We start from the raw sequence: 115,343 nt of genomic DNA on the forward strand, positions 1-115,343 counted from the left end.
AAATCCTACGGTCAGGTCTCCGGTGCGCTCCGCGAGCTTTCCCTCGCAGATGTCACCGCCCGTGCCGACTCCATGGCACGGACCTTCCTGGACCGTGGCGTCACTTTCGACTACGCGGGGGAGGAGCGTCCCTTCCCCCTGGACATCGTCCCGCGTGTCATCCCGGCCGATGAGTGGGATGTGCTCGAACGCGGAGTTGCCCAGCGGGTCAAAGCACTTGAAGCATTCCTCAACGACGTTTACGGGCGGATGGCCGTAGTGGCCGATGGCGTGATTCCACGCCAGCTCGTCACCACCAGCGCCCATTTCCACCGGGCGGTCCACGGTTTTGAACCCTCCGGCGGCGTCCGCGTCCATGTTTCGGGCATCGACGTCGTCCGTGACGCTGCCGGCACGTTCCGGGTACTCGAGGACAATGTTCGTGTCCCGTCCGGCGTCAGCTACGTGCTGGAAAACCGCAGGGCCATGGCGAAAGGCTTGCCCGAAGCCTTCGGGCAGCAGCACATCAGGCCGGTTGAAGAGTATCCGCGGCGGCTACTGTCGGCGCTGCGCAAGACCGCACCCGCCGGCGTCGATGATCCGACAGTGGTTGTCCTGACCCCGGGTGTCTTCAACAGCGCATATTTCGAACACACACTCCTGGCCGGGCTGATGGGCGTGGAGCTGGTGGAAGGCCGGGACCTCATTTGCCGCGGCAACCGCGTCTACATGCGGACCACGGCCGGCGAACAGCGTGTGGACGTCATCTACAAACGCATCGATGACGATTTCCTCGATCCCCTGCAGTTCCGCTCGGATTCGATGCTCGGCTGCCCTGGCCTGGTCAACGCCGCCCGTGCCGGGGGAGTGACCATCGCCAACGCGGTGGGCAACGGGGTGGCCGATGACAAGCTCGTCTACAGCTACGTGCCTGACCTGATCCGGTACTACCTCCACGAAGAACCCATCATCGCCAACGTCGACACTTTCCGGCTTGAGGAAAAGGAAGCCAGGGAACATGTCCTGGACCGCCTCGAGGAACTGGTGGTCAAACCCGTCGACGGTTCGGGTGGAAAGGGGCTGGTCATCGGTCCCGACGCTTCCAAGGAAGAACTGGACGCCTTGCGCAAGCGCGTCATCGCCGATCCCCGCGGCTGGATTGCCCAGCCAGTGCTCCAGCTTTCCACGGTTCCGACACTCTCCGGAGACAAGTTCGGGCCCCGCCACGTCGACTTGCGGCCTTTCGCAGTGAACGACGGCGACGACGTCTGGGTTCTGCCCGGCGGCCTCACCCGGGTTGCCCTCAAGGAGGGCTCGCTGATCGTCAATTCCAGCCAGGGCGGTGGTTCCAAAGACACCTGGGTTCTGGCGAACTCGCCCCAGATGCCGGCCGAGGTGATCCCGCGGCAGTCTGTCACCCTGCGGGAACAGGTTTCCGTATGGCCGGTCGAAAGCAACTGGCGCGACCGCCAAACGGAGCAGCAGCAGTGAACCCGTTCCAACCACCACTTGAACTTCGACATGCACCACGCGAAGGAGGCACAGCCGCATGCTGAGCCGTATTGCTGAGTCACTCTTTTGGATCGGCCGCTACGTAGAGCGGGCCGACGGTACTGCCCGGATCCTGGATGTGCACCTGGAGCGCCTGAACCACCTGCCCCTTGAGGAGCAGCGCAGCGTAGCCAGGGAACTCCTCGCTGTCATGGGTGCCAAGCCCCAGAGCGACGATTTCGGCCTGCCGGAACTGCTTCATGCCCTGGCCTACGACAAACAGAGTGCCTCGTCCATTGCAGGGTCCCTCGGGGCAGCCCGTGAGAACGCACGTCGTGCCAGGGAAACGGTGTCCCAATCCCTTTGGGAGAGCCTGAACACTACTTATTACGGCTTGAACCAGCATCGCAAGGACGTGGTGGGAACGTATCGTTTCTGCAACTGGGTCCTGGAACGGACCGCCATGGTGCGCGGACTTGCCGACACCACGGTCAGCCACGACGAAAGCTGGCTGTTCATGGTGCTGGGCCGTTCCCTGGAACGTGCGGACATGACTGCCCGGATGCTGTCCACCCGCGATGTCCAGTCCGCTGGTATGTCCTGGGTGAACATGCTGCGCTGCGCAGGCGCGTACGAATCCTTCATCCGCACCAGGCGGGCGGCGTTCGGCGACCAGCACGCGGCCGAATTCCTGCTCCTGGACCGCCTGTTCCCGCGCTCCATCGTGTACGCATTGCGCGATGCCGATGAGTGCCTCGCGAAACTGGACCCCTCGGCACAGCGCGTCGGCTTCATCAACGATGCCCGCCGCATTGTGGGACAGGCACGTACCTTCCTCGAGTTCCACCGCACCGATGACCTCATGTCGGAACTGCCTGAGCACATGGAACGTGTGCAGAAGGCCGTGACGCAGGCATCGGACGCGATTTCCCGTAAGTACTTCAATCAGGCTGATGAGCACGCCTGGGTGGGAGAAGTTTCATGACCCGGCTGAGCATCGTCCACAAGACGGCTTACAAATACAACCGCCGCGTGACGTTGTCCTACAACGAGGCCCGGATGACACCGCTGACCGACGGCCAGCAGGTGGTGCTGGAGTCCTCACTCAAGGTCTCTCCCAACCAGGCCTCGGTCAGCACCTACCGCGACTACTGGGGAACCCGCGTCACCGCTTTCGACATGCAGATGCCCCACGAGAGCCTGGAGGTCCTTGCCACGGCCACCGTGGAAGTGCACCGCACAGAGCGGGTCGCCGTGGAGGACGACATCGTGGGATGGGACGTCATGGCTTCCGAAAAAATCCAGGACGAATTCAGCGATTGGCTTCCGCAGTCACGGCTCAGCGGGCCGGGGGAAGAAGTCCTCGGCATCGTTCCCGGGATTGTTGACGGCAAGAATCCCCACGAAGCCGCACTGGCGGTTTTCGCATGGATGGCCGGCGAGATGACCTATATGAAGGGCACCACCGGGGTGACGACAAACGCAGAACAGGCGTGGTCTCAACGGCAGGGGGTATGCCAGGACCTGGCCCACCTTGCCATCGGAGCCTTGCGTTGCAGTGGCATCCCGGCGCGTTACGTTTCCGGCTACATCCATCCCCGGTCCTCGGCAGACATCGGGGAGACGGTGGCCGGCCAGTCCCACGCCTGGCTGGAATGGTGGGACGGGGAATGGCGCAGCTGGGACCCCACCAACCACAAGCCCGCGGGCGACTACCACGTCACTGTTGCCAGGGGACGCGACTACAGGGATGTGCCACCCTTGAAGGGCATCCTCTCCGGCGGCGGCGGATCCGGGCTCTCCGTGTCCGTGGAGATCACCCGGCTCGCATAGGAATCCAAAGACAAGCAAGGCCCTTAAGAAGCATTCTTAAGGGCCTTGCTTGTCTTTAAACACATTTTTACCAGGGAGATGGATTGTAATCCTTGAGGAAGACGCCGTACTGGTCCTCGCCCTTTTCACCCATGACGATAGGGTCATACACGCGGGCCGCACCGTCCACCAGGTCCAAGGGAGCGTGGAACCCCTCTTCCATGAGCCGGACCTTGGTGTAGTGGGGACGCTCGTCAGTGATCCATCCGGTGTCCACAGCCGTCATCAGGATGCCGTCAGTGTCCAGCATTTCCTGGGCACTGGTGCGGGTCATCATGTTCAGGGCAGCCTTGGCCATGTTGGTGTGGGGGTGCCCCGGTCCCTTGTAGGCCCGGGAGAACTGGCCTTCCATGGCCGATACGTTCACGATGTATTTCCTGTGGGCCGTGGAACGCTTCATCGCGTCCCGCAACCGGCTGACCAGCAGGAAGGGCGCGGTGACATTGCAGAGCTGGACTTCCAGCATCTCCAAGGGATCCACTTCATCGACAACCTGGGTCCAGCTGTTGATGGAGGCGAGGTCGGGGACCAGGCCGCCGGCGTCGATCGCCGTCCCTGATTCAATCCGTTCCAGCGACGCCGAACCAGTGGAAAGCGCCAGCGAGGTAATGGCGTCGCCTGCCAGGACCGGGTGCTCGGTGACGCTGCTGGCCAGCGCCAATGGATGCTTGTCGTGGGCATGTCCGAACGTCACCAGCTCAGGGCCACCATTGGCAGCGTCAAGCTCGGCAGGCAGCGGCTCATCTTCGGCGTCGACCAGGGGCTTGTAGGCATTTCCTGACCGCCGCACGGTCTGGGCCGCGTTATTGATGATGATGTCCAGGGGACCGGCTTCGTTGAGGGAGTCCGTCAACGCCATGACCTGTGCCGGATCGCGGAGGTCGATGCCAACAATCCTGAGACGGTGCAGCCACTCGCCACTATCCTCCATCGCTGCGAACCGGCGCGCTGCGTCCTTCGGGAAGCGGGTGGTGATGGTGGTGTGGGCGCCATCCCGGAGAAGGCGCAGGGCAATGTACATGCCGATTTTCGCGCGGCCGCCTGTTAGCAAGGCCCGGCGGCCCGTGAGGTCCGTGCGGGCGTCCCGCTTGCTGTGGCTGAATGCTGCACATTCAGGGCACAGCTGGTGGTAGAAGGCATCCACCTGGGTGTAGTGCTTCTTGCAGATGTAACAGGGCCGTGAGCGGATCAGGTGTCCGGCAATCTCACCGGTTGCGGACGGGGCCAGCTTGTTGCCCCGGGTCTCGTCGTCGATCCGGTCCGGGGCGGCTGTTGCCGTCAAAGCGATGACTGCCCGGTCGGCCTCGGCAATGGAATCGCGTTTGGTGACGCGGCGATGGCGCTTGACGGCTTTGAACATCTTGCCGGTGGCACGCCGGACAGCAACGTAGTCCGGGTGCTCCTCGTCGTAGACGTGGATCGTGGTCAGAACCTTGAGGCAGGCCTGGATCTCTTCAGGCGTCAGATCGGTGGAGCTCATTGACCTGATTTTACAGCCTTGGGAGTGTCCGGCCTGCCTCGGGTTCTGTCCGGGTCAACGCGATGGGCGCAGCCTAGTTCGCGGCACCCTGCGATGCCGGCCCGGCCACGCGGGACTGGATCCCTGCGGCCACCTTTTCTGCGGAGTCGCGAATGTCGGGGTCGTGGTGAGTGGCTGCCTTGACGGCCTCAGGCAGCCCGCGGCGGTACTGGGCAGACAACGCGAGCTCCGCCTCACCGGGTTCCGGAACCAGCTGTCCCTTGGCGAGGACGGTGATGCCCGACTCCGTCACCTTGTACCCGCGGGCTTTATCCAAGGCGGGGTCAAGCCCGATTGCCGCACCCGCGGGCACCTTGACGTTCTTGTCCAGGATGGCCCGCTTGATCACAGCCCCTTCACCGACATAGACCTTGTCCATCAACACCGAGTCCTGGACACGGCTGCCTGCCGCAACGTAGGCATCGTTGGACAGGACGGAGCCTTCCACGATGCCACCGGAAATAACGACGCCGCTGGCCACGATGGAGTCCAGGGCCGTTCCCACCGTGTTGTTCCCGCCGCGGACAAACTTGGCCGGCGGAGAGATGCTCTGACGGGTGTAGATCGGCCACTCGGAGTTGTAAAGGTTGAACACCGGAACAGGGGAGATCAGGTCCATGTGCGCGTCATAGAACGAGTCGATGGTACCGACATCACGCCAGTAGGTACGGTCACGGTCGGTGGCACCGGGAATGTCGTTGAGCGTGAAGTCGTAAACTCCCGCTTCGCCTTGATCGACGAAGTAGGGGATGATGTCGCCACCCATGTCATGTTTGGTATCGAGCCGCTCAGCGTCGACATGCAGCGCCTCAACCAGGGCATCGGCATTGAAGACGTAGTTGCCCATGGACGCCAGGAACTGCGAGGGATCGGCTGCCAGTCCGGGGGTGCTGGCAGGTTTCTCCACGAAGGCGGCGATCTTCTGCGGGTCGTTCTGGTCCACTTCGATGACACCGAACTGATTGGCCATGTTGAGCGGTTGGCGTACCGCCGCAACCGTGGCCTTCGCGCCGCTTGCGATGTGCTGCTCCACCATCTGGGAGAAGTCCATCCGGTAAACGTGGTCCGCGCCGACCACTACCACGATGTCCGGGGCGTCATCATGGATGAGGTTCAGCGATTGGTAGATGGCATTGGCACTGCCAAGGAACCAGCTCTTGCCCACGCGCTGCTGCGCCGGAACTGAAGCCACGTAACGGCCCAGCTGCGTGGACATGCGCCACGTTTCCGAGATGTGCCGGTCAAGACTGTGTGATTTGTACTGAGTCAATACCACGATTTTCAAATATCCCGAATTAACGAGATTCGACAGCGCAAAGTCAATTAACCTGTAGCCGCCAGCAAACGGAACGGCCGGCTTGGCCCGATCCGCCGTCAGCGGCATGAGTCGGTTGCCTTCGCCGCCTGCCAATACGATTGCCAAAACTTTCTTCAACGCCATGGTCACAGCTCCCCGTACGTCTTCGTATCCCCCAAAAGTCCGATTTTCCGGACCCTTTCACACTAGAACACATACGCCGGAACGACTACGTTGGTTAGCGTGCGAATAGACATTGTGACTAAAGAATTCCCTCCGGAAATTTATGGCGGTGCCGGTGTCCACGTTGCCGAGCTCAGCCGGGTGCTGGCGAAGCACGTCGACCTTCATGTCAGGGCGTTCGGCGCGCCCCGTGATGCCGACTACCACGGGGCAACCGTGGCCTCCTACGCCACTCCCGAAGACCTCGGCGGTGCCAACGCTGCACTCCAGACCTTGGGCGTTGATCTCAGGATCGTTCCGGACATTGCGGGAGCGGACCTTGTCCACTCGCACACCTGGTACGCCAACATGGCCGGTCACCTGGCATCGCTGCTGCATGGCATACCCCATGTACTCAGCGCCCATAGCCTGGAACCGCTGCGCCCGTGGAAAGCCGAGCAGCTCGGCGGCGGGTATGCCTTGTCATCATGGGTCGAAAAGACAGCCTACGAAGCTGCCGCCGCCATCATTGCCGTCTCCGATGGCATGCGCCAGGACATCCTCCGCAGCTATCCCGACGTCGATCCCGACAAGGTGCGCGTGGTCCACAACGGCATTGACGTCTCCCTGTGGGAGCGCGACGAGGAAGATGATGCCATTCGGGCGTTGGGCATTGATCCCGCCAAGCCCAGCGTGGTGTTTGTCGGCCGCAACACCCGCCAAAAGGGCGTTCCGTACCTGCTTCGCGCGGCGTCGAGCCTCCCCGACGATGTCCAGTTGGTGCTGTGCCTCGGCGCGGCGGACACTCCCGAGCTTGCCGCTGAAACGGCACGGCTCATCGAGGAGCTGCAGACCAAGCGGCAGGGTGTGGTTCTCATCGAAAGGATGCTCCCGCGCCGGGAGCTGATCCAGGTCCTGAGCCATGCCACGGCTTTTGCCTGCCCTTCCATCTACGAACCCCTGGGCATCGTGAACCTGGAAGCGATGGCTTGCGGCGCAGCCGTCGTGGCCAGTGCCACCGGCGGCATTCCGGAAGTGGTCCAGCACGGTGAAACCGGCCTGCTGGTTCCCTTGGAGCAGGTCACCGACGGCACCGGCACTCCGCTGGACCCTGAGAAGTTCGTCAGTGATTTCGCCGCCGCCCTCAACCAGGTGGTGTCGGATCCCGCGCGCGCCCGGGAGATGGGTATCGCTGGACGGCGGCGGGCCGAGGACCACTTCTCCTGGGAGTCCATTACGGAGACAACCCTCGAGGTGTACCGCTCAGTGCTGCGCTGACGCCCGGCTTCCCGGGTCCGTCCCGAAAGCACGCCAAGCCGCGACGGCGCCGCCCCCCTTGGTGGGGACGGCGCCGTCGCGGTTAACTTCCCAGGCTGTTTGCCGGAAGGTGCGTCACTTCGACGGGCGGGATTTTGCCGCTTTCAATGCCAGCAGCGCCTTCTCGTCCGAGGGAGCGCTGCCGCTGGCACGCATTTCGCGGAAATGCCGGCGCGCCTCATCCTGGCGTTCCGCTTCTGCGCCGCTGGCGATCCTGGCCCGGAGGTGCTCGGGGCCGTAGCCGAACGCATCAACGAGGTCGACCGCGTGCGGACGGATCTTCACCAGGAGGCGGTTGATGTAGGTACCCACGGTCCTGCCGCGCTGCATGGAAAGCCGGCCGTTCATGAGGTACCAGGAGAGGTGCTTCTCAATGAGGGACAGGCCGAAAAGATCGCGCAACCAGGTGAGCACCCGCTTGGTTCCCTCGTCAGGCGTCCGGGCCAGGGCCTCGGTGAAGGCCTCCCACTGGAGCAGTTCGGCATGGGCCTGGGCTGCTTCGATCAGTTCGTCCTGGTGCTGGTTGAAGAGGGCCGCCGCCTGGTGCTGGGGGAGCTTATTGGCTCCCTTCAACGCCGCGCCGACCTCGGCAACCATGGACTGGACACGGTCCGCGAGCAGTGTGCGCTGGCCTTCTTCGTCGCGCAAGGCCAGGGCGGCTTTTTGCACCGAGCCGGTGTCGGCCACGAACTGGGCAACCTGCCTCAGGCCTGTCCGGTGCAGGGCGACACCCGCGGCCTGGTCCACGACGTAGCGGGCCAGCACGCCAAAGTCGGCACTGCGGAATTCCTTGGCGTAATCGGCCAGGAGGCGCTTGGCGACCAGTTGGAGCAGGACGGTGTTGTCACCTTCGAAGGTTACGTAGACGTCGAGGTCCGCACGCAGGGAGGCAAAGCGGTTCTCGATCAGGAAGCCCGCGCCGCCGCATGCTTCACGGCATTCCTGCAGTGTGTCCAGTGCGTGCCAGGTGCTCAGCGGCTTGAGTGCAGCTGCCAGCGTCTCGAGGTCCTGCCGGTCGGCGTCGGTGTCATGGGCGCCGGAGAACACGTCGTCGAACTTCTGGAGCAACTGCTCGTGCGCAAAGCTGGCCGCGTAGGTGGTGGCCAATCGCGTGAAGAGCCGGCGCTGGTGCCGCTGGTAGTCCAGCAGCACTTCTTCATCCGTGGGGGAGGAGGCATTGAACTGCCGGCGCTCAGTGGCGTATTGGATGGCCGTCTTGAGGGCTACCTTGCTGGCGGCAACGGCTGCACCATCGAGGGAGACACGCCCCTGGACCAGGGTTCCCAGCATCGTGAAGAAACGACGGCCGGGGCTGGCGATAGTGGAGGTGTACGTGCCGTCCACTGCGACATCGCCGTAGCGGTTTAGAAGGTTGGTGCGCGGGATCCGGACGTTGGTGAAATGGAGGCGTCCGTTGTCGATGCCGTTCAGTCCACCCTTGATGCCGTCATCCTCACCGCCGATGCCCGGCAGGAACTCCTTGGTGGCGGGATCCCGGAGTTCCACATAGAAAGCGTGGACGCCGTGGTTGACGTTCCGGGTGATCAGCTGGGCGAACACCACGGCTGCCAGGCCGTCATTGGCCGCGTTGCCGATGTAGTCCTTCCATGCTGCACGGAAGGGGGTGTTGATGACGAACTCCTGGGTGCTGTCGTCGTAGGTGGCCGTAGTGGCGATGCTTGCAACATCAGAGCCGTGGCCGGTCTCCGTCATCGCAAAGCAGCCGGGAATGTCCAGGCTCATGATGCCAGGAAGCCATTTGTCGTGGTGCTCGGACGTGCCCAGGTGCATGACGGCAGAACCGAAGAGGCCCCACTGCACACCGGCCTTGATCTGCAGCGAGGGGTCGGCGGTGACCAGTTCCTCGAAGCCGGCGATGTTGCCGCCGTGGTCGTCCGAGCCACCCAAACGCGTGGGGAAGGCACGGTGGACAGCATTGTTGTCCACCAGGAACTTCAATTGCTCGAAAACGCGGGCGCGGTGCTCCGTGTGGTGCAGCCCCTCGATTTTTTGCACAGCGGGGTTGCCCGCCACCTCACGGGCCTGATGCCGTATATGAGCCCATTTACCCAGGAGTTGCTCGCCGAGCGCCGCGACATCGACCACGGGTTCGGCGGCAGCAACGTCGCGGCTTGCCGGCTTGTTGGCCGATGAGGCCCGGTCCACTACTTCAGTCATGTTGTTTCCTTCTTTGGTTCCGATAACTGATGAGTCATTTGCTGGTGTCAGGTGGTGGTCTTGAGTTGCGGTGCGATGCCGAGGCAAAGCCAGTCGGTAATCTGCCCGGCCATGGCCGCCTGGTCGGGCTTGTCGGCGCCTGCGGGGCTCCCCAGCCACATCTCTCCGGCGTTTCGCACCAGCCCGATGGCAGCAGTGGGCCAGTAGACGATCACCGATTCCTTTTCTTCACCCAAGTGCTCACGCATGGGGGTGGCGATCATCTCCGTGATCTGCTCAAAGAAGTTGCCCAGGGCCCCCGAAGCCGCAATTGCGTCCTGCGCGGACGCTTCGCCAGGAGACAGGCGCGTGATGAAGGCATAAACGTTGGGACTGGACTCAGCCATCTGCAAATAGGCCGAAACCATCGCATACAGTCCCTCGCGGGGGGTTTGGGCCAGTTGCGCAGCTTCCTTCATCCGGCGCTGCATCTGGCCCAGGACTACTTCTCCCATGGCCTGTTGCAGCCCGGCCTTGTCACCGAAATAGCGGTAGAACACGGATTTGGAAGTGCCCGCCGCGCCGGCAATGTCCTCCATCGACGCATCGCTTCCCAGCCGGTGGACGGCCCTGCGGGCTGCCTTGATGAGTTCGCGACGACGCTCCTCGCGGTGGGATTGCCATCGCGCGGCCCTGCCGTCTACGGCGGAGGGAGCCTCTCCCGGGAGAACCTCGGGGGCGGTGGGGATTTCCTGACGGTGGCTGTTCACGATACCCAGCGTATCAGGTACGCTGGGTATCAGTAACTGGCATTGATCGAAGGAGACAAGCATGGCTGCAGCAGACGTGACCCCGGGCGAGAACCCCGAGCGCACTACGACACCCGCGGCAACGCGCCGCGCCTTCATTGTGGGCGGCAACCGCATCCCGTTCGCCCGCACCGGCGGAGCCTACGTGAAGTCCTCCAACCAGGACATGCTCACAGCAGCACTTGAGGGGCTGATCGCACGGTTCGGGCTGCAGGACGAACGCATCGGCGAGGTAGCGGCCGGGGCGGTGCTGAAGCATTCACGGGACTTCAACCTCACCCGCGAAGCCGTGCTGGGCTCGGCCCTGTCACCGGAAACCCCTGCCTACGACCTCCAGCAGGCCTGCGCAACAGGCCTGGAGACCGTGCTGGGTTTGTCGAACAAGATCAAGCTGGGCCAGATAGAGTCCGGCATTGCCGGTGGCGTCGACTCGGCGTCCGATGCGCCCATCGCGGTCAGTGAAGGCCTCAGGGAGATCCTGCTGGACCTTAACCGCGCCAAGACTCCGGTTCAGAAGCTGAAGATCATCGGCCGCATCCGCCCCAAGGATCTGGCTCCCGATGCCCCCAACACCGGAGAGCCCCGCACGGGCCTGTCCATGGGAGAACACCAGGCCCTCACCACAGCCCAGTGGAACATCAGCCGCGAGGCACAGGATGAGCTGGCCTTCAACAGCCACCGCAACCTCGCAGCCGCCTACGAACGGGGCTTCTTCGATGACCTCCTGACCCCGTACCGGGGCCTCAGCCGTGACTCCAACCTCCGCCCGGACACCACGCTCGAGAAGCTCTCAACGCTGAAACCCGTGTTTGGCAAGAACCTTGGGTCCGAGGCAACAATGACCGCCGGCAACTCCACGCCGCTGACTGATGGCGCGTCAACAGTACTGCTCGCCACCGAAGAATGGGCCGATGAGCACAGCCTGCCCAAGCTGGCCACCGTGTTGGACGGCGAGGCGGCCGCCGTCGATTTCGTCCATGGCAAGGACGGGCTCCTGATGGCTCCGGTCTTCGCCGTCCCGCGCCTGCTGGCCCGCCACGGCCTGACGTTCGAGGACATTGACTTCTTCGAAATCCATGAGGCCTTCGCCGGAACCGTCCTGAGTACCCTGGCTGCCTGGGAGGATGAGGAATTCGGCCGCACGCGCCTTGGGCTTGACGGCGCCCTCGGCAAGGTCGACCGGGCCAAGCTCAACGTCAACGGTTCATCCCTGGCCGCAGGGCATCCCTTTGCCGCTACCGGCGGACGGATCGTCGCCTCCCTCGCAAAGATGCTGCACGAAAAGGGATCCGTGGACGGGCGCCCTGCGCGCGGCCTGATCTCCGTATGCGCCGCAGGCGGCCAGGGCGTCGTCGCGATTCTGGAAGCAGCCTAGGGGGAACTCCATGACAGACAAGTACACACAGATCGTCAGCCACGGACTGGGCAGGAACGTCGCCCGGAAACTGGGACTGCCACAGCCGGTGGAGCTTCGACGCTACCAACCCGGAGCACCGCTGATAACCGGCCCCGTACTGGTCAGCGGTGACAGCGCCGGAAGCGACGACATCGCCACCACCCTTCTCGGCTGGGGCCTGGACGTCCGCCGGAATGCGCTCCCCAAGGAAAAACTGGGCGCCATCATCCTTGTGCTGGATGCTGTGCAGCACCCGGAGGACCTTGGCAAGCCTGTCCTCAAGGCGGCCGCCTCCCTGCGGGACCTCGCTCCCAACGCCCGGGTGGTGACGATTTCGCGGAGCCCCCAGTCCGCACCGTCACCGGCGTCGGCGGCCGCCCGCCAAGGCATTGACGGACTCCTGCGCTCCCTGGCCAAGGAGCTGCGGGCCGGGGCGACAGCCAACGGAATACTCCTCGACGACGAGCTGGCAACAACCAGTCCGTCTGCGCTCGGTGCCCTGCGCTTCTTCCTGTCGGGCCGCTCGGCGTACGTTGACGGACAGTTCCTGACGGTCTCCTCGACGTCGGGGGCGCTGCCTACGGACTCCGACAAGCCGTTGGCCGGCAAGGTCGCAGTTGTTACCGGAGCTGCCAGGGGCATCGGTGCTGCCATTGCCCGCACCCTGCACCGCGATGGGGCGAAAGTGGTCCTGGTGGACATTCCGGCGGCCGGCGACCATCTGGCCGCTGTCGCCAATGACGTCATGGGCACCGCGCTCCAGCTCGACATCAGCCGTGACGACGCAGGGCATCGGATCATAGAACACGCCGTGGAACGCTACGGCCGGCTGGACATCGTGGTGCACAACGCCGGAATCACCCGCGACAGGCTCCTGGCCAACATGGACGAGGGCCGGTGGCAGTCCGTGATGGCGGTCAACATCGCGGCGCAACTGAGGATCAATGAGGCCCTTCTGGCATCGGAGCACTTCAGGACCTCTCCGCGCATCGTTTCAGTGGCCTCCACCAGCGGAATCGCCGGCAACAGGGGCCAGACCAACTACGGGGCGTCCAAAGGTGGCGTGATCGGCATGGTCAGGTCGACGGCGGCCCTGCTGGAGCCATACGGCGGCACCATCAATGCCGTCGCACCTGGATTCATTGAAACCGAGATGACGGCGAAGATGCCTTTGGCCATCCGCGAAGCGGCAAGGCGGCTGAACTCCCTTAAACAAGGCGGCCAACCACAGGACGTAGCCGAAGCAATTGCCTTCCTCGCCAGCGACGCCGCCGGCGGGATCTCCGGAGGAGTGCTGCGGGTCTGCGGGCAACAGTTGGTGGGAGCATGAACACGCCGCAAGCGGTGGTTCTTGAGGAGCTTCCGTCGCTGTCCCGGCTTTACGTCAACGCAGCGACGACGGCGGCCCGCCGGCGCGTACTGGGCGCAAATTCAGGCGGAACCAGGTTGCCGGCGGTCAGCCACGAGGTCCGGGACGTCAGGGCCGACGTCGAAAACCTGACCGCCTACCAGCACTTGGTGGGGGAGACGGCCAGCGACACCCTCCCGGCCGGCTATGTCCATGCACTGGCGTTCCCGGTGTCCATGAGTGTGATGAACCGGGATGATTTCCCTTTACCGCTCCTTGGCATGATCCACCTCAGGAACCATGTGGAGCAGCACATGCCCATCCACTTCACCGAAACCCTGGACATCAAGTCCTGGGCGGAGAACATGACAGGGCATCGCGCAGGGACCCAGCTGGACGTTGTTGCTGAAGTCCGTTCCAATTCCAATGGGACGCTGCTGTGGCGCGGGGTGTCCACCTACCTCGCCAAAGGCGTTTTCCTGCCGGGCATCGATAAGGCGGGAACCGCACATGGATCTTCCGCCCCAGCCGATTTTTCACCTCCGGATCCCACAGCCCTCTGGCAGCTTGGCCTGGACATCGGGCGGAGCTATGCCGCGGTGTCGGGTGACTTCAATCCAATCCACCTGAGCGTCCTGTCAGCGAAAGCACTGGGCATGAGGGGCTCGATTGCCCATGGGATGTATCTGGCCTCCCGGGCGTTGGCAGACGTTGGAGCTGCCAAGTCGGAGGCTTTTACCTGGAAGGTCACGTTCGAAGCTCCTGTTTTCCTTCCTGCACGGGTGGCCTTGGATATTGCGACAGTCCAGTCCGCGTCGGGGGCGTGGGAGCGCTCGGAGTACATCGCTTGGAATCCGCGCAGCGGTAGGCGCCATTTCCTGGGCTCCGTTTCAGCATTGTCGTGAACCATGTCCGGTAAGCGGCGGCCCCTTCGGTGGGCGCCGCTTACCGGATCGACAAATGAAGAAACAATAGTGACCAACGTCGCAGAGGCGGCCTCGACTACGGCTCGCAGCAGTTCGTGATGGAAACAAACAAGGCCTGGAATCCGTGGATTCCAGGCCTTGGTATTGTGCGCGGAGGGGGACTTGAACCCCCACCCCCTTTCGAGGACTAGCACCTCAAGCTAGCGCGTCTGCCATTCCGCCACCCGCGCAGGTGGTGTTCAGCAGGAGCAGTAAGCACCTTGCGGCGCTTCATATTCCTCCGAAGCAGCGAGAAAAACTCTAACACGGTTTCAGGTGCCTGAAAAATCGGCAGGAGCCGCCAGGCACGGGTGAGGCCCCGGGGACCCTTGGGGCCGTGGAGTTCCTGACTCGGGGCGCAACTGGTGAGTAGGCTAAAGGTACACGGGACGGGCTGCGGATGAAGCAGTCCGCGTCGCCGGAACCTGCAGCCCAGCCACGCAAGGAGAGTTTCCATGTCTGCCATCCGCCCTGAAGACGAAGTTGTCAGGATCTGCCAGGAGCTCATCCGCATCGATTCCTCGAACTACGGCGACGACACCGGTCCCGGGGAGCGGGCAGCAGCCGAATACACGGCCGGACTCATCACTGAAGTAGGCCTGGAAGCGGAAATTTTCGAATCGGCCCCTGGCCGCGCCAACGTCGTAACCCGCATGGCAGGCGAAGATCCCGGTGCGGATGCGTTGGTTGTGCACGGACACCTGGACGTCGTGCCCGCGCTAAAGGACCAATGGAGCGTGGATCCCTTCAGCGGCGAATTGAAGGACGGGCTGGTGTGGGGCCGCGGAGCCGTGGACATGAAGGACATGGACGCGATGATCCTGTCCGTCATGCGTGACTTCGCCCGGACCGGCCGCAAGCCAAAGCGGGATATCATTTTCGCTTTCTTCGCCGATGAAGAGGCCGGCGGCACCTACGGTGCCAGGTACGCGGTGGAGCACCGCCGTGAGCTGTTCGACGGGGCCACGGAAGCCATCTCCGAAGTGGGTGGTTTCTCCGCGACCATCGGCGGGCAGCGGACCTACCTGCTCCAAACTGCCGAGAAGGGCCTGTCCTGGTTGCGGCTGGTGGCCCACGGAAGGGCGGGACACGGTTCCCAGATCAACACTGACAACGCTGTGACCAGGCTGGCAGCCGCGGTTACCCGTATTGGCGAATACAAATGGCCTGTTGAGCTGACCCCTACCACCCGGCAATTCCTGGACGGCGTGACTGAACTGACCGGCGTCGAGTTCGACGCTGACAACCCTGACATCCTCCTCAAGGAGCTCGGCACGGTCTCACGCTTCGTGGGTGCCACCTTGCAGAATACGTCCAACCCCACCTTCCTGCGTTCGGGCTACAAGCACAACGTCATTCCCGAGTCCGCCGAGGCCTTCGTCGACTGCCGTACCCTGCCTGGGCAGCAGGAGCTGGTGTTCGAGACCATCAAGCAGCTTGCCGGCGACGGAATCGACATCAGCTACGTCAACAAGGACGTTTCCTTGGAAGTGCCTTTTGCCGGCAACCTTGTCGATTCCATGATCGATGCCCTCCACTCCGAGGACCCTGGGGCCAAGGTCCTGCCCTACACCCTCTCCGGCGGCACGGACAACAAGTCACTGAGCAAGATCGGCATCACCGGGTACGGCTTTGCGCCCCTGATGCTGCCGGACGAGCTCGATTTCACCGGAATGTTCCATGGTGTTGACGAGCGGGTGCCCGCAGAGTCACTCCAGTTCGGCGCCCGCGTCCTGAATACGCTGCTGAGCAACTACTAAACGGCACCCACCACAAGGAGGCCCTGCTTTGACTCCCGAAGAAATCCTTCCCGACGCCCTGCTGGAAAGACTGCGGGGCCGTGCTGCCGGGTACGACCACAACAACCAGTTCTTCCATGAGGACCTGGAAGAACTGGCAGCCGCCGGTTACCTCAAGCTGTTCGTGCCGGAGCACGACGGCGGCTTGGGGCTTGGTCTCGAAGCGGTAGCTGCGCTGCAGCAGCGGCTCGCAACGGCTGCCCCGGCCACCGCCCTGGCGGTGAACATGCACTTGGTGTGGACCGGCGTCGCGCGCGTCATGGCGGCCAGGGGTGACGATTCCCTGGACTTCGTCCTCAAGGAAGCCGGGAAGGGCGAAATCTTCGCCTTCGGTATTTCGGAGGCCGGCAATGATTCCATGCTGTTTGATTCGGGCACCGTTGCCGAACCTTTGGCTGACGGCAGTTACCGCTTCACCGGCCGGAAGATCTTCACCAGCCTCTCGCGTGGCTGGACGCGGCTGGGGACGTTCGGCAAGGACCCGGAAGCCAGGGAGGGTGAGGGCGAATTGGTGTTCGGCTTCCTCCGCCGTGACGAACCCGGGCATGAGACCCTCAGCGACTGGGACACCCTGGGCATGCGGGCCAGTGCTTCGAACACGACGCTGCTGCATGGAGCGGTCATCCCGGCCGAACGCATCTTCCGGAAACTGCCTGTGGGTCCCAACAAGGACTTGCTGATCTTCGCCATCTTCGCGTGCTTTGAGACGTTGCTTGCCGCCGTCTATACAGGCGTTGCCGAGAGGGCGTTCACGCTTGCGGTGGAGAATGTGAAGCGTCGCGTGTCGGCGAAATACGGTGGCCGCAGTTACGCGCAGGACCCGGACATCCGGTGGAAAGTGGCCGACGCTGCTCTGGCGATGGACGGGATCTACCCTCAGATCTCCGCGGTGGCCCGCGACGTCGACACCATGGTGGACCACGGGGCCCAATGGTTCCCCAAGCTTGTGGGGATCAAGTCCCGCGCCACCGAAAACGCCCGGCATGTGGTGGACCTGGCCATCCGGGTCACCGGAGGATCAAGCTACTTCCGTGGCTCGGAGATGGAGCGGCTGTACAGGGACGTACTGGCGGGAATCTTCCATCCATCCAACGACGAATCAGCCCACAACACAGTTGCCAGCGCCTGGCTGGGACCACTCGAGGGCTAGTCGAACGAACTGCGTGCGTCGAAGGAGCTTGGGCACCTAGACGGTGCGCTGCACGGAGTAGACCTTGCGGCGCAGCCAGAATCGTCGTCCGCCACCGAGATAGAGGACGCTGCGCTCCAGTTCCCACTTGCCGTACTCTGAGTGCTCGGCCAGCCGGCGCCGGGCGTCGGGCAGTGAATCATCAGGCCCCACCGTCAGTACGAGGTATTCGTACTGACGTGCGTAGTCTCGTTGGCGCTCCACGGAGCTGCCTGGAAATTGTTCTCTCATCCCTCTCCATTTTCGTCTTTTTCCGGCTAACGTGAAGTCATGAGCATCGATCCGCGTGTCGCGCTTCAATCATTTACCGCCGCCCTGGAAGAACATCTCGCCGCTGCATCGGCACGACGCGGTGAGGGCGACCCCACCGTCGAAGCCGCCTTCTTCGCCGTTGCTGACGCCTTCGAAGTCTACGAAGACGCCCTCTACGAGTCATTTTCAGAGGTCACGCCTCTCCAGGTTTTCGAGGATGAGGATGAAGATGAGGAAGAGGACGACGAAGACGAGGCGCTCGAGAGCGTAGACGACTGATTTTCCGTTGTACCGGCCGCCACACGGCGGCCGGTTTTTTGTGCCCTTTTCGCGGGTTCGGCCTTGGTGAAACGGTGCGGATTTCCGGGCTTTTCCCTGTCCTCGCGGTCAAGCAAAACACGTAGTGCCCCGACGGCCAGCTAGGTACTCGCACGTAGGACCCTTGGGCAATACTGCGCAAACTTGAGTACCGACTACTGGTGCGCCCCCTTGCGGCCAAAGCTTCACTGATATGTAGGCAATGGACGGTCTGCAAAGAAGGCTGACAAGGTGAAAGTTCCAGTCGTACGTTTAGGCAAGGCGGCAGCACCCAAGGGTGCGGGCCATGCTGCCGTGGGACCAGCCTTCCCAGTGGACCCGGTCACTGCCCACGTCAATCCGCCGGTGTCTCCCTGGATTGACAAGTCCGTTGCTGCACAACGGACTGAAAAGGCGGGACTGGCGGCGCCCAGGCCGGATGTCACCCTGGACCTCGTGCCGCCAGTCACCCACCGCCACTCACGCGTCAAGCCCCCGCACCGGAACCGGCTGGGCTGGACGCGCTTCCTGACCACCTCCCTGACAGTCTCCGACACCATACTGGTCTCAGCCGCCGTCTCAGCCGGCTATGCACTCAATACCGGGGGACTGCCCTTCACAGACGGAACTTCCGGGTTCCCGCGCCAACTGACCCTGGTGGTGATCCTGGGCATCATCTGGCTCGCCGCCCTAGAGGTCTACCGGACCAGGGATCCGAAAGTACTGGGAGTTGGACCGGAAGAATACAAACGGGTGCTCTCAGCGAGCTTCAGGGTGTTCGGCTTCCTGGCAATCGTCGCAGTGGTTTTCCGTGTTGAATCGGTAAGCTCCTACGTTCTTGTCTCCCTGCCACTGGGCATCGTGGCGCTGACAGGCAGCAGATGGGGCTTCCGTAGGTGGCTGACCCGCGAAAAATCACGGGGGCGCTGCCTGACCCGCGCCATCGTGGTGGGAGAACCACAGGACGTCCGGTACGTGATCAAGCAGATCAACCGGAAGTCAGGTGCCCCCTACGACATCCTCGGCGCATGCCTCCCGGGGGCCAGGCGTGGGGCGGTGCTGGTCGTAGACCAGGTCCGTGTCCCCGTTCTGTCATCCATCTACGGGATAGCGCACACGGTCCGCCAAACCGGAGCGAATGCCGTCATCGTCGCCGGACCTTTGCCCGGCGGAAACCAATTCATCCAGGAACTCGGCTGGCGCTTGGAAGAAGACGCCGCCGAACTCGTCCTGGCCGCAACGCTGACCAATGTGGCCGGCCCCCGGATCCACTGGCGGCCAGTGGAAGGCCTGCCACTCATGCACGTGGACATTCCGCACTACTCCGGAGGCAAGCACACCCTCAAGCGATTGATGGATATCGCCGTTTCTTCCCTGGCACTGGTTGTCCTCTCGCCGGTCCTGTTGGCCCTTGCCATGATCGTCAAAGCAGACAGTCCCGGTCCTGTGCTCTTCCGCCAGCAACGCGTAGGAAAGCAAGGCACCACGTTCCAGATGCTCAAATTCCGTTCCATGGTGGTTGACGCCGAAGCGCGCCTGGAGGAACTGGACAACCAGGACGAAGGAGCGGGCGTACTTTTCAAAATCCGCGGTGACCCACGCGTCACGACATGTGGCCGGTGGATGCGCAAGTACTCCTTGGACGAACTGCCGCAGTTCTGGAACGTCCTTGCAGGCGACATGAGCCTGGTCGGCCCACGGCCACCGCTGGCGCGGGAAGTGAATGGGTATGAACGACACACCCATCGCCGGCTCCTGATCAAGCCCGGCATCACCGGGCTCTGGCAAATCAACGGACGGTCCGACCTCCCCTGGGATGAGGCTGTCCGGCTCGATCTCTACTACGTGGAGAACTGGTCCATCGCCGGGGACTTGATGATCATGTGGCGCACTTTCCGGGCCATGATCCGGCCATCGGGTGCCTATTAGCCACCGCCCGCAAGGCAAGGCAACAAGAAACCTGCTACCTATACAGAATCCGAGTGGGAAATGAGCATACGAACTATTCCATCTGGACAACTCAACGGCAACGGTCACCGGCCCAAGCTGCGCATTGCGGTGGTCGGCGCCGGTTATTGGGGTCCCAACCTCGCACGGAACCTCAAAGCCAGCCCGGACTGGGATCTCGTAGCGATCTGCGACCTGGACGTTGAGCGCGGCATGAAGCTCGCCGAATCGGTGGGTGGGGTGGCCGTCGTCGAGTCTTTGGACGAACTGCTGGACGACTACAACCTGGACGCCGTGGCCGTCGCAACCCCGGCGCACACGCACCACGGCGTAGTGATGACGGCCCTGCGTGCGGGCAAGCACGTCCTGGTGGAGAAACCGCTGGCTGACAGCCGCGCCAAGGGACTGGAAATGGTGGACGAAGCCAAAGCCAGGGGACTGGTGCTGATGGCCGACCACACTTACTGCTTTACCCCGGCGGTCCTCAAAATCCAGGAACTGGTGGCCAGCGGCGCCTTGGGCGACATCCTCTATGTTGACTCGGTCCGGATCAACCTCGGGCTCGTCCAACCCGATGTCAACGTGTTCTGGGACTTGGCGCCCCACGACCTCTCCATCCTCGACTTTGTCCTGCCGGGCGGCCTGCACCCCACCGAAATTTCGGCCCACGGCGCGGATCCCCTCGGTACCGGCCGCGACTGCGTCGGGCACTTGACCTTCGGACTGCCCAATGACGCCATGGTCCACATCCACGTCAACTGGCTCAGCCCCACCAAAATCCGGCAGATGATCATCGGAGGGTCAAAGAGGACCCTCGTCTGGGATGACTTGAATCCGCAGCAACGGCTCAGCGTTTACGACCGCGGCGTCAGCCTGGAGCAACAACCCCGATCGGCTGCAGACAAGAAAGCTTCGGCCATCTCGTACCGTCTTGGCGACACGTGGTCACCGGCCCTCCAGGAGCGCGAACCGCTGGGACAAGTGGTGGCTGAACTCGCTACCTCCATCCGGAACCACACGATGCCCCGCACCAGCGGCGAATCCGGGCTCAGGGTCTTGTCCGTCCTGGAGGCCGTGACGCAAAGCCTCGGCACGGATGGACGGTCCACCATCGTGGCCGGCAATGAGACGAATCTCCAGGTTGTGCGATGAAAGAGCTCTTGGGCGCCAACGTGCTGGTCACCGGAGGCGCCGGAACCATCGGCTCCACCGTGGTGGACCAACTGCTCGACGCCGGCGTGGCCCACGTCGACGTTTTGGACAACCTGGTGCGCGGCAGACGCGCGAACCTGGACCAGGCCTTGGGCAGCGAGCGCGTCTCCCTGGTCGAAGGCGACCTGCGGGACCGTGACCTCGTCAACGACCTCACCCGCGGCAAAGACCTCGTGTTCCACCAGGCCGCCATCCGCATCACCCAGTGCGCAGAAGAACCACGCCTGGCACTCGAAGTTCTGGTGGACGGCACTTTCAACGTCTACGAAGCAGCCGTGGACCACAAAGTGGGCAAACTCGTCTCCGCGTCAAGCGCGTCCGTGTACGGGATGGCCGAACAGTTTCCCACCAGGGAAAACCATCACCACCACAACAACGACACCTTCTACGGCGCGGCAAAGTCCTTCAACGAAGGGATGGCCAGGAGCTTCCGGGCCATGTCCGGCCTGGACTACGTCCTGCTGCGCTACTTCAACGTCTACGGACCCCGCATGGACGTCCATGGGCTCTACACCGAAGTCCTCGTGCGCTGGATGGAACGGATCGACGACGGCCAGCCACCCATGATCTTCGGCAGCGGTGACCAAACCATGGACTTCGTCCACACCCACGACGTCGCCCGGGCCAACATCCTGGCAGCTGTCAGCGATGTGCGTGAAGGCGTCTACAACGTCGCCAGCGGAACCGAAACCAGCCTGGCTGAGCTGGCGCAGACCCTCCTGAATGTCATGGGTTCAAGCCTGCATCTCGAGCACGGTCCGGAGCGTGCCGTCAACGGCGTGGCCCGGCGCCTGGCGGACACCACGGCAGCACGCAAAGACCTGGGTTTCGAAGCAGCCATTGGACTGGAGGACGGTCTGCGTACTTTGGTCTCATGGTGGCGGCCGCTCCGTGCGGAAATAGCAGCCGCCCGCCTCGTGGCCCACCCCGCCGTTCCCGCAGCAGGTGCGCGATGACCATCTCCGAGACGCGCCTGGCCCGTATCGACGTCATGAAACCCTGGCTTGGCGAAGAGGAAGCCCAAGCAGTGGCCGAAGTGATCGCCTCCGGGTGGGTGGCCCAAGGACCCAAGGTCCGCCAGTTCGAAGAAGCCTTCGCGGCGGAGCAATTGGCAGGTCACGCAGTGGCTACCTCCAGCTGCACTTCAGCCCTGCACCTGGCGCTCGCGGTCGCCGGCGTTGGACCGGGTGATGACGTCGTTGTCCCGTCATTTTCCTTCATTGCCACAGCGAACGCGGCTACTTACATGGGAGCACGCCCTGTGTTCGCCGACGTCGACCTGCAGACAGGGTGCGTGACAGCCGAGACCGTGGAAAGAGCCCTGACTCAGGAAACCAAGGCAGTCATCGCCGTGGACCAAGGCGGGGTGCCCGTTGACCTGGATCCCATCAGGGCCCTGTGTGAGCCCCGCGGGATCATCGTGGTGGAAGACGCAGCCTGCGCCATTGGCTCCCGCTACCACGGCCGCCCTGTCGGTGCCGGCGCGGAGGTGGCAGCCTGGTCCTTCCACCCGCGCAAGATCCTCACGACGGGAGAGGGCGGCATGCTCTCAACTCCACGGCAGGACTTCGCGGACAGGGCACGACGCCTCCGGGAACATGCCATGAGCGTTTCGGCCTCGGACCGGCACGCCAGCATCCTCGCACCGGCCGAAGAGTACCTCGAAGTCGGGTTCAACTACCGCATGACCGACCTTCAGGCCGCCGTCGGACTCGTTCAACTGGGCCGCCTCCGGGAAGCCGTCCAACGGCGTCGTGAACTGGCCGCAAACTACGCGAACGCGTTTGCCGGCGTCGCAGGCCTCCGCCTGGTCGGCGACCCGGACTACGGGACCGGCAACTTCCAATCCTGCTGGCTGGAAATCGGGCCGGCGTTTCCCCTCGGGAGGGACGGACTGATGGGCCACCTTGCACAGGACGGCATTTCAGCCCGGCGGGGCATCATGGCAGCCCACCGCCAACCCGCCTACGCGGGCAAGGACACCGGCGGGGCGTCCCTTGAGGTCACGAACTGGCTGACTGACCACACGCTCATCCTGCCGCTGTACCACCAGCTCGCCCTCCACGACCAGGTCCGGGTCATCGACTCGGTCCTGCGGGCATCGAGGCACCCATAATGAGCGAACTTCTCCTCATCGCTGCCAGCGGCCTTGCCCGTGAGGTACTGGCCATGGTCCGCAGCAGCGGCCCGTTCGACGTCATCGGAATCCTCGACGACGACGAGGACAAGACCGGCCGGGTGGTCGACGGTGCACACGTCCTTGGGCCCATCCGTGATGCCCTGAAGTTCCCCCACGCGTTGCTGCTGGTCTGCATCGGATCAGGAAGCGGCCGCGAGGGTGTGGTGATGCGGCTACGAAGCCTCGGGCTTGACGAAGAACGCTACGCCACAGCCATAGATCCCTCCGTCAACGTTCCGGAGGGGTGCGTAATCGGCCGGGGGAGCATCATCCTGGCCCACGTCAGCATGACGGCGTCAGTGACCATCGGCAATCACGTTGTCGCCATGCCCGGGGTCACCTTCACCCACGACGACGTCATCAGTGACTTCGCCACATTCGCATCAGGCGTTTCCCTGGGCGGCAACGTTCGGGTCGGCCGGGCGGCCTACATCGGCATGAACGCCAGTGTCCGGGAGGGCCGGTCCATCGGGGCCAAAGCGACCATTGGCATGGGAGCGGCCGTCCTGAACGATGTTCCCGACGACGAGACCTGGGCCGGTGTCCCGGCCCGGGTGATCAGGCGCGGCAATACGCCTGCGCTGGAGGGGGCCCAGTGACGCTCAAGAGCCCGGTTACCCAGCGGAAGGGACCAACCCCCACAAGGGCGTTCGTAATCAGCGTCGTCAACGCCTTCATCACCAAGCTGGGGACCATTGGAATCGGTATAGCGATGGCGCGGCTGCTGGGGCCTGAGGAATTCGGGACCTACGCGGTGGCGTTCATTGCGCTCGTCGCCGTCCTGAGCTTCAACGAATTGGGCGTCAGCCTGGCGATCGTACGCTGGCCGGGGGACCCCAAGGAAATAGCCGCCACCGTCACCACCATCTCCGTAGTCTGCAGTGTCCTGTTGTTCGGGCTCTCGTACGCGGTTGCACCCCTCTTCACAGCGGCCATGGGAAACGAGGCAGCAACGGACGTGGTCAGGGCCTTGGCCTTCTGCATCGTGCTCAACGGGCTGGTGGCCACGCCCGCGGCCCTGTTGCAGCGCAACTTCCGCCAGGGACAACGGATGGTCATCGACCAAGTCAATGTGTGGCTCGGGGCGGGCGTTTCGTTGATCCTGGTGATCGCCGGAATGGGAGCCATGAGCCTGGCAGTGGGCCGGGTCCTAGCCAGCCTCGTAGCGGCCGTCCTGTTCCTTGTTTACTCACCCCTGCCGTACCGGTTCGGATTCTCACCGCTGTCCGCGAAACAGCTCCTGGCTTTCGGACTTCCCCTGGCAGGTGCGAGCGCTGTGGTCTTTGCCGTGGGTTACGTCGACCAACTCATCGCCGGGCGGCTGTTTGGCCCGGTGGTCCTCGGCTTCTATGTCATGGCCTTCAACATGGCCGGGTGGCCCTCGAGTTTGTTGTCCCAACCCCTGCGAAGCGTGGCGCCGCCGACCTTCGCCAGGCTCCAGGACCGGCCGGATGACATGAGGGCGGCCTTGCTGGCGATGATCGGAGCAGTGTCGGCCATGGTGTTGCCCGTCTCGGCGGTGATGGTGGGGTGCGCCCTTCCCCTTGTCAAAGTCGTCTACGGTGAAGCCTGGGCCCCGGCGGGCATGGCGCTGATGTGGTTGGCGCCCCTCACGGTCCTCCGGATCCTCCATGAGCTGCTGTACGACTACCTCGTGGTCCTGGGTTCGTCCCTGTCCATCTTGAATGTGCAGCTCGTGGCTCTGATCGCGCTCGTTCCGGCGCTGCTGGCAGGCGGTGCGCTCGCAGGGATGCCTGGGCTGGCAGCGGCTCCTGTGCTGGTGGCCCTGCTGGTGACCTCGCCGCTGTATCTCCGGGCTCTCCGGAAGGCAGGTGTGCCGCTCCTGGCCGTGGGAAAACGCTTGGGACTTCCCACGGTCATGGCAGCACTGACCGCAGCCGGCTGCTACGCAATCACCCGGTTCCTGGATTCCCCTGTGGTCGCTGTCCTCGTTTCCACGGGACTGGGAGTCGTCGCGATGGCGGCAATCATGGGGCTTCGACGGCAGGACCTGCGGGACGTCCGGATGTGGGGGCGTGGACGGGAGGTGGCCGCGACATGAGGATCCTGATCTACCCGCACGATCTGCGCATGGGCGGCAGCCAATTGAACGCCATCGAACTCGGTGCCGCAATCAGGCAACTGGGCCATGAGGTCATTCTCTTTGGACAGCCCGGGCCCCTCGTCGAAAGGGGAGCAGAGCTTGGGTTGGAGTTTGTCCCCGCGCCTGCACCAGGGAAGCGACCTTCCCCATCGGTCATCAGAACTTTGGTGCGCACCGTCCGCGAGCGCCGGATCGACGTCGTTCACGGCTACGAATGGCCCCCGGCGCTGGAGTGCCTGGCGGCCTCCAGGCTGGTGCCGGACACCACCGCGGTGGCCACGGTGATGTCCATGGCAGTGGCTCCGTTCATCCCCAGGTCCATGCCGCTGATGGTGGGCACTGAACAGATCCGGCAGGGCGAGCTGTCCTCCGGACGCCACCGTGTCCATTTGCTGGAACCGCCCGTGGACATCATGGCCAACCGCGTGGTCGATGACGCGGACCTGGAAGGGTTTCGCGCACGGTGGGGACTGCATGGCAACTTTTTCACGATGGTTTGCGTCTCCCGCTTGGCCAAGGAACTCAAGCTTGAAGGCATCCTGTCGGCGATTGATGCCGCGGGACAACTCGCCCGGGATCTCCCGGTGCATCTGCTGATCACAGGTTCAGGCCCGGCGGAGTCCGTGGTCAGAGCCCAGGCCGAACGCGTCAACGCGGCGACAGGGGAAAACACGGTTATTCTCACCGGTGAACTTGCTGACCCCAGGCCGGCCTACGCTGCTGCCGACGTCGTCCTGGGCATGGGTGGCTCCGCCCTCCGGGGGCTATCGTTCGCCAAACCGCTCGTTGTCCAGGGCGAAGGAGGCTTCTGGGAACTTCTCACTCCAGAGTCCCTGCCGGTGTTCCTTTGGCAGGGCTGGTATGGTTCCGGTCCGGGTTCGACCGGTACCGGGACCGACGCGCTGGTAACCATCTTGAGGGCTCTCCACACGGACGAGCTGCTGAGGAAGTCATTAGGCTCTTTCGGCCGATCGGTGGTGGAAGAGAGGTTTTCACTCACTTCCGCGGCGCAACACCAAACCGAGTTGTACCAGCGCTTCCTGGCCGGTGCTCCCGCGACGCGGTCCCGTTTGTGGGCTGAAACCATCGCCGGGGTGCAGTACTCCTCCTATGTGGTTCGCCGACGTTATCAGCGCCTCCGTGGCCACCAGCCCGCAGAAGACTTCAACGCCCGTCCTGTCGCCGTCCGTGCTGCCGCGGCCGGGCAACTCGTCTCAGGGGAGGCGTGATGGACACGATCATGTACATCTCCGGTGGCCAATGGGATGGCCTGCCCGGAACTGATCGGCTGCTGGCTGAGTCCTTGGCAGAGACAGGCCCGGTCCTCTGGGTTGACCAACCTGCCCCTGTCTTCCGGTTCGCAGATGTCCGGAACCACACGGTGAGGAGTCTTCGCGGGATCCCGGAGACCATGACACCGCACTTGTCGCGCTTGCGGCTTCCTGCTCCGCCGTTCTTCAGCAGCACGCTTGGCCGTCCCCTGACCGAAGCCATTGCACGTCACTGCATGGACAACGCCATGAAGACCGCAGGCGGTCCAGTGTCGGCGGTCGTCAATGCCTCCCCGGTTGTAGCGTTCCCTGACCGTGGCAGCGGCGTGCGGCTGCTGCATCTGACGGATGACTGGCTGGCCGCAGCTGAATTGATCGGATTTCCCTCCGGCTATCTGAGGCGCTCCCTGGAACGCAACATCGGGACGGCCGATGTCATCACCGCTGTCTCAGCAGGCCTGGCCGCCAAGATGTCCCATTTCTCGGGACGGCCCGTGCAGGTTCTTCCCAATGGGTGCCGTCCACCGGCCGGCCCGTCCACAGACGAGAACCGGAGGCCGGTCGCGGTCCTGGTGGGACAACTCAACGAACGATTGGACCTTGACGTGCTGGAGTCGTTGGCCGACGCCGGGCTCAGCCTTCTGGTCATTGGTCCGCGGACTGAGTCCAACCCGGTAACCAGGCTGAGGCTGGACGCCTTTCTGGAGCGAAGCAACGTGGATTGGCGTGGACCTCTGGCCCCTGATGACGTACGGCGGCTGCTTCTGACCGCAGCCGTCGGGATCACCCCTTATGCCGACACGGAATTCAATAGATCCAGCTTCCCCCTGAAAACGTTGGAATACCTGTCGTCGGGCTTGCCCGTGGTCGCCACGGACCTGCCTTCCGTTCGATCGCTGCGGTGCAGCGCTTTAGCTGTGGCAAGCAGCTGTAAGGCATTCGTGGATCTGGTCAGGGCTGCCCTGCAGGAGCCTCCGGACCGGGAGCAACGTGAGGAGATGCGGCGCGTCGCGGAGGCGAACTCCTGGGACGTACGGGCCGCCAATATCAGGGATCTGTGCCGGCAACCGGGAGGCGGGCGCAACACCAAGTTGCGCACCACAGTTCAATCCGTTCGAGGAGCAAGCCATGAACGTTGATAAGCCGGGGAACCCGCCGTCGGGTATTGACCACGTGTTGCTCACTAGGTTCAATCTTCCTTCCCGGGGCTTTGAGAGCCTGGTCCGGGCCCAGGAAGGCTGGCTGAGGGACCGGATTTCTTTGTTCGAACGCTACTGTCTACCCTCCGTGAAGGCGCAGACCAACCGGGACTTCCGGTGGATCATCTACTTCGACCCGCAGAGTCCGGCATGGCTGCTGGACCGCGTGCATGGGCTGAACCGTGAAGGGACCTTCGTGGCCCTGTTCAGGACAGAAGTCAGCCCGTCCGAACTGCTTGAGGACATCAGGACAGTCACAGGGGGCGGACGTGGCACACTGCTCACCACCAACTTGGACAACGACGACGGGTTGGCCATCGATTTCGTGGACCGGGTGCAAAAAGCGGCCCACGATGCTGGAAACTCAGCGATCTACCTCGTATCCGGCCTGGTGATGGGAAAGGGTTCTGTTTTCCTAAGGAACGACCCCCACAACGCGTTTTGCTCCGTCAGCGCCCCCTGGTCCGCTCCTGTGACGTGCTGGGCTGCATGGCACAACCGGCTGGGCCAATCCATGAAGGTCACATCGCTGCGCGGTGCACCTGGGTGGTTGCAGCTGGTCCACGACCACAATGTCAGCAACAGAATCCGCGGCCGGCGCGTTTCCCCCAAGCCCTACAGGGCACTTTTCCCGGCCCTTCTGGCGGATGCTCCCATCCCGACTGCAAGTTCCATCATCGTGGACCGGGTCTTTGAGTCTCCCCTCCGGGCGTTGCGGGAGCTCGCCCGGAAGGGAGCCAAGGCCGTGACCATCGCGCTGCTTGGAACCCAGGGCATCGATCGCGTCAAGACGCTGCTTGCCAACCGGAGAAGCACAGTGTCCAGGACCTGAGTCGTACGACTGGTCCAAACCCAAAGACACTCAACGAAAGGTAAGAGCAGGACATGCAGGTACAAAAGATACTGAAGAGCCTGATACGCCGATGGTTCATCGTCGTGTTGGGTCTTGCCGTGACCGCAGGCGCCTGCTTCTTCCTCCAGCAGAACGCGCCCGACAACTACAAAGCCCAGGCGAGCCTGGTCCTCCTGCCCTCCACCAAAAGCGTCGGAGAAGCCGGTAATCCATATCTGGGGCTGGGCGGCATGAGCGAGGCCCTGGATATCCTCACCCGCAAGATGTCCTCCGAGGAGTTCAAGGAGACCATCCGTGAACAAAGCGGGGCCAGCACCTTCACAGCTGAAGCCGACAAAGGAACAAGCGGGGCCATCCTCCTCATCACAGCCTCCTCACCCGACTCCGGCCAGGCCCTCAAGATCCTGGATACTGTGATGAACCAGGCACCCGTGGCCCTGACCGAGCTGCAGGACGTCCTCAACGTGCCAACAACTTCCCGCATTTCCACGATGAAACTGCTTGAGGACAGCAAAGCAGTTCCCGAGGTCAAAGCCCGGACGCAACTGCTCCTGGTCACCGCTGCCGGCGGCGTGGCGTTCAGCATCATGCTTACCGTACTCATCGACGGGTTGCTCCTGTCCCGGAAACACCGCAAGAGCACAGAACCCACCGACAAGCCCGCCGGATCCAAACCGCCCACGCCGCCGGCTACCAGGCAAAGGAAACCTTCCTCGACGGAACGGTTTTCAAGCAACCGGCCCACAACGGACGAACCGGCACACCTCGCGGGTGAAACTGCCAGTGTCGTACCCAGTTCCTACAGGCCGGGATAACCATGACCGCAGCCATCCTTCTCCGTATCCTGGGCAGGCGCTGGTACATCGTGGCCATCGGGATAGCCATCGGACTGGCGTCCCTGGGCGCGGTCCGGTCCGCTGAGCCTGTCTACTGGACCAAGGCGGAAGTTACGTTCGTCGCTCCGGACCGAGAACCGGCCTACTGGATACCCGGTGACGACTACGCGTCGCTGGTGGACTTTGCGGCCATGGTGGAGCGACGTGTCAACTACGACTCAGCATCTGTGGATCTCACGCTCTCCAGCGGAACCCTTTATGGTGCCGGGGTCCGGCACGGCTACTCAGTGACCCTGCTCAACAGCGGCGGCCAATGGGCCAAGAGCTTCCGATGGCCGGTCCTATCCGTGCAGGTGGTCGACTCCAGCGCACAAAAGGTGAAGGACGTGCTCCAAAACGTTGTCGACGGCATCAATGACGCTTCCCTGGCGCTCCAGCAGGAGGCAGGTGTCCAGCAAGCCCTCATCACCACCCTCACGTCGCCGTCCAGCCCTGAGATCGTGTTCGGCGGAGGCACCCAACTCAACCGCGTCAAAGGCGCAGTATTCTGGGTTGGCCTAGCCGCCACACTTTCCATCCTGGCCGCAGTCATTGTTGATTCACGGCCCCGTCGCCGCAGGACCCTGCACAAGGGCGGCTCAAGCGTCCAACGTCCCGACATCCCGCACGCAAAGGTGACCTCCCGTGTACCGGGCTAACGGGTTACTACATCGAGACGGCATCCAGGGGGTGGCCCGGAAGTCCGATGCGCCCCTGTTCCTCACCATCTACCTGGTGCTCACATGTGCCCTGCCGTCAAACATGGTGATAGCGTCCCTGGGGTCCATCGGCCGGCCAAGCACGCTCTTCGCCCTCCTGGCCCTCGCATGGTGGATCCTGCACCAGCTGCGCCGCACGACACCATCAATCAGGCGGTGGCATCCCTTGCGGGTGGCACTGGCAGCCTTCCTCCTCGTCGCAGCATCCAGTTACGCCTACGCCATGGTCAGGGGATTGCCGGAAAGCGAAGCCAGCCCCGCAGACGCGGGCCTCCTACGGCTCGCAGGATGGGCCGGGATCCTGCTCATAGCAACTGACGGCCTGACAACCCGCGAAAGCGTCAGGACGCTGCTCCGCAGGATCGCCCTGGCCGGGGGACTGACAGCATTACTGGGCCTGCTCCAGTTCGCCACCGGCTCGTCCCTCATCGAATGGATCAGGATACCGGGCCTCAGCGTCAGCTCGGAGCTGGCAAACATCGATTCCCGGGGAGGCTTTGTCCGCGCGGCCGGCATGTCGTTGCATCCCCTTGAATACGGGGTAGTCCTCTCCACCTCGCTGCCGATAGCCATCACCCTCGCCCTCAACGACACCACCAAGCGCCGGCTGCTGTGGTGGCTCCCCGTTGGCCTGATATCCGTAGCTGCCATGCTCTCCGTCTCCCGGGCCGCACTGATCTGCATGGCATTGGCTTTCCTCATCCTCCTGCCGGTATGGCCCAAACAGCTCCGGCGGAAGGCCGTGATGGTTTCAGCCCTCCTGGTGGCAGTGATCTACGTAGTGACGCCAGGCATGATCGGAACACTCTTCGGCCTTTTCACCATAGGGACCGACGACCCCAGCATCAGTTCAAGAACCAACGGCTACTCCACCGCCTTCGGAATGGCGAGCCAGAACTTGCTGTTGGGCCGTGGCTTCGGCACCTTCCTCCCCGCGTACGTCATCGTTGACAACCAATACCTGGGGCTCCTGGTCGAACTCGGCATAGCAGGCCTGATCGCCTTCCTGCTGCTGGTCTTTGCCGGCATCCTCTGCGCCTGGCAGGCCAGGAAGTCGGCCAGGGACAACGAACTGCGCCAAATGAGCCAGTCAGTCCTTGCAAGCGTCGCCGCAGCCGCATTGGCCTTCGGATTCTTCGACGCCTTCGCCTTCCCCATGGCAGCCAGCCTCCTGTTCCTTATGCTGGGCATCACCGGGGCTCTATGGCGCATATCGCGCAGGGAAGCGACGGAGGCACAGATCCAGGAGAAAGCCGCAACCTCGGGGGACAGCTGAGACAGGGGACAGGTTCAAGGCAGGGGACAGGTTCAAGGCAGGGCAACCGTCTATCGGCGGCTCTCATCCCGCTCCCACACAGGAGCAGAGGTGCCGGAGACCCCGGCACGACGACGACCCGCCACCGCGAACACCGCATAGACGGCCGCATCGAAAGCCGTCCGCGGCCCACGCACCGAGGCAAGCAACTGCCGCACGGTCCGTGACAAGGACGCCCCACCAGCCACCACATCCTGCTCGGCATTTCCCCGATACGTTCGTCGCAGGACAGCCAACAAGGCACCAGAGGTCCTGGGCGTCCGGACGACCACCGGCTCCGTAGCAAGAACCGCCTTCTCCTGCTCATCAAAGAGCCTGTCCACGAAATAGTCATCACCCGTGAGCGCAGGAAAGACCCCCATACGGAGATGCCCTGAGCGGCTCAGGGCATAGGCACCAGCACCCCACAGACCCTGCGCATTGCCCGGGATCCGGCCGCGAGCACGGTAGTAAGCCCGGACAGGCGCCGAAGCACCCTGTGTGTCGTATCGGAAGGCCGGCCGGGCAGCCAGCAAGGTCCCATCCTGCAACGCTGCAAACACCTCAGCAAGGGCCGTGGCGCTGACCTCAATGTCCGCGTCCAGATAGAGGCGGGGCCACAACCGGGTGCATTGGTCGCCGGCATTGAGCGCTGCCGTCTTTGACGCCTCCGGCACCTGAAGTACCGAAACCCCCTGCCACTGGGACGCGATCGCCTCCGTCCCATCGCTACAGCCGTTGCAGGCCACCACAACATCCACCGTGCCCCACCCAATGACCTCCCGCAGCGACCCAAGGGTACGCCCGATGACGGCAGCCTCATTATGGGCGGGGATAATCACAGCGCCCGAGGGGAACGCCCCCACCATCAGAGGACCCCGCCAACATTGCGTACGGCATGCGGCAGGCGATCCCACCGCCGTCGGCTGGCCACTGCCCAGGCAGCTTCCAGATGACCCGGCTTTCCCAACCGGGCCACCTCAGCGGCGAGAACGGCACCGCGAAACGCCATGACCCGACCCGGCCCAAGATACTTCTCCGCATAACGGACCCTGTTCACAGACATCAAGGCAGTCAACTGCGGCGAAGCCCCGGACCCACCGCGTTGATGCCACATCCGCGCGGAAGGCTCAAACCAGATGGAATACCCCGCCTCCCGCATACGGTGGCAGTAGTCCGTCTCTTCCGAATACAGGAAAAACCGTTCATCCCAGGCTCCCACGGCCTTAGCCGCACCGGCATCCAGCAAAAGCGCCGCACCCGTTGCCCACTCAACCCGATGCCCGTGCAAATAGCTCTCTTCATCAAAGTCCATCTCGGACAACCACCCCGGGCGTCTCCTCACATGGCTGCCCAGCGCGGCGTCACCCAGCGCTCGCAGGATTCCCGGCTCACGGCGCAGCGAAGGGTAGACGCTCCCGTCGCCGTCCAGCAGGACAGGCACCACCATCCCGGCGCCGGACCGTACCATGCGTCTGCGCATTGCACTGATGGCACCCTCCTCGATACGGAGATCCGGATTGAGGATGAGGTAGGTGGCCGCTTCACCGGCTTCTGAAAGTGCGGCGTTGATGCCCCCGGCGTATCCGAGGTTCCCTCCGGTTTTTATGGCAATGACGTCGGGAAATTGTGCCAGCGCCTCAAGCGTGTGGTCGTTGGGGGAGTTGTCGGCCACCACCACCTTGATCGACTGGCCCAAGGCCTCCTTCCGCAGGCCCCGGACCAAGGGCCCGATATCGTCCTCGTTGTTGTAAGTGACGACGACGACGGCGACATCGGCTGCAGCCCTGGCAGGGAGGAAAGACCCCGGAGCGCGGCTGGGCGCACGCTCCGGGACATCCCTGGATGGCAAGGACCTGTTGGACGACAGGGATAAGCCGCTGTCCCTGCGCAACCGCACGTAGGCTTCCGGGCCTTCCAGGAGGTACCGCCGGGCAAGCCGGCGTGGTTCCAACGCAAGCCGCCAAGCCCACTCAAGGCTGTTGGAACTCACCCATGAAGGGGCCCGCCGGATGTGGCCTGCCAGAAAGTCCACAACCGCTCCGAAAGCCAGCAGTACCTTGGCTCCGGTCAGGGCTCCGTACTCTGATATCCAAAGTTCCTGCCGGGGTTTTCCCAAGCCGACGATCAGGATGTCAGGGGCTGTCAACGCGATCGTTGCTGCCAGCTCCCGGGAAGCGTGGTCATCGCCAAGAGTGGTCCGTGGCGGTGCCCACCATCCAGTGACCGCAACCTTTGGCCGTTCCACCGCGAATTTGGCCCGGATCCGTTCCTGGGTCTGAACCGACCCGCCAAGGAACCCGATACTGAGGCCCCTTCGCTCTGCCTCATCCAACAACGGGCCCACGAGATCGCTGCCCGCCAGCCTCGGCCATGTCCGTGCGGTGAGGCGCCGGGCCTCAGTAGCCAGCGGGGCGCCGTCGATAAGCGTCAACCACTCCAGGGACCGGGACCGTTCCAGGGTCTCCTCCCACCGGCTCCCGGAGCCGAAATGACGTATGTGGTCCAAATTGGCTGAGCACACTCCCAGGGGCGGTGCGCCGGTATCGCCGGCCCTGCCCAGGATCTCCTGAATTGCCGGGGCGAACTCCATGAGCTTTACGGGGACGCCGCCCAGATTGACCCAGCGCTCCGGGGACATGGGGGCGGGCGTCCCGCCGTCGTCCATCGGCCTCTGTAGCAGGAGGCTGCGGCCACTGAGCCCGCTTGTCAGGGGGCGGTGGCGGACTGCACCGTGGAGGGCATTTCGGGTGGGCAGGACTTTGGGTAGCAGCATTCTTGGCTCCAGGCTCGGGTCAAGCTCAAGGCATAACCATGTGGCCCACGATCCGTGGCTGCTGCACTGCCAGGATCGTGGATGGCGGACAAACGCCGCCACATCGACATGTTCACTTGAGTTGTCTCCCGGCCTCCTGCCAGAGGCTGCCGTAGGGCTACTTTAGGACGATTTTCCGGAGTCCGCCAGAGCCCTGGGCGGCCTTTGCCGGGACAGTACGCGCCTTAAAGCGCGATGCGGTAGACATGGTGCGTGTATTCGTTCGGGAAAGCATCCGTGAATTTCCCGCCCTGAATGTGAATTGACCGGTTCTCGCCCAACACCTCCACGGCGGACCCGATGATCCCGCCCGGGAGAGTGAAGGTCCTGCTTCCGGTGAGCCCGTCGTCCGTCATCGCGAAAATATAGGCACTTCCGTCCTTGGCTTTGAGCATCGTGTCGGTCCCCTCGCCAAAATCCCAAACGTAGGACTGGGTGTTGATGACTGGCGCCAATGAAGTGATGGCATGGTTCACGACCCCCGCTGCAGCCACTTGGTCCTTCAAGCAGGCAGCGCTGTGTATCCGGGCGTCCTGGAAAGCGTCGCCGCTGATGCAATCGTTGACGTTTTGCTGGTCCGGGGACTGGCTGAACCACACGATGCCCCGGGCCTCATGGATGATCGACGCCCACACCTGGGCTTGGACTTGCTCGGGGCCCAACTGCTTGTAACCGCCTGTGGAACCGCCGGTGCTGATCACAGTGGGCAGAGCCCAGAGTGGTGCCTGTACGCCCCGCGCGGCATTGATTTCCTGCTGGAGCTGCATGATTTTGCCGTAGCTCGAGGCCGTGCGGCAGTTCACTGGGGCGATGGGATTCTGTTCCTTGGGCGTCCGCCACCTGAGCGTCCCGTCGCCCCAATCGCATTGGGGGACGGCGTAGAAGTACTGGTCCACGGAGTTCACGTTCGCAGTGCTGAAATAGTCCATCGACAACTGCATGGGCACGTCATAGGTGATGATCCCCGAGGTCCAGTTCGCGTAGGTGAACCTGCCCGTGGCTGCGGGATCATGCTGGGCTGCCAACTGCTTCATGTGGGCGAGCCCGGCTACGGGGTCATACCTGCCGTCCACTTCGTCGTCCAGGACGCTCCCCACCTGCCGGTCCCAGCCGGCCGGTGCGTCCTTGGTCGCGAAAAGGGTGAACATGCCGTGCGCGGAGATGGCTGCACTGGACGCGTCCGGGTTCCCTTGGACGTAAGTGTTGATGCCCAGCGATTTGTCGTAGGCCAGTTGCGCATCGCTTCCAGGGGACCCGTACCAGATCGCGATGGGAAAGAAGGACGGATCGCTCCAGCCGGCTGCGGTTGCCTTGGCAAACTGTCGCCAGTACGCCGGTCCGCCTTCCCACGGAATCCTGGGCAGCTCGTGGAGCGCGTCCGCTGCTTCCACGGGGGCTGCCGTGGGGTCCGGCTGCGGAAGGGCAGCTGTCCTGGGTACGGTGCCAGGTATCGTGCTCGCCCAGAACAGCAGGCCAAACGTCAAGGCCATCGTGGTGAAGTAGCGAACCCGCATAGCGTCATCTTCTTCCGCAACCCAATGATGAGTACCTCAAAGGATGGCACCAGCTTCGCGAATCCGTAACCCGCCGTCGTCAATTGCTCCTGGTGCGGGCCGCGTTCAGGAGGGCCTTTGTCCAGTCATGTGTTGGAGATAATCGGCCAGCCGCTGTGAGGCGTTCGGGGGAGCGAAGCCCACTGCCGAAATTTTGCCGAGGTCCAGGACGCTGTTGGCCGGCCGCGGTGCCATCTCCGGTTTGTTGTACTCGGCTGTGCTGATCGGGCGCACCAGGCGCGGGTCCGCTCCGCACAGCCGGTAGACGTCCGCAGCAACATCTGCCCAGCTCTGATTGCCGCCGCTGTTGCTGAGGTTGTAGGTTCCATACGGGGCCCGGGAGTCGAGCAGGTGCCGGATCCCTGCGGCGAGGTCCTCGGCAAAGCTCAAGCGGCCAAGCTGGTCATCGACCACTCCCGGTGATGCACCTTTTGCAGCAAGGCCGGCCATGGTCCGAACAAAGTTCTTTCCGTCGCCGACCACCCAACTGGTCCTGACGATGTAGTGCCGCGGCACGGTACCCGCGGCGATGTCACCGGCGGCCTTGCTCTGTCCGTACACACCCAACGGTGAGAAGGGTTCGTCCTCCTGGTGAGGCTTGACGGTCCCGTCAAAGACGTAATCGCTGGATACATGGACCAGGGTCAGTGAATGGTCGACGGCGGTGGCCGCCAACCGGGATACGGCGGCTGCGTTGATTGTCCAGGCAGCTGCACGGCCTTCAGGGCTTTCGGCAGCGTCAACCGCGGTAAATGCCGCGGCGTTGATGATCGTGGAGTAATCGCGCCAGTTCACTGACCGGTAGGAATCCTCGCTGGTGATGTCAAAGTCCCGGCGGCCGGCGAAGTCCACGGTGGTGTCGCCGTCGAATGCTTGCCGGAGCGCGGTGCCCAATTGGCCGCCGGCCCCCAGCACGAGCGTGCGCCGCTTCTCCATCGGACTGACGCCGGCCATCCTCGGGTGGTTCTTGTCCTGGTCCGAAAGGATGGCCTCGCTGAGGGGTATCGGCCAGGGAACAGCGACCTGTTCGTCGGCAAGATTCAGGAAGGTGTAGTTCTGCTGGGCCTCAGGGCTCCAATGGTCGTTCACGAGATAGGTGTAGGCGGTGTCGGCCTCCAGTGTCTGGAAGGCGTTGCCCACGCCACGGGGCACGAACACGGCTTGGCCAGGCGTCAACTCCGCCGTGAACAGGACACCGAAAGTCGGTCCTTTCCGGAGGTCCACCCAGGCCCCGAAAATACGACCGGAGGCCAAGGAGACGAACTTATCCCACGGCTCGGCATGGATGCCCCGCGTAGTGCCGCGTACGGCGTTGAAGGATATGTTGTTCTGCACGGGCCCGAAGTCCGGCAGTCCGGCAGCCAGCATTTTCCTGCGGTGCCAGTTCTCCTTGAACCAACCGCGGCCGTCGGTATGGACAGGGAGTTCGAAAAGCACCAACCCCGGGATCGGAGTCGGAGTGGAAGCCAGTTCCCGCGGGTCCACGGCCTAGTGCCCTTGACCTGCATATTTTGACTCCGTGACCGCTTTCTGAGGACGCCACCAGTCTTCGTTGCTTCTGTACCACTGCACGGTCTCTGCCAGGCCGGAGGCAAAGTCGGAGAACCGGGGCGTCCAGCCGAGCTCCCTGCGCAGCTTGGTGGAGTCGATGGCGTAACGCAGATCGTGCCCGGGCCGGTCCTTGACGAGGTCGTAGGCGTCAGGTTGTTGTCCATCGAGGGCGAGGAGCATTTCCACTACCTCGCGGTTCGATCGCTCGCCATCTGCCCCGACCAGGTAGGTTTCACCCACCCGGCCACGTTCAAGGATGGTCAAAACCGCGGAGGAATGGTCTTCCACATGGATCCAGTCCCGGACGTTTAATCCTTGCCCGTACAACCGCGGGCGCACGCCGTCCAGGATATTGGTGATCTGCCGCGGAATGAACTTCTCAACATGCTGGTAGGGACCGTAATTGTTGGAGCAATTGCTGATGGTCGCCTTCAGGCCGAACGAACGCACCCATGCCCGCACCAACATATCCGAGCCTGCCTTGGTGGCCGAGTAGGGGCTCGTCGGGCGGTAAACGGAGTCTTCAGTGAACTTGCGGCGTTCGTCCAAGGCCAGGTCTCCATACACTTCATCCGTGGAGATGTGATGGAAGCGTGTTCCATGCCGGCGGGCAGCCTCGATGAGAGTAAAGGTTCCCGCCAGGTTGGTATCCATGAACGGACGTGGATCCGCCAGGGAGTTGTCGTTGTGCGATTCTGCAGCGAAGTGGACGACGGCGTCCACCGAGGATGTCAGCGCGTCCACAACGCCGGCATCGCAGATATCGCCTTTTTGAAAATCGAAACGGCCGGACGGCAGCCCCGACAGGGATTCCATGTTGCCGGCGTAGGTCAATTTGTCCAGGACCGTGACATGGAGGCCGGTGTGCTCCATGATGAAGTGAACAAAATTGCATCCGATGAATCCGGCCCCGCCGGTGACAAGGATTCTCTGCATGGCCATAGCGTAACCGTCATGGACGGTGATGTGCAGCGGGAGAGGACAGCTAGATGCGCGGAATTATTCTTGCCGGTGGCACAGGATCCCGGCTTCATCCGATTACGCTCGCCATCAGTAAACAATTGGTTCCGGTTTTTGATAAACCGATGATTTACTACCCGCTGTGCACCCTGATGCTGGCGGGAATCCGGGACATCCTGATCATCACTACGCCTGCCGACGGCCATCAATTCGAAAATCTCCTGGGGGATGGCTCGCAATTCGGCGTAAATCTGAGTTACGCCCGTCAGCCCACTCCCGATGGACTCGCCCAGGCGTTCATCCTGGGCGAGGAACACATCGGCAGCGGCAAAGTGGCGCTCATCCTCGGCGACAATATCTTCAATGGCCCCGGCATGGGCAACCAGCTCCGGCATTATGCCGATGTCGACGGCGGTGCAATTTTCGGCTATTGGGTCAAGGACCCGTCCGCTTACGGCGTGGTGGAATTCGACGACGACGGCCTGGCTGTTTCCATTGAAGAGAAGCCTGCCGTGCCCAAAAGCAACTACGCGGTTCCCGGCCTTTACTTTTATGACAACAATGTGGTGGCCATGGCAAAAGACCTTCAGCCGTCTCCGCGCGGGGAGCTGGAAATCACTGACATCAACCGCAAGTACATGGAACTTGGACGGTTGCATGTGCAGAAGTTCCCGAGGGGTACAGCTTGGCTGGACACGGGAACCTTCAGCGACCTCAACGATGCATCCAACTACGTTCGAACCACCGAGAACAGGCAGGGCTTGAAAATCGGGGCCCCGGAAGAGGTGGCGTGGCGGATGGGATACCTGACCGACGACGAACTGCGCCGGCAAGCCGCGAAACTGGCCAAAAGCGGCTACGGCAGCTACCTGTTGGACATCCTGGACCGGCGCTGACAGCGCTAGGCTGCCGAAACGTCCTCCAGGGCCCTGGCAATTTCCGTTGGGAGCACGGACAGTTGCGCGTCCAGCAATTCCTTGAGCTGGACAGCGTTCCTGGGTCCCACGACCGCGGAGGAAACCCCCGGCCGGGAAAGCAGCCAGCTCAATGAGACATCCAGCGGTGACCGGCCCAGACCACGTGCGGCCATTGCCACCGCTTCCACGACCCGGGACTCCCGGGGTTCCAGATAAGGCTCAACGTAACCGGCAAGCCTGCCCTGCGCTGCGCGGGAATCAGCGGGAATCTGTCCGCGGTACTTTCCGCTGAGCACACCACGTCCCAGCGGGGCCCAGGCCATCAAGCCAAGGCCTGCGTCCTCCACGGCAGGGATCAGTTCTTCTTCGGCTTTGCGGTTGACCAGTGAGTATTCGGACTGGTTGGCCACCAGCGTGAATCCGGCCACGGCCGCTGCCTTGGCCGTCTGCCAGCCGTTGTAGTTGGAAATGCCCACGTAGCGCGCCCGCCCGCTCCGCTGGGCCAATTCCAGGGCGGAGAGGGTCTCTTCCAGGGGCACGTTCGGGTCCCATTCCTGGGCGAACCAGATGTCGATATAGTCCGTTCCGAGCCTCGCCAGGCTCGCATCCAGGGCAGAAAGCAACGCGCCCCGGGAAGCGTTGATGCTGCGGCGTGTTTCTGATGACGACACGCCGGCCTTAGTGGAGATCACCACCTCGGAACGGGCTACAACATCGCCGAGCATGGAACCCAGCATTGCCTCGGCCTGGCCCTGCGCATAGGAAGCTGCCGTATCCACAACCGTCCCTCCGGCGGCAACGAATGCGTGGAGCAATTCGGCAGCGTCTTGTTCATCGGTCTCCTGGGCCCATGACATGGTTCCGAGGGACAAGGAGGACACGCGGAACCCACTGTTCCCGACATAACGCTGCTGCATAGCTGCTAGCTTACGGGCAGTTACCAGTCTTCATGACGTAGGGTCTATTCACGTGAACTGGATAGAAGCAGCCTTGCTGGGCCTTGTGCAGGGCCTCACCGAATTCCTCCCGATTTCCTCGAGCGCGCATCTGCGGATCGTCGGCTCATTCCTTCCGAATGCAGCCGATCCCGGGGCGGCATTTACTGCCATTACGCAGTTGGGAACCGAGACCGCCGTGATCGTCTATTTCTGGCGCGACATCGTCCGTATTGTGCGGGCCTGGTTTGGCTCGCTGACGGGCAAGGTGGAAAGAAGCGACCCCGATGCCCGCATGGGTTGGCTGGTCATTCTTGGCAGCCTGCCCATCATCGTTCTTGGATTGTTGTTCCAGGACCAGATCGAGTCTGTGCTCCGCAGCATGTGGATTGTGGCCACCATGCTGATTGTCTTCGGCATGATTCTGGCCGTCGCCGACGCCGTGGGGCGGCAGGAGCGCGACCTGACGCAATTGAGCTACAAGCACGGCATTCTCTATGGCTTCGCGCAGGCCATGGCCCTGATCCCGGGCGTCTCACGCTCCGGCGGCACGATCACCGCCGGCCTGCTCATGGGCTATACCCGTGAAGCAGCAGCACGCTATTCCTTCCTGCTCGCCATACCGGCCGTGTTCGGCAGTGGGCTCTACCAGCTGTACAAGACAGTCTCGAATGAAGGTTTGGCTGGACCTTACGGCCTGCCCGAAACGGCCCTGGCCACCGTCATTGCCTTCGTTGTGGGTTACGTCATCATTGGCTGGTTCCTGAAATTCGTGTCCACGCGCAGTTACCGGCTCTTCGTTTGGTACCGCATCCTTCTCGGGCTGGCCTTGTATGTCTTGCTCGGTTTCGGTGTGATCAGTGCCTAGCACTAAGGTTGAGTCGTGAAATCGTGGATCTCCCGCCCTGTACCTGAGCTGCCCGGCAGCATGCCGCCCATCCGGCTGTACGACACCGCCGTCGGCCGTGTCGTGGAGGTGGAGCGGCAGGCGGAACAATCCATGTACGTCTGTGGCATCACGCCCTACGACGCAACGCACATGGGCCATGCTGCAAGCTATGTCTCGTTCGATCTGCTGAACCGGGCGTGGCGCGACGCGGGCGTCCGGGTCTCCTACGTCCAAAACGTTACGGACGTCGACGACCCCCTCCTGGAGCGGGCCACCGCTACGGGCGTTGACTGGCGTGATCTGGCACAAAGCCAGATCGACCTGTTCCAAACCGACATGGATGCCCTGAACGTTCTCGCACCAAATCACTACATCGGTGCCGTCGAGGCCATCCCCGACATCGTGCCCGCCATCGAGAAACTCATCGCCGACGGTGTCGCCTATCGCGTCCAGGGCAGCGACGGCGAGCCCGACGGCGACGTCTACTACGACGTCGAAACCGCCGGAAAGCGCTCCAGCGCCACTGACGCCTGGAAGCTGGGTGAGATCTCCGGCCTGGGCGAAACCGAAATGCTCACGTTGTTCGCCGAGCGCGGGGGAGACCCCACCCGGCCAGGCAAGCGAAACGCGCTGGACCCCCTGCTGTGGCGGGTCGCCCGTGACGGTGAGCCCAGCTGGCCGGGAGCAGGTCTCGGAGCCGGCAGGCCGGGATGGCACATCGAATGTACCGTGATCGCGCAGAAGTACCTCCCTGCGCCATTCACAGTGCAGGGTGGGGGATCGGACCTGATTTTCCCCCACCACGAAATGGGAGCCGGCCACGCCTATTCACTCTCCGGCGTTCCGCTGGCCCGCCACTACTGCCACGCCGGCATGGTGGGTCTGGACGGCGAAAAGATGAGCAAATCAAAGGGAAACCTGGTGCTCGTTTCCAAACTCCGCGCAGCCGGTGAAGAACCTGCCGCCATCCGCCTGGCAATCCTTGCCAACCACTACCGCTCGGACTGGTCCTGGACCAGTGAGGGTTTTGCTGCAGCCAAGGACAGGCTCGCACTCTGGCGGGCAGCCCTGGAACAGGCCACGGCCGGTTCGGCGGGCAACCTCGTTTCCGCCATGCGGGAGGAACTGGCCAACGACCTCAACGCCCCCGGAGCGCTGGCCGCCGTCGACCAGTGGGCCAAGGACGCCGTAAGCAACGGGGCGGAAGCGTCCGCCCAGGACGCGGCACTGGTTTCCGACGCCATCGACGCTTTACTCGGGGTGGAACTCTAAGTCCCGAACCCCGGAAAAAAAGAACGGCCCCGACGAATGTCGGGGCCGTTCTTTTTGCGGTACGGGGTCCTTACGGGCGCTCTTTACCGCGTCGCTTAAGATAACGCTCGAATTCCCGGGCAATGGACTCACCGGAGGCTTCCGGAAGGTCTGCTGTGTCCTTCGCTTCCTCCAACTGGCGCACATACGCGGCAATTTCAGGGTCTTCCGTTGCAAGTTCATCCACCCCGCGTTCCCATGCCTCAGACTCCTCGGCGAGTGCATGGCTGTCCAGTGGTACCTGGAGCAGATCCTCGATCCGGTGCAGGATAGCAAGCTGGGCTTTGGGGGAGGGCGGCTGCGCAACGTAGTGCGGGACTGCGGCCCACAGGGATACCGTCGGCAGGCCCGCCAGCAAGGCGAATTCGGCAAGGACTCCCACGATGCCTACGGGGCCCTCGTACTGTGATGCCTCCAGGTTGAGGCGTTCCCGCAAGGAGTTGTCTTCGGTGGTGGTGCTGACCGGAATGGGCCGGCTGTGCGGAACGTCCGCAAGCAACGCGCCCACCAGGATGACGGCGTCCACCTTCAGTGCTTCAGCGTGCACCAAAAGTTCGGTTGTGTAGGCGCGCCACCGGTAGGAAGGTTCAGTTCCGAGGACAAAAACGACGTCCACGTTGCTGTCGGGAACGGCTGCCTTATAGATCCGGGTCGATGGCCATTTAACTTTGCGGGCACCTGAAGAAGTGCGCCGCACGGTGGGCCTGGTGAACTGGAAATCGTAATATTCCTCGGCGTCCACGGTGGCAACCTTCTTGCCGTCCCATAGTTTGTTCAGGTAGTGCAGGGCATCGCTGGCAGCTTCACCGGCGTCGTTCCAGCCCTCAAATGCAGCGATCATTACGGTGACACGCTGGCCTTCCGCGGGTTCCTTCAGGAAACGCTCGGGCTCCGCGGTGATGTCCTGCCCTTCGGGGGTCCCGTCCACACTGTTCATCCACTCACCCTACGTCGAAGACCCTGATGGATGCATGGCATTTCGTGTCAACGCGTGTCCCATATTCGCCCACAGCACAACGCCAGGACTGTCGACCACCAGGTTCCACGTAGACTGGAAACCATGCATTCGTTACCCAGCCAGCCCCTCCTCAAAGCCGTGCTCTGGGATATGGATGGCACACTCGTGGATACCGAACCCTATTGGATCGCTGCCGAACGAGCCTTGGTGGAGTCGTATGGCGGCACTTGGTCGCACCAGCAGGCCATGCAGCTTGTGGGACAGTCCCTGCTTCATTCGGCTGCCGTTCTGCAGGCCGCCGGTGTCGGGCTTGAGGCCCGTGAAATCGTGGACACCCTCAGCGCGCAAGTCATCGCCGAGGTTCGCCGGGAAGTCCCGTGGCGGCCAGGCGCGCGTGAACTGCTGGATGAGCTTCACACCGCGGGCATCCGTTGCGCGCTGGTGACCATGTCGGAAGGCCCCCTCGCCGGCGTGGTGGTGGAGAGCCTACCCAAGCCCTACTTCGAGTTCATGGTCACAGGCGACACCGTCACCAACGGCAAGCCGCACCCGGAGGCCTACCTGACGGCGGTCGAACGCCTTAGGCTGGACGACCCCTCCCTGACCATCCACCATTGCGTGGCCTTGGAAGATTCCGTACCCGGCGCTACTGCCGCCATCGCTTCAGGCGTCATAACGGTGGGAATTCCGCATCAGGTACCCCTGCCGGAGGACCCCCGCATGATCACGTGGCCCACTCTCGCGGGCCGGACCACCTCGGACGTCGAGCAGCTGGTTTTCGACCGCTTCCCGTCAGTCAACCTCGTTGAAGGGGCCAACTAGGTGAGCAGTCCCACCACTCCGCACCATGTTGTGACAAAGCGTGAAGGCATCCCACTGGGCAGGATCGCCGGCGTTCCTGTGTACCTGGCATATTCGTGGTTCGTTATCGCCGCCATCACGGTTGTCTTCTACGGCCCGGTCGTCATCGACTTGTTCCCGGGCATTGGCAACTGGGGATACCTGGTTGGGCTGGCCATCGCCTTGCTGCTTGCTGTGTCGGTGCTGATCCACGAACTGGCACACGCGCTGAGCGCCCGGGCGTTCGGGTGGCCCAGCGAGAAAATCGTCCTCAATCTATGGGGCGGGCACACGCAGTTTGAGAACTTCACGGCTTCCCCGGGCCGCTCCGTCACCGTTGCCCTGGCGGGACCGGCTTCAAACTTCGTCATCGCCGGAGTGATGTGGGCGATTCTGTCAACGGACACCCTGACCGGCGTACCCGCCATGCTCGCGGACATCCTGCGACTGGCAAACCTGGTGATCGGTATCTTCAACGTCCTGCCCGGTATGCCGCTGGACGGCGGCCGGCTGGTGGAATCCGCTGTATGGAAAGCCACCGGCAGCCAGGACAAGGGAACCATTGCAGCCGGCTGGTCGGGTCGGATCATCGTGGTTGCCCTGGTCATCTGGTTCATCGTTGTGCCCTTCCTGCAAGGGCAGCTTCCCAACCTGATGTACACGGTCATTACTGTCCTCGTCTGCGGTTTCCTGTGGATGAGCGCTTCGAGCTCCATCCATCACGCGAAGCTGCGCAGCAGGCTGTATCTGGTCAGTGCCGCCGGTCTGGCAGAGCCCGCTGTCGGCGTGCCGAACACGGCTACCGTGGCTGATGTCCTGGCCATCGCACCCGCGGGGAGTCCCGCCGTCGTGATCTGCGGCCCCGATGGCAGGCCGCAAGGAGTGGTGGACAGCGGTGCCACCGCCAGCGTCCCGCCGGAAGCCACGACGACGACGCCCGTCACCGCGGTTGCCCACGCCCTGGCAGCAGGGGCTTACGTCCCGGAATGGTCAAAGGGGCAGGAACTGATCCAGTACTTGGCTCGCCTGGAGGGCGGCGAATACGCTGTGGTGGACCATAACGGAATCGTCACCGGCCTTCTCCGCCAGGAGGCCGTAGTGACAGCCATAACAGGTAAGGAAGCCCGCAGGAGCGGCCGCCCCTGACCACGCGCCCGGTAGAGTTACATGCCGGTCGTCAAAGCAAAGAACCCATTGTGCCTGGCGCCACCAGCCAGCAACACGTCGCGGCCCAGCCGTACAAGAGCGAGGAAAACCACATGAGCAGCGAAACCGCCGCCCCCGAGGCCAGCGCAGGCCCTGACGAGGCAGCCACAGGCTCCGCCCCGCAGCCGACGGGCGCTGCGCGGCGTCGCGGGCCGTTCCGCGTGGGCGAGCGGGTCCAGCTCACTGACGAACGCGGCCGCATGAACACCATCACCCTGGAAGTCGGCGGGGCGTTCCACACCCACCGCGGTTTCCTGAACCACGATGAAATCATCGGCAAAGTGGACGGTTCCGTGGTCAGCAACAACGTCGGCCAGCAGTACCAGACTCTGCGCCCGCTGTTGTCCGACTTCGTCTTGTCCATGCCGCGTGGGGCCGCAGTTGTCTACCCCAAAGACGCCGGCCAGATTGTCACCATGGCCGATATCTTCCCCGGCGCACGGGTTGTGGAAGCAGGCGTTGGATCCGGCGCGCTGTCCATTTCCCTGCTCCGTGCAGTTGGCGATGGTGGCTACCTGCACTCCTTCGAACGCCGCGAAGAATTCGCGGACATTGCCAGGGGCAACGTCGAGACAATCTTCGGCGGCCCCCACCCCGCCTGGCAGATTTCTCTCGGTGATTTCCAGGAGGAAGTCGTCAAGGCCGAAGCACCCGGGTCCGTGGACCGGGTCGTCCTGGACATGCTTGCCCCATGGGAGTGCCTGGACGCGGTGGCAACGGTCCTGGCCCCTGGCGGCGTCTGGATCAACTACGTAGCCACTGTCACCCAGTTGTCGCGCACAGCTGAGGCCATCCGCGCTGATGGACGCTTTACCGAGCCTGACGCCTGGGAGTCCATGGTCCGCGGCTGGCACCTCGAAGGCCTGGCCGTCCGTCCCGACCACCGCATGGTGGCCCACACCGGCTTCCTGCTCGTCACCCGCCGGCTGGCTGATGGCGTAACCGGGATTTCCGTGAAGCGTCGTCCTTCCAAGACCGAATTCAGCGAAGAGGACCTCAACGCCTGGACCCCCGGCGCAGTCGGGGAACGCTCCGTATCGGACAAAAAGCTCCGCCGGGCCGCCCGTGACGCCATCGCCGGCACCAACGTCCAGGACGACCCCACGGTCACAAACTGAAAAGGTCACAATAGGGTCCGTATTCCGGATGTCACCCAGCACCCTGCGCTTTTCGGGACTAAGGTCTTGTTAAGCGCAGGAAGGGGCTGATGAATCGTGGATACGCCAAACAACGACCTTGGACGGCCGACGCCGGAGGATGCAAACACAGCGGCAGAGGAGAGGGCGGACCGGGGTCCCGCCCCGGTTCAACCGCAGGAACCTTCGACGGACCTGACTGTTGCCGAACGGCAGATCAACATCCTTCGGGACAAACTCCGCCACATTGACCGCCAGCTGGCTGCCGCCACGCAGAACAACAGCAAGCTTGTCAGCATGCTGGAAACGGCCAAGGCCGAAATACTTCGTCTCAAAGGGGCACTGGAGCAAGAAGGACAGCCGCCCTACAGCTTCGGCACGGTGCTCCAGATCAACCCCCGGAAGCAGCCGGCCCCCGGTAACTCCGGGCAGGCGGCCACCGAAGAGTCAGTGGACATCTTCAATGCGGGCCGAAAGATGCGGGTGGGCGTCAGCCCGCTGGTGAACCTCAACCAGCTGGCTGTCGGCCAGGAAGTCCTGCTCAATGAAGCGCTCCTTATCGTGGCAGGGCTCGGATACGAGCGGGCCGGCGAGCTGGTCACCCTGAAGGAAATGCTGGGCAAGGACCGCGCCTTGGTGGTCGGCCGCGCCGACGAAGAACGGGTGGTCCGGCTCTCCGGTGCCCTCCAGGAACTTCACTTGAAGGTCGGCGACGCCTTGTCACTGGACTCGCGGACGGGTTACGCCTTGGAGAAGGTCCCGCGCGCCGAAGTGGAGAACCTGGTCCTGGAGGAAGTCCCGGACATCACCTACCAGGACATCGGCGGACTTGGTCCCCAGATCGAACAGATCCGCGACGCCGTCGAACTGCCGTTCCTGCATCCGGACCTTTACCGCGAACATGGCCTGAAGGCCCCCAAGGGAATCCTGCTCTACGGCCCTCCGGGTTGCGGCAAGACCCTCATCGCCAAAGCGGTGGCCAACTCCCTTGCGGCCCGCGCGGCAGAACGCGCCGGCAACACCGACCTCAAGAGCTACTTCCTGAACATCAAGGGCCCCGAGCTCCTGGACAAGTACGTGGGCGAGACTGAGCGCCACATCCGCCTGATTTTTGCGCGGGCCCGCGAAAAGGCCTCGGACGGCAGCCCCGTCGTAGTTTTCTTCGATGAGATGGACTCCCTCTTCCGCACCCGCGGCACCGGGGTCTCATCCGACGTCGAAACCACCATCGTGCCGCAGCTGCTCAGCGAAATCGACGGCGTGGAGCGTTTGGACAACGTGATCGTCATCGGTGCCTCCAACCGCGAGGACATGATCGATCCCGCCATCCTCCGTCCGGGACGGCTGGACGTAAAAGTAAAGATCCAGCGGCCTGATGCCGAAGCAGCGGCGGACATTTTCGGCAAGTACATCACCACGGACCTGCCGTTCCATGCCCAGGACCTCGCCGAGTACGGGGGAGACGTCCAGGCCACAGTGGATGCCATGGTCCAGCGCACCGTGGAAGCCATGTATTCCACCGAGAAGTCCAATGAATACCTCGAGGTCACGTACGCCAACGGTGACACCGAGATGCTCTACTTCAAGGACTTCAATTCGGGTGCCGTCGTCCAGAACGTGGTGGACAGAGCCAAGAAGTACGCCATCAAGGACCTTCTGACCAACAACCAGAAGGGTCTTCGGATCGAGCACCTGCTGCGCGCGGTGGTGGATGAGTTCCGCGAGCACGAGGACATGCCGAACACCACGAACCCTGATGACTGGGCACGGATTTCGGGCAAGAAGGGTGAACGGATCACTTACATCCGTACCATCGTCCAGGGCAAGGCCGGTCAGGAACCGGGCAAGTCCATCGAAACCACAGCCAACACGGGCCAGTACCTGTGACAGCAAGACCCGAAGGTACACAGGCCGGAAGCTTGCCTGCAGGCGGTGCAATGCGTGTCATGGGCTCGGAAACGGAATACGGTATCCACGCGCCGTCGGCACCCGGCGCGAACGCCACCATGATGTCCGCCAGGATCATCCAGGCCTACGCCACTGTGACCCGGCAACGGGCGGCAGGAGGAGCGGAGACGCGTTGGGACTACACCGACGAAGAGCCGCTGCACGACGCCCGGGGCTGGACCGTGGACCGCGCGGCTGCCGACCCCAGCCAGCTCACCGACCAGCCACCGGTTCTCGACGCCGAAGCCGTCGCCTTGGCGTACGGCCGGCAGGAACTGGAACTGGATGGCGCGGATGAATCCGGTTCGCTGCTGATGAACATGGTCCTGGGCAACGGTGCGCGTCTCTACGTGGATCATGCGCACCCGGAGTATTCCAGCCCGGAGGTCACCAACCCCAGGAATGCCGTGACCTGGGATGCAGCCGGCGACGTCGTAGCGCTTGCCACAGTCCGGAAGGTTGCTGCTGATACCAGCCTGCCTGCCATAAACCTCTACAAGAACAACACCGACAACAAGTCGGTCTCCTATGGCTCACACGAGAACTACCTCATGCCACGTTCGGTTCCATTCGGTGACATCATCCGGGGCCTGACGCCGTTCTTCGTGTCCCGGCAGGTGACCTGCGGTGCTGGTCGCGTTGGCTTGGGGCAGGACAGTTCCACCCCCGGTTACCAGATCAGCCAACGGGCCGATTTCTTCGAAGCGGAGGTGGGGCTGGAGACCACGATCCGCCGTCCCATCATCAACACCCGGGACGAACCGCACGCCACGGCGGACAAGTATCGCCGCTTGCACGTCATCATCGGGGACGCGAACCTCAGCCAGGCCTCCAACTACCTCAAGTTCGGGACCACAGCCATGGTCCTGAGCCTCATCGAAGCCGGTCAGGCGCCCAAAATCGAGGTCCACGAGCCGGTCCAGGCGCTTCAGGCCGTCAGCCATGACACAACGCTTGCTGCTACAGTCCGGCTGCTGGATGGACGCAGGGTGACGGCCCTGGACCTTCAATGGATGTACTACGAGGCCGCGGCAAAACTTGCCCAGGAAACCGGTGTGGCTGATTCGGTGACCGGAGACGGCCACACCCACGACGTCCTCCTGCGCTGGGAATCCACGTTGACTGCTCTGGGATCCGATGTCGGATCTGCGGCGTCTTCCGTGGAGTGGGTGGCCAAGAAATCGATCCTGGAAGGGTACCGGAACAGGGACGGACTGGGCTGGGACGACGCCAGGCTTGGCCTGGTGGACCTGCAGTGGTCCGATATCCGGCCCGAGAAAGGGCTGTACTACCGGCTGCTCTCCAACAACCGCATGACGCGCGTGGTGGACGACGCCGACATCGCCCGGGCGGTGACGGAGCCGCCGTCGGACACCCGCGCATATTTCCGCGGCCGGTGCGTTTCGAGGTTCGGCCGGGACGTTGTCGGCGCCAGCTGGGACTCGGTCATTTTCGACGTTCCAGGGCTGGGAAAGCTCCAACGGGTACCAACCCGCGAGCCCTTGCGGGGGACGCAGGCCCTGACCGGCGCACTGTTCGACCGCCACCAGGATGCCGGTGCGTTCCTGGCCGAATTGCTGGGCCAGAATCCGCCGGCGGCAAGGGCCTGAGAACGTGTCCGGCACAGCAACATTCGTACTTGTCCAAAGCCGTACGAAGCGGCCCGCAGCGTGGCAATATGGCAGTAGGAAGTCCCCAATTTCAGGGGACTGACAGTAGGGAGAAAGAAAATGGCAGCTCAGGAACAGCAACAACCACAGTCACGGGAAACCGAAGCAGAAGTGGACGTCCCGGAGGCTCCGCCTGCAGCGCCCGAAGCCCAGGCATCCGAGGCAACACAGGGCGTGGATGATCTCCTCGACGAAATCGACGGCGTGCTGGAATCCAATGCCGAAGAATTCGTCAGGGCTTTCGTCCAAAAGGGCGGCCAGTAACCGGCCCGTACAAGGATTCACAACCCGGACGGCGTGAGGCCGCCGGGCACCGGAACGCAGAGTCGAAGGAGTGCAGCAATGCAGGACCCATCAAACGGCCCCCTGGCCACCCAGGCAACGTCTTCATTTACCGAGCATCTCCAACGCTCTCGTCCTGAACTCCTTCCCTTCAGCCAGGCGCTTCCCGCCGGCACCGTGCCGTCATCGCCGCACGCCACCACGATCGTCGCACTGACGTATGCGGGCGGCGTGCTGATGGCGGGCGATCGCCGCGCCACGATGGGCAATGTCATCGCCAGCCGGCACATCGAGAAAGTTTTTCCGGCCGATGAATATTCGGTGCTGGGCATCGCCGGCACGGCCGGCCTGGCCATCGACATCACCAGGCTGTTCCAGGTGGAGCTGGAGCATTACGAAAAAATAGAGGGAACGCTCCTGAGCCTGGTGGGCAAGGCCAACCGCCTGGGGGCCATGATCCGCGGAAATCTCCCGATGGCGATGCAGGGGATGGCCGTTATCCCGCTGTTCGCCGGATTCGACCACGTCAGCGGTATTGGCCGGCTGTTCTCCTACGACGTCACGGGCGGCCGCTATGAAGAACAGGAACACCACTCAGTAGGCTCAGGATCGGTGTTTGCCAGGGGCGCCCTGAAGAAGCTGTGGAAGCCCAACCTTTCCGAGGAAGACGCGGTCGCTGTTGCAGTCGAAGCCCTGTACGACGCCGCGGACGACGATTCCGCGACCGGCGGTCCGGACCCTGTCCGCCAACTTTGGCCGGTGGTCTATACCGTGAACAGAGCCGGTAACCGAAGGGTCCCGGAGCGCGACCTCGCAGCAATCGCCGGAGCAATCGTTGAATCGCGCGCCATCGCCGGACGGGAGGCCTGACATGACGCAGCAGTTCTATGTTTCTCCGGAACAACTGATGAAGGACCGCGCGGACTTCGCCCGGAAGGGCATCGCCCGTGGCCGATCCGTAGTGGTCATCAGCTGCGCCGACGGCATCGCCCTGATCGCGGAGAACCCGTCACCATCCCTGCATAAGATCGGGGAGATCTACGACAAAATTGCCTTCGCAGCGGTGGGCAAGTACAACGAGTTCGAGAGCCTGCGGCAAGCCGGGGTCCGCTATGCCGACGTCCGCGGTTACTCGTACGACCGCGAAGACGTCACGGCCCGCGGGCTGGCCAGCGTGTACGCACAAAGCCTGGGAGCTGTGTTCACTGCAGAACAAAAGCCTTTCGAGGTGGAATTGGCGGTAGCGGAGGTCGCTGCGGCACAGGAGCAGGACCACCTCTACCGGCTGACCTTCGACGGTTCCATCGCCGATGAGAACGGTTTCGTGGTCATGGGCGGCCTGGCAGATCAAATTTCCGACGTCGTCCGCGGGGCTTGGGAGTCCGAGCTCAGTTTGGCCGGCGCCATGCGTCTGGCCCTGCGCGCGCTGGCAGTCGACAAGGAAGTGGAAGCCCTTCCGGCCACCGCCGTCGAGGCGGCAGTCCTCTACCGCGCGTCGGAGAGCCACCGCGGATCACGCAGGGCGTTCCGACGCCTGCTGCCCGAGGACATGACCCGGTTGCTCAACGAGGAGGCCTGAGATGGACAAACGAATATTCGGCATCGAAACAGAGTTCGGGATTTCCTATTCCAGCCCGGATTCACGCCCGCTGGCGCCTGAGGAAGTGGCCCGGTACCTCTTCAGGAAGGTCGTCAGCTGGGGAAGGTCTTCGAACGTCTTCCTGACGAACGGCTCGCGGCTTTACCTGGACGTAGGCTCGCACCCGGAATATGCCACAGCCGAGTGCGATGACCTTGCCCAGCTCATCGCGCACGACCGGGCCGGCGAGCTCATTCTCGACGACCTCGTGGACGAAGCGCAGACAAGGCTCGCCGCAGAGGGATTCAACGGAACCGTCTATCTCTTCAAGAACAATACGGATTCGGCCGGCAACTCCTACGGCAGCCATGAGAACTACCTGATTCCGCGCCGCGGGGAATTCTCCCGCCTGGCGGAGATCCTGATTCCGTTCCTGGTCACCCGTCAGTTGATCGCAGGGGCGGGCAAGGTCCTGAAGACTCCGCACGGAGCCACCTTTGCCTTCTCCCAACGCGCCGACCACATCTGGGAAGGCGTGTCATCGGCAACCACCCGATCACGTCCCATCATCAACACGCGCGACGAGCCCCATGCGGATGCCGAGTTCTACCGCCGCCTTCACGTGATCGTGGGGGACTCAAACATGTCCGAAACCTCGGCTCTGCTCAAGGTCGGCACCGTCGACCTGATCCTCCGCATGATCGAGTCCGGTGTCATCATGCGGGACATGCGCATGGAAAACCCCATCCGCAGCATCCGCGAGATCTCCCACGACCTCACAGGCCGGGCGCTCGTCCGGCTCGCCAACGGCAGGCAACTCACGGCCCTTGATATCCAGCGCGAGTACCTGACCAAAGTCACGGAGTTCGTGGCGGCCAACGGCGCCCACAATCAGCATGTTCCGCTCATCCTTGACTTGTGGAAGCGAACGCTGGACGCCATCGAGTCCGGTGACACCAGCACCATCGACACCGAGGTCGACTGGGCCATCAAGAAGAAGCTCATGGACAGCTATATGCGGCGGCATGGACTCAGCCTGGATTCGCCGCGGATCGCGCAACTGGACCTGACCTACCATGACATCTCAAGGCAGCGGGGACTGTTCTTCCTGCTCCAGTCCAGGGGAGCTGCGCGCAGGCTGGTCACGGAGACCGACGTCAAGGACGCCGTGGACGCACCACCGCAGACCACCCGTGCAAAGTTGCGCGGGGATTTTGTCCGTCGGGCACAAGAGCTCGGCCGTGACTACACCGTCGACTGGGTCCACCTGAAGCTCAACGACCGCGCACACCAGACCATCCTCTGCAAGGATCCCTTCCGGAGCGAAGATGAGCGGGTGGATGCCCTCCTGGACTCCATGGGCTGAACGTCCCTATAAGCTGGCTCCCAGCTTTCCGGGCTATTCTGGATAGTGGTCTCTTTCCAGGAGACAACCTGCTTGGAGGCGCCTTGCGCTGTTCCGAGTGTCCCTTGCCCCGACGAAAGTGTCTTTTTTGTGCGCCGACTCCTAGCAATTCTCCTTCCTGCCCTGCTGCTCATTACCGCGTGCGGCGGAAGCAACCCGGCCGCCGAGCCCACCAGCCAGTCCGCCGGTGACCTCTCCAAGCTCGACTCCGTGAAAGTGACGGATAACGGTAACGACAAGGCCCCCGGCGTTGAGTTCTCGAAGCCGCTGAGCGTCACCGAGCCCACCGTCAAGGTGGTTGTCGAAGGTGACGGAGAGCGCGTAAAGGCCGGCCAGACGGCTGAGCTTGTCTACGTGGCCGTCGACGGCAACGACGGCAAGACGGTGGAAGACGCCTACACCAACGGGCCTCAGCCGATCGACTTGACGGACGAACTGAAGTCCGGCAACCAGCAGATCTACAACGCAATCGTCGGAGCCAAGATCGGCTCACAGATTGCCTTCGCAGCTCCCGGCAACGCCTCGGCTTCACCGGCCGCCTCTACGCAGCTGGTCGTCTTCAAGCTGCTCTCGGCCAAGGATCCGGCCCCCGTGCTGGACAAGCCCGAAGGCGATACTGTCACTCCTCCCGCCGGTCTGCCAACGGTGAAGGAAGACGACAAGGGAATCCCGCAGATCTCCGTTGACGGTGTTGCTGCGCCCAAGGAACTTATTGCCCAGGATCTCATCAAGGGCAAGGGTGCAGTCGTCAAGGCAACCGACACCTTGACCGTGAACTACGTAGGCGTGAACCTCGTGGGCGGTACCAAGTTCGATTCCAGTTACGACCGCGGAAAGTCCACCAGTTTCCCGCTCACCGGCGTAATCAAGGGCTGGACCCAGGGGCTGGAGGGCAAGACTGTCGGCTCCCGCGTGCTCTTGGTGATTCCGCAGGACCTCGCCTACGGCGCAGCCGGGCAGGGCGAAGCCAAGGGCGACCTCGTCTTCGTCGTGGACATCCTGGGCGTTAAGTAACCCCAGCGGAAAATGCAGGCACTGGCTTAGGCTGGTTCCTGACACCAATTCATCACTGACACCAAGGAGTACCCATGTCATTTGGTCAGCGTGACTTCGACCGCACCAAGCCGGAGATCGATTTCCCCGAAGGCGACGTCCCCACGGACCTCGTCATCACGGACCTCATCGAGGGCACGGGTCCTGAAGCCAAGGCCGGAGACACCGTGTCCACCCACTATGTTGGCGTTGCCTGGTCCACCGGCGAAGAGTTCGACGCTTCCTGGGGCCGTGGAGCTCCCCTTGACTTCCGCGTCGGAGTCGGCCAGGTCATCCAGGGCTGGGACCAGGGCCTCCTGGGCATGAAGGTTGGCGGCCGCCGTCGCCTGGAAATCCCCTCGGAGCTGGCCTACGGCTCCCGCGGCGCCAGTGGGGCCATCAAGCCGAACGAAGCACTGATCTTCGTGGTTGACCTCGTAGCTGTCCGCTAGGAACCAGCTGTTCTGCAGGGCGCGTCATCTCCCGGTTCAACCGGCAGGTGACGCGCCTTGCTGTTTTCCTGCTGGACTTTAGTAACGTAGCAACCGTAGTAACGTAGCAACCGTGTCCGCATCCCGCACTGAACGACTCCTGAACCTTCTCCTTGCTTTGCTCAACACCAAGGTGGGGCTCTCACGCTCCGTGCTGCGCGAAAAGGTCTACCACGATACCGCCGGAAACGATGTCTCCTTTGGGCGCATGTTTGAGCGTGACAAGGCCGACCTCAAGCAGTTCGGCTTCGAGGTAGAGACATTGATGGACCCCAGCAGCTTCGGCGCCGATGACCCTGCATCAGCGCGCTACAGGATCGGTAAGGACTCCAACAGGCTGCCGGAAGTGAAGCTGACTCCGGCAGAGTGCACGGTCCTCCTGCTGGCCGCCCAACTGTGGGAGCGCGCTGCCCTGGGAAATGCTGCCGCCAATGCCGTCCGTAAGTTGCAGGCCGCCGGCGGATTCACCGACGTCGAACTTCCTGCGGGGGTTCAGCCGCGGATCAAACCGGCCGGACAGGCTTTCGACGACGTCGTTGCCGCCATGCATGGCAGGCATCCCGTCCGTTTCGGCTACCTCGCCATCAGCACCGGCCGCGAGGAAACCCGCGAGGTGGAGCCATGGGGGCTCGGCAGCCGCTTCGGCCAGTGGTACCTGGTGGGCTTCGACAGGGGGAGAGGCGCAAAGAGAATCTTCCGGCTCTCGCGGATGACCACCGCACTGACCTTGGTGGCGGGCAGCAGTTTTGAACCTCCGGCAGGCTTCAACGCCAAGGCTGAGCTCGCTGCGCTCAACGAGCTGCCACTTCAAAAGGCCATCCTGGATGTGGACAAAGACCGCTTGCTGGCGCTGCGCAAGAGGGCAATCGCCACTGGACAGTCCGCTGACGGGGGAGTCCGTGACCGGATCCAGGTTGATTTCAGGGATCCCGAACAACTCGCCGAGGAGCTGGCGTCCTACGGCCCGCAGGTGAAGGTGTCAGAACCGGCCGACTTGCGCACCGCCGTCGTCCGACGCCTGAAGGCTGCAGAGGACTTTGGCGCCGCACCGGCAGTGGAGGTGGGGTTCCCCGAAGCGGGACGCGCACCGCGCGCCCGGAAGCGCACTTCGGAAGACCAGTTGGCAAGGATGCTGCAGTTGGTGCCGTTCCTGGTCCATCACCAGGGCCTGCATATCCAGGAGGTCGCTGACCGTTTCGGCGTCTCCCGCAAGGACCTGATCGATGACCTCAAAATCCTCATCTGTTCGGGCCTTCCCGAGGGTTACCCGGATGATCTGCTGGACATACAGTGGGAAAACGATCATGTGTATATCTCGGAGCATCTGGACCTGAACAGGCCGGTCCGTTTCAGTGAGGACGAGGCCGCCGCGTTGCTGACCGGCCTGGCCATGCTGGGGGATCTGCCCGTACTGGCTGGCGTGGCCGGCGACGAAGCCGGCAGTGCACTGGAATCTGTCACCATCAAGCTGACCGGCGCTGCAGGGCAGGCCGGCCGCTTGGCCGGTTCAGTGGCCGGCCAGTCGGTGGCACCGGAACAGTCCGAGGCCTTTGCCACCATCACGCAGGCGATCAGGGACGGGCAACAGCTGCGTCTGCGGTATTTGTCGCTGCAGCGCGATGAGGTAACCGAGCGGAACGTCGACCCTTTGCGGCTCTATTCGATGGACAACACCTGGTATTTCGAGGCCTACTGCCACAGCAAGGCCGGAATCAGGAATTTCAGGTTGGACAGGGTGGAGTCGCTGGAACCGAATGGCCGGGCCGTGGCGGGCCCCGCACCGACCGGCCAGGACTTCCCCGCGCGGCTGTTTACCCCCAGCGACGACGACCTCCAGGTAGTGCTCCAGCTGACCCGCCAGGGTGCCGGGCTTGCCGATGACTACTACGCGGAACGCACCGCCCAACTGCCCGACGGCGGCCTGCTCGCCGAGGTGCGGTTCGGTGACGCAGGGTGGTTGCCCATGTTCGTGGCACAGCATGGTGGAACGGTACGGATCCTCCAGCCAAAGGCCCTGCAAGACAAGGCCCTCGCCTGGGTGAGGGCTGCCCTGGCGCAGTACGACTCTGCTTCCGACGCCCAGGCTGGCTAGACTACTCAGATGCCTTGGTGGTTCTGGATCCTGTTGTGGATCGCACTCGTAGCTCTTGCCCTGCTCCTTCACTTGACCTTGGGTTATCGCTTGTTCAGGAAATTCATGGCCACTGTTCATGATTTGGGCGACGCCGGGAAACGTTTCAGCAACCTTTCTCCTGCCGCGGAAACCTCCGATGTGGAGGTCGCCGAAGACCGCGCCGCACCGGGATCCGCAATTTTTGCCTCCCCGGATCAGATGCGTCATGATTACCTGACGGCCAAAGCCTTCCGGCAGGAAGTTCGCCGCCAAAAGCGTGTCCAACGCAAAGCGGAGCGGGGTCAGCCGCAATCCCTGCACGACATTGAATTCAGATAGACGTAGGATGTATCCAAAAGGAAAGGACCTCCCCACATGAGGCTCGAAGGCTGGCATCTCATCATCATCATCGTCCTGGCTCTGGTGCTTTTTGCCGCACCGAAGCTGCCGTCCATGGCGCGCAGCATTGGGCAGTCGATGCGTATTTTCAAGTCTGAAGTCCGGGAAATGAAGAAGGACGGTTCTTCAGAGGCGAAAGACTCCCAGGACGGTTCCGACGCCGTTGAAGGCAAGGTCGTGGGCCACCCGGACGCCAAGACACAGAACGTGAAGGCACAGAACACCGGCGAGACCGACGTTCCGCCCTCCAACCGCGTCTAAAGAGAAGTGGTAGAGACGAAGGGGCGCAAGGCCAACCCCGAAGCCCGGATGGCGCTTCTTGACCATCTCAAGGAGCTGAAGAACCGGCTCTTCAAGGCTGCAATCGGCGTCATCCTCGGGACAGTGGTGGGCTTCATCGTCTACCAGCCGCTCCTGGAGGCGCTGATCAAGCCGATCAAAGACCTCAACGAAAAAGAGGGTCGCGCTGCGACACTGAACTTCGATGGCGTAGCCAGTTCGTTCGACCTCATGGTCCAGGTCTCGGTATTCCTCGGCGTGCTGCTTTCGAGCCCGGTATGGATCTATCAACTCTGGGCTTTTATTGTGCCCGGCCTGCACAAGAAAGAGCGTCGACTCGCTTTGTCATTCGTGGCTGCGGCGGTCCCGTTGTTTATCGGTGGCGTTCTTCTTGCCTGGCTTGTCCTGCCCAACGCCGTGCGGGTCCTGACGGATTTCACCCCCATTGGCGGTTCAAACTTCATCAGCGCCGAAATTTACCTTGCGTTCGTCCTCCGGCTCCTGTTGGCATTCGGCATTGCCTTCCTGGTTCCGGTGGTGCTTGTTGGTCTGAACCTGGCCGGCATCGTCAAAGGAAAGCAGCTCGTCAAGAGCTGGCGCATCACCATTTTCCTGGTGTGCTTGTTCGCCGCCATGGCCGCCCCGGGCGCGGATGCCATGAGCATGTTCTACCTGGCAGCACCCATGCTGTTGCTGTTTTTCGCAGCCATTGGGGTTTGCCTCCTCAACGACCGTCGTCGTGAACGCCGCGCCATCAAGCGGGCTGCCGAGACGGAAGCCACTGCGGATGTCGCCACCCCGGCCTCCGATCTGGAGAATCTCTAGACCTCGGGCCACTAGGCTTGATGCATGTCTTCGTTTCCCGGGTCTCCTTCTCCATCAGAGCGTTACCAGGCGGCAGCCCAGAGGGCGGCCGAGGCTAAAACCTATCTCGGTGCTTTCGCCGGCTCGCTCAACTTCGAGCTGGATGATTTCCAGCGCGAAGCCTGCAAGTCCCTGCAGGAGGGGCGGGGAGTATTGGTGGCAGCCCCAACCGGTGCCGGCAAGACGATCGTCGGGGAATTCGCCATCTTCCTGGCCCTTCAGCGGGGACTCAAGGCTTTCTATACAACTCCCATCAAGGCCCTGAGCAACCAGAAGTACTCGGAACTGGCAGAAAAGTACGGTGCGGCCAACGTCGGTCTGCTGACAGGCGACACCACCATCAACGGTGAAGCACCGGTAGTGGTGATGACCACCGAAGTCCTCCGGAACATGCTGTACGCGGATTCCGAGACGCTCAGCGACCTCGGTTTCGTCGTGATGGACGAAGTCCACTACCTGGCCGACCGCTTCCGCGGTGCAGTCTGGGAAGAGGTGATCATCCACCTGCCCAGCGAGGTCCAGGTGGCATCACTGAGTGCCACCGTATCCAACGCCGAAGAGTTCGGTGCGTGGCTGGACACTGTGCGGGGCGATACTGACGTGATCGTGTCCGAGCATCGTCCCGTGCCTCTGTGGCAGCACGTCATGGTGGGCCGGGAAATCGTGGATCTCTTCGCTGGCGATACCACTTTCGACGAAATCGCGCCGGTTGCCCCGGGAGCCCAGGAAACCGACGCGCCCGATCTCTCGGAAGCCGGCGAGGTATCCAGCGAACCGAGCAATGGCCGCCGCGTCTCTTCCAAGCAAGCGTCCGCCACGAAGGTGCGCCAGGCAGTGACCGGACCCGAATTCGAGGTCAATCCTGACCTCCTGGCCATGGCACGTTCAGAGAGCCGGATGAACATGAACGGACGGTTCGGCCACGGTGGCCGGAGCCGCCGTCGTCAGGACCGGAACCGTGACGAGCGCCAGCAGTCCGAACAACGCAGTCCTTTACGCAAGGCGAGCCGCCCGCAGGTCATCGAAAGCCTCCGGCGGCAGGACCTCCTGCCTGCCATCACCTTCATCTTCTCCCGCGCAGGCTGTGATGGTGCCGTGGCCCAGTGCGCAGCGTCCGGCCTGTGGCTCACCACTGAGCGGGAGCAACAGATCATCGCCCAGCGCGTGGACGAAGCGAGCCACGAAATCCCTGCCGACGACCTCGATGTCCTCGGCTTCTGGGGCTGGCGTGACGGGTTGGTCAGGGGCTTCGCCGCCCACCATGCCGGTATGCTCCCCACTTTCAAGGAAGTGGTGGAAAAGCTCTTCGCCGACGGCCTGGTCAAAGCGGTCTTCGCCACGGAAACGCTCGCTTTGGGGGTCAACATGCCCGCCCGGTGCGTGGTCCTGGAAAAGCTTGAGAAGTTCAACGGCGAAGCTCACGTCAACATCACAGCGGGTGAGTACACCCAGCTGACGGGTCGCGCCGGAAGGCGGGGGATCGACGTCGAAGGCCATGCCGTTGTGTTGTGGCAACCCGGGACGGATCCCGCGGCAGTAGCCGGCCTGGCATCCAGGCGCACCTACCCCCTGAACTCCAGCTTCAGGCCCACGTACAACATGAGCATCAACCTCATTGCCCAGTTCGGACGCGTGAGGGCACGGGAGATCCTGGAGTCCTCCTTCGCGCAGTTCCAGGCCGACCGATCCGTAGTGGGCCTTGCCCGACAGGTCCGTGGGCGGGAAGAGTCACTGGCGGGATACGCCAAGTCCATGAGCTGCCATCTGGGCGATTTCACCGAGTACGCCAAGCTCCGGCGCGAACTCAGCGACGCGGAAAACCATGCCGCCCGCGACCACCAACGGGCGCGCAAATCACGCGTCGCTGATTCGCTGGCACGGCTGATCCCGGGTGACGTCATCAGCGTCTACAGCGGCCGGCTCGCGGGGCACGCGGTGGTCCTTGATGTTGACCCCAACGCCCGCGAACCACGGCCCTCGGTACTGACCCAGGACAACCAGCTCCGCCGGATCGGCGTCCACGACCTCGACGGTCCCGTGTCACCGGTAACCCGGATCCGCATTCCCAAGTCGTTCAATGCCAAGGTGCCAAAGTCCCGCCGCGACCTCGCCTCGTCCATGCGCCATGCCATCAGTGAGGACGCACCCCAACGCCACCGGAACAGCCGGCATGAGGACTTCGGCCTGGGGGCCCGCCTGCCGGATCAGGAGAAGAAGATTGAGGATCTCCGGCGCGCACTCCGGGCCCACCCCTGCCATGGCTGCAGCGAGCGGGAGGACCATGCGCGGTGGTCCGAGCGCTGGTGGAAGCTCCGCAAGGAGACCGACGGGCTGGTGCGCCAGATTCAAGGCCGTACCAACACCATCGCGAAAACCTTCGACCGTGTGTGTGAGGTCCTCTCCGTTTACGGGTACCTGGAAACAAACGACGCCGGCGACGTCACCATCAGTGCCGACGGGCAGCGCCTTCGCCGGATCTACGGGGAGAAAGACCTGCTCATTTCCCAGTCCATCCGGCAGGGTGCCATCAACGACCTCGATGCGGCAGAACTGGCTTCCTTCGCCAGCACGCTGGTCTACCAGGCCAAGCGTGAAGACCGCGGGCTTCGCCCGAAGATGCCAACCGTCTCGCTGGAAACGGCCGTTGACGTGGTTGTCCGTGAGTGGTCTCGACTGGAGGACACCGAGGAGCAACACCGGCTCCCGCTGACCGGCGAGCCGGAACTCGGTTTGATGTGGCCCATGTACAAGTGGGCCAAGGGCCGCCATCTCCAGGAGGTGCTCAGCGGAACAGACCTGGCGGCCGGAGATTTCGTCCGCTGGGCCAAGCAGGTAGTGGACCTCCTGGACCAGCTCGCCAAAATCCCGCAGCTCGACCCCCGCTTGGCCAGGATTTGCCGTGAGGCGATCGATTTGGTCCGCCGCGGCGTGGTGGCATACTCCACGGTGGCCTAGCCGGCCGTCCCATGATTGATTTGTTGACAACGCTCAAGGAGCCCACAGCATGAACCAGCCAGGCGCGTCTGCCGGCCAGCACCCCAACGGATCCGGCCGCAAGGTCACCATGTACCGCAATGGTTCGATCTATACGGCGGCGGATCCCTTTGCAACGGCCATGGTGGTGGACGGAGACACCGTGGCTTGGGTGGGCTCCGAACAAGCTGCGACCTCCATTGCCGATTCGTCCATGGAGATCATCGATCTTCGGGGCGCCCTGCTGGCCCCCGGGTTTGTGGACTCCCACGTCCATTTGACGGAAACCGGCGTGGCCCTCGCAGGCCTCCAGCTCGGCACCGTCCGTTCCGCTGCGGAACTGCTCGACGCCGTTGCCACCGCGGGTGGTACGGGCACCATCCTTGGCCATGGTTGGGATGAGACGAAGTGGGACAACCCCACACTGCCCAGCCTTGAACAAATTTCCCGGGCCGCAGGTGACCGGCACGTATATTTGTCGCGCGTTGACGTTCACTCTGCACTGGTTTCACCCTCACTTGCCGCGGCCGCCGGACTCGAAGGACTCGACGGCTTCACAGGCACTGCTCGTGTGGTGCGGGCAGCGCATACAGCGGCCCGCCTGACTGCGCGGAACTTCCCGGAGCAAGAACGGCGCCGGTACCAGGAACAAGCGCTGCGGGAAGCCGCTGCGCACGGCTATGTAGCCATGGCCGAGATGTCCGCGCCACATATTTGCGGTCCCGAGGACCTCAGGACCGCCGTGTCCTGGAACGACGGCGGGGACCAACCGGAGGTGCTCCCTTATTGGGGCGAACTGGCGTCCTCGCAGGAGCACGCCAAGGCCATCCTGGATGACTTGGGCACCAACGTCCTTGGCCTCGCCGGGGACCTCAACATGGACGGCTCCATCGGTTCGCGCACAGCCGCCCTGTTGGACGACTACTCCGACGCCGCTGGGCAACGCGGCAGCCTCTACCTTTCGGTCGACGAGGCAAGCAAACATCTCGCCGCCACGTCGGCACTGGGCGTGCAGGCAGGATTCCATGTGATCGGCGACGCCGGCCTGGCGGCGGTACTGGATGCCCTGGACGCCGCGGCGGCAGAAGTGGGGGAGCAGCGCATCCGGGCAGCGGGGCACAGGCTTGAACACGTGGAGCTGGCTGACCAGTCCGCCATAGACAGGCTGGCGAAGTACTCCGTGACAGTCAGCGTCCAACCTGGCTTTGACGCCGCCTGGGGCGCAGCTGGTGGCTTGTACGAGCAACGCCTTGGCAGCCGGAGCGCCGGCATGAACCCGTTCGCGTCCTTCTACTCCAGTGGCGTACCGATTGCTTTTGGCAGCGACAGCCCTGTCACTGCACTCCGGCCCTGGTCCAGCGTGCGCGCTTGCCTCGAGCACAGCAACCCGGAACAACGCATCTCGGCGCGTGCGGCGTTTCTGGGGCACACGCGCGCAGGATGGCGGGCGGCAAAGCACAGGAACCCCCTAATGGGGCAACTCGTACCTGGCGCACCGGCCAGTTTCGCCGTGTGGGAAGTGGAAGAGCTGATGGTCCAGGTTGCTGACAGCCGGGTACAGTCATGGAGCACGGATCCCCGTGCTCGGACACCGCTCCTGCCCGCCCTAGACACAGGGTCGGACCCCCGCTGCCTCCAAACTGTCCGTGAGGGACGTGAACTGTTCGCCCACGAATCCCTTCGTGTCTAGTCCTTCCGTCTGCAAGCCAAGATCAGGGACTGCCACTTGTGCCCTGTGGCCGGCACCACAGACGCAAAAGTCATGGCCGCCGTCGTCCTATAATGGAGAGTTGCGCCAGAACGCCAGCTGCCAGGCTGGTCCGGCACACTGACCGCTCCATCAAGGAAAGGCCTCTTCTTGCGTGTCCTGACGATCATTCCCACCTACAACGAGCTGGAATCGCTCCCCGTGACGCTGGGACGGCTGCGCGCAGCGGTACCCGACTCCGACGTCCTGGTGGTCGACGACAACAGCCCTGACGGCACGGGAAAGCTTGCCGACGACTTCGCCGCTGAGGACAGCCAGGTTCATGTCCTGCACCGCAAGGGCAAGGAAGGCTTGGGGGCCGCCTACATCGCAGGCTTCAAGTGGGGTCTGGCCGCCGGTTACGACGTCCTCGTCGAAATGGACGCGGATGGTTCGCACAAGCCCGAGCAGCTTCCCCTCCTCCTCGACGCCGTGCGGGACGGTGCGGATCTCGCCATGGGTTCCCGCTGGGTTCCTGGCGGAAGTGTCGTGAACTGGCCCCTCTACCGCCAGGCCATCTCCCGCGTCGGCAGCACCTACGCCCGCATCATGCTTGGCGTCAAGATCAAGGACGTCACCGGTGGATACCGGGCGTTCCGCCGCAGCACCCTCGAGGCACTGAACCTGGACGAGGTCGAGTCAGTAGGCTACGGCTTTCAGGTTGACCTGGCCTGGCGAGTGGCCAAGCTTGGCCTTCGCATCGAGGAGCGCCCCATTACGTTCGTGGAACGGGAGCTCGGAGCCTCGAAGATGAGTGGCAACATCGTGGTGGAAGCCATGATCAACGTCACCAAGTGGGGCCTGGCTGCGCGCTGGGCGAAAATCACCAGCAAGTCACCCGAAGCCGCGAAGTAGCAGGCACAGGAAAGGCCGGGTCCGGTTCCATCAGGAACCAGACCCGGCCTTGCTGTTGCCTTGGAGACTGTGCCCAAAAGGCTTGCCGTTAGCGGCTATGCGGAGCGGCGTTCTCCGCGGCGCTCACGAAGTATGTTGAGGCGGTCCTCGAGGATCTGCTCCAGCTCAGGAAGGCTGCGGCGTTCCAGCAGCATGTCCCAGTGGGTACGGACGGCTTTCTCGTTGGCGTCCACGGGACGCTCGCCATCGACCAGGAGCGCTTCCTTCCCCGTTTTGGAAACCCAAACGGGAGGGATCTCTGCTTCGGAGGAGAAGGTTACGAAGACCTGCTCGCCATCCTCGCAACGGTACTCGACCCGCTGACGCGGTGCCGGTTCAACGCCGGATTCAGTTTCCATGCTTTGGGCGCCAAGACGCATACCCCGCAGGCTGCGATCGCTCATGATTACTCCCTCTGTCTGTTCGCGGAGCAGGAACTCCGCGCTAGCCGTAAGCCGTTTTCACGATCCCTACGGACTACTTCTGCACACCTTGCATCACTAATTGCAACGCCTGGCCAAGCTTTAATGTTCCGTCCACGCTGAACCAGCCGGACAAATATCCCATTATACGCTGATCTTCGCTGAGTACTCAAAAGCCCGGAGACGCCGCGAGCGGCCAGCCGGAATGGCTGGCCGCTCGCGTTGTCCCTAAGGGACAGGAACTACTCGGCGGGACGTGGTGGTTCCACTGTCCCTACCGGCTCCGGGGTCTTCGAGCCTCCGTCGAAGAGGCCCGCGACAGGGGAGTCGGGGCTGTTCCCACCAAGCGCACCGCCGATGCCCTTGAGGGCCTCGCCAACTTCGCTCGGGATGATCCAGAGTTTGTTCGAACTGCCCTCTGCGATCTTCGGAAGCGTCTGAAGGTACTGGTAGGCGAGCAGCTTTTGGTCCGGGTTGCCCTTGTGGATGGCATCGAAGACCTTCTGGATGGCCTGTGCTTCACCGTCTGCCCGGAGGATGGCGGCTTTGGCGTCACCCTCAGCTGCGAGGATGGCAGCCTGGCGCTGGCCTTCCGCGGTGAGGATCTGCGACTGCTTGGTACCTTCGGCGGTCAGGATGGCTGCGCGGCGGTCACGCTCTGCACGCATCTGCTTTTCCATCGAGTCCTGGATGGAGTGGGGCGGGTCGATCGCCTTCAGTTCCACCCGGGACACCCGGATTCCCCAGCGGCCTGTTGCTTCGTCCAGTACGCCACGCAGCTGACCATTGATCTGGTCGCGGGATGTGAGTGCTTCCTCAAGGTTCAGTCCACCCACCACGTTACGAAGCGTGGTGGTTGTCAGCTGTTCAACGGCCTGGATGTAGTTGGCGATCTCATATGTCGCGGCCCTGGGATCAGTGACCTGGAAGTAGACCACGGTGTCAATCGAGACCACCAGGTTGTCCTCGGTAATGACCGGCTGCGGCGGGAAGGAGACTACCTGTTCGCGCAGGTCGAGCAGCGGCAGGAGCCGGTCGACAAACGGAATCAGGATTGTCAGTCCCGGGTTGAGCGTGCGCTGGTACTTTCCGAGCCGTTCAACGACGCCGGCACGTGCCTGCGGGATGATCCTTACCGAACGGACCAACACGATGATGACAAAAATAACGAGAACAATCAGCACAATTGCCGCTGCTGTTCCTCCTAAGCCGTCCATACATCTCCTTCGTTCCCCAATTGCGTGGTTTGATGAGGCTGTGCGCGGGCAGGTTGCCCCGGTCCGGCAACGGCCTGAAATCCGAGTGCGACTAAACGTCAGCGGGAGCTGTTGTCGGCAGCCGAAGCGACCACCGCCGTCGCTCCGTCAATCTTGGTGACCTGGACCATGGCCCCGGCATCAATGACGCCGGCGGCGCTGCGCGCGCTCCACACGTCGCCGCCGATTTTTACCAGCCCGCTGGTGCTGCTCACGGCTTCAATGACGAGGGCAGGCTGGCCGATGAGCCGGTCTATGTTGGAAAGCTGTTCTGTGGGTCCCTTGCGCAGGTGGTTCAAAGCCACTGGCCGCACGAAAACGATCATCAAAAGGGAAACCACGCAGAAAATGACGATCTGCAGCCAGAAGTCGGCGCCGGCGAAGTCCGCTATCAGGCCTGCCAGCGCACCGCCTCCTAGCATGATGAAGAAGAGGTCGAGAGTCAGCATCTCCACCACTGCGAACGCGAGGAAGACCGTGAGCCAGAGAGCCCACCAATTCTCGCCGAGCCATTCAAACATCGTTCCCCCTTGGTCCCGGATCCCGCGAGCGGGATCACAGTCGCTGTTCCTCCATCCTAGCCCGACGTGTCGTCGGGCGTCAGGACGCAGTGAACACGCTGATCCGGAACTTCGCGGTGGCGGGCACCGGCTCCTCGGAAGCTGCAAGCCCTGACAACTGTTCCTGCTGCAAATGGTGGCCGGCAGGGCCCATGAAGGCGAGGTCGGCTACCTCGTTTCCGTCCAGCACCAAGGGCAAGTCAAGGCAGTGGCTCGCGGAAGAATCGAAATACCCGCTCATCGACTCCGCCAGCCGTTCCTCCTTGCCTTCTTCGATGCTGAGCATTCCCGTCCTGGCTGCGATCTCCTGCAGGTGGCCGGGCCGTGGAGTCACCACCAGGAGGCTTCCTCCGGGCCGAAGCACCCGCGCGAACTCCGAAGGGTTCCGCGGGGCGAACACAACCGTCACCACGTCCACCGAGTTGTCCGCCATGGGCAATGGACGCCAGATGTCCCATACAACATTGGCCGCTAGCGGGTTGAGGCGGGCTGCACGACGAAGCGCGAATTTGGAAATATCCATGCCGACGGCGGTTGAGCCTGTCGCTTCAATAACGCTGCGCAAGTAGTGGCCGGTGCCCGTTCCGGCGTCGAGAACCAGTGTCTCCGGCCCCTGAAGCGCCTCAGCCGCCATGCCGGCCAACGCCGTGGCCAGACCCGCATAGTGCCCGCCTTCCAGGAACCGGAACCTGGCAGCGACCATCTCCGCCGTATCAGCTTCGAAGACGGTGCCTTTCCCGGTCAGGAAATTGAAGTAGCCCTGTTTGGCGGCATCGAACAGGTGTCCGTTCCGGCAGGCAAGCGTGGCCGGCCGGCCTTCCCTTAACTCGAAAAGTCCTTGGCACACGGGACAGCGCAAGGCGGGGACGGCGTCGGACAACATGGCTTCAATCCTACGGTGGGACGGAGTGTCTGGAGCCGCGGGACGAGGCGCCGGGCTAGGCTCACCAACGTGAAACCCGAGCAGCTGCCCCTGTTGAACTCCGTGTCCGCCCCTGCCATCCACCCCGACGGGACCAAGGCGGTGGTGTCCGTCACGAGACCGGATTTTGACGCTGACACTTATGTAGGCCAGCTTTGGTCAGTGCCTTTGGACAACGCCAAGTACCCGCGCCGCATCACCCGGGGGTTCCGCGACACTGCACCGTCATTCTCACCGGATGGGCTGGTCCTGGCCTTCCTGCGCAGCGACCCCGGCGGTAAACCCCAGCTGTTCGTGGTGGAATCGGCCGGCGGGGAACCACAGCGGATCACGAACCAAGCTGCGGGGGTTGACAGCTTCGTTTGGGCGCCGGATTCGCACCGAATCGCCTTCCTGGCGCGGGTCCCCGAACGGGGACGCTACGGAACGGTTGACGACGTGACCCTGGGTGCCGAAGATGCCCGTCTCATCACCGCAAACCAATACATGATGAACGGTGTTGGATACACCGCCGACCAGCGGCAACAGCTGTTTGTCGTCGAGGTCCCGGAATTGGGCGGCGAACCCGCAGTCCTTCCGCGCGGCAGGGCGGCCCACGAGCAGCCAACTCTGGAGCTGCCCGGCCTGCCCGCCGCCCTGCAGCTCACTTTTGGGGACGCCGACCACACATCGCCGGCGTTTTCTGCGGACAGTGGCCGGCTCTACTTCGTAGCGGCACTGCATGAAGGACACGACGACGATCTGGTCACCTCTGTTTACAGGGTTGATGCTGCCGGCGGGGAGCCGGTCGTCGTCGAACCCGCCAACCGGACACCGCAGACCGTCACCGATGTGCGCCCCTCCGCGGACGGCAAGTGGTTGTTCTACATCGCCCAGGAACTGGGTGATACCGGCCGGGACTTTGTGGCGCGGAACTCCGTGCTCTATGTGATGCCGTCGGCCGGGGGAGAGGCTGTAGCCCTGACTGATGTGGAGCACCTGGATGTTTCCGGGCCCCTGGAACCAAGCGGACCGGACCGTGTCCTGGTCCTCAACACGGCTTTGGGCAGCGTTGAACTCCTTGAAGTCATCGCGAACGGCGACATCACCCCGCTGGTGCACGGCGCCCGGGTTGTCATCGGGGCTTCAGTTGCCGCAAACGGAGAAATCGCGGTAAGCCTCTCCGACGCGTCCACTGCTGGAGATGTCGCAACGCTGGAGCGTGGTGAGCTTCGCCTCCTGACGGATTTCTCAGGAGCCCTTCGGAACAACTCCACGGTCATTGAGCCCCTGGATTTCGAGGCTGAATCCAGCGACGGACATGCTGTCCACGGTTGGCTCGTCATACCGGAGGGCCCGGGACCGCATCCGGTCCTTCTGAACATCCACGGCGGACCGTTCGCCCAGTACACGGGAGCGCTCTTCGACGAGGCCCAGGTTTATGCCGCGGCCGGATACGCGGTGGTGATGTGCAATCCCCGCGGGTCGTCCGGCTATGGCCAGGAGCACGGGCGAGCCATCAAGGGGCGCATGGGCACCCTGGACATGCAGGATGTGATGGCCTTCCTCGACGCTGCCCTGGCATCGCGGAAATCCCTGGACCCCGGGAATGTGGGCATCATGGGCGGCTCCTACGGCGGTTACCTGACTGCGTGGATCATCGCGCATCATCATCGCTTCAAGGCTGCGATCGTGGAGCGGGGTTTCCTGGACCCGGTCAGCTTTGCGGGTTCTTCGGACATTGGTTGGTTCTTTGGCAGGGAATACACCGGAGGGTCAATGGAGCAGATGCTGGCCCAAAGTCCCATGGCCTTCATCGCGGATGTGCAAACACCGACGCTGGTGGTGCACAGCGAAAATGACCTTCGCTGCCCTATCGAACAAGGCCAGCGCTACTATGCACAGTTGAAGGCGCAAGGGGTTGAGACCGCCCTGCTGGTCTTTCCGGGTGAGGACCACGAGTTGTCCCGTTCGGGTACACCGCACCACCGCCGACAACGCTTTGAGCACATCCTCAGCTGGTGGGCCAAGTACCTCCCGACCGCCGGAAACAAAGCTGCGGAGTAGGGAACCGGAGCGGCGCCCGGCTTCAGGGAAGGAAGCCGAGCGACCGGCGTGCCTCATCAATGTCGGGCGAGGCCCAACGCGCGGTGTGTTCGGCGTTGCTGGCCAGGGAGCGGATCTCGGCACGGTCCAGGTAGAGGACGCCATGAAGGTGGTCGGTCTCGTGCTGCACAATGCGGGCCTGCCATCCGGAGAACCATTCCTCCACAGGCTCGCCGGCGGGGGTCACAAAGGACAACTCAACATTGCTGTGTCGGTCCACAACTGCCTGGTAGCCCTGGACTGAGAGGCATCCCTCGTAAAATGCCGAGGTTTCCGTGCCCAACGGACGGTACTTCGGGTTGACAATGGCGAAGAACTCCAACGGTTCCCTGTGCCGCACGGAGGCGGACACCGGATCAATCTCGTATTTGTCCTCCAGGACCGCCAACTGCAACGGGATGCCCACCTGGGGCGCGGCGAGGCCGACCCCTGGGGCTGCATGCATGGCATCGCGCATCCGGTCAATGAACGCCAGCAGTTCGACGTCGTCGAGCTGGCCGTCGTACGGCGCGGCATGCTGACGCAACACCGGGTGCCCCGCCTGGACGATGGCCGGGAGTTCCTCACTATCGAGCAACCGTCGGACGGCATCCCGGATCTGGAGGGGATTGAAATCTGCAGCGGGGCTTGAAGCTCCGGGATGGGGTTGATGCGTCATGGAACGAGCCTATATCCGTGGGTGTCTTTGTCAGTGGGCTAGGCTCGAAGAATGACCAATCCCACGCCCTTGGAACACGTGCTCGGGTTCGTCCGAACAGTTGAAGCCGGCGGTGGCTCAGCTGCGTTGCGGCCTTTCCTGGCTGAGGACTTCAAGCTCACCGAATGGCCCCACGCGCTGTCCAAGACAGGCTCCACACGGAACCTTGCGGAAACCCTCTCCGGCGCTGACCACAGCCAGGACATCGTGGCGGACCAGCGCTTCGAGATTGTCCGCACTACCACTGAGGAAGACCGTGTCGTCCTTGAGATGAATTGGTCGGCAACGCTGCTCCTGGATCTCCCGCACTGGGACCGTGGCGACACCATCCGCGCCAGGAGCACGGCCATCTTCCAGCTACGGGATGGCCTGATCATCAGCCAGGACACCTACGACTGCTACTACACGGCGCCGGAATAGTTACCGCATGGTGAAGCGCCGCTCCACCACCCCGGCCACGCCGGGCACCTCCAAAAGACCCGCAAACACCCTGTTCCTCGCCGCCATGGCAGCTGGTGGCAGTGGCCGGCCCAAGGCCATGTTGAGCCCGGCCTGCCGCGACGCCCGGACCGCGGCTTTCCTCCGGACCCCTTCGAAGACCTGCAGCGCCTTCCCGACACCGTTTCCGGCCAATGCGGCATCGACGATGGGAGCCAAGGCTGCAGCATCCAGCCACCCAAGGTTCATGCCCTGGCCGCCGATGGGGCTGATTTCGTGGGCGGCGTCACCAAGGAGGACCACCCGCCCGTGCACCATCTGACGGACCAAGCGCGACTGGACGTCAAAAGCGCTGAGCATCGTATTTCCGGCTACCTCCAGCACCTCACCCGTCCTGGCTTCGACCAACCGAGCCATCCCGACCGCCGTCGCATCCGTTGCCGGCGCACCGAGCCTCACCACCCATCTGCGGACACCTGCCGGCAGGGGGAATGATTCAACGATCCCTTCCGGCTCCAGATACAGCACCGCATCAGCGCCATGCCCAGTGGCGTCAGGGAAGTCTCCCATAAGGTACGAGTCCGGATAAGTCCGTGGTGCGATGTCCGGGACAAGACGCCGTCGCAGTGATGAATGCGCGCCGTCAGCTGCAATCACCAGCCGGGCCCGGTACTCCCGGCTCCCCGGCGTCGGGTGGGCCAGAACGCGAACAGCAGTTCCGTCGTCGCGCGTTTCCCGGACGTCGATGCCTCGGACGATCGCTGCCGGGTCGACTGCCAGCACCGCGTCCTCCAGCACCTTCTCCGTGGTCGCCTGCGGAACGGCCAGAATGAAAGGGAACGCGGAGTCCCCGGTGAAGGGAAGTTCGGCAACTTTACGGCCCCGGCTGTAGGCAACGCCCCGTTTGATCCTGACCCCGGCCTGCACCAGCTGCCCGGAGACTCCCGCGCGCTCCAACGCTGCCAGCGCCGGAGGATGGATCCCGATGGCGCGGGAACGTGCGCTTCCGGCACTCCTGCGTTCCAGGATACGGATCCTGTGGCCGCTCCGGAGCAGCCGCAGGCCCATAAACAAGCCCACCGGACCCGCTCCGACAATCACCACGTCAAGCACGGTTGCGGTTCCCCGATCCTTGGTGCTGGTGGACCAGCATGTTGTGCCAAGGTCCGTTGCTTTCGACTGTCCATGCGGGCGGGATGGCGGATCGCAATTCAGCCATCGTGTAGCTCCGCCTGATGGACAGCAAGCCGTCCCTGACGATGTACGAGCCCCAGCCCAGAGGCCAAAAGCCGGCCAGGAACAAAATGTAGGCGACGTTGCTTCGTTGCAGATCGTTGTGCAGCGCCAGTCGCGTGCACAGCAGTTCCGAATCGTGCAGGACCGCGGCGAACTGCCGGGCATCCAGGTGGTGAAGGATGTGGTTGGAGATCACGACATCGAATGCAAGGCCCTCCGCAACCAGCTCGGAACTGTGGGCCAGACGATATGTAACCCTTTCGTCCCCGGGTAAGTGCGTCGCAAAAGCATGGGCCCGTTGATCCGGATCGACGGCAGTCACGTACAGGGTGAATCCATCCTGGCGCGCCCATCGCGCCAGACTGCGGGCCACGTCACCGCTGCCGCTTCCTATGTCCAGCAAGGATGCATGACCCGTCTCCGCCAGCAGCGGACGGATGCGGCGCTTGTACGTCCGGCGCCATCCTGAAAGCAGCCTGTTGACGACGGGAAACCTGGCATAGGTTCGGCTGAGCAGCAGCGGATCGCAGTCCGGCCTGTCCATGTCCTCAATGCTGTCCAGGTCCCTTTCCCTGAGGGACCCCCAGGGACTCACAGAGCGGGGGAGACCAGCGTGAAGAGGCCCGTCTCCACCGTAAGGCCGGGGCCGAATGCCATGGAGCAGATCCGCTCCTCGCGTTGGCTGGCCGCCTGTCCCATCATGTACTTCAGGACGAACAACACTGTGGCACTGCTCATGTTGCCGTATTCCCTGAGAGTCTCCCGTGCAGGTACCAACTGTTCTTGCGTCAATTCCAGTTTGGACTCGACCTTGTCAAGGATGCTGCGCCCGCCGGGATGGATGGCCCAGTGGGTGATGTCCCTGTAGGGCGAACCGGCCAGTTCCGGTTCCTTGGCCAGCAAGGGCTCCAGCGCGCCGGTGATGTGTTCTTCGATGATGTGGGGCACATAGGAGCCCAGGACCATCTCAAAACCTTCGTCTCCGATGTTCCATGCCATGGCTTCCTCGCCGACCGGCGTCAGAACCGTTTCGAAGTGGTCCAGCCGGATCACTGGCTCTTCGCCCTCCGGCTCCCTGGCGGAAATGACCGCCGCTGCCGCGCCATCGCCGAAGATGGCCGAACCCATGATGGTGTCCGGGTCGTTCGATGTCCTGACATGGAGCGAGCAGAGTTCAACACAGATCACCAGGACAACCGCCTCCGGGTCAGCAAGGCAGAACTGCTTTGCCGCCTTCATGGCGGGGAATGCGGCATAACAGCCCATAAAGCCCAGGTGGTAGCGCTGAACTGCCGGATTCAGGCCCAGCGCCCTGACCACCTTGTAGTCGGGTCCAGGGTTGAAGAAGCCGGTACAGGACACGGTGATCACGTGCGTGATGTCATCCAGATCGATGCCCTGGGCCTGCGCGACCGCTGTCTTGCCGGCCTCGACGAACAGCTTGGTTGCTTCGGTGGCGAAGATTTCGTTGCGGACCTTGGTGCTGGGGCTCAGGACCCTGTTGGTTTCAGGATCGAAGAACTTCGGATTTTCGGGGTTGGCATCGAGGCTCAACTCCTCAACGGCGGTGAAACGGGTGTCGATAGCGGCCGAATCAAAGCATGTGGTGACAAGCCGCGTACCCAGCCGCGTCAGGCCCGGCTGGGCGGCAAACACCTCACGCGCCTGCTCCTGGACCAGAATCGTAGGGGGAACTGCGGTTTCGAGGGACCTCATGTATACCGGCATGCTTCATTCTTAGTGAGTAAAGCCGGGAAGACAATGGCAGAATCAATCGTATTGACCGAGGTCGGTCAAGGAGAGCCAGGCGACGCCGACGGGGGACTGTTGGACAGTGTCGCCCAACGGACGGAGAAACCATGACTATTGCTGCCGGTTCGGACACGCAATCTCCCGCGATGAACATTGCCGATACCCACGACCTCATCAGGGTCCAGGGCGCCCGCGAAAACAACCTGAAAGATGTCAGCGTCGAAATTCCGAAGCGACGGCTGACGGTTTTTACCGGCGTCTCGGGATCCGGCAAGAGCTCCCTGGTTTTCGCCACCATTGCTGCCGAATCGCAGCGCATGATCAATGAAACCTACAGCGCGTTTGTCCAGGGCTTCATGCCGTCTTTGGCACGACCTGATGTGGACGTGCTTGAAGGACTGACGACGGCGATCATCGTGGACCAGGAGCGAATGGGCTCCAACCCCCGTTCCACGGTGGGCACGGCCACAGATGCCAACGCCATGCTCCGCATTCTCTTCAGCCGCCTCGGACAGCCCCACATTGGATCTCCCAACGCGTATTCCTTCAATGTCCCCACGGTAAAGGCGAGCGGGGCGATCACTGTGGATCGCGGCGAGGGCAAGACCAAAACGGAGAAAGCCTCCTTCAACCGCCTCGGTGGAATGTGCTCACGCTGCGAAGGCATGGGCTCGGTCAACGACTTCGACCTCACTGCTCTTTACGATGAGAGCAAATCGCTCAGCGAAGGCGCGCTCACGATTCCCGGCTACAGCATGGACGGCTGGTACGGACGCATCTTCAGCGGCACAGGCTACTTCAACATGGACAAGCCGATCGCCAAATTCACCAAAAAGGAACTCCACGACCTTCTCTACCGGGAGCCCACCAAGGTCAAGGTGGAAGGAATCAACCTCACCTACGAGGGCGTGATCCCGAAGATCCAAAAGTCGATGCTTTCCAAGGACGTTGACGCTCTACAGCCCCACGTCCGCGCCTTTGTGGAGAGGGCCATCACGTTCACCACCTGTCCTGAGTGCGAGGGCACCAGGCTGAGTCCGGAGGCCAGGTCTTCCAAGATCAAAGGCAAGAGCATCGCTGACGTGTGCACAATGCAGATCAGCGATCTCGCTGAGTGGATCCGCCAGCTCGATGAGCCCTCAGTCGCACCCCTGCTCAAAGGACTGCAGCACCTCCTTGACTCCTTCGCGGACATCGGCCTCGGTTACCTTTCGCTGGACCGCCCGGCCGGCACCCTGTCCGGGGGTGAGGCCCAGCGCACCAAGATGATCCGGCATCTGGGTTCGTCCCTGACCGACATCACTTATGTGTTCGACGAGCCAACCATCGGGCTACACCCCCACGACATTGAGCGGATGAACCAGTTGCTGCTCCAACTGCGGGACAAGGGCAACACCGTACTGGTGGTCGAACACAAGCCGGAAAGCATCGCCATCGCGGACCACATCATCGACCTTGGTCCGGGGGCTGGTACCGGCGGCGGCACGGTCTGCTACGAGGGCGACCTGGACGGGCTGCGGGGGAGTGACACCATTACCGGGAGGCATCTTGACGACCGCGCCTCCATAAAGGCCACGTTCCGTAAGGCCAAAGGACAATTGGAAGTCCGCGGCGCTTCAACCAACAACCTTCAGAGCGTGGACGTGGATATTCCCCTTGGTGTCCTGTGCGTCCTGACCGGGGTTGCGGGGTCCGGAAAGAGTTCACTGATCCACGGATCGGTGGCCAAACGCGATGGCGTACTGGTCATCGATCAAGGTGCCATCCGAGGATCCCGAAGGAGCAATCCTGCGACCTACACCGGCCTGCTCGAACCCATCCGCAAGGCCTTTGCCAAGGCCAACGGCGTGAAGCCGGCCCTCTTCAGTTCGAACTCCGAGGGCGCCTGCCCAACGTGCAATGGCGCCGGCGTCATCTATACGGATCTCGGCGTCATGGCGACAGTCGAATCGACCTGTGAGGAATGTGAAGGAAAGCGCTTTCAGGCCTCCGTTCTGGAGTACAAGCTGGGGGAGCGCAATATTGCAGAAGTGCTTGCAATGTCGGTCAACGAGGCTGAGGGCTTCTTCAGCGAGGGGGAAGCGCGGACGCCTGCGGCCCACAAGATCCTGGACCGGCTCGCCGATGTCGGGCTTGGCTACCTGACGTTGGGCCAGCCATTGACCACGTTGTCAGGTGGTGAGCGGCAACGGCTCAAACTGGCCACGCAGATGTCCGAGAAGGGCGACATTTACATCCTCGATGAGCCCACCACGGGTTTGCACCTGGCGGATGTCCAAAACCTGCTGGGCATGTTGGACCGCTTGGTCGAGTCCGGGAAATCCGTCATTGTGATCGAACACCATCAGGCGGTCATGGCTCACGCCGACTGGATCATCGACCTTGGTCCCGGTGCGGGTCACGACGGCGGCAGGATTGTTTTCGCAGGAACGCCGGCTGAGCTTGTGGCTGGAAAAGCAACACTGACCGGCAAACACTTGGCCGCTTACGTAGGCGCATGACCTCTGTCGTTTGACCTGGCGTTCTACGGATAGCCGCCGGTCACAGGCGGGATCGTGTGCCCGGCTTCGACTGCTGCGTCCAGCTTCGATCGGTCAAGGCGCCAGACAACAGTCTCGCCCGAGGTGGGTCCGGTAAAGGAGTAGACCGGTTCAGCGTTTGCCTTCAGCCACTCCACGAGCTCAGGAGCTGCGTAGCCGTACCCCTCGCGCAATTGCCTGCCCTGGGTCAGGACATATTCAGCGCCCCGGTCGCTTAGCGAGTTCAAGGAAGGCAGGACCTCCCAGTTAGTGTGTGGCAGCAGCGCGAATTCTTCAGTCACGGTGGTCAGGCCCACCTGTGAGTCGGAAGGCAGCCGGGTGGTCAGGAAGTCGCGTGCGCGCACCAGCCCGTCATCAACAGTCAGCCTTGCCTGCAATCCGAGGGCAAGGCTGATGACACTCATCAGCGCCACGGCAGTAACGAGAAAAGTTCGGGCTGCGGTTCGCCGTTCGAGCACCATGGTCGCGGCGACAGGAGTGGAAATCAGGGAGGCAAGCACCACACAATAGCCGAACTGCTCCTCGGCAGCCCCGAAGAAGACGGAATATGCGCCAACGATGCCGCTGATGAACGAGTACACGCCGATGATGCGGCGAATTTGGACCCGGGACAAGGCCGCCAGTGCGCCGGACACCAGTGAAAGTCCAAGGAGTATGTAACTGGTGCCGAACCGGCCGGCGAGTTCCACGAGACGTCCGGTAAGGTCCGTGCCCGTCACTGCATTGAAGCCGGTCATTTGCATAACACCGGTAATCCTGAGGACACCTACTGTCTTCTGGTCCACGAACGCAGGAAGCAAACCAGCAGAGGCAATCACGCAGAGATACACCAGGTAGGGGACCAGTGCACAGGCGAAGATCCTCATGGCGGTCATTGCTCGGAGCGTTTGACGCCACAGCACGGCAGACAGGAGAGGAACCACCGTGAACATGACAGTCATGTCCTTGGTCACCAAAGCCAGTCCAAAAGCGAATCCGCCGGCAACTTCCAGCAGCACACGCCGGCGACCTGGCGCTTGACCCAGAGCCATCAGGACAAGCAGCCAACCTGCAAGTACGGCCAGTCCCGCTGGGGTCTCCATCATCAAGCGGCCGTCCATCCGCAGCACAAACGGGTCACTTGCCAGGATCGCACCGGCGAAAACTGCAGGTACCAGGCCGACGAGCCGGCGCACCAGCAGAACGCAGACGACTACCGTCATGACGCCCACAATTGCGTTGACCCACCGCAACTGCAGGGCCAGGTCCATGGGGCCGCCACCTAGCCCCAACACTCTAATGACCATTCCGTCGAGCGCAAACAGCCCCGGGGGATGAAGGAAGAAAGGAGACCCCAGAATAGACGGAAGTTGGCCCTCTGCCATCTGCTTGGCCATTTCCGCATACGTTACTTCGTCAATGAACAGGTCATTGGCTTGCTGGACGCCGTAGACGCGAAGCAGCACCGCCAGCAATGCCAGGAGGATTGTCATGGAAGAAGGCCGCCACAACAGCCAAAGCAATGCACCCACCGATTCACTGAGCCGAACGCGTAGTTCGCTTCGTGGACCTGATTCCAGAACTCGAGTCATCAGGGAACCAACACCCCGATGCGCAGAGCGTCTCTGACCAGCCGTCTTTCCACCGTACTTATCTCCTCAACGTGACCACAGCGATACCGCCGAAGAGTTAGTGCAGCAGTGACGGGGTTTGTGTTGCAGGCACTAGAAATCATCCAGAGTCGGGAGTTCTCGAAGCTACTTCTACTCCATAGTCTCGAACGCCGATAATCTACATTATGTAAAGTAAAGTCTCAGAGGGCCCGGCTAGACGGATGACTCTCCGCTCCCCGCCTACGCCACATCGAGTCGCCGCTTGGAAACCAGAGGGTCGCCCGGCACTACAGTCATCCGGTTATATTGACGAAATCAGTAATAACAAAGAATGCGCAGCGATGGTCTTCGCACGAACGCAAAAGAAATCAAAACGGGAATTCACTCCAATGTTGAAAGTGATCAGGGTGGGTGATCCCTCAAGGAACACCCACCCCGCGTTATGAAAGTCTTCTAATCTGTCGTACTGGTACCCGCACGACGACGCACGACCACCACGGACGCCGCGCCCGCCGCCAGCACACCGGCACCAACCAGCCCCCATATGACCATGCCGGAGCCGGCACTCGAATCCGCCACACCAACTGCCGCTCCAGCATCAGTAACACTGGAGACAGCAACGAAATCAGAGCCGCCCTTGCCATTGCCATTATTTCCGCGTCCGTGGTTGCCGTTATTCACTGCCACGCGCGCCGAACGAATATTGCCGGATGTGGCACCGACGGCGGAAATCATGTAATTGCCGGCGTTGTCGAAGGTTATGTTTGTGGAGATGGTGCCATTGCCGTCGGCGATGACGCCGAAGTTGGCTGGGGCGCTCCCCCGCGGGCCACCTCTCTTCTCGAAACTAACGTTGACAGTCTCGCCTGGGATGTATCCGCCGCCGGAAAAGGTGATCGTTTCACCACGATCGATCGTGCCGTCCGAAACGGTTCCCTGCTCATTGCCGGGCGCCGGGTAGGTACTGGCCATGGAGGACGTGGCTCCAGCGAACATGACAGTTCCTGCGAGCACAATTGTCGCAATAGTTCTTCTCATTTGCTTCCCCTGGGTTAATGAAGAATTTCAAGTGATGATTGGGCCGCTAAAAGTCTTAGCCAAATGCTTGCCGAATCCCCCATATGTCCAGCCAGCGAAACGCTATCACCGCGGGACTATCCAAACAAGCTTCAAGTGCCTCAGTTACAAGGAGTTAGCCCGTTATTTACTTGACAGTGTTGTCTCGTTTATGACAACCCTGCGACTTTCGTGACTTTATCAACTGACTATGTGACAAGCGAGTCAGTCGCATCCGGAGCAGCAATCAAAAAGGATGCCCGTCCGGTTATCCGGACGGGCATCCCTGTCGCGGCCCGCTACGGCATGGCCGTAGCGGGCATGGAGAGTGGCGCTATTGGGCCTGTTGTTCCCCGGCGATGTTGACCAACCATGCGATGCCAAACCTGTCCACGCACATGCCGAAGGTGTCGCCCCACGGAGCGCTCTCGAGCGGCACGGTGACCGTGCCGCCGTCGACAAGTTTCTCCCAGTAGCCGCGCAGCTCCGCATCGTCCGCAGCTTCACCACTCAAGGAGACAGACATGTTGTTACCCGGGTTGTACTCCATGCCGTTGGGCGTATCTGCCGCCATCAGCGTCAGGCCGTTCGGCGTCGTCAATTGGGCGTGCATGACCTTATCGGCTTCCGCAGGGTCTTGGCTGGCCTGGAAGTCCCCGAAGGTGCTAAGAGTCAATTCGCCGCCGAAGACGGACTCATAGAAATTGATTGCGTCCCTGGCGTTGTCGAGGAACGAGATGTATGGATTGAGGCGGGTGGTCATCAGTCAGTTCTCCTCATGGTTATGAAGGGTGCGCACGTCACCGTGCGGCAATGCTAACAGCGCCCAGAGGCGCCTGTCCCCCAAACTTTCTAGTCTCCGTCGTAGGCCTTTTTCAGCACCGCCAGGTCAAGTTTTCCCATCGTCATCATGGCCTCCATGGCACGGCGGGATCCGGCCTCATCCGGACCGTTCAAAAACTCGGGCATTGCGGTCGGGATGATTTGCCAGGAGACACCGAACTTGTCTTTGAGCCACCCGCACCGGCCCTCCTCTCCCCCATCAACCAGCGCGTCCCAGTATCTATCCACCTCATCTTGGTTTTCGCAGTTCACAACCAAGGAGATGGCCTCGGTGAAGCCAAGTCCCGGCCTTCCGTTCAATGCCATGAACTCCCGGCCCCCGATTTCGAATCCGACCATGATGACCGTGCCATCGGGACCCGGCATTGGCTGCCCCATGGACGCATTTGCGAACGTCGACGTGTAGAACTCCGCCGCCTCCCCCGCTTGGCCGTCGAACCACAAACAAGTGGAAATCTTCTGCATCCTGCCAACCTTCCAAAGGTCTTGGGAACCGATCGTCCCCACACGAGGCTAATAGCCCCGTTTCGTCCAAACAATGCCCGACGGCGGGTGGAGACTGGCACGCCGGTCCCACCGCACAGTGTCGCAACAGGGGGGCGCACCATCCAATCCAGGTCAGTCGCCCGCCGGCCTGACCCGACTGACCAGCCCGACCGTATTGCCTTCGCTGTCCTCGATGAACGCCATCCACTCCTCCGACTCCGCAGGACCCAAAAGGTCGTCTTCGTGGGCGAAAATCATGTGGGGTTCAGATATGACCCGGACGCCGCGCTCCTTAAGACCTGACACCAAGCCGTGGAGGTCACCTACCTCCAGATACAAGAGGGATGAGGGCGCGGCCTCCTCCAGAAGCAGCCGCACGCCGCCAACATCGAAAAACAGAAGTCCGGGAGGGTCGAACAGCGCCTTCGGTTCCGAGCCCAACAGTGCCGAGTAGAAGGCAGCTGCCCGCTGCAGATCGCCGGCGTGCTGGGCCACCTGGAGCAGTTTCATTCGACCTCCCGGAGCGCGGGCTGCTGTCGGCCCCTCCCGGTCATCGTCGCCTCAGCGGTGCACTACGCGCAAGTGTCCACCGCACACCGACTTTCGGGGAACGCTCAACTTCGCGGTGGCCCTCCTCCCCCGATATTGTCAGGATCATGCTTTCAACCTCGAAATCCTGGCTTACAGCCGCGGCCGCCGATCTTCTGCTGATTCTCGTGTTCGCTGCGATCGGCCGTGACGCCCATGCCCGCGGAGACATTATTTCCGGCGCCTTCATCACAGCATGGCCGTTCCTGGTAGGCGCGTTGCTCGGCTGGCTTGTCCTGCGGGTGTGGCGTGCGCCGTTCGCCGTCTGGCCATCCGGCGTGGCAGTGTGGCTCGCGGCCGTGATCGTCGGCATGATGTTGAGGGCCGTGACGGGACAAACCGTCGTCCTGCCGTTTGTCATTGTTGCGCTGATCAGCCTGGGTGTTTTCCTGCTTGGCTTCCGTGCGGTGATTGCGTTGGTCCGTCGGGTGTCGGCAAGCCGGCAACGCCGAGCCTGATCCGATCCTCCAACCAGCACATGCACTAGGCTGGGGAGCGTCCGCAACGATGCTTTTCCGGAAAGGCCCCACGTGATCACCGCTTTTGTCCTGATCAAGACCGATGCCTCGCGCATCCCGGAAACCGCCGAACAAATCTCGGCCATCCAAGGCATCAGCGAGGTCTATTCAGTCACCGGCGAATGGGACCTCATCGCTGTTGCCCGGGTGTCCAAGCACGAGGATCTCGCGGACGTCATTGCAGATCGCTTGTCCAAGGTGCCTTCAGTGGTCCATACCACCACGCACATTGCGTTCCGCGCCTACTCACAGCATGACCTGGACGCCGCATTTGCCCTCGGTTTTGAATAAGGACTGAGCCTGCGCACGGGAAGAACGTGAGCCAAATCAGCTTTGGCTGAGGGCCGTCCATTTGGCCAGCACTCCGGCAGCCAACCCGGAATCAATCGACTCAGTTGCCCTGCCGAAGGCAGCCCGCATCCGGTCCAGCAGGCTTCCGTCAGCGTGGAGATCGAATGCCACCAACCCTGCAGCTGCGTTGAGGAGCACCGCGTCCCTGACGGGACCGGGCTTGCCGTCAAGCACTTCCCGGACGACGCCAGCATTCACCGTGGCGTCCCCACCACGGAGGTCCGCTACGGTGGACGGTTTGATACCGAGCTCGGCAGGTGTGAACACCTCTTCTGTCACGGAACCGTCCCTGATCTCCCACACCGTGGATGGCCCCGTTGGCGTAAGTTCATCAAGCCCGTCATCTCCACGGAACACAAGGCCGCGGCTACCGCGGCGGGCCAGCACGCCGGCAACAAGGGGCGCCATCCGCGCATTCGCCACGCCCACGGCAGATGCCTGGACATGTGCGGGGTTGGTCATGGGACCCAGGAAGTTGAACGCCGTAGGAACGGCCAATTCCCGCCGAGGGACTGCCGTGTGCCTGAACGAGGGGTGGAAGACTTGAGCAAAGCAGAACGTGATTCCGGCCTCTTCCGCGTTGCGCGCCACCTGGTCGATGGACAGATCCAGGCGCACACCAAGTGCCTCCAGGACATCCGCCGAGCCCGAGGTCGATGAAGCAGCCCGGTTGCCGTGCTTTACAACCTTGGCTCCGGCGCCCGCAGCCACCAGTGCCGCCATTGTGGAGATATTCACAGTGTTGAGGCGGTCCCCGCCGGTTCCAACGATGTCCAGCTTTTCACCCGAGATCGAAATGGGATTGGCATGCTGGACCATGGCCTCCACCAGACCAGCAAGCTCCTCAACGGTCTCGCCCTTGGCCCGCAAGGCCACCAGGAAGCCTGCAATCTGCGATGGAGTAGCTTCTCCGGACATGATCGTGTTCATGGCCCACGCTGTGTTGTCCACTGCAAGGTCGTCGCCGTTGATCAGTGCTGAGATGAGCCCTGGCCAGGTATTGCTGGCTGCAGGTGCCGATGCCGGAGAAGTCACTCCCTGATGCTATCGAGCCAGCCACGCCGATGACCAATGTGAACCACGCCGGGAACTTTTCCGCGCGATTTCGCGTCTTTGTAGAAAAAGTCTCCCGAATCGGTGGTTTGCATTGGGAACTCTGGACTTTTACAGACATAATGTCCTTGTGACATCTGCGACCCATGCCCCCAGTACCCCGGCGCACCCGACGCTGAACCGCCCTAACTTGGTTTCTGTTGGAACCGTAGTTTGGCTGTCCAGTGAGTTGATGTTCTTCGCCGGCCTCTTTGCCATGTACTTCACCCTGCGATCCACATCAGGACTGATGTGGGCCGAGGAGACGGCCAAGCTCAACTTCCCGTTTGCGCTCGTCAACACCATCGTCCTTGTGGCAAGTTCCTTTACTTGCCAGATGGGCGTCTTTGCCGCCGAGCGGCTCGAACCCCGCCGCACCGGCGGGCTCTTGCAGTTCACCCGCTGGGGCATGACCGAATGGTTTACCCTCACCTTCATCATGGGTGCCTTCTTCGTTGCCGGGCAGACGACGGAATACGCCATGCTCGTATCCGAGCACGTATCCCTGTCCTCCAATGCCTACGGCTCCGCCTTCTACATGACCACGGGCTTCCACGGCCTCCACGTCATCGGCGGCCTGATCGCTTTCCTGTTCATCATCGGCCGTGCGTTTGCGGCCAAGAAGTTCGGACACTTTGAAGCGACGTCGGCAATCGTCACCTCGTACTACTGGCACTTCGTTGACGTTGTTTGGATTGGCCTCTTCCTGGTCATCTACGTCCTCAAGTAAGCCCGGCTTGACTCTTTTTCTACAAGAGGCAGAATTTCAAGAAGCGGCTCACGGAGCCGACGCAGGATCGAATAAAGGAACCACCACGTGAAGGCACTCTCGCAGAAGCGACGTCACCCACTGGCAGCCATAGCGCTGCTATTGATGGGCCTCCTCCTCACTGGTGGGCTGTACGCCGTTGCCACATCTGTCAACCAGGCCAAGGCCGACACCACAAGCTACAGCGCCAGTGACGTAGAAGAAGGCGGCAAGCTTTTCGCCGCCAACTGCGCCACCTGCCACGGCATGGGTGCCAGCGGAACCCAGGACGGCCCCTCGCTGGTCGGCGTGGGTGCTGCTGCGGTTGACTTCCAGGTTGGTACCGGTCGTATGCCCATGCAGATGAACGGCCCGCAGGCCCAGCAGAAGCCCGCCCAGTTCAATGAAGAGCAGACCAAGCAGCTCTCTGCCTATGTTGCATCCCTTGGCGCAGGCCCGGCCATTCCGGAAGAGCACCTCCTGGACGGCAAGGGAGACGCTGCCAAGGGTGGCGAACTCTTCCGCGTCAACTGCGCCATGTGCCACAACGCAGCTGCTGCTGGTGGAGCCCTGACACGAGGCAAGTTCGCTCCGGCTCTTGCAGGCGTCAGCTCACAGCACATTTATGAGGCAATGGCCACGGGCCCGCAGAACATGCCCGTGTTCAACGACTCGAACGTCACCCCTGAAGACAAGCGCGACATCATCACCTTCCTGAAGACCATTGAAGCCAATGGTTCGCCGGGTGGCGCTGACCTTGGATCCCTCGGCCCGGTCTCCGAAGGCCTGTTCGTGTGGGTTGCCGGCTTGGGTGTCATCATCGCATTCACGATCTGGCTGACGTCCCGCACGTCCTGATCGCGAAGCAACGAAAACTTCTGCTGCACGATCAGCAGTTTGAAACTGAAAATAACTCGGCCCCGGCCGAGACAACGAGAGAAGGATGAGGCGAATTATGGGCAACCATAGTGACGGCAGTCCGAACCACTCGGGCACCGTAGCTACGGCTGGTCAGAATGAGGTGGAGAAGTTCCAGGATCCTGGACTCCCTCCGCATCGTTTGCGCCTGGCTGACACGGACCCGGTAGCCGCAAAGCGCGCCGAGCGTCAGGTAGCCATTCTGTTTGGCACCTCCGTCATCGGAACGCTGGTCTTCCTGGTGGCGTACTTCGCCATTGACCTTGGCGACGACACCACCATTGCAACCATCCGCACCCAGAACCTTCTTCTGGGCCTCGGCACGGCCTTCGCGATGCTCGGTATCGGCACCGGCATCGTGCACTGGGCCAAGGCCCTGATGCCCGATCACGAAGTCTCTGAAGAGCGCCACGCTATCCGTACCGAAGAGGACCGCCAGGCAGCTGTGCGCATCGTCGACGACATCGTCGAGGAAACCGGCATCAAGCGCCGTCCGCTGATCCGCAACACCCTTCTTGGTGCTGTCGCTTTGGCTCCCCTGCCCGCTCTTGCCATCTTTGGCGACTTGGGTCCGCGTCCTGACAAGGCTCTGGCGCACACCATGTGGGCTCCGGAGGGCGGCAAGCTCAAGCGCCTGACCCGCGACCCCGATGGCACACCCATCAAGGCCTCGGATGTCACCATCGGTTCGGCCTTCCACGTTATCCCCGAGGGCCTCAACGAGCTCCACGAGGGCAAGTTGAACGAAAAGGCCAAGGCCGTTGTCCTCTTGATGCGTCTGGACCCGAACTCGCTGAATCCTTCCGAGGGACGCGAGAGCTGGAGCTACAACGGAATCGTTGCTTACTCCAAGATCTGCACGCACGTCGGATGCCCTGTCGCTCTTTACGAGCAGCAGACGCACCACCTTCTGTGCCCGTGCCACCAGTCCACCTTTGACCTCACGCAGGAATGCAAGGTCATCTTCGGGCCGGCCAGCCGTCCGCTTCCCCAGCTGCCTATCGCGGTTGATGCAGAGGGCTACCTCGTCGCTACCAGCGACTTCAGAGAACCTGTAGGACCGAGTTACTGGGAGCGTGACGAGCATGAGCGCCTCATCAACAGCTGAAGCCCCCTTCGTTCCGAAGACCAAGGTTGGTAGTTTCACCAACTTTGTAGACGAGCGTGTTGGCGGCTCCGGCATCCTGCGCGAGTTCGGCCGGAAGGTCTTCCCTGACCACTGGTCGTTCATGTTCGGTGAGGTGGCGCTGTATTCCTTCGTCATCCTGCTGATGTCGGGTACCTTCCTGACCTTCTTCTTCGATCCGTCCATGGCAGAAACCCACTACCAGGGTTCCTACACGCCGTTGTACAACGTCGAAATGTCTGTTGCCTACAACTCGTCGCTGAACATCTCGTTCGATGTCCGTGGCGGTCTCTTCATGCGCCAAGTACACCACTGGGCAGCACTGCTGTTCGTGGCATCCCTCGGCGTTCACATGCTGCGTGTCTTCTTCACGGGCGCTTTCCGCAAGCCCCGCGAAATGAACTGGGTTGTGGGCGGCGTCCTGCTGATCCTCGCCATGGCTGCCGGCTTCACCGGTTACTCCCTCCCCGATGACCTGCTGTCCGGTAACGGCCTGCGCATCATCGACGGCGTGATCAAGTCGATTCCGGTCATCGGAACGTACATCTCCTTCTTCCTCTTCGGTGGGGAGTTCCCGGGTACGGCCATCATCGGCCGCCTGTATGTGCTCCACATCCTCCTGGTGCCCGCCCTCATCCTGCTGATGATCGTGATCCACCTCTTCATGGTGGTTGTCCACAAGCACACGCAGTACCCTGGCCCGGGCCGCAACGACGGCAACGTCGTCGGTTACCCCCTCGGCCCGGTTTACGCGGCCAAGGCCGGTGGCTTCTTCTTCATCGTGTTCGGTGTTCTGGCGCTCATGGCGGCAGCGTTCACCATCAACCCGATCTGGAACTACGGGCCTTACGACCCCTCCCCTGTCTCGGCCGGCACCCAGCCTGACTGGTACATCGGATTCGTCGACGGCGCCCTTCGCCTTATGCCGGGTGTCATCAACAACTTCCACTTCGAGTGGATCGTCTTTGGACACACGCTCACGCTGAACGTGCTTCTTCCGGCCCTGGTTCCTGCGGGAATCATCTTCACCGTTCTGTTCATGTACCCATGGATCGAACGCTGGGTCACCAAGGACAACCGTGAACACCACGTTCTGGACCGCCCCCGCAATGCACCCACCCGCACTGCGATCGGCGTGGCCGGTTTCACTTGGTACTGCGTTATGTGGGCCGCGGCCGGCTCGGACCTCATTGCCACTCACTTCCACGTGTCACTGAATGACGTGACGTACTGGTTGCGGACGCTGTTCTTCATCGGCCCGATCATCGCCTTCATCGTCACCAAGCGAATTGCCCTGGCTCTCCAGCGCAAGGACCGCGAAATTGCACTCCACGGTCGCGAAACCGGACGTATCGTTCGGCTCCCGCACGGCGAGTTCATCGAAGTCCACGCACCCCTGGACGAGTACAAGCGCTACAAGCTCGTAGGCTTCGAATCACCGGCTCCCCTGCCGGCGCAGCCGAACGAGCATGGCGTAGTAACCCGCAAGGAAAAGCGCCGTGCAGCGCTTTCCCGCTGGTTCTTCGAAGACCGCGTTGCTCCGGCAACGCCTGCGGAACTTGAAGCCGCGCACGCACATGGCCACCACGAGGCCATCGAAGCGGCCGACGAGCAAAAGAGCCTGAGCCACTAACGGCCCGGACCTCGACAACAGAAGGGGCACAGTCCATGCGGACTGTGCCCCTTCTGTTGTTGGATCTCAAAGAACGCTGGAAGGGGTCGGATGTCCAGTCCCACACCGATGGTGCGGAGGCCCACCCGACAGCCACCCGACGGCTACCCAACAGCCACCCGACGGTGCGCCGGGCAGGCTCTACTGCGTGGTCCGGTATCCCGATGCATAATTGCGCGTTGGACGCACTCCAGGCCGCTGCAAGGGTACCCACAGCTTGTACCTGTCGGCCCGGTAGTAGGAGACGGAATAGTCCACCATTGCACGCGCAACGAAGGCATGGCGCTGGATCTTCAGCAGCGGCGATCCGACGTCCACGTTCAGCAACCTTGCAGTGGACGGTGACGCAGCCGTTGCCTCGATCATGTCCTCGCCCCACTCCATGACCAGGCCATACCGTTCGCTCAGAACGTTGTACAGCGACGTTGGCGGGGCCTCATCGAGAAGTCCTGGAACGCGGTGTGCCGGAATGAAGTTCTCGTCCACGCTCATGGGCTCGTTATCGGCCAGGAGAAGCCGCCGGAACCGAACCAGGGGCGTTCCCTCGTCGAGCTGCAGTTCCCGCGCCAGAAACGCACTGGCTGCAATCTGTTCAAAACTCAGAACCTTGGCGGCCGGGACCATGCCGCGCCGCTGCATTTCCTCACTGTAGGAGGTCAGCTTCACCTGAAGGTCCAGCTTGGGCTTCCTCACGAAAGTTCCCAAGCCTACGACCCGCTCTATGACTTCTTCGCCGACCAGCGCATCGATGGCTTGTCGAACAGTCATGCGTGCAAGGCCAAAGCGCTCCGAGAGATCCCGTTCGGAAGGAAGGGCCGAACCCGGCGGACACGACTGCCCAATGAAGGTACGAAGGATTTCACGCAGTTGAATGTAGATGGGCGTGCTGCTGGAACGGTCAATCTCGCCAGCAATGCCGGCTGCGTCAGCCACAGCAGAAATCCAGCAATTGAGTCATGTTTCAAGGATAAGACAGACAGCCACAGGTCTAGACCAGCGGACATTGAACTGGTGGGCTTCCCGGGATGGCGGCTACTCTTGTATGGATCATTTCCTGGCGGAGTAAACCGCCGTAGCAAAGGAGCTGGCTTGCCGCAGCAAAAAGCCTTAGTCGCCGCTGAGATCGGCCTTCATGCCCGCGCGGCAGCAGTTTTTGTCCGTGCCGTCACGGAGACAGGACTGCCCGTGACAATCCGGAAGACAGACGGCAAGCCGGTCGACGCCCGATCTCTGCTCGAGGTCATGACAGAGGACTTCGGCCACGGATGTGAAGTTCTTCTTGAGGTCGCCCCCGATGCGCTCACGGACTCTCAAACTCTCTGGACGGCACGGAATGCCCTTGCTGCTCTTTCCTCCGTCTTGGAGGCTCCTGAGGCCCGCTGAGGCTACGTTGCGCGCGGATCACCCATCACACGGGGATGCCGGACGCGAAAAAGAACCCTGAATACACAAATAAGGATGGGCCCCACCTTTTGGTAGGGCCCATCCTTATTGCCGTTCTGGAACTGCTAGTGGGCGTGGTCGCCGCGGCTGTATTCGAAGACCCAGCCGATCAAGGCAACGATGGCCAGGCCACCGGCCACGTAGGTTACCCAGAAACCTACGGCCAAGCCGAGGAATCCACCTGCACACGAGAGGCCAAGAACCAGGGGCCACCAGCTCCAGGGGCTGAAGTGACCCTGCTCCCCCGCACCCTCGTGGATCTCTGCGTCAGGACGGTCCTCCGGGCGCATTCCGATGCGCTTGCCTGTGAAGCCAAGGTAAGCACCGATCATGCCTGCGAGGCCACCTACGAGCAGGATGCCGAGCACGCCAACCCACTCGGACCATTCGGTCAGGAAGCCGTACGCAATCGCTACGGGTACGAAGAAGAAGACTCCGGCTCCGAAGAGCCACGATTCAATTTTCATTTGCTGACGTCCCTCTGGTCGGCGTTACCCAGAACTGCTGCTGCGGGTGACGGAGCCTCGGCGGTGTGCACCTGGGCCAACTCCGGGTGGTGGAGATCCAGGGCCGGGCGTTCGGAGCGAATACGGGGCAAGGAAGTGAAGTTGTGGCGCGGCGGCGGGCACGAGGTTGCCCATTCCAGCGAAGCACCAAAGCCCCACGGGTCATCTACTTCAACCTTCTTGTTGCTGCGCCACGTGATGTAGACGTTCCAGAAGAACGGCAGCAGCGAAGCGCCCAGGACGAAGGAGGAAATAGTGGAGAACTGGTTCATCCACGTGAAGTTGTCCTGCGGCATGTAGTCGGCGTAGCGACGCGGCATACCTTCAACACCCAGCCAGTGCTGGATCAGGAACGTGCCGTGGAAGCCGAGGAACAGCAGCCAGAAGTGGATCTTCCCGAGACGTTCGTTCAGCATCTTGCCGGTCCACTTGGGCCACCAGAAATAGAAGCCGGCGAACATGGCGAACACGACGGTACCGAAGACCACGTAGTGGAAGTGGGCGACCACGAAGTAGGAGTCGGAAACGTGGAAGTCCAGCGGCGGCGATGCCAGGATGATGCCCGTCAGGCCACCGAAGAGGAACGTCACCAGGAAGCCGATGCTCCAGAGCATAGGCGTCTCGAATGTGATGGATCCTTGCCACAAGGTGCCGATCCAGTTGAAGAACTTCACGCCCGTCGGTACTGCGATCAGCATCGTCATGAAAGCGAAGAACGGAAGCAGGACGGAACCGGTCACGTACATGTGGTGGGCCCACACGGTCACGGACAGAGCTGCAATGGCGATGGTTGCGTAGACAAGGCCCTTGTAACCGAAAATCGGCTTCCGGCTGAAGACCGGGAAGATCTCGGAAACGATACCGAAGAACGGCAGGGCGATGATGTACACCTCGGGGTGGCCGAAGAACCAGAACAGGTGCTGCCAGAGGACGGCACCGCCGTTTTCGGGATCGAAGATGTGGGCACCAAAGCGGCGGTCAGCGCCAAGGGCGAAGAGTGCAGCTGCAAGCGGCGGGAAGGCCATGAGGACGAGGATTGCCGTCACCAGGGTGTTCCAGGTGAAGATCGGCATACGCCACATGGTCATGCCCGGAGCGCGCATGCAGATGATGGTGGTGATGAAGTTGACGGCACCAAGGATGGTTCCGAAACCGGAGAGCGCGAGCCCGAAGACCCACAGGTCACCACCGACACCCGGACTGAATGTCGTATTCGACAACGGTGCGTAAGCGAACCAACCGAAGCTGGCAGCACCCTGCGGGGTGATGAAGCCGGATACGGCGATGGTGGAGCCGAAGAGGAAGAACCAGAACGCCAGGGCGTTCAGACGCGGGAACGCAACGTCCGGGGCACCAATCTGCAACGGCATGATGACGTTGGCGAAGCCGGCGAACAGCGGGGTTGCGAACATCAGCAGCATCACGGTGCCGTGCATCGTGAACATCTGGTTGTACTGCTCTTTGGTCTGCAGGATCTGCATGCCCGGCTCGAACAGTTCTGCACGGATCAGGAGCGCCATGACGCCACCGAGGCAGAAGAACACGAACGACGCAATGAGGTACATGTACCCGATGGTCTTGTGGTCCGTGGAGGTGATCCAGTTGACGACAATGCGTCCCTTGGATTTAGGAACTACGGGAGCCTCAAGGGTCCCGGCGGATTGAGTGTAAGTAGCCACGTCGCTCCCCTTACTTTTCGTTCAGGTTCGGATTGCGGTCGTATTCCGCACCGAGCAGGCCCGTGTTGCCATCCTGGCGGAGCTTGTCCATGTGGGCCTTGAACTCAGACTCGGAGACAACCTTGACGCGGAAGAGCATTTCGGAGTGATATTCACCGCAGAGTTCGGCGCACTTTCCATCGAAGGTGCCCTCCTTGGTGGGAGTGAACCGGATGTAGTTCGTCTTGCCGGGGATCATGTCGCGCTTCTGAAGGAAGGCGGGAACCCAGAAGGAGTGAATGACATCGCGGGAGTTCAGCTCCAGGTCCACGGACTTGCCAACCGGCAAGTACAGGGTGGGGAGCAGTTCCTTGTCCACTTCGGCGCCCGTCAGGTGAGCCTGAACGCCGGCTTCGTGGAGGTCCTCGGAGATGACCTGGCCCTGCTTGTAGTTGAAGTCCCAGGCCCACTGCTTTCCGCGGACATCAACAACGACATCTGCAGGCTGTGAACGATCGTCGATCGCGCGCTGGTCCTGGTCGGTGAAGTAGAAGAACACCAGCACCATGAACAGCGGGATGGTCAAGTAGAAGACCTCGAGCGGCAGGTTATAGCTGAGCTGCTTGGGGAATCCCGTGGTGCCCTTACGGCGACGGTAAGCAATGATGCACCAGACCAGGAGGCCCCACGTGATGATACCGACTGCCAAGGCGGCGATCCATGAGTTGACCCAGAGGTCCATGATCCGGTCAGTGTGGTTGGTCGTGCCGCGCTCTGTAGGCAGCCAACCCTTCTCTACCTCTGGTGAACATCCGGTCAAAACCAACGCGCCGGCGAGTGCCAAGCCAGTGATCGAGGTGATCTTTATGCGTCGGCTGCCGGTTCGGTTCTGCGAACTCACAGACGGCCCTTCCTCTTGTTGCTGTCTCCCGGCAGGCCGAAGGCTCACCGGGCACACTAAAAGTTTTACTACCCGATGTAGAGCTTACCGCTATCAGGCGGTTTTCGCGCACATGTCAGCGCCGTGGCTCCGAACGCTTTTGAAGCGGCCCGGAGGGGCGCCGACATGCGGCGATGGCTCACATCAGTGGAACGAATCACCGCAGGCGCAAGACCCGCCGGCGTTCGGGTTGTCAATGGTGAAGCCCTGCTTCGAAATGGTGTCTTCAAAGTCGATGCTTGCACCGCTGAGGTAAGGGACACTCATCTTGTCCACGATGACCTCGACACCGTCGTAGTCACGCACAGCGTCTCCGTCGAGCATGCGCTCGTCAAAGTAGAGCTGGTAGATCAAGCCGGAGCATCCGCCAGGCTGGACTGCAACGCGCAGCCGAAGATCGGTGCGCCCTTCCTGTTCGAGGAGGCTGCGGACCTTGCCTGCTGCGACGTCGGTCAGATTGACCTCGTGCGTGGGCAGTTCGTCACTGGTGACGACCTGTGTTCCGGTGCTGTTTTCGTTGGTTGCAGTGCTCATTGGCCTACCTTCTTATGAAGCTTCTGGAGGCGGCGCCGGGACGCTGCCTGCCCTTACCCAATTACATACGGGTTATAGCTAATGCTACGTCGCGCAGACGCTTTGCTATAACTCCAGACGTAACCACTGACAGCATTTCCTTGTTCCCTGCTAAACAGGGACTAAGCCCCCAGCCCCTCGGCATTCAGACGTGCAAGCATCAACGCTTCAGCCAACACTGCGTGGCGGAAGTCGCCGATGTGGAGGGATTCGTTGGCGCTATGCGCGCGGGAATCGGGATCTTCCACCCCTGTCACCAGGATCTGGACGTCCGGATACATTTCCAGGAGGTCGGCAATGAAGGGAATGGACCCGCCGATTCCCATTTCCACCGGCTGCACGCCCCAGGACTGTTCCAAGGCCCACAAAGCGACACGGGCGGCAGATGAGGTCGTGTCGGTGCTGAAGGCGTTCCCGCGCTCCCCCGGCGTAAATGTCACCTTGGCTCCGAATGGCGCCCTCGACTCAACGTGGTTCTTCAAAGCGTCCATGGCAGCTTCGGGGTCCTGGCCAGGGGCCAGGCGCATGCTGAATTTGGCACGTGCTGCGGGAATCAAGGTGTTGGAGGCCACGTCGACGGCCGGTACATCCATGCCGATGATGGACAACGCCGGCTTGGTCCAGAGGCGCGAACCGATGGTCCCGCTCCCGGCGAGCCGCACGCCGTCGAGCACTGACGCGTCGGCGCGGTAGTCCTCTTCGGTGAGGTCGACCACCACGTCATCACGCCCCACCAGCCCGGCGACTGCCACGTTGCCGTCGTCGTCGTGGAGTGTGGCGATCAGGCGTGACAGAAGCGTAGGAGCGTCCAGAACCGGCCCACCGAACATCCCTGAGTGGACGGCGTGGTCCAGGACGCGGACTTCGAACGTGCCGTCCACCAAGCCACGGAGGCTGGTAGTCAGGGCCGGAACACCCACTTTCCAGTTGCTCGAATCGGCCACCACGATGACGTCCGAACGGAGCAGCTCCTGGTGTTCCTCAAGGAAGGTGCGGAAAGTGGGCGAGCCCGCCTCTTCCTCGCCCTCGAAGAAGAAGGTCACGCCGAGGCCGAACTTTTCGCCAAGAACTTCGCTGACGGCGCTGTAAGCAGCCAGGTGGGCCATGATGCCTGCTTTGTCATCGGCCGCACCGCGCCCGTACAGACGGCCGTCCCGTTCTTCCGCCATAAAGGGCCCAGAGGTCCACAGATCCCGGTTACCCGGCGGCTGTACGTCGTGGTGGGCGTACAGAAGGATGGTGGGCTTGCCGTCCGCGGCGGGTCGACGGGCGACGACGGCAGGGCCGCCGGGGGTACCGTCGGCTTTGTTGCACCTCAGGATACGGACGTCCGGCATGCCGGCGGCCTGTACCAGGGAAGATACGGCCTCGGCACTTCGATCGAGTTCATTGGGGTCGAAGCTGGGCCATGCAATGCCGGGAATGGACACCAGGTTCTTCAGGGAATCCATGGTGGAGTTGAAGGCCTCGTTGACCGCCTTCTCCAGTTCCTCGACCGGGATGTCGCCGGAGTGCTGTTGCTTGTTCTGCGGGTTCTCCGCATGCGCTGAAGTCATGGCCCACACTTTACCTCCGGGTAACAAGCCCCCGCGGGATGCAAGGCCGGGCTGACCGGACCCATAACCCCGGCCAACCTCCCACGAGGTAACGTGCGCCACCTCGCCGAGGGTATTCTGTATGGGTGTTCGGACGTAAAAAGGAAGAGCCCAGCGCTCAGTCAGTAGTAGACCAGGCCTACGCCACCGCCCCGGGACCGGGTGCCGGTAAGGGCACCCCTACGCCCAAGCGGAAGGCCCAGGAAGCAGCCCGGAAACGCCCCCTGGTGCCCACCGACCGCAAGGCCTCGAAGGCTGCGGAAAGGGTGGCAATTCAGGACCAGCGCCAGAAAATGCGCCAGGCCCTGGACACCGGTGACGAGAAGTTCCTCCCCCTACGGGACAAGGGACCCCAGAAGCGGTACGTGCGCGACTACGTCGATGCCCGTTTCAGCCTGGGCGAATACCTCATGTTCGGAGCTTTGCTGTTCGTCGTGATCTCGCTGATCATTCCGCCCACCAGCGCCGGCATCAGCTACGTCCTTGTCGGCTTCTGGATCATGTTCCTCGCAGTCTTCGTTGACGTGTTCATCCTGTCGCGCAAGCTCCGCAAACAGCTGACAGCAAAATTCGGCGAGGTTGAGCGCGGATCCGTTTGGTACGGCTGCATGCGTGCGCTCCAGTTCCGCAAGCTTCGCCTGCCCAAGCCACAGGTGAAGCGCGGGCAGTACCCGGCCTAGTAGCCACACCATTCAAAAGGAGACCCCGGACCATTGGTCCGGGGTCTCCTGCTTTTGCGCTTTAGCGGGATGACCGCTTGCGGAGCTTTACCAGGCCCTTGTTGATGCGGGAAACCCAGAACGGACCTTCATAGAGGAAGGCCGTGTATCCCTGCACCAAGGTTGCTCCGGCATCCAGCCGGTCCTGCACATCGCGGGGTGTCTCTACGCCACCAACAGCGATGAGAACGAGCTGATCGCCGACCGCTTCCTTGAGGCGGCGCAGAACCTCCAGGGAGCGCTGCTTGAGGGGCGCCCCGGACAATCCACCGGCACCGAGGGCATCAACCTTTGCGGGATCAGACATGAGGCCGCCCCTGGAAATCGTGGTGTTGGTGGCAATGATGCCATCAAGCTTAAGGTCCAGCGCCAGGCGGGCGACATCGTCAATGTCTTCATCGGACAGGTCCGGAGCAATCTTGACGAGCAGCGGCACATGCCGCCCCGCGGACTCATCGGCGGCGTCGCCGACGGCCCTCAGGAGCGGGCGGAGGGTTTCGACGTTCTGCAACAGACGGAGGCCAGGCGTGTTCGGTGAGCTGACGTTGACCACCAGATAATCCGCCGCCGGAGCCAGGGTCCTTGCACTCACCAGGTAGTCCTCAGTGGCGTCCTCCAGCTCCACTACCTTGGTCTTGCCGATGTTGACCCCGATGATTGGCCGTGTGTCACGGTACTGCCTTTGCAAAGCAGCCCGTGCCGACTTAAGCCGCGGCGCAACTGCCGCGGCGCCGTCGTTGTTGAATCCCATGCGGTTGATAACAGCGCGGTCCTCGATCAGGCGGAACAGCCGGGGCTTCTCGTTGCCCGGCTGAGCTTGACCGGTGATGGTGCCAACTTCCACATGGCCGAAACCGAGCTCGGACAGGGCCTCAATGCCGTGGCCTTCCTTGTCGAAGCCGGCGGCCAAACCGAACGGCGACGGAAAAGTGAGGCCCAACGCCTCCGTCCTCAAGGAGGCATCAGGCGCAGTCAGCTTTGCCAGGATCCGACCGGCGCCCGAACGGTGGGCAAGCCGGATTCCCTGGAAACCGATCTTGTGGGCCTTCTCGGCATCCATCCAGGAAAAGGCCAACTTGAAGAATGTGGGGTAAACACGCATGATCCTAGTTTTGCCGTTCCGGGACAACTCGCCAAACCCGTGACCATGGAAGCCGCTAGCATGTACGCATGCCGCCGGTAGATAGTGACGCACATCATGAACATCAGCCAATGACTGCCGACATCGCAGTAGTCGGCGCCGGCCTGTCGGGGCTCGTGGCCGCTGCCACAGCGTATGCCGCCGGAAAGAGCGTCATCGTGCTGGACCAAGAGCCGGAAGCCTCGCTCGGCGGTCAGGCCCACTGGTCCTTCGGCGGCCTCTTCATGGTCGACACCCCGGAACAGCGCAGGCTCGGCGTCAAGGACAGTACCGAGCTCGCGTTGTCTGACTGGTTCGCCTCCGCCGCTTTCGACCGGCCCGCCGATACGCAGGCGCGGGCCTGGGCCGAGGCCTATGTCAACTTCGCAGCCGGCGAGAAGAGGAGTTGGCTCAGGAGCCTGGGCGTCGGCATCTTTCCATTGGTCCAGTGGGCGGAGCGGGGAGGCTACGGACCACAGGGTCATGGCAATACGGTGCCCCGCTTCCACGTCACGTGGGGAACAGGTCCGGCGCTCGTCCAACCCTTCCTGGCCAAAGTGCAGGAGGGTGTGGCCGCGGGAAAGGTGCGGATGTGCTTCAGGCACCGCGCCGCAGCCCTGACGACGACGGCGGGAAAGGTCACCGGCGTGGCCGGCCAGGTCCTGGAACAGTCGACGGCGGTGCGGGGTCAGGCATCGTCCCGGGTCACCGTCGGAGACTTCGAAGTGAATGCGGGGGCGGTGGTGGTGACCACCGGAGGGATCGGCGGCAACCATGAGGTTGTCAGGCGGCAATGGCCGGGGGGAAAGGCGCCTGCGGAGATGCTCAGCGGTGTGCCCGCGTCAGTGGACGGCGGGTTCCTTCCGGCGGTAGCGACAGCGGGTGGCTCGTTGATCAACGGTGACAGGATGTGGCACTACCCGGAGGGAATCCGCAATTATGATCCCGTCTGGCCACAGCACGGCATCCGCATCCTTCCGGGCCCGTCGTCCCTGTGGCTGGACGCCACCGGAGCCCAGCTGCCCGCCCCGCTGTTTCCCGGCTTCGATTCGCTGGGCGCTTTGCGCCACATTGTCGCGACCAACCACGGGTATTCCTGGTTTGTCCTTAATCGGACCATCGCGCTCAAGGAGCTTGCCCTGTCCGGATCGGAACAGAACCCGGATCTGACAGGCAAGGATGTCCGTCTGTTGGCTTCACGCCTGAAACCCGGCGCCGACTCCCCCATCCAGCGTTTCCTGGACAAGGGCGAAGACTTCATCCAGGCCGCCTCGGTGCGGGAACTCGCTGCAGGGATGAACAAACTAACCGGCAACCAGCTGATCAATGCCGGGTCCCTTGAGGCCCTGGTCCAAGCACGTGACCGCCAAGTGTCCAGCGGCTTGGGAAAGGACCCCCAACTCGCGGCAATCAGGGCTGCACGGCGATTTGCCACGGATAAATTGATGCGCGTCGCGCCCCCGCACCGTCTGACGGACCCGACTCACGGCCCCTTGATAGCCATCCGCCTGTCCGTCCTCACCAGAAAGAGCCTTGGCGGCCTCCAGACGGATCTGAAGTCCAGGGTGCTCAACGATGACGGTCATGCCATAGCGGGCCTCTACGCTGCCGGCGAGGCGGCGGGGTTCGGCGGAGGCGGCATCCACGGGTACCGTGCCCTGGAAGGAACCTTCCTCGGCGGCTGTCTCTTCAGCGGGAGGGCCGCGGGGCGGGAAGCCGCCGCCAGTGTCTAAGCTAGGGCCATGGAGTGGACCCCTGACATCCTGGGAAAGGACTTTCAATCCTGCAGTTTTGAGGCGGCAGGGCCTGACGGCGTCGTCCGCCGCGCCACTCTGATCCGTCACAGGGCGGAACTGCCTGCCCGGCCGCACGAAGGTCCGGGGGCTGGAAACGCCCCCTATGGTGCCGTCCTGTTCCTGCACGGTTGGAGCGACTACTTCTTCAATACGGAGTTGGCCCGGTTCTGGGCGGGCCAGGGTTACGACTTCTATGCCCTTGACATGCACAACCACGGACGAAGTCTTCGATCGGACAGCCCGGGTGGCTACGTGGCTGACTTGGCCTACTACGACGCCGAAATCGACGGAGCCCTGGAACTCATCCGTGCTGACCGTGCCGGCGTCCCTCCGGGCAGTCTGACCTTGATGGGACACTCAACCGGCGGATTGATTGCAGCGCTGTGGGCAAGCCGGCACCAGGACGAACTTCAGTTCCTGGTCCTCGACAGTCCATGGCTGGAAATGCACGGTCATTCGTTGGTTCGTCGTGCCGTCCACACTGTGCTGGCTCCCTTGGCCAAACTTCGTCCTGAAACCATACTGAGGCTGCCGGAGAGAGGCTTCTACTTCCGGAGCATCAGCAGCAGCGCCGAGGGTGAATGGGCGCTGGACGAGAAGTACCGGCCCCCGCTTGCCTTCCCTGTCCGGGCAGGCTGGCTCAGCGCCGTCTTCGCGGGCCATGCGCTGGTATCGCAAGGGTTGAACCTGCAGATGCCGGTCTTGGTCCTTACATCTGCGGCCAGCGCCAATGGCATGGTGTGGCAGGAATCGATGCGTCGCTCCGATGCCGTCTTGGATGTCGGCATTATCGCCCTCCGGGCCATGGCACTGGGCCGGACAGTCACCCTGGAACGCATTGATGGCGGGCTCCACGATGTCTTCCTTTCGGCACCTGCAGTGCGGCAGGACGCTTATGCGAGGCTGGGCCGCTGGATCAGTGGATACATGCGCTATGGCGGCCCGCAAGGCAGCGTGCCGGAAACCACCGTGCCGGAAACCACCGTGCCGGAGCACCCGGCCCAGGAACACCACAGCATGGAACACCAACAGAAGGGGGATGCATGACGGCTACAGGTAACGCCGGAATACAGTGGGGGCCGGATGTACTGGGCCACAACTACGAGAGCCTGGATTTGCCCTTGGGGACTGACGAAGAGGGCCCGGTCAAAGCCACCTTGGTGCGGCACTCGCCACCCACCGGGGACACCGCCCCGCACGGAATCCTCGACTTCCTGACGACCTTCGCAAAAAGAAAGCGCCGTACTCCGCCCGAGTCCGGCGGGGCGCCGCGAGCGGTGCTCTACCTCCACGGGTGGGCAGACTACTTCCTCCAAACCGAGCTGGCCGAGTACCTTAACGCGTCTGGTTTTATGTTCTATGCCCTGGACCTCCGCAAATTCGGCAGAAGCCTGCTCCCGGGACAAACCCCCGGCTACACCTCGGATCTCGGTGTCTACGACGAAGACCTGTCCGCGGCCCTCCGGGCGATTGAAGCAGATGTGGCAGAACGGACCAACAACCCTGTTCCGCCTACGATCCACGTGATTGCCCACTCCCTTGGCGGGCTGATCGCGGCACTCTGGGCCGACCGCAACCCGGGCAAGGTCGGCACCCTCGTACTTAACTCCCCCTGGCTGGAACTCCAGGGCAGCAGCCTCGTCCGCAGCATCGCCATGCACCTGGTGGAACCTTTTGCCCGCACGGACCCGAAACGACCCCTCCGCTTCCCGGAAATGCCGGCGTACTGGGAGAGCGTCAGCAATGAGGCACACGGCGAATGGATGTTGGACCCGGTCTGGCGTCCGCGCACGTCCTTCCCCATTCGCGCCGGTTGGACCAAGGCAGTACTGGCGGGGCACGCGGCAGTGGAGCGCAAGCTGAACATTGACGCACCTGTCCTGGTTCTCCTGTCTGGTCGCACCAGGATTCAGGCGGAATGGACCTCGGACCTTATGCGCGCAGACGCCGTCATCGACGTCGAACAGACCTCCCGGCGTGCTCTCGGCCTTGCCCGGCGGACAGCAGTGTTCCGGTATCCGGGTGCGCTCCACGACGTCTTCCTGTCCCGTCGCACTGTCCGGCAGCAGGCGTACCGGGACGTCGCCGTCTGGCTGGCTGCCTACCCGTATTGATGTAGCCCACGTGTGCTATTCCGCTGCCGGGGCAGCATCGACGGCCCCGCCGTAGCGTCTGTCCCGTTTGGCGTAGATTTCGACGGCGTCCCACAAGGTGCGCCGGTCCACATCAGGCCACAGGGTGTCCATGAAGACGAACTCCGCGTAGGCGGACTGCCAGAGCAGGAAGTTGGACAGTCGCTGCTCCCCCGAACTCCGGAGGAAGAGATCCACGTCCGGGAGATCGGGCTCGTCCAGATACCTCTGTATGGTCTTCTCCGAGACAGAGCCAGGCTTCAAGCGGCCGGCTGCGACGTCCTGCGCAATGGCCGATACGGCATCGGCAATCTCGGCCCGCCCGCCGTAATTAACACACATGGTCAAGGTACAGGTGTCATTGCCCTTGGTGTATTCCTCGGCCTCTTCGAGTTCCTTGATGACCGAACCCCAAAGCCGCGGCCGCCGGCCGGCCCACCGGATCCGGACGCCCCAGTCGTCCAGCTGGTTCCGCTGCCGCCTTAACACATCCTTGTTAAATCCCATGAGGAAGCGGACTTCCTCGGGCGAACGGCGCCAGTTCTCTGTAGAAAAAGCGTAGACGCTGACGTACTTGATCCCCAGTTCGATGGCTCCGGCCATCACATCAAGGAGGGCAGGTTCGCCGGCCTTGTGTCCCTCGATCCGTGGCAATCCACGCTGGTTCGCCCATCGGCCATTGCCGTCCATGACGATGGCCACGTGCTGCGGGATAAGCTCACTTGGAATTGCTGGCGGCACCGCTCCGGATGGATGCCCGTAAGGAGCGACGACCGGCGCAGTCCTTGCCGCTGTTGTCTTGCTTTTCTTTCCAAGTGCCACTGTCAGCTTCGCTCCACGTGTTTGAGTGATTTCAAGGCCCGTTCCAAATGCCATTGCAGGTAACTCGCCACCAGCCCGGCGGCTTCCCTGCGGTGCCGCGGGTCGGAAACGTCCGCGACCTCCCAGTTGCCTGTCAACAAAGCGCCCAGGAGTACCACGGTCTCAGCCGCCGGCGCCGGTGATCCGGGTGGCCTGCAGTCGCCGCAGACCATTCCGCCCACCGGAGCAGCAAATGCTGTGTGGGGTCCCGGTTTACCGCACCGTGCACAGGCCGTGAAGCTGGGGGCCCAGCCTCCCGTGGCCAACGCGCGCAGAAGATAGGAATCCAGGATCAACTCCGGAGGGTGGTCCGAACGGCTCAGGGCCGCCAGCGCACCTACCAGAAGGTTGTATTGGGCCGTGCCCGATTCCGTGTCTGCGTCGGTCAGCTTTTCTGCTGTCTCCGTCATGGCGGCAGCCACCGTAAATCTGCCGTAGTCGGCAGCAATGCTGCTTCCGTAGGCACCTTTCGCCACTGCTTGGGTGACGATGTCCAACGTGCGGCCGGATACCAGCTGAAGGTCGGCCACCATGAAGGGCTCAAGCCTCGCGCCGAAACGGCTGCTGGTCCTGCGGACCCCTTTTGCCACGGCACGGACCTGCCCATGGTGCTTGGTCAGCAAGGTAATAATGCGATCCGCCTCGCCCAGCTTGTGGGTACGGAGAACCACGGCATCGTCCCGGTAGGACCGGGCTGCAAACGATGGATTGGCCACATCTAATCTTCGCACTATGCCTGGACCCGGGACGGTTGCCGGACCGTGTGGTGACAGAGTTTCCTGTCACCACACGGCCGGGGCCTAGGCCTGGGCGTCCCGAACGGCCCTGTTCACAGCCGAGATCAGTGCCTTGAGGGACGACGTTGTGGTGCTCGGGTCAATTCCCACTCCCCACAGGACACGCTCTCCGACGGCGCATTCAACATACGCGGCGGCACTGGCGCTGCCGCCTTCCGACAACGCGTGCTCGCTGTAGTCGAGAACCCGGACATCGACGCCGTCCTGGTGCAGTATGTCCAACAGGGCCGCAATGGGACCGTTGCCATGCCCGGTGCGCCGAACCTCAGTACCCTCGATCCGCAGGTTCGCATTCATGGTCATTGCGCCGGACTCGTCGGTCTCGGTGCTCACGCTGCCCAAGGTATAACGGCCCCACTGGGCCTGCTCTTCGTCCGAGGGCAGGTACTCATCCTGGAAGATCTGCCACAACTGGGACCCGCTGACTTCGCCACCCACGGCGTCCGTGCGTCGCTGGATAACTCCCGAGAACTCGATCTGGGCACGCCGCGGCAGGTCCAAATTGTGCTCGTTCTTCAGCAAGTAGGCAACGCCACCCTTGCCGGACTGGGAGTTGACGCGGATGACAGCCTCGTAGCTGCGACCCAGGTCCTTGGGATCGATCGGCAGGTAGGGCACCTGCCAGGTGAAATCATCCACGGGCTTGCCGGCAGCGGCGGCGTCCTTCTCCAGAGCCTCGAAGCCTTTCTTGATGGCGTCCTGGTGCGAACCCGAGAACGCTGTGAAGACGAGATCGCCACCGTAGGGAGAGCGCTCCGGCACAGGCAACTGGTTGCAGTACTCCACTGTCCGGCGGATTTCATCAATGTCGGAGAAATCGATCATGGGGTCAACGCCTTGCACGAACATGTTCAACCCCAGCGTGACCAGGTCAACGTTGCCAGTGCGTTCGCCGTTGCCGAAGAGGCACCCCTCAATACGGTCCGCACCGGCCAGGTAACCGAGTTCGGCTGCAGCAACTCCCGTGCCGCGGTCATTGTGCGGGTGGAGCGAAATGATGATGCCTTCGCGCGGGTGCAGATTACGGTGCATCCACTCGATCGAGTCGGCATAGACGTTCGGCGTAGCCATTTCCACCGTGGCAGGCAGGTTGATGATGACCTGCTTATCGGCTGAGGCCTCAAAGACGTCGGCGATGGCGTTGCAAACGCGTGCAGCATACTCGAGCTCGGTTCCCGTGAAGGACTCCGGCGAGTACTCGTAGGTGATGTGCGTGTCGGTCAGCGTCTCTTCGTACTTCTTGCACAAACGCGCACCCTGCAGCGCGATATCCAGGATGCCGTCTTCGTCCTGGTTGAAGACCACTCGGCGCTGCAATACGGAGGTGGAGTTGTACAGGTGGACGATCGCCTGCTTGGCACCTACCAATGACTCGTAGGTCCGTTCAATCAGGTGCTCACGCGCCTGGGTCAATACCTGGATCGTGACGTCGTCCGGAATGTGGCCGCCCTCGATGAGCTGGCGGACGAAATCGAAGTCCGTCTGCGATGCCGACGGGAAGCCGACCTCGATTTCCTTGTAGCCCATCTTGACCAGCAGCTGGAACATCTTCAGCTTGCGTGCCGGGCTCATCGGGTCGATCAGCGCCTGGTTGCCGTCCCGCAGGTCAACGGCGCACCAGCGCGGAGCTTTGGTGATGACCTTGTCCGGCCAAGTGCGGTCCGGGACCTCGACCGTGATCTGGTCCTGGAACGGCAGGTAACGGTGGGTGGGCATACCGGAGGGCTTTTGTGCATTACGCATGACGTGTGGCCTTTTCTCTAAGAACTGAATGAAAGCTTAGCCGGACACAACGAAACTCCGCGGCGAGGATGGCCCAGCGTCAGATAGCTTTCAGGCCTCGCCGCGGCAGCTAAGAAGAAGCATTTCCGCACGCACAAAATTACAGTAACACGGTGCGTATGATGACAGTGCAACACCTCATGCAACGTCCACTATGCAGACGCCGCGGCGGTGGCGACACCAGCTGCAGCGTCCACACAAGGAGCCACAGTGCCACAGTCGGGGATCACTCTTTCGAATATCGACCACAGCGTCCGGCCCCAGGACGACCTATACCAGCACGTCAACGGCGCGTGGCTCAACAGCACTACGATTCCGGATGACCGGCCGTTGGAAGGAACTTTCACCGCCCTGCGTGACGGGGCCGAGCTCGCAGTCAAGGCAATCATCGAAGAGGCCGCCGGCAAAGGCGAATCGGCCACCGGTATTGAACAAAAGGTTGGCGGCCTCTACGCCAGCTTCATGGACGAGGCTGCGGCAGAGGCAAAGGGACTCGCACCCGTGCGGGGCCGCCTTGACGAGGTCAGCGCAGTGAGCTCTCCCAAGGACCTGGCAGCTTTGATCGGCCGTCTTTTCCGTTCGGATGTGTCCGGCCTCTTCTCCATCTATCCCGCGCCGGATGCCGGGAACCCGGAACGAATCCTGCTGTACATCGGGCAGGGCGGCTTGGGTTTGCCCGACGAGTCCTACTACCGCGACGACAAGTTCGCCGGCATTGTGTCGGCGTACAGCAGCTACATCGAAAAACTCTTCACGCTCGCTTCCATTCCCGATGCCGCCGAGGCTGCACAGCGCGTCGTCGCGCTTGAGACGGCACTGGCTTCGCATCACTGGGACAACGTCACGCTCCGGGATCCCCAGAAGACGTACAACCTCAGATCTGCGGAAGAGGCCACAGAGTTGTTCCCCTGGCTCGACACGTGGTTCGACGCAGCTCGGGTCGACGCGGCGAAACGGCGGGAGATCGTTGTCAGCACCCCGGACTTCTTCACTGGCGCCGCCGCGCTGCTGGAGTCCGAACCATTGCAGGCCTGGAAGGAATGGCTGACACTCCGCGTCCTCAGTTCGGCCGCCCCCTATTTGTCGTCTGCGTTCGTGGACACAAACTTCGACTTCTACGGCACCACCCTGAGCGGTACCCCGCAAAACAAAGAACGCTGGAAGCGCGGAGTCGCCGTCGTGGAAGCTGCGCTGGGTGAGGCAGTCGGTCAGATCTACGTCGAACGGCACTTCCCTCCCGGTCACAAAGCCCGGATGGAATCCTTGGTGGCCAACCTGATTGCGGCCTACCGCGAGAGCATCTCTTCCTTGGCTTGGATGGGTGAGGAGACGAAGAAGGAAGCCCTCAAGAAGTTGGATGCGTTCCGTCCCAAGATTGGCTTCCCGGAAAAGTGGATCGACTATTCCGCAGTGGAGATTGACCCCAATGACCTTCTCGGAAATGTTGAACGCGCGCATGACGCCGACGTTGACCGCCATCTGGACGAAATCGGCAAGCCCGTCGACCTGACGAAGTGGCTGATGACGCCCCAGACGGTCAACGCCTACTACCACCCGATGTTGAATGAGATTGTGTTCCCGGCGGCAATCCTCCAGCCGCCGTTCTTTACCGCCGAGGCGGACGACGCCGTGAACTACGGTGGAATCGGGGCAGTGATCGGACACGAAATCGGCCATGGCTTCGACGACCAGGGATCGCAGTTCGATGGCAGCGGTGCGTTGCGAAATTGGTGGACCGAGGAGGATCGCACAGCATTCGAAGCACTCACCGCCAAGCTGGTAGCGCAATTCGATGCTCTCTCACCGTATGCCGCCCCAGAGCACAAGGTGAACGGCAAACTCACCCTGGGTGAGAACATTGGCGATCTGGGCGGCCTCACCATCGCCTACAAGGCATACCTTCTCAGCCTTGATGGCAAGGAACCGGAAGTTATAGATGGCTTCACCGGTCCGCAACGGTTCTTCATGTCCTGGGCGGCCGGGTGGCGTCAGGTAATCCGGACCGAGGAAGCAATCCGCAGGCTTGCCACGGACCCCCACTCCCCCAACGAGTTCCGGACCAACGCAATCGCCAAGAACCTCGATGCATTCCATGAAGCATTCGAAGTGGCTGAGTCGGACGGCATGTGGGCGGAACCCGGGGAACGCGTCAGCATCTGGTAGGAAGCAGGACGACGACGGCCGGGCCAGTTACGCAACTGGCCCGGCCTTCGCTTTGAACCGGCAATGGCTCTTGAGGTACTGATCCTCGCTTACTGATCGATGTAGAGCGGGTTCACCTGCTGGCACACGGCGTCGCTGGCCGTCTGGTTGACCACGTTGGACGGGACCGAAGCTGCTCCGTAGGCGGTACCGGTAGTGAAGTCGGTACCCACATAGAGCTGCACGCCAGCCACTCCGGGGGCCTCCTGCACCTGGGCAGCCGGGATGCCGTAGAGCTTGGCCACATCTGCAGCCACATCGGCAAATCCCTGCCCGTAGTAGAGCACGGTTTGGTCCACCGGGTTGGCCAGGTAGCTCACTGCCTGGGTAAATCCAGCGCCCGTGAGAACAGTCATCAATTCCTGCGCCCTGGTTCCCACGCCACTGCCGTTGGCCACAGAGACAGGCTGGATGGCTTTGTCGTAGGCGGGCGCCGGAGGCGTGGTGGCCGTGGGCTGGGGTGCCGGGGTTTCCGAAGGCGTGGGTGTTGATGTAGCCCCGGGCGTGGTCAGGTCCAGGTCCGCGCGCAGTGCTGCGAAGAGTTGGGACGCTTGAGGTTCAACGAGTTCCAGCCGGTTTGGATCCACTGCTGCAGCTTGCGTGGGAACGGCCACAAAAGCCACCTTGGACACATCAATGTCTTTGAGGCGGCCACCAATCGTCAGCAGCGACGGTACAGAAGCGAGGCCCTCGTCGACCGTCAGATTCTGCGTGACTACGTCTGCGATCTGGAGGAGTCGCTGCGGGTTGCCCAGAGTGCCTTCACTCTTCAGCTTTCGCGTCAGGGAAGAAAGGAATGCCTGCTGGCCCTTGATGCGGCCCAGGTCTCCACCATCGCCGAACGCATGCCTGGTGCGCAGGAAAGCCAGGGCCTGTTCGCCTTCGACCAGTGAGTCGCCCTTCTTCAGGCGGAGCCGGGAGTCCGGATCAAAGACGGGGTCACTCACGCACACATTGACGCCGCCCACAGCGTGGGAGAGTTCCTTGACGGCGTTGAAGTCGGCCATCATGAAGTGGTCGATTTCCAAGCCGGTCAGTTTATTGACGGTATCCACGGCACAGCCGATGCCGGCCTCTGCCATGGCTTCGTTGATCATCACGCCGCTGCGGGCAGGAAAGGTCTGGTTGTTGGTGCGGTCCGTGCACTGGGGAACATCCACCAACAAATCCCGGGGAAAGCTGAGGACATTGACCCGCTTGTTGTCAGCGGAAATGTCCAGCAGCATCATGACGTCCGAGTGGCCATAGCCTGTGGAGTCTTCGGTACTTCCGTACTCGGCGTTCTTCCCGTCACGGGTATCGGAGCCAAGGATCAGGATCTGCAGGCGGTCTGTCTTGTCGTTGGCCAAGGCATCGCCGGCGTTACGTGACTCCGCGGCGCTCAGCGGCGCCTTGGTGATGTTGGTCTGCAGCCGGATGAACCAGAAAGCAGCGAAGGCGACGCCGGCAACCAAGGCAACCGAGACCACACCGGTGACAATCTTCAACCAGAGCGGCAGTCCCTTGCGTTCATTCATATGGCGCGGAGTGCCGTCAGCATCCGCTCCATGGCGTGCCGCAACGGGGCCTGCGGTGCCGGTGCCCTCTGGGCGGGCGTCACGACGTCGCACTATTCGGTTTACCTTTCCTTAAACAGCTCGATCCCCGCAATCATAGTTGCCGTTTCTGGGAAGTTCCTTATCGGGCCGGGAGCCACGCCGGAACCAGCATTGCTGGCTAGAATCCTAGTTTGACCAGTTGCTTGGGGTCCCGCTGCCAGTCCTTGGCGACTTTCACGTGCAGATCGAGGTAGATCCGCGTGCCCAGCAGGGTTTCAATACCCTTGCGGGCATTGGTTCCCACTTCGCGCAGACGGCTTCCGCCCTTGCCAATAATGATGGCCTTCTGCGAGGGACGCTCGACATAGAGGTTCACCCGGACATCCAGGAGCGGGTTGTCCTCGGACCGGCCTTCACGCGGAACGATTTCCTCCACCACAACTGCCAAGGAGTGCGGAAGCTCGTCCCGGACACCCTCCAAGGCGGCTTCACGGATGAGCTCAGCGATCATGACCGCTTCCGGCTCATCTGTGAGCTCACCATCCGGATAAAGCGGCGGGGAGGAAGGCATGTGGCTGATCAGGACGTCGGCGACGGTGGAAACCTGGAAACCATCGGCAGCTGACACCGGAACGATGTCGGCCCAGCCTTGTTCACCCAGAACCTCACGGCCGAGCGCTGCGACAGCGAGCAGCTGCTCCGTGAGAGCCTGCCTGTCGACAAGATCTGTCTTGGTCACCAAAGCAACGATCGGCTTGCGCCCGACGGCGGCCAGCTGGGCTGCGATGAATTTGTCGCCGGGGCCGATCTTCTCGTTGGCGGGCAAGCAGAAACCGATGGCATCAACTTCGGCCAGGGTATCGGCGACAAGCTCGTTGAGGCGCTTTCCCAAAAGGGTCCGGGGACGGTGAAGTCCCGGGGTGTCCACGAGGATCAATTGTGCGTCCTCGCGGTGGACGATACCGCGGATGGTGTGACGCGTGGTCTGCGGTTTGGCCGAGGTAATGGCCACCTTCTGGCCCACCAAGGCATTGGTCAGGGTCGACTTGCCCGCATTCGGCCGGCCCACCAGCACCGAGAACCCCGCGTGAAAGCCGCCGAAGTCGCTATCGGCGTCGAATTTCTTATTTTGCTTGCTCACGTGGAACTCCCTGTTGCGTTGAGTCGGCGTCGTCGAGAAGGTCTTCAAGGTCAGTGTCTTCCTTTGGCATGGCGGCCGCAATGATATGGCTGACCCTGTTTCGGCGACCCTCCAGCCTATCTGCCTTAAGGAACACGCCGTTCACTTCAACCGAGCTTCCAACAATCGGAACCTGGCCAAGCGCCTTTGCGAGGAGGCCGCCAACGGTGTCCACCTCGTCGTCGTCGAGGTCAATATCGAACAGTTCCCCAAGGTCATCGATGCTCATTCGCGCGCTCACCCGGTACTGCCCGTCGCCCAGGTCGACGGCTTCCTCCGCTGCGGCATCGTATTCGTCAACGATTTCACCCACGATTTCCTCAATGAGGTCTTCCAAAGTCACCAGGCCGGCGGTTCCGCCGTATTCATCAATGACAATGGCCACGTGGGTGGACTCCTGCTGGAGTTCCCTCAGCAAATCACTCACCGGCTTGGACTCGGGGACGTATCGGACATCGCGGGCCAGCGAATCGACGTCGTGCGCCTGCAAGCCCGGTTCGCCGCGGTACATCGCTGCGGCAACATCCTTGAGGTACAGAATGCCTCGGATCTGATCCGTGTTCTCACCTATGACAGGGATTCGCGAGTACCCCGACCTCAGGAACAAGCCCATGGCAGTTTCAAGGTCCGCGCCGGTAGCGATGCTGACGATGTCCGTGCGGGGAACCATGACGGAACGCACCAAAGTGTCGCCAAAGTCAAAGACCGAATGGATGAGCTCCGCTTCGTTGTCTTCGATCATGTCCGACTCTGCCGCACGGTCGACAAACTCGCGGAACTCTTCCTCACTGACAAAAGCGTCGTCACCGCTGGGAGCGCCTGGGGCTACTGCTTGGCCAAGCGCCACCAGCCATCCTGGGATCGGGCCCAGGATCCAGCACAGGAACCTGATCAGCGGTGCCGTGAAACGCACCACGGGTCCGGAGTGCGCGCGTCCCAATTGCCGGGGTGAAACGCCGACGAGCACAAAGCCGATCACGGCCATGATGCCCGTTGCCGCAAGCCCGGCGAGCCAGACGTTGTCCAGCAGGCTGTGGAGGACAACCGCGACGGCCACTGCCGCTGCCATTTCAAACCACACACGCCAAAAGCGCAGGGCCCGCATGTGGGCGATCGGGTTTTCAAGGATGCCGGCCAGGGCCTTGCCTTTGCTCCGGCCAATGGATTGTTCGGCCTCATGCCGCGGCAGGAAGTTGAACGCAGCCTCGGCCGCAGTCAGCAGTGCAACAAAGCTGAGGAATACCAGCGCCATGCCGACCAGAATGATCGACGTCACTGCATGGTCTCCATGGGGGCATCCTTGCCCAGGAATTCAGACAGCAGTTCCCGCTGCAAGCCAAACATTTCTTCTTTTTCATCGGGCTCGGCGTGGTCAAAGCCCAGCAGGTGGAGGATTCCGTGCGTGGTCAGCAACAGCATTTCATCCTGCGTAGGGTGGCCCGCGTTGCGGGCCTGCACTTCAGCCACCTGCGGGCAGATCGCGATGTCTCCAAGCATGCCCTGCGGAGTTGGCTTGTCCGGGGTGCCGGGCGTCAGTTCGTCCATGGGCACGGACAGCACATCGGTGGCTCCCGGCTCGTCCATCAGCTCAATGTGCAGTTTCTCCATGGCGGGTTCGTCCACCAGCAGGATGGACAGCTCTGCCTGGGGGTGGATATACAGGCGCTCAAAGATGAAGCGGGACAACGTCACCAGCTGCGCTTCATCCACTGCCACGCCGGACTCGTTGTTGACTTCAATGCTCATTTACGTTCTCCACGTTTAGGTGTGTGTGCTGCCTCTGCGCGGTGGGCATCATCCCACGCGCTGTAGGCGGAGACGATATCGCCCACCAGGCGGTGCCGTACTACGTCTGCGGCCTCGAGGATGGAGAAATTCACGTCGTCGATCCCGGTCAGGATTTCCCGGACAATACGCAGCCCGGACGTTGCTCCGAAGGGCAGGTCGATCTGCGTGACGTCACCGGTGACCACCATTTTGGAGCCAAAGCCGAGCCGGGTCAGGAACATCTTCATCTGTTCCGGAGTGGTGTTCTGGGCTTCATCAAGGATGATGAAGGCGTCGTTGAGGGTCCGACCACGCATGTAGGCCAACGGAGCCACTTCGATGGTGCCCGCCGCCATCAATCGCGGGATGGATTCCGGATCCATCATGTCGTGCAGGGCATCGTAAAGGGGGCGCAGATAGGGGTCGATCTTGTCGCTCAGAGTGCCGGGAAGGAATCCCAGCCTCTCCCCCGCTTCAACGGCGGGCCGCGTCAGGATGATCCGGCTGACTTCCTTCATTTGGAGCGCTTGGACGGCCTTGGCCATGGCCAAGTAGGTCTTGCCCGTACCTGCAGGGCCAATTCCGAAAATCACCGTGTTGTCGTCAATGGCGTCAACATAGTTTTTCTGGTTCAGCGTCTTGGGCCTGATGGTCTTGCCACGGCTGGAAAGAATGTTGTGGGTCAGGACATCCGCAGGGTTCTGCACAGACTGGGTCCGCAGGAGGGACACCAACTGCTGGAGCACATCAGGCGTGACCAATGTCCCCTTCGCCACAAGACCGCGCACTTCCTCAAGGAGGCGCATGATGCGGGGAATGACGGTTGCGGGACCGGTCATGGAAAGCTCGTTGCCCCGGACGTGGAAGTTGACGTCCTGGAACTGTTCCTCGATGTACCGCAGGGCTTCATCGTGGCTGCCCAGCGAGTGAACCATCTGGTCGGAGTTGTCGAAGGTGACAACTTCCGTGCGCGTGCCCGGTAAGGTGTGCGGGAACTCGGTGGTCGGCTGGTTCCCGTTTCCGGTCCTGAGCCGCCCGTTCAAAGATTCACTCATAGTGCTGGCCCTACGGCCTGTTCTCCTCCGGTTGATCGTATGACGCAATCCTACGCCAGCGCGGCCCGGGATGAACCTCGCCAATGGTCCGGATCACTGCCGCCGCTGCACTGCCGACATTTTGTCTCAACTCGGCATCAAGCCGGTATCAATCATGTTTCAGTTGGCCGGCGTCCGCAGAAACCCGGCCGGACGCCGTCGACGATGTGCCAAGCTGGCATAGCGGGTGGTCGAGCCCCCGCAGTTCCGACCCCAGCGGCCCGCCCCATAGGCGGCCGCGTTTTGCATCGTAAGACAGGAAACGCCATCACCGAGCCAGCGAGCAACGGAAGCGGCGCACGCAAGCGGACCAAGTCCGCCGTCGTTGCGCCGGCGATGCTTGCTGTCATGCTGCTCACTGGTTGCATCGCAAACGGCGGAGGGGGCAGTCAGGCGACACAGAGCTCGCCTCCGATGACGGTCCAGGACGCCCCTGCGAGCAACGCACCACTGGAAACGACGCAGGCGTCCACCAAGATTCCGGTCTACTGGATCGGGCGGAGCAAGGAGGAGGTCTACCTCTACCGTGAGTTCCGGGACATTTCCGGTGACGGCAATCCTGTGACGACGGCCCTGCGGATCATGATGGCGGAAAAGCCCCTGGATCACGACTTCTTCACGCCCTGGCAGGAACCAGGAAGCCTGGCGACCTCCATCTCGGGGAAAAACGTGATCACCGTTGATGTGTCCCGCGACGCCTTCAACTCAAACCTCGATGCCGGGATGGCACAACGGGCCATCCAGCAGCTGGTTTACACGGCGTCCGCCGCGGCATCGTCCTCCGGACTCATCAACTCCGGACAGCAGATCCAAGTGGTCATTCTCGTTGACGGGCACAAGGACTACATGGCCTTCGGCCAAGTGAAACTTGGCGAACCCATGACGCGTGATGCTTCCTTGGTGGCGCCGCTGTGGATCATCGATCCGCAGGAGGACGTGTCCCTGCCCCCTGGTTTGATCAAGTTCAACGGGCGCACCACGGACAATTCACGGCCCATCAGCTGGCAGCTCCTTCAGGACAACGGCAAGGGTGAGAAGTCGAGCCTGCTCACGGGCCAGACCAAAGCAACCGGCGAACCCGGGCAGTATGGTCTGTTCAGCTTCGGCGCGACACTGAAACCCGGAAAATATGAATTGCGGGTAACCGAGGTCGACGATGCCGGCAAGGCCATAGAATCGAGCACGGACACCCGGTTGTTCACCGTGGCCTGATTCGACGTTCGCCGGCTACCAGCGACCGAGGACGTCGCTGGCCAGGACGACGGCGGCGGGTCCCGCCGTCGACGACCGCAGGACATGGTGACCCAGGAGGGCCGTCACGGCCCCTGCATCGCTAAGCCGTGTCACTTCACGCGGCGAAATCCCGCCCTCAGGCCCCACGATCAACAGAACCTCACTGGGCGAAGCACCGTTGACATCCAGCCTCTCCAGGACCTCCCGCAGAGGGTTTTTGGCGTCCTCGTGAAGAATGACGGCCAAATCGGCCTCGGCAACGGCTTTCACCAAACCGCTGGAGTCGACGATCGGGCGGATTGGAGGTACCCAGGCCCTGCGCGCCTGTTTTGCAGCCGCGGTGACCACTGACTCCCATTTCGCATGCGCCTTGGCTGCCCGCTCCGCCTTCCAGCGCACGATGGATCGCTCCGACTGCCAGGGAATCACGGCATCAATGCCCAGTTCCGTTGCCGTCTCGATTGCGAGCTCGTCGCGATCACCCTTGGCCAACGCCTGAACCAGTACCAATCGAACGTCCGGCTGGGCTTCGAAGACGATGTCGGTGGCGGTCACCGTCAGGGCACCGGGCGCCGCTTCGGCGACCACTCCAGTGAGACGGGCACCTGCGCCGTCGGCGATGTCAACGGACTCACCGACGGCCAAGCGCTTCACCGTCACTGCGTGGCGGGCCTCCGGACCCTCCAGGACAAAATCAGTACCGGGCGCTACGTGGCTGAGGCTGCCGGCCGGTGTAAAGAAAACGGGGTTGCTCACCGCTACAGGTTACCGAGCTTGTCCCGGAGCTTTGCGAACATGCCACCACTGGCCACCAGTTTTCCTTCGGTGAACTGCTCGCCGCGGAGCTTGGCAAGCTGCTGGAGGAGTTCTTCCTGTGCATGGTCCAGTTTGGTAGGTGTTTCCACATGCAGGTGAACCTTGAGATCGCCGCGGCCGTAGCCCCGCAGGTGCGTTACGCCGAGGCCACGAAGGGTGATGACCTCTCCGGACTGCGTGCCTGCCTTCACTTCGATGTCCTGTGCGCCGTCGAACGTCTCAAGCTGCACGTCGGTCCCCAAGGCAGCAGCCGTCATGGGCACGCTGAGGGTGGCGTGGAGGTCGTCGCCTTCGCGTACGAACGTGGAATCGTTGTTGACGCGGATCTCCACGTACAGATCACCGGCCGGACCACCTGCAGGTCCTGCTTCGCCCTGGCCGGACAGCTGGATTCGCGTACCGGTAGCGACGCCGGCGGGAACCTTGATGGTGAGCGAACGGCGGCTCCTGATGCGTCCCTGGCCGTTGCATTCGTTGCAGGGATCCTTGATGACGGTGCCGAAGCCTTCACAGGAACCACAGGGGGCGGTGGTCATGACCTGCCCCAGAATGGAGCGGACGGCGCGCTGAACCTGGCCGCTGCCACCACAAATGTCGCAGCGTTCAGGGTGGGTGCCCGGGCGGCAGCAGCTGCCGTCGCAGGTGGGGCAGACCACGGCTGTGTCCACTTCAAGCTTCTTGTTGACGCCGAACACGGCATCCTTGAGGTCGATCCGAACGCTGATAAGGGCGTCCTGGCCACGTCGTACACGGGAGGCGGGCCCTCCGTGTCCACCGCCGCCGCCAAAGAAAGTGTCGAAGATGTCCTGGAAGGCGAAGCCCTGGCCGGCGTAGCCGCCGCCGAAGCCGTTATCAGTGCCGTTCTCGTTGCCCGTGGCATCGTAGACGCGGCGCTTCTGGGGATCTGACAACACTTCGTAAGCGTGCGTCACGGCCTTGAACTGCTCCGCGACATCTTCACCCGGGTTTACGTCCGGGTGGAGTTTCCGCGCCAACTTGCGGTACGCCTTTTTGATCTCTTCCCCGGTGGCTTCCGGCGAGACTCCCAAAACGTCATAGTGGCTGCTCAAAGTCGGTATCTCTTCCTGGTTGTACTGCGGATGTTTTCCCGGGCCGGTGTTCAGCCGCCGAGAATGCGGGAAAGGTAACGGGCCACGGCACGAACTGCTGCCATGGTGGTGGGATAGTCCATGCGGGTCGGTCCAAGGATTCCCACCTTGGCGCCGGAACCGTAGCCGGTGGCCACTACAGAGGCCTCGGCCAGGCCGTCGTACGGATTCTCCCGGCCAATGCTGACTGTCACGCCCCGGGGATCGTCTCCCATGTCCGACAACAACCGGAGCATGACAACTTGTTCCTCAAGGGCCTCAAGCACGGGACCGATGCTTAGCGGGAAGTCAACGTTGGAACGTGCGAGGTTGGCCGTACCGGCCATCAGAATGCGTTCCTCACGGCTGGTGTCGCTCAGGGATTCCAAGCCAGTGGCCAGCCTTTGGGCGAGGGCACGAAGATCCGGCGGGCAAAGGGCCACCACCGACGGTAACACCTGCGGCAGGAGTGCCAGCTGGGTGCCGGCGATGCTGCCAAGGAATCGTGACCGCAACAACATCAAAGCCTCGTTCCCCACGTCCGAACCGGCGTCGATGACTTTTTGCACGACGCTCCCGGTGTCCGCAATGAGGACCACCAGCACCTGTTTGGGGGCCAGCAGAACGAACTCCGCGTGGCGGACCAATGCGCGGTGCGAGTGGGGATACTGCACGACGGCGACCTGGTTGGTCAGCTGGGAAAGGAGCCGTACTGTGCGCTCAAGAATGTCATCGACGTCGTCGGGTCCTTCAAGCAGCGAGTGAATTGCCCGACGCTCGGCGGCGGACAACGGCTTGACCTGGGAGATGCGGTCAACGAACAGGCGATAGCCCTTGTCAGTGGGGATTCGGCCGGCGCTGGTATGCGGGGCGGCAATAAGACCTTCTTCTTCCAGGACAGCCATGTCATTGCGGATGGTGGCACTGGAAACACCCAGGTGATGACGCTCAACGAGGGCTTTCGATCCCACCGGCTCCCGGGAATGCACGTAATCCTCAACGATGGCACGCAGCACTTCCAATTTGCGTGGCTCACTCATTGCTACACCTCCTGACGACTGCCATGGTCCATGGGACCGGTCCCCGCGGGACCTCCAATGGATCACCGCACACTTAGCACTCAACATGCCCAAGTGCTAACAAGTCTAGTATGAGCCACCACGTTGTTAGCATTGAAACCGTCCGAGGACTGCATCCAGGGCGGCGTCCCGATACCGGCTGACGGCAACCCGCCCCTGTCCCCTTTCACATCACCACAGAGGTAGGAATTCCTTGGCTTTCGACAATTGGGGCCCGCAGGACCTGACCGCTCCAGCCAAACGCCAGCTCCCTGAGGTGCCGGTGCAACGCGGCATGG

At 62.4% G+C, this 115,343-nt stretch carries 104 protein-coding genes and 1 tRNA gene (2 of these 105 cut by a window edge); 60 read left to right on the forward strand and 45 right to left on the reverse strand.

Features of this window, described 5'->3' with window-relative positions; translation table 11 throughout:
* The 3 genes in view from AB4Y81_RS00530 to AB4Y81_RS00540 are tightly spaced (at most 58 nt apart) and all read left to right on the forward strand, a layout consistent with a single transcriptional unit that may run on beyond the window.
* Positions 1-1,470 carry the 3' portion of a circularly permuted type 2 ATP-grasp protein gene (locus tag AB4Y81_RS00530; RefSeq protein ID WP_039241274.1) on the forward strand. 87 nt of this gene lie to the left of the window's left edge, so 1,470 of the gene's 1,557 nt are visible here — the last part of the coding sequence; the start codon falls outside the window, past its left edge; the stop codon is at positions 1,468-1,470.
* A 58-nt stretch (positions 1,471-1,528) separates the two neighbouring features.
* Complete coding sequence (locus AB4Y81_RS00535; RefSeq protein ID WP_018777606.1) at positions 1,529-2,455, forward strand: alpha-E domain-containing protein; 927 nt, start codon at positions 1,529-1,531, stop codon at positions 2,453-2,455.
* Positions 2,452-3,303, forward strand: a complete 852-nt coding sequence (locus tag AB4Y81_RS00540) for a transglutaminase family protein (protein WP_018777607.1) — start codon at positions 2,452-2,454, stop codon at positions 3,301-3,303. Before AB4Y81_RS00535 ends, AB4Y81_RS00540 begins: the two co-directional genes overlap by 4 nt.
* A gap of 67 nt (positions 3,304-3,370) precedes the next feature.
* On the opposite strand, the gene AB4Y81_RS00545 is transcribed toward AB4Y81_RS00540, so the two are convergent.
* The gene (locus AB4Y81_RS00545) at positions 3,371-4,822 is read right to left on the reverse strand and encodes an SDR family NAD(P)-dependent oxidoreductase (RefSeq protein ID WP_441994835.1); all 1,452 of its coding nucleotides are present in this window, start codon (positions 4,820-4,822) and stop codon (positions 3,371-3,373) included.
* Positions 4,823-4,895: 73 nt separating this feature from the next.
* On the reverse strand, positions 4,896-6,308 hold the full coding sequence (glgC, locus tag AB4Y81_RS00550; protein ID WP_018777609.1) for a glucose-1-phosphate adenylyltransferase: 1,413 nt from the start codon (positions 6,306-6,308) through the stop codon (positions 4,896-4,898).
* Between the two features lie 93 nt (positions 6,309-6,401).
* Here glgC and glgA point away from each other — a divergent pair, with 93 nt between their 5' ends.
* Positions 6,402-7,598, forward strand: coding sequence for a glycogen synthase (glgA, locus tag AB4Y81_RS00555; protein WP_035733564.1), 1,197 nt, complete (start codon positions 6,402-6,404; stop codon positions 7,596-7,598).
* Positions 7,599-7,712: 114 nt separating this feature from the next.
* Here the strand turns inward: glgA and AB4Y81_RS00560 are convergent, their stop codons facing one another.
* Both AB4Y81_RS00560 and AB4Y81_RS00565 read right to left on the reverse strand, forming a co-directional pair.
* Positions 7,713-9,815 carry an acyl-CoA dehydrogenase family protein gene (locus AB4Y81_RS00560; RefSeq protein ID WP_018777611.1) on the reverse strand — a complete coding sequence of 701 codons (2,103 nt, stop codon included), beginning with the start codon at positions 9,813-9,815 and terminating at the stop codon, positions 7,713-7,715.
* A gap of 47 nt (positions 9,816-9,862) precedes the next feature.
* A complete protein-coding gene (locus AB4Y81_RS00565; protein ID WP_431229236.1) occupies positions 9,863-10,627 on the reverse strand; it encodes a TetR family transcriptional regulator in 765 nt (254 codons plus the stop codon).
* On the opposite strand from AB4Y81_RS00565, the gene AB4Y81_RS00570 reads away from it, so the two are divergent.
* Genes AB4Y81_RS00570 through AB4Y81_RS00580 form a run of 3 tightly spaced genes read left to right on the forward strand, consistent with a single transcriptional unit; the run spans position 10,626 to position 14,252 of the window.
* Positions 10,626-11,978, forward strand: a complete 1,353-nt coding sequence (locus AB4Y81_RS00570) for an acetyl-CoA C-acetyltransferase (RefSeq protein ID WP_018777613.1) — start codon at positions 10,626-10,628, stop codon at positions 11,976-11,978. The genes AB4Y81_RS00565 and AB4Y81_RS00570 overlap by 2 nt on opposite strands.
* Positions 11,979-11,988: 10 nt before the next feature.
* Positions 11,989-13,329: a 3-oxoacyl-ACP reductase gene (locus AB4Y81_RS00575; protein WP_189075570.1), complete on the forward strand. Its 1,341-nt coding sequence runs from the start codon at positions 11,989-11,991 to the stop codon at positions 13,327-13,329.
* Positions 13,326-14,252 (forward strand): MaoC/PaaZ C-terminal domain-containing protein, encoded by a 927-nt coding sequence (locus AB4Y81_RS00580; protein WP_189075569.1) that lies wholly within the window; start codon positions 13,326-13,328, stop codon positions 14,250-14,252. Before AB4Y81_RS00575 ends, AB4Y81_RS00580 begins: the two co-directional genes overlap by 4 nt.
* A gap of 168 nt (positions 14,253-14,420) precedes the next feature.
* Here AB4Y81_RS00580 and AB4Y81_RS00585 read toward each other — a convergent pair.
* Positions 14,421-14,503, reverse strand: a tRNA-Leu gene (locus AB4Y81_RS00585).
* A gap of 264 nt (positions 14,504-14,767) precedes the next feature.
* Between AB4Y81_RS00585 and AB4Y81_RS00590 the strand changes: the two genes are divergently transcribed.
* Together AB4Y81_RS00590 and AB4Y81_RS00595 are read left to right on the forward strand one after the other, a co-directional pair.
* On the forward strand, positions 14,768-16,072 hold the full coding sequence (locus tag AB4Y81_RS00590; RefSeq protein WP_039241278.1) for a M20/M25/M40 family metallo-hydrolase: 1,305 nt from the start codon (positions 14,768-14,770) through the stop codon (positions 16,070-16,072).
* Positions 16,073-16,100: 28 nt separating this feature from the next.
* A complete protein-coding gene (locus tag AB4Y81_RS00595; protein ID WP_079581441.1) occupies positions 16,101-17,261 on the forward strand; it encodes an acyl-CoA dehydrogenase family protein in 1,161 nt (386 codons plus the stop codon).
* Between the two features lie 36 nt (positions 17,262-17,297).
* Here the strand turns inward: AB4Y81_RS00595 and AB4Y81_RS00600 are convergent, their stop codons facing one another.
* Positions 17,298-17,531 carry a DUF5703 family protein gene (locus AB4Y81_RS00600; protein ID WP_011774832.1) on the reverse strand — a complete coding sequence of 78 codons (234 nt, stop codon included), beginning with the start codon at positions 17,529-17,531 and terminating at the stop codon, positions 17,298-17,300.
* Between the two features lie 39 nt (positions 17,532-17,570).
* Between AB4Y81_RS00600 and AB4Y81_RS00605 the strand changes: the two genes are divergently transcribed.
* From AB4Y81_RS00605 to AB4Y81_RS00665, 13 genes are all read left to right on the forward strand, one after another.
* Positions 17,571-17,831: a hypothetical protein gene (locus AB4Y81_RS00605; protein WP_018777618.1), complete on the forward strand. Its 261-nt coding sequence runs from the start codon at positions 17,571-17,573 to the stop codon at positions 17,829-17,831.
* 270 nt (positions 17,832-18,101) lie between these two features.
* Entirely contained in the window at positions 18,102-19,778 is a 1,677-nt protein-coding gene (locus tag AB4Y81_RS00610; RefSeq protein WP_434326752.1) for a sugar transferase, read from the forward strand.
* Between the two features lie 60 nt (positions 19,779-19,838).
* A complete protein-coding gene (locus AB4Y81_RS00615; RefSeq protein ID WP_018777620.1) occupies positions 19,839-20,948 on the forward strand; it encodes a Gfo/Idh/MocA family protein in 1,110 nt (369 codons plus the stop codon).
* A complete protein-coding gene (locus tag AB4Y81_RS00620) occupies positions 20,945-21,964 on the forward strand; it encodes an NAD-dependent epimerase/dehydratase family protein (RefSeq protein WP_189075566.1) in 1,020 nt (339 codons plus the stop codon). The genes AB4Y81_RS00615 and AB4Y81_RS00620 overlap by 4 nt, the downstream gene beginning before the upstream one ends.
* On the forward strand, positions 21,961-23,124 hold the full coding sequence (locus AB4Y81_RS00625) for a DegT/DnrJ/EryC1/StrS family aminotransferase (RefSeq protein WP_189075565.1): 1,164 nt from the start codon (positions 21,961-21,963) through the stop codon (positions 23,122-23,124). Before AB4Y81_RS00620 ends, AB4Y81_RS00625 begins: the two co-directional genes overlap by 4 nt.
* Complete coding sequence (locus AB4Y81_RS00630; RefSeq protein WP_018777623.1) at positions 23,124-23,786, forward strand: acetyltransferase; 663 nt, start codon at positions 23,124-23,126, stop codon at positions 23,784-23,786. The genes AB4Y81_RS00625 and AB4Y81_RS00630 overlap by 1 nt, the downstream gene beginning before the upstream one ends.
* On the forward strand, positions 23,783-25,249 hold the full coding sequence (locus tag AB4Y81_RS00635; RefSeq protein ID WP_413305664.1) for an oligosaccharide flippase family protein: 1,467 nt from the start codon (positions 23,783-23,785) through the stop codon (positions 25,247-25,249). Before AB4Y81_RS00630 ends, AB4Y81_RS00635 begins: the two co-directional genes overlap by 4 nt.
* Positions 25,246-26,520 (forward strand): glycosyltransferase, encoded by a 1,275-nt coding sequence (locus AB4Y81_RS00640; protein WP_416428700.1) that lies wholly within the window; start codon positions 25,246-25,248, stop codon positions 26,518-26,520. Before AB4Y81_RS00635 ends, AB4Y81_RS00640 begins: the two co-directional genes overlap by 4 nt.
* Positions 26,520-27,701 (forward strand): glycosyltransferase, encoded by a 1,182-nt coding sequence (locus AB4Y81_RS00645; protein WP_416428699.1) that lies wholly within the window; start codon positions 26,520-26,522, stop codon positions 27,699-27,701. The genes AB4Y81_RS00640 and AB4Y81_RS00645 overlap by 1 nt, the downstream gene beginning before the upstream one ends.
* Positions 27,691-28,593, forward strand: coding sequence for a glycosyltransferase (locus AB4Y81_RS00650; RefSeq protein WP_416428697.1), 903 nt, complete (start codon positions 27,691-27,693; stop codon positions 28,591-28,593). The genes AB4Y81_RS00645 and AB4Y81_RS00650 overlap by 11 nt, the downstream gene beginning before the upstream one ends.
* Before the next feature lie 53 nt (positions 28,594-28,646).
* Entirely contained in the window at positions 28,647-29,429 is a 783-nt protein-coding gene (locus AB4Y81_RS00655; RefSeq protein ID WP_018777628.1) for a hypothetical protein, read from the forward strand.
* 2 nt (positions 29,430-29,431) lie between these two features.
* Positions 29,432-30,148, forward strand: a complete 717-nt coding sequence (locus tag AB4Y81_RS00660; RefSeq protein WP_055975804.1) for a hypothetical protein — start codon at positions 29,432-29,434, stop codon at positions 30,146-30,148.
* Positions 30,149-30,179: 31 nt separating this feature from the next.
* Positions 30,180-31,484: an O-antigen ligase family protein gene (locus AB4Y81_RS00665; RefSeq protein WP_416428694.1), complete on the forward strand. Its 1,305-nt coding sequence runs from the start codon at positions 30,180-30,182 to the stop codon at positions 31,482-31,484.
* Positions 31,485-31,534: 50 nt separating this feature from the next.
* On the opposite strand, the gene AB4Y81_RS00670 is transcribed toward AB4Y81_RS00665, so the two are convergent.
* The 5 genes from AB4Y81_RS00670 to rfbB all read right to left on the reverse strand — a co-directional run bounded on the left by AB4Y81_RS00670 (position 31,535) and on the right by rfbB (position 38,363).
* Entirely contained in the window at positions 31,535-32,371 is an 837-nt protein-coding gene (locus AB4Y81_RS00670) for a glycosyltransferase (protein ID WP_416428693.1), read from the reverse strand.
* Positions 32,371-34,278: a WecB/TagA/CpsF family glycosyltransferase gene (locus tag AB4Y81_RS00675; protein WP_416428691.1), complete on the reverse strand. Its 1,908-nt coding sequence runs from the start codon at positions 34,276-34,278 to the stop codon at positions 32,371-32,373. Before AB4Y81_RS00675 ends, AB4Y81_RS00670 begins: the two co-directional genes overlap by 1 nt.
* A gap of 224 nt (positions 34,279-34,502) precedes the next feature.
* Positions 34,503-35,831 carry a hypothetical protein gene (locus AB4Y81_RS00680; RefSeq protein WP_416428690.1) on the reverse strand — a complete coding sequence of 443 codons (1,329 nt, stop codon included), beginning with the start codon at positions 35,829-35,831 and terminating at the stop codon, positions 34,503-34,505.
* 105 nt (positions 35,832-35,936) lie between these two features.
* On the reverse strand, positions 35,937-37,355 hold the full coding sequence (locus AB4Y81_RS00685) for a sugar nucleotide-binding protein (RefSeq protein ID WP_434326759.1): 1,419 nt from the start codon (positions 37,353-37,355) through the stop codon (positions 35,937-35,939).
* Positions 37,356-37,358: 3 nt separating this feature from the next.
* A complete protein-coding gene (rfbB, locus tag AB4Y81_RS00690) occupies positions 37,359-38,363 on the reverse strand; it encodes a dTDP-glucose 4,6-dehydratase (protein WP_179128358.1) in 1,005 nt (334 codons plus the stop codon).
* Positions 38,364-38,410: 47 nt separating this feature from the next.
* Between rfbB and rfbA the strand changes: the two genes are divergently transcribed.
* Complete coding sequence (rfbA, locus tag AB4Y81_RS00695; RefSeq protein ID WP_026267147.1) at positions 38,411-39,277, forward strand: glucose-1-phosphate thymidylyltransferase RfbA; 867 nt, start codon at positions 38,411-38,413, stop codon at positions 39,275-39,277.
* Between the two features lie 5 nt (positions 39,278-39,282).
* Here the strand turns inward: rfbA and AB4Y81_RS00700 are convergent, their stop codons facing one another.
* Positions 39,283-40,215: an aldo/keto reductase gene (locus tag AB4Y81_RS00700; RefSeq protein WP_018777637.1), complete on the reverse strand. Its 933-nt coding sequence runs from the start codon at positions 40,213-40,215 to the stop codon at positions 39,283-39,285.
* 52 nt (positions 40,216-40,267) lie between these two features.
* On the opposite strand from AB4Y81_RS00700, the gene AB4Y81_RS00705 reads away from it, so the two are divergent.
* Together AB4Y81_RS00705 and mshC are read left to right on the forward strand one after the other, a co-directional pair.
* The gene (locus tag AB4Y81_RS00705; protein ID WP_416428686.1) at positions 40,268-41,101 is read left to right on the forward strand and encodes an undecaprenyl-diphosphate phosphatase; all 834 of its coding nucleotides are present in this window, start codon (positions 40,268-40,270) and stop codon (positions 41,099-41,101) included.
* A gap of 15 nt (positions 41,102-41,116) precedes the next feature.
* The gene (gene mshC / locus AB4Y81_RS00710; protein WP_434326760.1) at positions 41,117-42,394 is read left to right on the forward strand and encodes a cysteine--1-D-myo-inosityl 2-amino-2-deoxy-alpha-D-glucopyranoside ligase; all 1,278 of its coding nucleotides are present in this window, start codon (positions 41,117-41,119) and stop codon (positions 42,392-42,394) included.
* 70 nt (positions 42,395-42,464) lie between these two features.
* On the opposite strand, the gene AB4Y81_RS00715 is transcribed toward mshC, so the two are convergent.
* Complete coding sequence (locus tag AB4Y81_RS00715; protein WP_018777640.1) at positions 42,465-43,370, reverse strand: PAC2 family protein; 906 nt, start codon at positions 43,368-43,370, stop codon at positions 42,465-42,467.
* A 30-nt stretch (positions 43,371-43,400) separates the two neighbouring features.
* Between AB4Y81_RS00715 and AB4Y81_RS00720 the strand changes: the two genes are divergently transcribed.
* The 18 genes from AB4Y81_RS00720 (at position 43,401) to AB4Y81_RS00805 (ending at position 64,209) form a co-directional block, all read left to right on the forward strand.
* Positions 43,401-44,213 carry an HAD family hydrolase gene (locus AB4Y81_RS00720; protein WP_110504656.1) on the forward strand — a complete coding sequence of 271 codons (813 nt, stop codon included), beginning with the start codon at positions 43,401-43,403 and terminating at the stop codon, positions 44,211-44,213.
* Entirely contained in the window at positions 44,214-45,377 is a 1,164-nt protein-coding gene (locus tag AB4Y81_RS00725; RefSeq protein WP_018777642.1) for a site-2 protease family protein, read from the forward strand.
* A gap of 113 nt (positions 45,378-45,490) precedes the next feature.
* Complete coding sequence (locus AB4Y81_RS00730; RefSeq protein WP_026267150.1) at positions 45,491-46,555, forward strand: tRNA (adenine-N1)-methyltransferase; 1,065 nt, start codon at positions 45,491-45,493, stop codon at positions 46,553-46,555.
* Positions 46,556-46,651: 96 nt separating this feature from the next.
* Positions 46,652-48,460, forward strand: coding sequence for a proteasome ATPase (gene arc / locus AB4Y81_RS00735; protein WP_018777644.1), 1,809 nt, complete (start codon positions 46,652-46,654; stop codon positions 48,458-48,460).
* Between the two features lie 50 nt (positions 48,461-48,510).
* Positions 48,511-50,130, forward strand: a complete 1,620-nt coding sequence (gene dop / locus AB4Y81_RS00740) for a depupylase/deamidase Dop (RefSeq protein ID WP_441994846.1) — start codon at positions 48,511-48,513, stop codon at positions 50,128-50,130.
* Between the two features lie 120 nt (positions 50,131-50,250).
* Entirely contained in the window at positions 50,251-50,454 is a 204-nt protein-coding gene (locus tag AB4Y81_RS00745) for a ubiquitin-like protein Pup (RefSeq protein WP_018777646.1), read from the forward strand.
* A 78-nt stretch (positions 50,455-50,532) separates the two neighbouring features.
* On the forward strand, positions 50,533-51,342 hold the full coding sequence (prcB, locus tag AB4Y81_RS00750) for a proteasome subunit beta (protein ID WP_018777647.1): 810 nt from the start codon (positions 50,533-50,535) through the stop codon (positions 51,340-51,342).
* Between the two features lies 1 nt (position 51,343).
* Positions 51,344-52,051 (forward strand): proteasome subunit alpha, encoded by a 708-nt coding sequence (gene prcA / locus AB4Y81_RS00755; RefSeq protein ID WP_039241301.1) that lies wholly within the window; start codon positions 51,344-51,346, stop codon positions 52,049-52,051.
* Between the two features lies 1 nt (position 52,052).
* Complete coding sequence (gene pafA / locus AB4Y81_RS00760; protein WP_018777649.1) at positions 52,053-53,417, forward strand: Pup--protein ligase; 1,365 nt, start codon at positions 52,053-52,055, stop codon at positions 53,415-53,417.
* A gap of 129 nt (positions 53,418-53,546) precedes the next feature.
* Positions 53,547-54,470 carry an FKBP-type peptidyl-prolyl cis-trans isomerase gene (locus AB4Y81_RS00765; RefSeq protein WP_055975826.1) on the forward strand — a complete coding sequence of 308 codons (924 nt, stop codon included), beginning with the start codon at positions 53,547-53,549 and terminating at the stop codon, positions 54,468-54,470.
* Between the two features lie 74 nt (positions 54,471-54,544).
* Positions 54,545-54,940, forward strand: coding sequence for an FKBP-type peptidyl-prolyl cis-trans isomerase (locus tag AB4Y81_RS00770; RefSeq protein ID WP_193590560.1), 396 nt, complete (start codon positions 54,545-54,547; stop codon positions 54,938-54,940).
* Positions 54,941-55,052: 112 nt separating this feature from the next.
* Positions 55,053-57,071 (forward strand): helix-turn-helix transcriptional regulator, encoded by a 2,019-nt coding sequence (locus AB4Y81_RS00775; protein ID WP_441994851.1) that lies wholly within the window; start codon positions 55,053-55,055, stop codon positions 57,069-57,071.
* A gap of 9 nt (positions 57,072-57,080) precedes the next feature.
* Complete coding sequence (locus tag AB4Y81_RS00780; protein ID WP_064722161.1) at positions 57,081-57,431, forward strand: hypothetical protein; 351 nt, start codon at positions 57,081-57,083, stop codon at positions 57,429-57,431.
* Positions 57,432-57,467: 36 nt separating this feature from the next.
* The gene (gene tatA, locus AB4Y81_RS00785; protein ID WP_018777653.1) at positions 57,468-57,752 is read left to right on the forward strand and encodes a Sec-independent protein translocase subunit TatA; all 285 of its coding nucleotides are present in this window, start codon (positions 57,468-57,470) and stop codon (positions 57,750-57,752) included.
* A gap of 6 nt (positions 57,753-57,758) precedes the next feature.
* The gene (gene tatC / locus AB4Y81_RS00790; RefSeq protein ID WP_441994853.1) at positions 57,759-58,595 is read left to right on the forward strand and encodes a twin-arginine translocase subunit TatC; all 837 of its coding nucleotides are present in this window, start codon (positions 57,759-57,761) and stop codon (positions 58,593-58,595) included.
* A gap of 24 nt (positions 58,596-58,619) precedes the next feature.
* The gene (locus AB4Y81_RS00795) at positions 58,620-61,589 is read left to right on the forward strand and encodes a DEAD/DEAH box helicase (RefSeq protein ID WP_441994854.1); all 2,970 of its coding nucleotides are present in this window, start codon (positions 58,620-58,622) and stop codon (positions 61,587-61,589) included.
* A 49-nt stretch (positions 61,590-61,638) separates the two neighbouring features.
* A complete protein-coding gene (locus AB4Y81_RS00800; protein ID WP_079581422.1) occupies positions 61,639-63,297 on the forward strand; it encodes an amidohydrolase in 1,659 nt (552 codons plus the stop codon).
* Between the two features lie 168 nt (positions 63,298-63,465).
* On the forward strand, positions 63,466-64,209 hold the full coding sequence (locus AB4Y81_RS00805; protein WP_441994855.1) for a polyprenol monophosphomannose synthase: 744 nt from the start codon (positions 63,466-63,468) through the stop codon (positions 64,207-64,209).
* Between the two features lie 95 nt (positions 64,210-64,304).
* On the opposite strand, the gene AB4Y81_RS00810 is transcribed toward AB4Y81_RS00805, so the two are convergent.
* From AB4Y81_RS00810 to AB4Y81_RS00825, 4 genes are all read right to left on the reverse strand, one after another.
* Positions 64,305-64,652: an RNA polymerase-binding protein RbpA gene (locus tag AB4Y81_RS00810; RefSeq protein ID WP_011774875.1), complete on the reverse strand. Its 348-nt coding sequence runs from the start codon at positions 64,650-64,652 to the stop codon at positions 64,305-64,307.
* Positions 64,653-64,912: 260 nt separating this feature from the next.
* Positions 64,913-65,887, reverse strand: a complete 975-nt coding sequence (locus AB4Y81_RS00815) for an SPFH domain-containing protein (RefSeq protein WP_018777659.1) — start codon at positions 65,885-65,887, stop codon at positions 64,913-64,915.
* A gap of 98 nt (positions 65,888-65,985) precedes the next feature.
* A complete protein-coding gene (locus tag AB4Y81_RS00820; protein WP_441994857.1) occupies positions 65,986-66,447 on the reverse strand; it encodes an NfeD family protein in 462 nt (153 codons plus the stop codon).
* A gap of 79 nt (positions 66,448-66,526) precedes the next feature.
* Complete coding sequence (locus tag AB4Y81_RS00825) at positions 66,527-67,369, reverse strand: methyltransferase domain-containing protein (protein WP_189075547.1); 843 nt, start codon at positions 67,367-67,369, stop codon at positions 66,527-66,529.
* A 69-nt stretch (positions 67,370-67,438) separates the two neighbouring features.
* Here AB4Y81_RS00825 and AB4Y81_RS00830 point away from each other — a divergent pair, with 69 nt between their 5' ends.
* Positions 67,439-69,454 carry a S9 family peptidase gene (locus AB4Y81_RS00830; RefSeq protein ID WP_189075546.1) on the forward strand — a complete coding sequence of 672 codons (2,016 nt, stop codon included), beginning with the start codon at positions 67,439-67,441 and terminating at the stop codon, positions 69,452-69,454.
* Between the two features lie 22 nt (positions 69,455-69,476).
* Here the strand turns inward: AB4Y81_RS00830 and AB4Y81_RS00835 are convergent, their stop codons facing one another.
* On the reverse strand, positions 69,477-70,151 hold the full coding sequence (locus AB4Y81_RS00835) for a peptide deformylase (protein WP_018777663.1): 675 nt from the start codon (positions 70,149-70,151) through the stop codon (positions 69,477-69,479).
* Between the two features lie 51 nt (positions 70,152-70,202).
* On the opposite strand from AB4Y81_RS00835, the gene AB4Y81_RS00840 reads away from it, so the two are divergent.
* Complete coding sequence (locus AB4Y81_RS00840) at positions 70,203-70,610, forward strand: nuclear transport factor 2 family protein (protein ID WP_018777664.1); 408 nt, start codon at positions 70,203-70,205, stop codon at positions 70,608-70,610.
* Here the strand turns inward: AB4Y81_RS00840 and AB4Y81_RS00845 are convergent, their stop codons facing one another.
* From AB4Y81_RS00845 to AB4Y81_RS00855, 3 genes are read right to left on the reverse strand one after another with little or no spacing between them, the layout of a single operon-like run.
* Complete coding sequence (locus AB4Y81_RS00845) at positions 70,611-71,741, reverse strand: FAD-dependent oxidoreductase (RefSeq protein WP_189075545.1); 1,131 nt, start codon at positions 71,739-71,741, stop codon at positions 70,611-70,613.
* Positions 71,734-72,459 (reverse strand): class I SAM-dependent methyltransferase, encoded by a 726-nt coding sequence (locus AB4Y81_RS00850; RefSeq protein ID WP_189075544.1) that lies wholly within the window; start codon positions 72,457-72,459, stop codon positions 71,734-71,736. Before AB4Y81_RS00850 ends, AB4Y81_RS00845 begins: the two co-directional genes overlap by 8 nt.
* Positions 72,456-73,592, reverse strand: a complete 1,137-nt coding sequence (locus tag AB4Y81_RS00855) for a type III polyketide synthase (RefSeq protein ID WP_018777667.1) — start codon at positions 73,590-73,592, stop codon at positions 72,456-72,458. Before AB4Y81_RS00855 ends, AB4Y81_RS00850 begins: the two co-directional genes overlap by 4 nt.
* Positions 73,593-73,723: 131 nt before the next feature.
* Here AB4Y81_RS00855 and AB4Y81_RS00860 point away from each other — a divergent pair, with 131 nt between their 5' ends.
* Entirely contained in the window at positions 73,724-76,117 is a 2,394-nt protein-coding gene (locus tag AB4Y81_RS00860; RefSeq protein WP_416428674.1) for an ATP-binding cassette domain-containing protein, read from the forward strand.
* 23 nt (positions 76,118-76,140) lie between these two features.
* On the opposite strand, the gene AB4Y81_RS00865 is transcribed toward AB4Y81_RS00860, so the two are convergent.
* The 5 genes from AB4Y81_RS00865 to AB4Y81_RS00885 form a co-directional block, all read right to left on the reverse strand.
* Entirely contained in the window at positions 76,141-77,628 is a 1,488-nt protein-coding gene (locus AB4Y81_RS00865) for an ArnT family glycosyltransferase (protein WP_441994861.1), read from the reverse strand.
* Between the two features lie 573 nt (positions 77,629-78,201).
* Positions 78,202-78,720, reverse strand: coding sequence for a hypothetical protein (locus AB4Y81_RS00870; RefSeq protein ID WP_441994863.1), 519 nt, complete (start codon positions 78,718-78,720; stop codon positions 78,202-78,204).
* Positions 78,721-79,138: 418 nt separating this feature from the next.
* On the reverse strand, positions 79,139-79,567 hold the full coding sequence (locus AB4Y81_RS00875; RefSeq protein WP_189075541.1) for a VOC family protein: 429 nt from the start codon (positions 79,565-79,567) through the stop codon (positions 79,139-79,141).
* A gap of 89 nt (positions 79,568-79,656) precedes the next feature.
* Positions 79,657-80,112, reverse strand: a complete 456-nt coding sequence (locus AB4Y81_RS00880) for a VOC family protein (protein ID WP_018777672.1) — start codon at positions 80,110-80,112, stop codon at positions 79,657-79,659.
* 153 nt (positions 80,113-80,265) lie between these two features.
* Positions 80,266-80,643, reverse strand: coding sequence for a VOC family protein (locus AB4Y81_RS00885; protein WP_018777673.1), 378 nt, complete (start codon positions 80,641-80,643; stop codon positions 80,266-80,268).
* 146 nt (positions 80,644-80,789) lie between these two features.
* Here AB4Y81_RS00885 and AB4Y81_RS00890 point away from each other — a divergent pair, with 146 nt between their 5' ends.
* Together AB4Y81_RS00890 and AB4Y81_RS00895 are read left to right on the forward strand one after the other, a co-directional pair.
* The gene (locus AB4Y81_RS00890) at positions 80,790-81,179 is read left to right on the forward strand and encodes a DUF3054 domain-containing protein (RefSeq protein ID WP_039241318.1); all 390 of its coding nucleotides are present in this window, start codon (positions 80,790-80,792) and stop codon (positions 81,177-81,179) included.
* A 72-nt stretch (positions 81,180-81,251) separates the two neighbouring features.
* Positions 81,252-81,530, forward strand: a complete 279-nt coding sequence (locus AB4Y81_RS00895) for an Lrp/AsnC family transcriptional regulator (protein ID WP_018777675.1) — start codon at positions 81,252-81,254, stop codon at positions 81,528-81,530.
* Between the two features lie 36 nt (positions 81,531-81,566).
* Here the strand turns inward: AB4Y81_RS00895 and trpD are convergent, their stop codons facing one another.
* Entirely contained in the window at positions 81,567-82,625 is a 1,059-nt protein-coding gene (gene trpD / locus AB4Y81_RS00900; protein WP_018777676.1) for an anthranilate phosphoribosyltransferase, read from the reverse strand.
* Positions 82,626-82,773: 148 nt separating this feature from the next.
* On the opposite strand from trpD, the gene ctaE reads away from it, so the two are divergent.
* The 4 genes from ctaE (at position 82,774) to qcrB (ending at position 87,107) form a co-directional block, all read left to right on the forward strand.
* Entirely contained in the window at positions 82,774-83,412 is a 639-nt protein-coding gene (ctaE, locus tag AB4Y81_RS00905; protein ID WP_079581410.1) for an aa3-type cytochrome oxidase subunit III, read from the forward strand.
* Between the two features lie 87 nt (positions 83,413-83,499).
* Positions 83,500-84,288, forward strand: coding sequence for a cytochrome bc1 complex diheme cytochrome c subunit (qcrC, locus tag AB4Y81_RS00910; protein ID WP_018777678.1), 789 nt, complete (start codon positions 83,500-83,502; stop codon positions 84,286-84,288).
* Between the two features lie 97 nt (positions 84,289-84,385).
* Positions 84,386-85,456: a cytochrome bc1 complex Rieske iron-sulfur subunit gene (qcrA, locus tag AB4Y81_RS00915; RefSeq protein ID WP_018777679.1), complete on the forward strand. Its 1,071-nt coding sequence runs from the start codon at positions 84,386-84,388 to the stop codon at positions 85,454-85,456.
* Positions 85,434-87,107, forward strand: a complete 1,674-nt coding sequence (qcrB, locus tag AB4Y81_RS00920; protein ID WP_018777680.1) for a cytochrome bc1 complex cytochrome b subunit — start codon at positions 85,434-85,436, stop codon at positions 87,105-87,107. The genes qcrA and qcrB overlap by 23 nt, the downstream gene beginning before the upstream one ends.
* Before the next feature lie 180 nt (positions 87,108-87,287).
* Here qcrB and AB4Y81_RS00925 read toward each other — a convergent pair whose 3' ends face one another.
* Entirely contained in the window at positions 87,288-88,079 is a 792-nt protein-coding gene (locus AB4Y81_RS00925) for a GntR family transcriptional regulator (protein WP_018777681.1), read from the reverse strand.
* Between the two features lie 156 nt (positions 88,080-88,235).
* On the opposite strand from AB4Y81_RS00925, the gene AB4Y81_RS00930 reads away from it, so the two are divergent.
* Positions 88,236-88,529, forward strand: coding sequence for an HPr family phosphocarrier protein (locus AB4Y81_RS00930; protein ID WP_018777682.1), 294 nt, complete (start codon positions 88,236-88,238; stop codon positions 88,527-88,529).
* 125 nt (positions 88,530-88,654) lie between these two features.
* Here the strand turns inward: AB4Y81_RS00930 and AB4Y81_RS00935 are convergent, their stop codons facing one another.
* The 5 genes from AB4Y81_RS00935 to AB4Y81_RS00955 all read right to left on the reverse strand — a co-directional run bounded on the left by AB4Y81_RS00935 (position 88,655) and on the right by AB4Y81_RS00955 (position 93,822).
* Positions 88,655-89,056 (reverse strand): cytochrome c oxidase subunit 4, encoded by a 402-nt coding sequence (locus AB4Y81_RS00935; protein ID WP_018777683.1) that lies wholly within the window; start codon positions 89,054-89,056, stop codon positions 88,655-88,657.
* The gene (ctaD, locus tag AB4Y81_RS00940; RefSeq protein ID WP_018777684.1) at positions 89,053-90,774 is read right to left on the reverse strand and encodes an aa3-type cytochrome oxidase subunit I; all 1,722 of its coding nucleotides are present in this window, start codon (positions 90,772-90,774) and stop codon (positions 89,053-89,055) included. The genes AB4Y81_RS00935 and ctaD overlap by 4 nt, the downstream gene beginning before the upstream one ends.
* 10 nt (positions 90,775-90,784) lie before the next feature.
* Positions 90,785-91,654 carry an aa3-type cytochrome oxidase subunit II gene (ctaC, locus tag AB4Y81_RS00945; RefSeq protein ID WP_018777685.1) on the reverse strand — a complete coding sequence of 290 codons (870 nt, stop codon included), beginning with the start codon at positions 91,652-91,654 and terminating at the stop codon, positions 90,785-90,787.
* Positions 91,655-91,837: 183 nt separating this feature from the next.
* Positions 91,838-92,227: a HesB/IscA family protein gene (locus AB4Y81_RS00950; RefSeq protein WP_018777686.1), complete on the reverse strand. Its 390-nt coding sequence runs from the start codon at positions 92,225-92,227 to the stop codon at positions 91,838-91,840.
* 161 nt (positions 92,228-92,388) lie between these two features.
* Entirely contained in the window at positions 92,389-93,822 is a 1,434-nt protein-coding gene (locus AB4Y81_RS00955; RefSeq protein ID WP_441994870.1) for a dipeptidase, read from the reverse strand.
* Positions 93,823-93,947: 125 nt separating this feature from the next.
* Between AB4Y81_RS00955 and AB4Y81_RS00960 the strand changes: the two genes are divergently transcribed.
* The gene (locus AB4Y81_RS00960) at positions 93,948-94,541 is read left to right on the forward strand and encodes a DUF3043 domain-containing protein (protein ID WP_039241322.1); all 594 of its coding nucleotides are present in this window, start codon (positions 93,948-93,950) and stop codon (positions 94,539-94,541) included.
* A 61-nt stretch (positions 94,542-94,602) separates the two neighbouring features.
* Here the strand turns inward: AB4Y81_RS00960 and AB4Y81_RS00965 are convergent, their stop codons facing one another.
* Positions 94,603-95,682, reverse strand: a complete 1,080-nt coding sequence (locus tag AB4Y81_RS00965) for a quinone-dependent dihydroorotate dehydrogenase (RefSeq protein WP_039241323.1) — start codon at positions 95,680-95,682, stop codon at positions 94,603-94,605.
* Positions 95,683-95,792: 110 nt separating this feature from the next.
* On the opposite strand from AB4Y81_RS00965, the gene AB4Y81_RS00970 reads away from it, so the two are divergent.
* From AB4Y81_RS00970 to AB4Y81_RS00980, 3 genes are read left to right on the forward strand one after another with little or no spacing between them, the layout of a single operon-like run.
* Complete coding sequence (locus AB4Y81_RS00970; RefSeq protein ID WP_193590576.1) at positions 95,793-97,433, forward strand: FAD-binding dehydrogenase; 1,641 nt, start codon at positions 95,793-95,795, stop codon at positions 97,431-97,433.
* A 9-nt stretch (positions 97,434-97,442) separates the two neighbouring features.
* Positions 97,443-98,543 carry an alpha/beta hydrolase gene (locus AB4Y81_RS00975; RefSeq protein WP_416429655.1) on the forward strand — a complete coding sequence of 367 codons (1,101 nt, stop codon included), beginning with the start codon at positions 97,443-97,445 and terminating at the stop codon, positions 98,541-98,543.
* Entirely contained in the window at positions 98,540-99,610 is a 1,071-nt protein-coding gene (locus AB4Y81_RS00980) for an alpha/beta hydrolase (RefSeq protein ID WP_441994873.1), read from the forward strand. Before AB4Y81_RS00975 ends, AB4Y81_RS00980 begins: the two co-directional genes overlap by 4 nt.
* Before the next feature lie 15 nt (positions 99,611-99,625).
* Here AB4Y81_RS00980 and AB4Y81_RS00985 read toward each other — a convergent pair whose 3' ends face one another.
* From AB4Y81_RS00985 to leuA, 3 genes are all read right to left on the reverse strand, one after another.
* Positions 99,626-100,450, reverse strand: a complete 825-nt coding sequence (locus tag AB4Y81_RS00985) for an isoprenyl transferase (RefSeq protein WP_026267155.1) — start codon at positions 100,448-100,450, stop codon at positions 99,626-99,628.
* Between the two features lie 2 nt (positions 100,451-100,452).
* Positions 100,453-101,205 carry a DNA repair protein RecO gene (recO, locus tag AB4Y81_RS00990; protein ID WP_018777694.1) on the reverse strand — a complete coding sequence of 251 codons (753 nt, stop codon included), beginning with the start codon at positions 101,203-101,205 and terminating at the stop codon, positions 100,453-100,455.
* Between the two features lie 84 nt (positions 101,206-101,289).
* A complete protein-coding gene (gene leuA / locus AB4Y81_RS00995) occupies positions 101,290-103,029 on the reverse strand; it encodes a 2-isopropylmalate synthase (protein WP_026267156.1) in 1,740 nt (579 codons plus the stop codon).
* A gap of 249 nt (positions 103,030-103,278) precedes the next feature.
* Here leuA and AB4Y81_RS01000 point away from each other — a divergent pair, with 249 nt between their 5' ends.
* Positions 103,279-105,231 (forward strand): M13 family metallopeptidase, encoded by a 1,953-nt coding sequence (locus tag AB4Y81_RS01000; RefSeq protein WP_189075537.1) that lies wholly within the window; start codon positions 103,279-103,281, stop codon positions 105,229-105,231.
* Positions 105,232-105,320: 89 nt separating this feature from the next.
* On the opposite strand, the gene AB4Y81_RS01005 is transcribed toward AB4Y81_RS01000, so the two are convergent.
* The 5 genes from AB4Y81_RS01005 to AB4Y81_RS01025 all read right to left on the reverse strand — a co-directional run bounded on the left by AB4Y81_RS01005 (position 105,321) and on the right by AB4Y81_RS01025 (position 110,810).
* Positions 105,321-106,787: an LCP family protein gene (locus AB4Y81_RS01005; protein WP_018777697.1), complete on the reverse strand. Its 1,467-nt coding sequence runs from the start codon at positions 106,785-106,787 to the stop codon at positions 105,321-105,323.
* Between the two features lie 199 nt (positions 106,788-106,986).
* Complete coding sequence (gene era / locus AB4Y81_RS01010) at positions 106,987-107,949, reverse strand: GTPase Era (RefSeq protein ID WP_018777698.1); 963 nt, start codon at positions 107,947-107,949, stop codon at positions 106,987-106,989.
* The gene (locus AB4Y81_RS01015; protein WP_018777699.1) at positions 107,933-109,264 is read right to left on the reverse strand and encodes a hemolysin family protein; all 1,332 of its coding nucleotides are present in this window, start codon (positions 109,262-109,264) and stop codon (positions 107,933-107,935) included. Before AB4Y81_RS01015 ends, era begins: the two co-directional genes overlap by 17 nt.
* The gene (gene ybeY / locus AB4Y81_RS01020; RefSeq protein WP_018777700.1) at positions 109,261-109,734 is read right to left on the reverse strand and encodes an rRNA maturation RNase YbeY; all 474 of its coding nucleotides are present in this window, start codon (positions 109,732-109,734) and stop codon (positions 109,261-109,263) included. Before ybeY ends, AB4Y81_RS01015 begins: the two co-directional genes overlap by 4 nt.
* On the reverse strand, positions 109,731-110,810 hold the full coding sequence (locus tag AB4Y81_RS01025; RefSeq protein ID WP_018777701.1) for a PhoH family protein: 1,080 nt from the start codon (positions 110,808-110,810) through the stop codon (positions 109,731-109,733). The genes ybeY and AB4Y81_RS01025 overlap by 4 nt, the downstream gene beginning before the upstream one ends.
* A 375-nt stretch (positions 110,811-111,185) precedes the next feature.
* Here AB4Y81_RS01025 and AB4Y81_RS01030 point away from each other — a divergent pair, with 375 nt between their 5' ends.
* Entirely contained in the window at positions 111,186-112,061 is an 876-nt protein-coding gene (locus AB4Y81_RS01030; RefSeq protein WP_189075759.1) for a GerMN domain-containing protein, read from the forward strand.
* Positions 112,062-112,076: 15 nt separating this feature from the next.
* Here the strand turns inward: AB4Y81_RS01030 and AB4Y81_RS01035 are convergent, their stop codons facing one another.
* The 3 genes from AB4Y81_RS01035 to hrcA are packed head-to-tail and all read right to left on the reverse strand — an operon-like array spanning position 112,077 to position 115,026.
* Positions 112,077-112,838, reverse strand: a complete 762-nt coding sequence (locus AB4Y81_RS01035) for a 16S rRNA (uracil(1498)-N(3))-methyltransferase (RefSeq protein ID WP_189075535.1) — start codon at positions 112,836-112,838, stop codon at positions 112,077-112,079.
* A 2-nt stretch (positions 112,839-112,840) separates the two neighbouring features.
* A complete protein-coding gene (gene dnaJ, locus AB4Y81_RS01040; RefSeq protein ID WP_055975889.1) occupies positions 112,841-113,968 on the reverse strand; it encodes a molecular chaperone DnaJ in 1,128 nt (375 codons plus the stop codon).
* Positions 113,969-114,018: 50 nt separating this feature from the next.
* Positions 114,019-115,026, reverse strand: coding sequence for a heat-inducible transcriptional repressor HrcA (gene hrcA / locus AB4Y81_RS01045; RefSeq protein WP_018777705.1), 1,008 nt, complete (start codon positions 115,024-115,026; stop codon positions 114,019-114,021).
* A gap of 232 nt (positions 115,027-115,258) precedes the next feature.
* Between hrcA and AB4Y81_RS01050 the strand changes: the two genes are divergently transcribed.
* Positions 115,259-115,343: the beginning of a DUF3097 domain-containing protein gene (locus AB4Y81_RS01050; protein WP_018777706.1), read on the forward strand. It continues 767 nt past the right edge of the window; 85 of the gene's 852 nt are visible here — the first part of the coding sequence; its start codon is at positions 115,259-115,261; its stop codon lies beyond the right edge, outside the window.

It is taken from the genome of Paenarthrobacter sp. TAF1, assembly GCF_052113825.1.
In the GTDB taxonomy this organism is placed as follows: domain Bacteria; phylum Actinomycetota; class Actinomycetes; order Actinomycetales; family Micrococcaceae; genus Arthrobacter; species Arthrobacter nicotinovorans.

Coding starts and splice junctions, on each gene's coding strand:
- AB4Y81_RS00535 (WP_018777606.1), top strand. CDS start 1,529: ATGCTGAGCCGTATTGCTGAGTCACTCTTTTGGATCGGCCGCTACGTA.
- AB4Y81_RS00540 (WP_018777607.1), top strand. CDS start 2,452: ATGACCCGGCTGAGCATCGTCCACAAGACGGCTTACAAATACAACCGC.
- AB4Y81_RS00545 (WP_441994835.1), bottom strand. CDS start 4,822: ATGAGCTCCACCGATCTGACGCCTGAAGAGATCCAGGCCTGCCTCAAG.
- AB4Y81_RS00560 (WP_018777611.1), bottom strand. CDS start 9,815: ATGACTGAAGTAGTGGACCGGGCCTCATCGGCCAACAAGCCGGCAAGC.
- AB4Y81_RS00570 (WP_018777613.1), top strand. CDS start 10,626: ATGGCTGCAGCAGACGTGACCCCGGGCGAGAACCCCGAGCGCACTACG.
- AB4Y81_RS00565 (WP_431229236.1), bottom strand. CDS start 10,627: ATGCTTGTCTCCTTCGATCAATGCCAGTTACTGATACCCAGCGTACCT.
- AB4Y81_RS00575 (WP_189075570.1), top strand. CDS start 11,989: ATGACAGACAAGTACACACAGATCGTCAGCCACGGACTGGGCAGGAAC.
- AB4Y81_RS00580 (WP_189075569.1), top strand. CDS start 13,326: ATGAACACGCCGCAAGCGGTGGTTCTTGAGGAGCTTCCGTCGCTGTCC.
- AB4Y81_RS00590 (WP_039241278.1), top strand. CDS start 14,768: ATGTCTGCCATCCGCCCTGAAGACGAAGTTGTCAGGATCTGCCAGGAG.
- AB4Y81_RS00600 (WP_011774832.1), bottom strand. CDS start 17,531: ATGAGAGAACAATTTCCAGGCAGCTCCGTGGAGCGCCAACGAGACTAC.
- AB4Y81_RS00605 (WP_018777618.1), top strand. CDS start 17,571: ATGAGCATCGATCCGCGTGTCGCGCTTCAATCATTTACCGCCGCCCTG.
- AB4Y81_RS00615 (WP_018777620.1), top strand. CDS start 19,839: ATGAGCATACGAACTATTCCATCTGGACAACTCAACGGCAACGGTCAC.
- AB4Y81_RS00620 (WP_189075566.1), top strand. CDS start 20,945: ATGAAAGAGCTCTTGGGCGCCAACGTGCTGGTCACCGGAGGCGCCGGA.
- AB4Y81_RS00625 (WP_189075565.1), top strand. CDS start 21,961: ATGACCATCTCCGAGACGCGCCTGGCCCGTATCGACGTCATGAAACCC.
- AB4Y81_RS00630 (WP_018777623.1), top strand. CDS start 23,124: ATGAGCGAACTTCTCCTCATCGCTGCCAGCGGCCTTGCCCGTGAGGTA.
- AB4Y81_RS00640 (WP_416428700.1), top strand. CDS start 25,246: ATGAGGATCCTGATCTACCCGCACGATCTGCGCATGGGCGGCAGCCAA.
- AB4Y81_RS00645 (WP_416428699.1), top strand. CDS start 26,520: ATGGACACGATCATGTACATCTCCGGTGGCCAATGGGATGGCCTGCCC.
- AB4Y81_RS00650 (WP_416428697.1), top strand. CDS start 27,691: ATGAACGTTGATAAGCCGGGGAACCCGCCGTCGGGTATTGACCACGTG.
- AB4Y81_RS00655 (WP_018777628.1), top strand. CDS start 28,647: ATGCAGGTACAAAAGATACTGAAGAGCCTGATACGCCGATGGTTCATC.
- AB4Y81_RS00660 (WP_055975804.1), top strand. CDS start 29,432: ATGACCGCAGCCATCCTTCTCCGTATCCTGGGCAGGCGCTGGTACATC.
- AB4Y81_RS00670 (WP_416428693.1), bottom strand. CDS start 32,371: ATGGTGGGGGCGTTCCCCTCGGGCGCTGTGATTATCCCCGCCCATAAT.
- AB4Y81_RS00675 (WP_416428691.1), bottom strand. CDS start 34,278: ATGCTGCTACCCAAAGTCCTGCCCACCCGAAATGCCCTCCACGGTGCA.
- AB4Y81_RS00680 (WP_416428690.1), bottom strand. CDS start 35,831: ATGCGGGTTCGCTACTTCACCACGATGGCCTTGACGTTTGGCCTGCTG.
- rfbB (WP_179128358.1), bottom strand. CDS start 38,363: ATGGCCATGCAGAGAATCCTTGTCACCGGCGGGGCCGGATTCATCGGA.
- rfbA (WP_026267147.1), top strand. CDS start 38,411: ATGCGCGGAATTATTCTTGCCGGTGGCACAGGATCCCGGCTTCATCCG.
- AB4Y81_RS00700 (WP_018777637.1), bottom strand. CDS start 40,215: ATGCAGCAGCGTTATGTCGGGAACAGTGGGTTCCGCGTGTCCTCCTTG.
- AB4Y81_RS00715 (WP_018777640.1), bottom strand. CDS start 43,370: ATGAACAGTGTGGACGGGACCCCCGAAGGGCAGGACATCACCGCGGAG.
- AB4Y81_RS00720 (WP_110504656.1), top strand. CDS start 43,401: ATGCATGGCATTTCGTGTCAACGCGTGTCCCATATTCGCCCACAGCAC.
- AB4Y81_RS00730 (WP_026267150.1), top strand. CDS start 45,491: ATGAGCAGCGAAACCGCCGCCCCCGAGGCCAGCGCAGGCCCTGACGAG.
- dop (WP_441994846.1), top strand. CDS start 48,511: ATGCGTGTCATGGGCTCGGAAACGGAATACGGTATCCACGCGCCGTCG.
- AB4Y81_RS00745 (WP_018777646.1), top strand. CDS start 50,251: ATGGCAGCTCAGGAACAGCAACAACCACAGTCACGGGAAACCGAAGCA.
- prcB (WP_018777647.1), top strand. CDS start 50,533: ATGCAGGACCCATCAAACGGCCCCCTGGCCACCCAGGCAACGTCTTCA.
- prcA (WP_039241301.1), top strand. CDS start 51,344: ATGACGCAGCAGTTCTATGTTTCTCCGGAACAACTGATGAAGGACCGC.
- pafA (WP_018777649.1), top strand. CDS start 52,053: ATGGACAAACGAATATTCGGCATCGAAACAGAGTTCGGGATTTCCTAT.
- AB4Y81_RS00770 (WP_193590560.1), top strand. CDS start 54,545: ATGTCATTTGGTCAGCGTGACTTCGACCGCACCAAGCCGGAGATCGAT.
- AB4Y81_RS00780 (WP_064722161.1), top strand. CDS start 57,081: ATGCCTTGGTGGTTCTGGATCCTGTTGTGGATCGCACTCGTAGCTCTT.
- tatA (WP_018777653.1), top strand. CDS start 57,468: ATGAGGCTCGAAGGCTGGCATCTCATCATCATCATCGTCCTGGCTCTG.
- AB4Y81_RS00795 (WP_441994854.1), top strand. CDS start 58,620: ATGTCTTCGTTTCCCGGGTCTCCTTCTCCATCAGAGCGTTACCAGGCG.
- AB4Y81_RS00800 (WP_079581422.1), top strand. CDS start 61,639: ATGAACCAGCCAGGCGCGTCTGCCGGCCAGCACCCCAACGGATCCGGC.
- AB4Y81_RS00810 (WP_011774875.1), bottom strand. CDS start 64,652: ATGAGCGATCGCAGCCTGCGGGGTATGCGTCTTGGCGCCCAAAGCATG.
- AB4Y81_RS00815 (WP_018777659.1), bottom strand. CDS start 65,887: ATGGACGGCTTAGGAGGAACAGCAGCGGCAATTGTGCTGATTGTTCTC.
- AB4Y81_RS00820 (WP_441994857.1), bottom strand. CDS start 66,447: ATGTTTGAATGGCTCGGCGAGAATTGGTGGGCTCTCTGGCTCACGGTC.
- AB4Y81_RS00825 (WP_189075547.1), bottom strand. CDS start 67,369: ATGTTGTCCGACGCCGTCCCCGCCTTGCGCTGTCCCGTGTGCCAAGGA.
- AB4Y81_RS00835 (WP_018777663.1), bottom strand. CDS start 70,151: ATGACGCATCAACCCCATCCCGGAGCTTCAAGCCCCGCTGCAGATTTC.
- AB4Y81_RS00840 (WP_018777664.1), top strand. CDS start 70,203: ATGACCAATCCCACGCCCTTGGAACACGTGCTCGGGTTCGTCCGAACA.
- AB4Y81_RS00855 (WP_018777667.1), bottom strand. CDS start 73,592: ATGCCGGTATACATGAGGTCCCTCGAAACCGCAGTTCCCCCTACGATT.
- AB4Y81_RS00860 (WP_416428674.1), top strand. CDS start 73,724: ATGACTATTGCTGCCGGTTCGGACACGCAATCTCCCGCGATGAACATT.
- AB4Y81_RS00865 (WP_441994861.1), bottom strand. CDS start 77,628: ATGACAATCCTCCTGGCATTGCTGGCGGTGCTGCTTCGCGTCTACGGC.
- AB4Y81_RS00870 (WP_441994863.1), bottom strand. CDS start 78,720: ATGGCCAGTACCTACCCGGCGCCCGGCAATGAGCAGGGAACCGTTTCG.
- AB4Y81_RS00875 (WP_189075541.1), bottom strand. CDS start 79,567: ATGACCACCCGCCTCAATCCATACATCTCGTTCCTCGACAACGCCAGG.
- AB4Y81_RS00880 (WP_018777672.1), bottom strand. CDS start 80,112: ATGCAGAAGATTTCCACTTGTTTGTGGTTCGACGGCCAAGCGGGGGAG.
- AB4Y81_RS00885 (WP_018777673.1), bottom strand. CDS start 80,643: ATGAAACTGCTCCAGGTGGCCCAGCACGCCGGCGATCTGCAGCGGGCA.
- AB4Y81_RS00890 (WP_039241318.1), top strand. CDS start 80,790: ATGCTTTCAACCTCGAAATCCTGGCTTACAGCCGCGGCCGCCGATCTT.
- qcrA (WP_018777679.1), top strand. CDS start 84,386: ATGGGCAACCATAGTGACGGCAGTCCGAACCACTCGGGCACCGTAGCT.
- qcrB (WP_018777680.1), top strand. CDS start 85,434: ATGAGCGCCTCATCAACAGCTGAAGCCCCCTTCGTTCCGAAGACCAAG.
- AB4Y81_RS00935 (WP_018777683.1), bottom strand. CDS start 89,056: ATGAAAATTGAATCGTGGCTCTTCGGAGCCGGAGTCTTCTTCTTCGTA.
- AB4Y81_RS00950 (WP_018777686.1), bottom strand. CDS start 92,227: ATGAGCACTGCAACCAACGAAAACAGCACCGGAACACAGGTCGTCACC.
- AB4Y81_RS00955 (WP_441994870.1), bottom strand. CDS start 93,822: ATGACTTCAGCGCATGCGGAGAACCCGCAGAACAAGCAACAGCACTCC.
- AB4Y81_RS00965 (WP_039241323.1), bottom strand. CDS start 95,682: ATGCGTGTTTACCCCACATTCTTCAAGTTGGCCTTTTCCTGGATGGAT.
- AB4Y81_RS00970 (WP_193590576.1), top strand. CDS start 95,793: ATGACTGCCGACATCGCAGTAGTCGGCGCCGGCCTGTCGGGGCTCGTG.
- AB4Y81_RS00975 (WP_416429655.1), top strand. CDS start 97,443: ATGGAGTGGACCCCTGACATCCTGGGAAAGGACTTTCAATCCTGCAGT.
- AB4Y81_RS00980 (WP_441994873.1), top strand. CDS start 98,540: ATGACGGCTACAGGTAACGCCGGAATACAGTGGGGGCCGGATGTACTG.
- leuA (WP_026267156.1), bottom strand. CDS start 103,029: ATGCGTAATGCACAAAAGCCCTCCGGTATGCCCACCCACCGTTACCTG.
- AB4Y81_RS01005 (WP_018777697.1), bottom strand. CDS start 106,787: ATGAATGAACGCAAGGGACTGCCGCTCTGGTTGAAGATTGTCACCGGT.
- ybeY (WP_018777700.1), bottom strand. CDS start 109,734: ATGAGCATTGAAGTCAACAACGAGTCCGGCGTGGCAGTGGATGAAGCG.
- AB4Y81_RS01025 (WP_018777701.1), bottom strand. CDS start 110,810: ATGAGTGAATCTTTGAACGGGCGGCTCAGGACCGGAAACGGGAACCAG.
- AB4Y81_RS01030 (WP_189075759.1), top strand. CDS start 111,186: ATGCTTGCTGTCATGCTGCTCACTGGTTGCATCGCAAACGGCGGAGGG.
- hrcA (WP_018777705.1), bottom strand. CDS start 115,026: ATGAGTGAGCCACGCAAATTGGAAGTGCTGCGTGCCATCGTTGAGGAT.